Source organism: Mongoliitalea sp. (assembly GCF_054166905.1).
Window position 1 is genome coordinate 57,672 of the sequence record NZ_JBSZCK010000024.1, and the last position, 115,343, is coordinate 173,014.

General features: G+C 40.4%; 101 protein-coding genes, 1 tRNA gene and 2 pseudogenes (1 of these 104 only partly in view). 44 read left to right on the forward strand and 60 right to left on the reverse strand.

The window, feature by feature from the left end; genetic code table 11:
* The 3 genes from ACXIUD_RS08005 to ACXIUD_RS08015 form a co-directional block, all read left to right on the forward strand.
* Positions 1-356 carry the 3' portion of a gluconate 2-dehydrogenase subunit 3 family protein gene (locus tag ACXIUD_RS08005; RefSeq protein ID WP_458052102.1) on the forward strand. Its footprint begins 352 nt before the window's first position, so 356 of the gene's 708 nt are visible here — the last part of the coding sequence; the start codon falls outside the window, past its left edge; its stop codon occupies positions 354-356.
* A 200-nt stretch (positions 357-556) separates the two neighbouring features.
* Positions 557-799, forward strand: a complete 243-nt coding sequence (locus ACXIUD_RS08010; RefSeq protein WP_458052103.1) for a hypothetical protein — start codon at positions 557-559, stop codon at positions 797-799.
* Entirely contained in the window at positions 799-1,197 is a 399-nt protein-coding gene (locus ACXIUD_RS08015) for a PIN domain-containing protein (protein WP_458052104.1), read from the forward strand. The genes ACXIUD_RS08010 and ACXIUD_RS08015 overlap by 1 nt, the downstream gene beginning before the upstream one ends.
* Before the next feature lie 62 nt (positions 1,198-1,259).
* Here the strand turns inward: ACXIUD_RS08015 and ACXIUD_RS08020 are convergent, their stop codons facing one another.
* From ACXIUD_RS08020 to ACXIUD_RS08030, 3 genes are read right to left on the reverse strand one after another with little or no spacing between them, the layout of a single operon-like run.
* Positions 1,260-2,369 carry a DUF6268 family outer membrane beta-barrel protein gene (locus ACXIUD_RS08020; protein WP_458052105.1) on the reverse strand — a complete coding sequence of 370 codons (1,110 nt, stop codon included), beginning with the start codon at positions 2,367-2,369 and terminating at the stop codon, positions 1,260-1,262.
* A gap of 12 nt (positions 2,370-2,381) precedes the next feature.
* Positions 2,382-2,825: a DUF2147 domain-containing protein gene (locus ACXIUD_RS08025; RefSeq protein WP_458052106.1), complete on the reverse strand. Its 444-nt coding sequence runs from the start codon at positions 2,823-2,825 to the stop codon at positions 2,382-2,384.
* A 23-nt stretch (positions 2,826-2,848) separates the two neighbouring features.
* Positions 2,849-3,361 (reverse strand): hypothetical protein, encoded by a 513-nt coding sequence (locus tag ACXIUD_RS08030; RefSeq protein WP_458052107.1) that lies wholly within the window; start codon positions 3,359-3,361, stop codon positions 2,849-2,851.
* 161 nt (positions 3,362-3,522) lie between these two features.
* On the opposite strand from ACXIUD_RS08030, the gene ACXIUD_RS08035 reads away from it, so the two are divergent.
* From ACXIUD_RS08035 to ACXIUD_RS08050, 4 genes are all read left to right on the forward strand, one after another.
* Positions 3,523-4,818, forward strand: coding sequence for a M20/M25/M40 family metallo-hydrolase (locus ACXIUD_RS08035; RefSeq protein WP_458052108.1), 1,296 nt, complete (start codon positions 3,523-3,525; stop codon positions 4,816-4,818).
* Positions 4,815-5,435: a Pr6Pr family membrane protein gene (locus ACXIUD_RS08040; protein ID WP_458052109.1), complete on the forward strand. Its 621-nt coding sequence runs from the start codon at positions 4,815-4,817 to the stop codon at positions 5,433-5,435. The genes ACXIUD_RS08035 and ACXIUD_RS08040 overlap by 4 nt, the downstream gene beginning before the upstream one ends.
* A 90-nt stretch (positions 5,436-5,525) precedes the next feature.
* Positions 5,526-7,394 (forward strand): alpha-amylase family protein, encoded by a 1,869-nt coding sequence (locus ACXIUD_RS08045; RefSeq protein ID WP_458052110.1) that lies wholly within the window; start codon positions 5,526-5,528, stop codon positions 7,392-7,394.
* A 133-nt stretch (positions 7,395-7,527) separates the two neighbouring features.
* A complete protein-coding gene (locus ACXIUD_RS08050; RefSeq protein ID WP_458052111.1) occupies positions 7,528-8,634 on the forward strand; it encodes a Fic family protein in 1,107 nt (368 codons plus the stop codon).
* A gap of 138 nt (positions 8,635-8,772) precedes the next feature.
* On the opposite strand, the gene ACXIUD_RS08055 is transcribed toward ACXIUD_RS08050, so the two are convergent.
* On the reverse strand, positions 8,773-9,243 hold the full coding sequence (locus ACXIUD_RS08055) for a Dps family protein (RefSeq protein WP_458052112.1): 471 nt from the start codon (positions 9,241-9,243) through the stop codon (positions 8,773-8,775).
* Positions 9,244-9,390: 147 nt separating this feature from the next.
* On the opposite strand from ACXIUD_RS08055, the gene ACXIUD_RS08060 reads away from it, so the two are divergent.
* Positions 9,391-10,632, forward strand: a complete 1,242-nt coding sequence (locus ACXIUD_RS08060; protein ID WP_458052113.1) for a sensor histidine kinase — start codon at positions 9,391-9,393, stop codon at positions 10,630-10,632.
* 86 nt (positions 10,633-10,718) lie between these two features.
* Here ACXIUD_RS08060 and ACXIUD_RS08065 read toward each other — a convergent pair whose 3' ends face one another.
* The 3 genes from ACXIUD_RS08065 to dusB all read right to left on the reverse strand — a co-directional run bounded on the left by ACXIUD_RS08065 (position 10,719) and on the right by dusB (position 13,576).
* On the reverse strand, positions 10,719-11,480 hold the full coding sequence (locus ACXIUD_RS08065; RefSeq protein WP_458052114.1) for a ThuA domain-containing protein: 762 nt from the start codon (positions 11,478-11,480) through the stop codon (positions 10,719-10,721).
* 89 nt (positions 11,481-11,569) lie between these two features.
* The gene (locus tag ACXIUD_RS08070; protein ID WP_458052115.1) at positions 11,570-12,469 is read right to left on the reverse strand and encodes a DMT family transporter; all 900 of its coding nucleotides are present in this window, start codon (positions 12,467-12,469) and stop codon (positions 11,570-11,572) included.
* A gap of 117 nt (positions 12,470-12,586) precedes the next feature.
* Complete coding sequence (gene dusB, locus ACXIUD_RS08075; protein ID WP_458052116.1) at positions 12,587-13,576, reverse strand: tRNA dihydrouridine synthase DusB; 990 nt, start codon at positions 13,574-13,576, stop codon at positions 12,587-12,589.
* 38 nt (positions 13,577-13,614) lie between these two features.
* Here dusB and ACXIUD_RS08080 point away from each other — a divergent pair, with 38 nt between their 5' ends.
* The 5 genes from ACXIUD_RS08080 (at position 13,615) to ACXIUD_RS08100 (ending at position 17,689) form a co-directional block, all read left to right on the forward strand.
* The gene (locus ACXIUD_RS08080; protein WP_458052117.1) at positions 13,615-14,556 is read left to right on the forward strand and encodes a CPBP family intramembrane glutamic endopeptidase; all 942 of its coding nucleotides are present in this window, start codon (positions 13,615-13,617) and stop codon (positions 14,554-14,556) included.
* Complete coding sequence (locus ACXIUD_RS08085; RefSeq protein ID WP_458052118.1) at positions 14,549-14,755, forward strand: putative signal transducing protein; 207 nt, start codon at positions 14,549-14,551, stop codon at positions 14,753-14,755. Before ACXIUD_RS08080 ends, ACXIUD_RS08085 begins: the two co-directional genes overlap by 8 nt.
* Entirely contained in the window at positions 14,739-15,596 is an 858-nt protein-coding gene (locus ACXIUD_RS08090; RefSeq protein WP_229800682.1) for a phosphatidate cytidylyltransferase, read from the forward strand. Before ACXIUD_RS08085 ends, ACXIUD_RS08090 begins: the two co-directional genes overlap by 17 nt.
* 73 nt (positions 15,597-15,669) lie before the next feature.
* Positions 15,670-16,947 carry a Glu/Leu/Phe/Val family dehydrogenase gene (locus tag ACXIUD_RS08095; RefSeq protein ID WP_458052119.1) on the forward strand — a complete coding sequence of 426 codons (1,278 nt, stop codon included), beginning with the start codon at positions 15,670-15,672 and terminating at the stop codon, positions 16,945-16,947.
* 79 nt (positions 16,948-17,026) lie between these two features.
* Positions 17,027-17,689: a phosphatidylserine decarboxylase family protein gene (locus ACXIUD_RS08100; protein WP_458052120.1), complete on the forward strand. Its 663-nt coding sequence runs from the start codon at positions 17,027-17,029 to the stop codon at positions 17,687-17,689.
* Between the two features lie 56 nt (positions 17,690-17,745).
* Here the strand turns inward: ACXIUD_RS08100 and ACXIUD_RS08105 are convergent, their stop codons facing one another.
* The 9 genes from ACXIUD_RS08105 to cmk all read right to left on the reverse strand — a co-directional run bounded on the left by ACXIUD_RS08105 (position 17,746) and on the right by cmk (position 25,334).
* Positions 17,746-18,138 (reverse strand): hypothetical protein, encoded by a 393-nt coding sequence (locus ACXIUD_RS08105; protein WP_458052121.1) that lies wholly within the window; start codon positions 18,136-18,138, stop codon positions 17,746-17,748.
* An 81-nt stretch (positions 18,139-18,219) separates the two neighbouring features.
* Positions 18,220-18,819, reverse strand: coding sequence for a DUF502 domain-containing protein (locus ACXIUD_RS08110; RefSeq protein WP_458052122.1), 600 nt, complete (start codon positions 18,817-18,819; stop codon positions 18,220-18,222).
* A gap of 95 nt (positions 18,820-18,914) precedes the next feature.
* Positions 18,915-19,526, reverse strand: coding sequence for an NADH:ubiquinone reductase (Na(+)-transporting) subunit E (gene nqrE, locus ACXIUD_RS08115; protein ID WP_458052123.1), 612 nt, complete (start codon positions 19,524-19,526; stop codon positions 18,915-18,917).
* Positions 19,527-19,538: 12 nt separating this feature from the next.
* On the reverse strand, positions 19,539-20,216 hold the full coding sequence (locus ACXIUD_RS08120; protein WP_189584732.1) for an NADH:ubiquinone reductase (Na(+)-transporting) subunit D: 678 nt from the start codon (positions 20,214-20,216) through the stop codon (positions 19,539-19,541).
* Between the two features lie 24 nt (positions 20,217-20,240).
* Complete coding sequence (gene nqrC, locus ACXIUD_RS08125; RefSeq protein WP_458052124.1) at positions 20,241-21,020, reverse strand: NADH:ubiquinone reductase (Na(+)-transporting) subunit C; 780 nt, start codon at positions 21,018-21,020, stop codon at positions 20,241-20,243.
* Positions 21,007-22,224 carry an NADH:ubiquinone reductase (Na(+)-transporting) subunit B gene (locus tag ACXIUD_RS08130; protein ID WP_458052125.1) on the reverse strand — a complete coding sequence of 406 codons (1,218 nt, stop codon included), beginning with the start codon at positions 22,222-22,224 and terminating at the stop codon, positions 21,007-21,009. The genes nqrC and ACXIUD_RS08130 overlap by 14 nt, the downstream gene beginning before the upstream one ends.
* Before the next feature lie 4 nt (positions 22,225-22,228).
* Positions 22,229-23,611: a Na(+)-translocating NADH-quinone reductase subunit A gene (locus tag ACXIUD_RS08135; RefSeq protein ID WP_458052126.1), complete on the reverse strand. Its 1,383-nt coding sequence runs from the start codon at positions 23,609-23,611 to the stop codon at positions 22,229-22,231.
* A gap of 138 nt (positions 23,612-23,749) precedes the next feature.
* The gene (locus ACXIUD_RS08140; protein ID WP_458052127.1) at positions 23,750-24,643 is read right to left on the reverse strand and encodes a 4-hydroxy-3-methylbut-2-enyl diphosphate reductase; all 894 of its coding nucleotides are present in this window, start codon (positions 24,641-24,643) and stop codon (positions 23,750-23,752) included.
* Positions 24,624-25,334: a (d)CMP kinase gene (gene cmk, locus ACXIUD_RS08145; RefSeq protein ID WP_458052128.1), complete on the reverse strand. Its 711-nt coding sequence runs from the start codon at positions 25,332-25,334 to the stop codon at positions 24,624-24,626. The genes ACXIUD_RS08140 and cmk overlap by 20 nt, the downstream gene beginning before the upstream one ends.
* Before the next feature lie 155 nt (positions 25,335-25,489).
* On the opposite strand from cmk, the gene ade reads away from it, so the two are divergent.
* From ade to ACXIUD_RS08160, 3 genes are all read left to right on the forward strand, one after another.
* Complete coding sequence (gene ade / locus ACXIUD_RS08150) at positions 25,490-27,124, forward strand: adenine deaminase (protein ID WP_458052129.1); 1,635 nt, start codon at positions 25,490-25,492, stop codon at positions 27,122-27,124.
* 306 nt (positions 27,125-27,430) lie between these two features.
* Positions 27,431-28,570, forward strand: coding sequence for an acyl-CoA dehydrogenase family protein (locus tag ACXIUD_RS08155; RefSeq protein WP_458052274.1), 1,140 nt, complete (start codon positions 27,431-27,433; stop codon positions 28,568-28,570).
* Between the two features lie 163 nt (positions 28,571-28,733).
* The gene (locus tag ACXIUD_RS08160; protein WP_458052130.1) at positions 28,734-30,200 is read left to right on the forward strand and encodes a bifunctional metallophosphatase/5'-nucleotidase; all 1,467 of its coding nucleotides are present in this window, start codon (positions 28,734-28,736) and stop codon (positions 30,198-30,200) included.
* 46 nt (positions 30,201-30,246) lie between these two features.
* Here ACXIUD_RS08160 and ACXIUD_RS08165 read toward each other — a convergent pair whose 3' ends face one another.
* Together ACXIUD_RS08165 and ACXIUD_RS08170 are read right to left on the reverse strand one after the other, a co-directional pair.
* Positions 30,247-31,404, reverse strand: a complete 1,158-nt coding sequence (locus ACXIUD_RS08165; protein ID WP_458052131.1) for an ATP-binding protein — start codon at positions 31,402-31,404, stop codon at positions 30,247-30,249.
* Between the two features lie 156 nt (positions 31,405-31,560).
* Positions 31,561-32,772 (reverse strand): hypothetical protein, encoded by a 1,212-nt coding sequence (locus tag ACXIUD_RS08170; RefSeq protein WP_458052132.1) that lies wholly within the window; start codon positions 32,770-32,772, stop codon positions 31,561-31,563.
* Positions 32,773-32,918: 146 nt separating this feature from the next.
* On the opposite strand from ACXIUD_RS08170, the gene ACXIUD_RS08175 reads away from it, so the two are divergent.
* The gene (locus ACXIUD_RS08175; RefSeq protein ID WP_458052133.1) at positions 32,919-34,289 is read left to right on the forward strand and encodes a DUF5723 family protein; all 1,371 of its coding nucleotides are present in this window, start codon (positions 32,919-32,921) and stop codon (positions 34,287-34,289) included.
* A gap of 66 nt (positions 34,290-34,355) precedes the next feature.
* Here the strand turns inward: ACXIUD_RS08175 and ACXIUD_RS08180 are convergent, their stop codons facing one another.
* From ACXIUD_RS08180 to ACXIUD_RS08190, 3 genes are all read right to left on the reverse strand, one after another.
* Positions 34,356-35,102 (reverse strand): MIP/aquaporin family protein, encoded by a 747-nt coding sequence (locus tag ACXIUD_RS08180; RefSeq protein ID WP_458052134.1) that lies wholly within the window; start codon positions 35,100-35,102, stop codon positions 34,356-34,358.
* The gene (gene glpK, locus ACXIUD_RS08185) at positions 35,102-36,592 is read right to left on the reverse strand and encodes a glycerol kinase GlpK (RefSeq protein ID WP_458052135.1); all 1,491 of its coding nucleotides are present in this window, start codon (positions 36,590-36,592) and stop codon (positions 35,102-35,104) included. The genes ACXIUD_RS08180 and glpK overlap by 1 nt, the downstream gene beginning before the upstream one ends.
* A gap of 367 nt (positions 36,593-36,959) precedes the next feature.
* Positions 36,960-38,531, reverse strand: a complete 1,572-nt coding sequence (locus tag ACXIUD_RS08190; protein WP_458052136.1) for a glycerol-3-phosphate dehydrogenase/oxidase — start codon at positions 38,529-38,531, stop codon at positions 36,960-36,962.
* 126 nt (positions 38,532-38,657) lie between these two features.
* On the opposite strand from ACXIUD_RS08190, the gene ACXIUD_RS08195 reads away from it, so the two are divergent.
* Positions 38,658-39,419, forward strand: coding sequence for a DeoR/GlpR family DNA-binding transcription regulator (locus tag ACXIUD_RS08195; protein WP_458052137.1), 762 nt, complete (start codon positions 38,658-38,660; stop codon positions 39,417-39,419).
* 348 nt (positions 39,420-39,767) lie between these two features.
* Here the strand turns inward: ACXIUD_RS08195 and ACXIUD_RS08200 are convergent, their stop codons facing one another.
* The 13 genes from ACXIUD_RS08200 to ACXIUD_RS08260 all read right to left on the reverse strand — a co-directional run bounded on the left by ACXIUD_RS08200 (position 39,768) and on the right by ACXIUD_RS08260 (position 53,013).
* Positions 39,768-40,289, reverse strand: coding sequence for a phosphoglycerate mutase family protein (locus ACXIUD_RS08200; RefSeq protein ID WP_458052138.1), 522 nt, complete (start codon positions 40,287-40,289; stop codon positions 39,768-39,770).
* Between the two features lie 428 nt (positions 40,290-40,717).
* The gene (locus ACXIUD_RS08205) at positions 40,718-41,452 is read right to left on the reverse strand and encodes an RluA family pseudouridine synthase (protein WP_458052139.1); all 735 of its coding nucleotides are present in this window, start codon (positions 41,450-41,452) and stop codon (positions 40,718-40,720) included.
* A gap of 4 nt (positions 41,453-41,456) precedes the next feature.
* Positions 41,457-43,037, reverse strand: coding sequence for a peptide chain release factor 3 (locus ACXIUD_RS08210; RefSeq protein WP_458052140.1), 1,581 nt, complete (start codon positions 43,035-43,037; stop codon positions 41,457-41,459).
* A gap of 539 nt (positions 43,038-43,576) precedes the next feature.
* The gene (locus ACXIUD_RS08215) at positions 43,577-44,647 is read right to left on the reverse strand and encodes a DUF3810 domain-containing protein (RefSeq protein WP_458052141.1); all 1,071 of its coding nucleotides are present in this window, start codon (positions 44,645-44,647) and stop codon (positions 43,577-43,579) included.
* The gene (locus ACXIUD_RS08220; protein WP_458052142.1) at positions 44,640-45,221 is read right to left on the reverse strand and encodes a NifU family protein; all 582 of its coding nucleotides are present in this window, start codon (positions 45,219-45,221) and stop codon (positions 44,640-44,642) included. The genes ACXIUD_RS08215 and ACXIUD_RS08220 overlap by 8 nt, the downstream gene beginning before the upstream one ends.
* Positions 45,222-45,277: 56 nt before the next feature.
* Positions 45,278-45,940, reverse strand: a complete 663-nt coding sequence (locus ACXIUD_RS08225) for a porin family protein (RefSeq protein ID WP_458052143.1) — start codon at positions 45,938-45,940, stop codon at positions 45,278-45,280.
* Between the two features lie 55 nt (positions 45,941-45,995).
* Positions 45,996-48,743, reverse strand: coding sequence for a carboxypeptidase-like regulatory domain-containing protein (locus tag ACXIUD_RS08230; protein WP_458052144.1), 2,748 nt, complete (start codon positions 48,741-48,743; stop codon positions 45,996-45,998).
* 93 nt (positions 48,744-48,836) lie between these two features.
* Positions 48,837-49,046, reverse strand: coding sequence for a hypothetical protein (locus ACXIUD_RS08235; protein WP_189584672.1), 210 nt, complete (start codon positions 49,044-49,046; stop codon positions 48,837-48,839).
* Positions 49,047-49,066: 20 nt separating this feature from the next.
* The gene (gltX, locus tag ACXIUD_RS08240; RefSeq protein WP_458052275.1) at positions 49,067-50,593 is read right to left on the reverse strand and encodes a glutamate--tRNA ligase; all 1,527 of its coding nucleotides are present in this window, start codon (positions 50,591-50,593) and stop codon (positions 49,067-49,069) included.
* A 184-nt stretch (positions 50,594-50,777) separates the two neighbouring features.
* Positions 50,778-51,149 (reverse strand): 50S ribosomal protein L19, encoded by a 372-nt coding sequence (gene rplS / locus ACXIUD_RS08245; protein WP_458052145.1) that lies wholly within the window; start codon positions 51,147-51,149, stop codon positions 50,778-50,780.
* Positions 51,150-51,235: 86 nt separating this feature from the next.
* Positions 51,236-51,922: a tRNA (guanosine(37)-N1)-methyltransferase TrmD gene (trmD, locus tag ACXIUD_RS08250; RefSeq protein ID WP_458052146.1), complete on the reverse strand. Its 687-nt coding sequence runs from the start codon at positions 51,920-51,922 to the stop codon at positions 51,236-51,238.
* A gap of 3 nt (positions 51,923-51,925) precedes the next feature.
* The gene (gene rimM, locus ACXIUD_RS08255; protein ID WP_458052147.1) at positions 51,926-52,456 is read right to left on the reverse strand and encodes a ribosome maturation factor RimM; all 531 of its coding nucleotides are present in this window, start codon (positions 52,454-52,456) and stop codon (positions 51,926-51,928) included.
* A 14-nt stretch (positions 52,457-52,470) separates the two neighbouring features.
* Positions 52,471-53,013: a 30S ribosomal protein S16 gene (locus ACXIUD_RS08260; protein ID WP_458052148.1), complete on the reverse strand. Its 543-nt coding sequence runs from the start codon at positions 53,011-53,013 to the stop codon at positions 52,471-52,473.
* Positions 53,014-53,355: 342 nt separating this feature from the next.
* On the opposite strand from ACXIUD_RS08260, the gene ACXIUD_RS08265 reads away from it, so the two are divergent.
* Positions 53,356-53,427: transfer RNA gene (locus ACXIUD_RS08265), tRNA-Arg, on the forward strand.
* Positions 53,428-53,674: 247 nt separating this feature from the next.
* Here the strand turns inward: ACXIUD_RS08265 and ACXIUD_RS08270 are convergent.
* Together ACXIUD_RS08270 and ACXIUD_RS08275 are read right to left on the reverse strand one after the other, a co-directional pair.
* Entirely contained in the window at positions 53,675-54,400 is a 726-nt protein-coding gene (locus ACXIUD_RS08270; protein ID WP_458052149.1) for an energy transducer TonB, read from the reverse strand.
* A gap of 424 nt (positions 54,401-54,824) precedes the next feature.
* Positions 54,825-56,159, reverse strand: a complete 1,335-nt coding sequence (locus ACXIUD_RS08275) for an amidohydrolase family protein (RefSeq protein WP_458052150.1) — start codon at positions 56,157-56,159, stop codon at positions 54,825-54,827.
* Between the two features lie 173 nt (positions 56,160-56,332).
* Between ACXIUD_RS08275 and ACXIUD_RS08280 the strand changes: the two genes are divergently transcribed.
* On the forward strand, positions 56,333-57,091 hold the full coding sequence (locus ACXIUD_RS08280) for a hypothetical protein (protein WP_458052151.1): 759 nt from the start codon (positions 56,333-56,335) through the stop codon (positions 57,089-57,091).
* Positions 57,092-57,107: 16 nt separating this feature from the next.
* On the opposite strand, the gene ACXIUD_RS08285 is transcribed toward ACXIUD_RS08280, so the two are convergent.
* The 4 genes from ACXIUD_RS08285 to ACXIUD_RS08300 form a co-directional block, all read right to left on the reverse strand.
* On the reverse strand, positions 57,108-57,944 hold the full coding sequence (locus tag ACXIUD_RS08285) for an alpha/beta hydrolase (protein ID WP_458052152.1): 837 nt from the start codon (positions 57,942-57,944) through the stop codon (positions 57,108-57,110).
* A gap of 42 nt (positions 57,945-57,986) precedes the next feature.
* Entirely contained in the window at positions 57,987-58,382 is a 396-nt protein-coding gene (locus ACXIUD_RS08290; RefSeq protein WP_458052153.1) for a group III truncated hemoglobin, read from the reverse strand.
* Between the two features lie 9 nt (positions 58,383-58,391).
* The gene (locus tag ACXIUD_RS08295; RefSeq protein WP_458052154.1) at positions 58,392-59,642 is read right to left on the reverse strand and encodes an alkaline phosphatase family protein; all 1,251 of its coding nucleotides are present in this window, start codon (positions 59,640-59,642) and stop codon (positions 58,392-58,394) included.
* 245 nt (positions 59,643-59,887) lie between these two features.
* Positions 59,888-61,357, reverse strand: a complete 1,470-nt coding sequence (locus ACXIUD_RS08300) for a CotH kinase family protein (RefSeq protein WP_458052155.1) — start codon at positions 61,355-61,357, stop codon at positions 59,888-59,890.
* A gap of 182 nt (positions 61,358-61,539) precedes the next feature.
* Here ACXIUD_RS08300 and ACXIUD_RS08305 point away from each other — a divergent pair, with 182 nt between their 5' ends.
* Positions 61,540-62,187 carry a peroxiredoxin gene (locus ACXIUD_RS08305; protein WP_458052156.1) on the forward strand — a complete coding sequence of 216 codons (648 nt, stop codon included), beginning with the start codon at positions 61,540-61,542 and terminating at the stop codon, positions 62,185-62,187.
* Positions 62,188-62,239: 52 nt separating this feature from the next.
* On the opposite strand, the gene ACXIUD_RS08310 is transcribed toward ACXIUD_RS08305, so the two are convergent.
* Positions 62,240-62,890 carry a Crp/Fnr family transcriptional regulator gene (locus ACXIUD_RS08310; RefSeq protein WP_458052157.1) on the reverse strand — a complete coding sequence of 217 codons (651 nt, stop codon included), beginning with the start codon at positions 62,888-62,890 and terminating at the stop codon, positions 62,240-62,242.
* Positions 62,891-62,982: 92 nt separating this feature from the next.
* Between ACXIUD_RS08310 and ACXIUD_RS08315 the strand changes: the two genes are divergently transcribed.
* The 8 genes from ACXIUD_RS08315 (at position 62,983) to ACXIUD_RS08350 (ending at position 74,100) form a co-directional block, all read left to right on the forward strand.
* Positions 62,983-64,155 carry an MFS transporter gene (locus ACXIUD_RS08315; protein ID WP_458052158.1) on the forward strand — a complete coding sequence of 391 codons (1,173 nt, stop codon included), beginning with the start codon at positions 62,983-62,985 and terminating at the stop codon, positions 64,153-64,155.
* Positions 64,156-64,206: 51 nt separating this feature from the next.
* Complete coding sequence (locus tag ACXIUD_RS08320) at positions 64,207-65,133, forward strand: DMT family transporter (protein ID WP_458052159.1); 927 nt, start codon at positions 64,207-64,209, stop codon at positions 65,131-65,133.
* The gene (locus ACXIUD_RS08325; protein ID WP_458052160.1) at positions 65,130-66,434 is read left to right on the forward strand and encodes an aminotransferase class I/II-fold pyridoxal phosphate-dependent enzyme; all 1,305 of its coding nucleotides are present in this window, start codon (positions 65,130-65,132) and stop codon (positions 66,432-66,434) included. The genes ACXIUD_RS08320 and ACXIUD_RS08325 overlap by 4 nt, the downstream gene beginning before the upstream one ends.
* 160 nt (positions 66,435-66,594) lie before the next feature.
* Positions 66,595-67,944 carry a M48 family metalloprotease gene (locus ACXIUD_RS08330; RefSeq protein ID WP_458052161.1) on the forward strand — a complete coding sequence of 450 codons (1,350 nt, stop codon included), beginning with the start codon at positions 66,595-66,597 and terminating at the stop codon, positions 67,942-67,944.
* Between the two features lie 101 nt (positions 67,945-68,045).
* Complete coding sequence (locus ACXIUD_RS08335) at positions 68,046-68,534, forward strand: DoxX family membrane protein (protein WP_458052162.1); 489 nt, start codon at positions 68,046-68,048, stop codon at positions 68,532-68,534.
* A gap of 12 nt (positions 68,535-68,546) precedes the next feature.
* On the forward strand, positions 68,547-70,163 hold the full coding sequence (locus ACXIUD_RS08340) for a Gfo/Idh/MocA family protein (RefSeq protein WP_458052163.1): 1,617 nt from the start codon (positions 68,547-68,549) through the stop codon (positions 70,161-70,163).
* 467 nt (positions 70,164-70,630) lie between these two features.
* Positions 70,631-72,115, forward strand: a complete 1,485-nt coding sequence (locus ACXIUD_RS08345; RefSeq protein WP_458052164.1) for an MFS transporter — start codon at positions 70,631-70,633, stop codon at positions 72,113-72,115.
* Positions 72,116-72,150: 35 nt separating this feature from the next.
* Complete coding sequence (locus ACXIUD_RS08350) at positions 72,151-74,100, forward strand: alpha-amylase family glycosyl hydrolase (protein ID WP_458052165.1); 1,950 nt, start codon at positions 72,151-72,153, stop codon at positions 74,098-74,100.
* A gap of 52 nt (positions 74,101-74,152) precedes the next feature.
* On the opposite strand, the gene ACXIUD_RS08355 is transcribed toward ACXIUD_RS08350, so the two are convergent.
* Positions 74,153-75,649: a Do family serine endopeptidase gene (locus ACXIUD_RS08355; protein WP_458052166.1), complete on the reverse strand. Its 1,497-nt coding sequence runs from the start codon at positions 75,647-75,649 to the stop codon at positions 74,153-74,155.
* A 213-nt stretch (positions 75,650-75,862) separates the two neighbouring features.
* Between ACXIUD_RS08355 and ACXIUD_RS08360 the strand changes: the two genes are divergently transcribed.
* Positions 75,863-78,328 (forward strand): mechanosensitive ion channel family protein, encoded by a 2,466-nt coding sequence (locus tag ACXIUD_RS08360; protein WP_458052167.1) that lies wholly within the window; start codon positions 75,863-75,865, stop codon positions 78,326-78,328.
* On the opposite strand, the gene ACXIUD_RS08365 is transcribed toward ACXIUD_RS08360, so the two are convergent.
* A complete protein-coding gene (locus ACXIUD_RS08365) occupies positions 78,322-78,678 on the reverse strand; it encodes a YraN family protein (RefSeq protein ID WP_458052168.1) in 357 nt (118 codons plus the stop codon). The two genes, ACXIUD_RS08360 and ACXIUD_RS08365, sit on opposite strands and share 7 nt — an antisense overlap.
* 106 nt (positions 78,679-78,784) lie before the next feature.
* Here ACXIUD_RS08365 and lipB point away from each other — a divergent pair, with 106 nt between their 5' ends.
* From lipB to ACXIUD_RS08415, 10 genes are all read left to right on the forward strand, one after another.
* A complete protein-coding gene (gene lipB, locus ACXIUD_RS08370) occupies positions 78,785-79,501 on the forward strand; it encodes a lipoyl(octanoyl) transferase LipB (RefSeq protein ID WP_458052169.1) in 717 nt (238 codons plus the stop codon).
* Between the two features lie 194 nt (positions 79,502-79,695).
* The gene (locus ACXIUD_RS08375) at positions 79,696-80,784 is read left to right on the forward strand and encodes a BF3164 family lipoprotein (protein WP_458052170.1); all 1,089 of its coding nucleotides are present in this window, start codon (positions 79,696-79,698) and stop codon (positions 80,782-80,784) included.
* Complete coding sequence (locus ACXIUD_RS08380; protein WP_458052171.1) at positions 80,785-81,936, forward strand: DUF4221 family protein; 1,152 nt, start codon at positions 80,785-80,787, stop codon at positions 81,934-81,936. It begins immediately after the preceding gene.
* Positions 81,937-81,951: 15 nt separating this feature from the next.
* A complete protein-coding gene (locus ACXIUD_RS08385; RefSeq protein ID WP_458052172.1) occupies positions 81,952-82,173 on the forward strand; it encodes a hypothetical protein in 222 nt (73 codons plus the stop codon).
* A 73-nt stretch (positions 82,174-82,246) separates the two neighbouring features.
* Positions 82,247-82,648 (forward strand): hypothetical protein, encoded by a 402-nt coding sequence (locus ACXIUD_RS08390; protein WP_458052173.1) that lies wholly within the window; start codon positions 82,247-82,249, stop codon positions 82,646-82,648.
* 88 nt (positions 82,649-82,736) lie between these two features.
* The gene (locus tag ACXIUD_RS08395) at positions 82,737-83,471 is read left to right on the forward strand and encodes a 3'-5' exonuclease (RefSeq protein ID WP_458052174.1); all 735 of its coding nucleotides are present in this window, start codon (positions 82,737-82,739) and stop codon (positions 83,469-83,471) included.
* Between the two features lie 262 nt (positions 83,472-83,733).
* Positions 83,734-84,897: an ATP-binding protein gene (locus tag ACXIUD_RS08400; protein WP_458052175.1), complete on the forward strand. Its 1,164-nt coding sequence runs from the start codon at positions 83,734-83,736 to the stop codon at positions 84,895-84,897.
* A gap of 234 nt (positions 84,898-85,131) precedes the next feature.
* A complete protein-coding gene (rnr, locus tag ACXIUD_RS08405; protein WP_458052176.1) occupies positions 85,132-87,324 on the forward strand; it encodes a ribonuclease R in 2,193 nt (730 codons plus the stop codon).
* Positions 87,299-88,288, forward strand: a complete 990-nt coding sequence (locus tag ACXIUD_RS08410; protein ID WP_458052177.1) for a polyprenyl synthetase family protein — start codon at positions 87,299-87,301, stop codon at positions 88,286-88,288. Before rnr ends, ACXIUD_RS08410 begins: the two co-directional genes overlap by 26 nt.
* A complete protein-coding gene (locus ACXIUD_RS08415; protein ID WP_458052178.1) occupies positions 88,289-88,918 on the forward strand; it encodes a rhomboid family intramembrane serine protease in 630 nt (209 codons plus the stop codon).
* Positions 88,919-89,011: 93 nt separating this feature from the next.
* Here the strand turns inward: ACXIUD_RS08415 and ACXIUD_RS08420 are convergent, their stop codons facing one another.
* The 3 genes from ACXIUD_RS08420 to ACXIUD_RS08430 form a co-directional block, all read right to left on the reverse strand.
* A complete protein-coding gene (locus ACXIUD_RS08420; protein ID WP_458052179.1) occupies positions 89,012-89,323 on the reverse strand; it encodes an HPF/RaiA family ribosome-associated protein in 312 nt (103 codons plus the stop codon).
* A gap of 124 nt (positions 89,324-89,447) precedes the next feature.
* The gene (locus tag ACXIUD_RS08425; protein WP_458052180.1) at positions 89,448-93,743 is read right to left on the reverse strand and encodes a hypothetical protein; all 4,296 of its coding nucleotides are present in this window, start codon (positions 93,741-93,743) and stop codon (positions 89,448-89,450) included.
* 667 nt (positions 93,744-94,410) lie between these two features.
* On the reverse strand, positions 94,411-94,869 hold the full coding sequence (locus ACXIUD_RS08430; protein ID WP_458052181.1) for a helix-turn-helix transcriptional regulator: 459 nt from the start codon (positions 94,867-94,869) through the stop codon (positions 94,411-94,413).
* A gap of 293 nt (positions 94,870-95,162) precedes the next feature.
* Between ACXIUD_RS08430 and ACXIUD_RS08435 the strand changes: the two are divergent.
* Positions 95,163-95,483: pseudogene (locus tag ACXIUD_RS08435) on the forward strand (helix-turn-helix domain-containing protein); the annotation flags it as partial.
* A 243-nt stretch (positions 95,484-95,726) separates the two neighbouring features.
* On the opposite strand, the gene ACXIUD_RS08440 reads toward ACXIUD_RS08435, so the two are convergent.
* The 8 genes and pseudogenes from ACXIUD_RS08440 to ACXIUD_RS08475 form a co-directional block, all read right to left on the reverse strand.
* Positions 95,727-96,056: a hypothetical protein gene (locus ACXIUD_RS08440; RefSeq protein WP_458052182.1), complete on the reverse strand. Its 330-nt coding sequence runs from the start codon at positions 96,054-96,056 to the stop codon at positions 95,727-95,729.
* A gap of 7 nt (positions 96,057-96,063) precedes the next feature.
* Positions 96,064-96,891 (reverse strand): RHS repeat-associated core domain-containing protein, encoded by an 828-nt coding sequence (locus ACXIUD_RS08445; RefSeq protein ID WP_458052183.1) that lies wholly within the window; start codon positions 96,889-96,891, stop codon positions 96,064-96,066.
* A gap of 21 nt (positions 96,892-96,912) precedes the next feature.
* Entirely contained in the window at positions 96,913-97,413 is a 501-nt protein-coding gene (locus ACXIUD_RS08450) for a hypothetical protein (protein WP_458052184.1), read from the reverse strand.
* Positions 97,414-97,642: 229 nt separating this feature from the next.
* Positions 97,643-98,149, reverse strand: coding sequence for a hypothetical protein (locus ACXIUD_RS08455; RefSeq protein WP_458052185.1), 507 nt, complete (start codon positions 98,147-98,149; stop codon positions 97,643-97,645).
* A gap of 27 nt (positions 98,150-98,176) precedes the next feature.
* Positions 98,177-98,422: pseudogene (locus ACXIUD_RS08460) on the reverse strand (RHS repeat domain-containing protein); the annotation flags it as partial.
* Positions 98,423-98,453: 31 nt separating this feature from the next.
* On the reverse strand, positions 98,454-98,741 hold the full coding sequence (locus ACXIUD_RS08465; protein WP_458052186.1) for a hypothetical protein: 288 nt from the start codon (positions 98,739-98,741) through the stop codon (positions 98,454-98,456).
* Positions 98,731-99,564 (reverse strand): RHS repeat domain-containing protein, encoded by an 834-nt coding sequence (locus tag ACXIUD_RS08470; protein ID WP_458052187.1) that lies wholly within the window; start codon positions 99,562-99,564, stop codon positions 98,731-98,733. The genes ACXIUD_RS08465 and ACXIUD_RS08470 overlap by 11 nt, the downstream gene beginning before the upstream one ends.
* A gap of 127 nt (positions 99,565-99,691) precedes the next feature.
* The gene (locus tag ACXIUD_RS08475) at positions 99,692-99,946 is read right to left on the reverse strand and encodes a hypothetical protein (RefSeq protein WP_458052188.1); all 255 of its coding nucleotides are present in this window, start codon (positions 99,944-99,946) and stop codon (positions 99,692-99,694) included.
* Between the two features lie 132 nt (positions 99,947-100,078).
* Between ACXIUD_RS08475 and ACXIUD_RS08480 the strand changes: the two genes are divergently transcribed.
* The 3 genes from ACXIUD_RS08480 to ACXIUD_RS08490 are packed head-to-tail and all read left to right on the forward strand — an operon-like array spanning position 100,079 to position 102,378.
* Positions 100,079-100,621, forward strand: coding sequence for an RNA polymerase sigma factor (locus ACXIUD_RS08480; protein ID WP_458052189.1), 543 nt, complete (start codon positions 100,079-100,081; stop codon positions 100,619-100,621).
* Positions 100,611-101,330 (forward strand): hypothetical protein, encoded by a 720-nt coding sequence (locus ACXIUD_RS08485; RefSeq protein WP_458052190.1) that lies wholly within the window; start codon positions 100,611-100,613, stop codon positions 101,328-101,330. Before ACXIUD_RS08480 ends, ACXIUD_RS08485 begins: the two co-directional genes overlap by 11 nt.
* The gene (locus ACXIUD_RS08490) at positions 101,317-102,378 is read left to right on the forward strand and encodes a hypothetical protein (RefSeq protein ID WP_458052191.1); all 1,062 of its coding nucleotides are present in this window, start codon (positions 101,317-101,319) and stop codon (positions 102,376-102,378) included. The genes ACXIUD_RS08485 and ACXIUD_RS08490 overlap by 14 nt, the downstream gene beginning before the upstream one ends.
* A 98-nt stretch (positions 102,379-102,476) precedes the next feature.
* On the opposite strand, the gene lpdA is transcribed toward ACXIUD_RS08490, so the two are convergent.
* From lpdA to ACXIUD_RS08520, 6 genes are all read right to left on the reverse strand, one after another.
* Positions 102,477-103,874: a dihydrolipoyl dehydrogenase gene (gene lpdA / locus ACXIUD_RS08495; RefSeq protein ID WP_458052192.1), complete on the reverse strand. Its 1,398-nt coding sequence runs from the start codon at positions 103,872-103,874 to the stop codon at positions 102,477-102,479.
* Positions 103,875-104,105: 231 nt separating this feature from the next.
* On the reverse strand, positions 104,106-105,641 hold the full coding sequence (gene odhB / locus ACXIUD_RS08500; RefSeq protein WP_458052193.1) for a 2-oxoglutarate dehydrogenase complex dihydrolipoyllysine-residue succinyltransferase: 1,536 nt from the start codon (positions 105,639-105,641) through the stop codon (positions 104,106-104,108).
* Positions 105,642-105,745: 104 nt separating this feature from the next.
* Positions 105,746-108,550 carry a 2-oxoglutarate dehydrogenase E1 component gene (locus ACXIUD_RS08505; RefSeq protein WP_458052194.1) on the reverse strand — a complete coding sequence of 935 codons (2,805 nt, stop codon included), beginning with the start codon at positions 108,548-108,550 and terminating at the stop codon, positions 105,746-105,748.
* A 301-nt stretch (positions 108,551-108,851) separates the two neighbouring features.
* Positions 108,852-109,817: a hypothetical protein gene (locus ACXIUD_RS08510; RefSeq protein WP_458052195.1), complete on the reverse strand. Its 966-nt coding sequence runs from the start codon at positions 109,815-109,817 to the stop codon at positions 108,852-108,854.
* A 21-nt stretch (positions 109,818-109,838) separates the two neighbouring features.
* Entirely contained in the window at positions 109,839-111,485 is a 1,647-nt protein-coding gene (locus tag ACXIUD_RS08515; RefSeq protein ID WP_458052196.1) for a SusD/RagB family nutrient-binding outer membrane lipoprotein, read from the reverse strand.
* A 20-nt stretch (positions 111,486-111,505) separates the two neighbouring features.
* Positions 111,506-114,715, reverse strand: a complete 3,210-nt coding sequence (locus ACXIUD_RS08520) for a SusC/RagA family TonB-linked outer membrane protein (RefSeq protein WP_458052197.1) — start codon at positions 114,713-114,715, stop codon at positions 111,506-111,508.
* Positions 114,716-115,343: the final 628 nt, after the last annotated feature.

The window sequence follows — 115,343 nt, forward strand, 5'->3', positions numbered from 1 at the left end:
ACAATTACAGCGATGACAACTATGGAAAGAAATTTCTGACTCTTTCCGAATCCGAGCGTATGGAAGTCATTGACCTGATAGCTTGGCCTGACAAAGCGCCCGCTGAATTAGCCGGTGCGGTAAATTTCTTTAACATCTTGCGTAACCTCACCTGTACGGGGTATTTCACGACAGAAAAGGGATTTCAGTACATGGGCTATAAGGGAAATACTCCAAATGTCTGGGATGGTGTACCCGATGAAGTCCTGAAAAAACATGGATTTGAATACCCGGAAAAATACAAGGACCTCTACCTCAAACCCGAGGAGCGGGGCACCGTAGCTCAGTGGGATGAAGAGGGGAACTTGATTGGATAAAAAAAAGCGGGTGTTTTGACACCCGCTTTTTTTTAATTCATTTAGGTCTGATGCTCCTTGCGTTCGTTGCGTTATTTCGTGGCGCTCGTTGCGTGGACTCCTTGAAAAAGAATATAGTTTGACAATCTTTTATCATTTAAGACGTAAACCCATATAATACTAGATCGCTAAAAATTTGTATATTTATAAAAATTTGTCTTATGAAAACAAATGAATTAGATATCGCCGACAACTTTATGGGGATGATCAAAAATTTGAGCGATAAGGTTAAACTAGAGCTTATTGATCAAATATCAAGCTCTATTTCTGAGAACCCAGAAAAACTTGGTAATGATACTTGGAAAAAGCTTTATGGAGCATTTGAATCAGATAAAAGCGCCGAGGAAATAATTGATGAAATAAGATCAAGTAGATACACTTCAAGAAACATTGAAGACCTCTAATGAAATACTTATTAGACACAAATATTTGTATCTACTTCCTAAAAGGAAGATTTAACTTGGTAGGGAAATTCGACCAAATTGGTTTTGAAAACCTATATATTTCTGAAATAACGCTTGCTGAATTAAAATTTGGCGCTGAGAAAAGTGAATTCCCAGCAAAAAACAGAGATATAATTAATGAATTTAAAAATCGCATAAAACTCATCCCAATTTTTAAGGCCATTGATATTTTTGCAAAAGAAAAAGCTAGATTAAGAAAAATAGGAAGAGTTGTCGATGATTTCGATTTACTTATTGGCTCAAGTGCCATTGTTAATAAAATGGTATTAATAACCAACAACGAAAAGCATTTTATTGATTTAGAAGAAATAGTATTAGAAAATTGGACTAAGGACTGAAATTAAAAAAACAAGGCAATCATCACTGATTCCCCTGCTTTTTTCTTCAATTATTGTGTTTTTTAAAGCGTTACAAAACTTATCCCAATATTGAAATAAACCGCATTGGAAAGACTGTTGACCATTCCAAACTGCTGGGTTCCAAAGAAGCCTCTGAAAAACTCCCGACTACCTTCCAACTCATCTGCATTGAATGTCCAGTCCATTCGATATCCCGCTTGGATATGCATCCAGAAAGGTCCTGAAACTTGTTTTTGGAACTCCAGCCTAGGACGCAATTCGCCTCTTCTAATTTCGTAGCTATTATTTCCTACAGAGAAATCATTGATACGATACGATTGTCCTTCCAATTCATAGCCAAATAGCAACAATGAGTTCTTGCTGAAATTGTATCGTCCATGGGCTCGTGCTGGAAAAAGAATCTCTGTACCCCATTTTCTATCGGCACTTGTTACATCGTACATCACCACGGGCACATAATTCAAATTACCAACCCTATAGGTTCGCGCAAGTCCCAAACCCCAACGCTTGCTTTCACTTACACGCTTGGCATAGACTGCTGCCAAGCTCCATCGAACGGTATTAAACGGCTGCAAACCCCAAGAATAATCCCCGCTCATATCCAAACCTCCCTGAAAAATGAAAAAGTTTTGCTCACTGATAGGTACAAAGAAGGTATTGGTCCAATTGAGGTTATTCAATCCACGCTCATCTAGAATCTGGGTTAGCCCCGAGGCATCCGGCTGGCTTTGTATGTCTGAAATACTATAACCTACACGCATGTAATTCAAACCACTTTGCCAAACCAAGTTACTTTTAGAGATCACAGGTATGTTTGAATTGAAACGCATCCCTCCTGTAAAATTCACTCTCCCGCGCTCAGACACAGGAGCATCTTCATCTACTCCCCAACCCGAATTGCCACTAGCCGGAAATCTAGCTGCGGATAAATTCATATCATACCCCAGCTGTCTATCGTAGGATATGCTGAAAAAACGGGTTGGGCTCAAACCCACAATGGTTGGCCTGGCATAGCGCTTGACATTGCTGTCATCTACCAATTCCAAGTCTCCATAAATATCCCAATCTTCGTCATCATCATCTTGGGCCATCAATGGAAGAAGCCCTGCAAAAAACAGGGCCATACTCATACAAATTACTTTTAGCTTCATCACAGACCTAGATTAGTTTACTTTTAACTTTCTCCAAGTATCTGATCTACCGAATGTTTTGACACCGACAAAGCCACGGATATCTAAAGTATTTTCATCCTTCATGGTGATAACGGAGCTATAGGTATTTCCAGATTCAGGGTCGTAAATTGTTCCATCTTCCCAAACACCTTTGCCTTTGTAAGTGAAATCTTTTAAGATTCTGTAACCCCTCAAAGGCACATTTCTCATACTTTCATCAGGATTATTGGCATCTAATTTTGGCTTGCCTGTATTCGGATCATTCGGTTCTTTTAGCCATACGATTCTTCCATAATACTTCCCATCAATATTATCAATTTTGACACGCGCTTTTCCGTGCCCTGGCTCCCAAACGCCAACTAATGCATCTGCATCTTGGGCCATTACAAAAGCACTACTGAATAGAAATGCTACTACTGCAAGTATTTTTTTCATAGGTATTTTGAGTTTTGTGTTGATTATTTTATTCCAAGTTCAAAGGTAACTTTCACGACAAATTGCACATTGCCCCAAAACTCTTCCTCTAGCAGATCAAAGTCTCCTACAAATGTGATTCTCCCATCATTGAAGGCAGAGGCTAGGTTCTCTTGCTTATCTGCTATATTCAAAGAAACAGCCTGTCCCGCTGTAAATACACCTTCATGCAATCCCACACGGGTCATGGATGTATTTGGTGAAGTAAGCTCAAATACCATTTTTTCCAATGCAGGCAGCTCATCTCCATCAACCAAGGTGATTTCCACAGCAGCAACTTTTGCTTTGGAAACCTTCCCTTGAACTTCCCCTAATAAATCATTGACATCAAACTCCCATGAAGCTGTGGAGGAATTTGCACCTTCAAAGAGAGGGCCTTCGGCAGTGAGCTCTAATACTGGAGTCTCAACAACTACAGTCGTTACATTGCCAGAACATGCTGCCAAAGTCATGACAACAAGTGCGCTGATTACCAGCGAGAGGATATGTTTTTGCATAAGGTTTATTGTTAGTTCTACGAAAGAACAAGAATTCAGATTCAAAATACTCAAGAATCTCAACAGATTTAACTGCTTGCGGTTAACTCTTGTTCCTCAAATCTGAATATTTCGATATATTGAGGCGACAAAAAAAACACAGAAACCCTAGAATCGCAACTATGAAAGTTAAACTCTTTGTTTTCATCGCCCTCCTTTGGTCTCCCATAACTTTTGCGCAAACCCTGCATGAGAAAGAGCAAAAGCTGATTCAGCAAATTGAAAAAAACTACCAAGAGACACTAGCCTTATTGGAAGAAACTGTCAATATCAATTCTGGAACCTTCAATTTGGAAGGAGTACGGAAGGTAGGTCAAATTTTTGAGCGGGAGTTTGCCAAAATAGGATTTACCACAGAATGGGTGACTTTGCCCGATTCCCTAAAGCGAGCAGGTCATTTTGTGGCAAGCAAAAAAGGCACTAAAGGCAAGAAATTATTTTTTATCGGACACTTGGATACGGTATTTGAAAAAGACATGCCTTTTTATCCCTTCACGTATGTGGATGAGCATACCGCCAAAGGCCAAGGAGCCAATGACATGAAAGGGGGGAATGTGATGATTTTTGCTACGCTGAAGGCATTGCATGAATTGGGTTTGTTAGAAGACCGGACGGTTACTGTGTACTTTACTGGGGATGAAGAAAATGCTGGAAGCCCAAGCTGGGTTAGCAGATTAGATTTTGTAGAGCGAGCGAAGCTACACGACTATGCCCTTGGCTATGAGACTGCCCAGGGCTTCAATATAGCAACTGTAGCCCGAAGAGGAGCGAGTGGCTGGACATTAAAAACAGGTGGGAGACAAGTGCACTCTTCCGGTGTATTTCGCGAGTCGGTGGGCTATGGAGCCATTTATGAAGCTGCAAGAATCTTGAATACCTTTCGAGAAGAATTGGCCGGAGAACAGTACCTGACTTTTAATCCAGGTCAAATCATCGGTGGCTCTGATGTAGCCTACAATGAAGATAATGGGGAAGGCAGTGCTTTGGGAAAGACCAATATCGTCGCAAGAGAGGCATTTGTGACGGGTGATTTGCGGTTTTTGGGCGAAGAACAAAAAGAAAAAGCCCGAGAAAAAATGCGGGAAATCGTCGGTAGAAACCTCAATGGAACTACAGCCAGTATCACATTTGAAGATGGTATTCCATCCATGCCACCCACGGCAGGGAATTATGCCTTAGTGGATATCCTGTCAAAGGTCAGTACGGATATGGGTTTTGGAGAGGTAAAAGCGGGGGATCCCGGTTCCCGAGGAGCTGGCGATATTTCCTATGTAGCAGATTATTTGGATTGCATCGATGGATTGGGGGCATCAGGGACAGGTGCACACTCTCCTGCAGAAACCATCAACATGAAAGAGTTTCCCGACTTATTGAAGCGATCAACTGTTTTTGTGTACAGACTATTACATGAACTATGAGAAAAAACCTAGCATATCTTTTTGCCTTTGCTGCATGGTCGGCAGTCACGATGCAGTATTGGATCATGTTGGAAGCCACTCCTCTTGCTATAGGTACAGCAACTATCCGCTTTTTTAGCTATTTCACGATTTTGACCAACACTCTTTTGGCCATTTATTTCAGTTCACAGGTCCATGGTCATTTACATGAAGGTGGGAAAATATGGAAAAAACCGGGTACCTTAACCGCTATCACCGTCTACATAGTAGTGGTTGGTTTGGTGTATCAAGTCGTGCTTCGCGGCATTTGGGACCCACAGGGAATGGCTCGATTGACCGATGAATTGTTGCATACGCTTAACCCATTGCTAGCGCTGGTATTTTGGTGGCTTTTTGAGGATAAAAAGGCAGTCGAATGGAAGCAACTCCCCTATTGGCTAATATATCCCCTACTCTATTTCGTGTACACCGTAATTCACGGGCATCTCTCGGGGTTCTATCCTTATCCTTTTGTGGATTTAAATACGATCAGTGTGGGCCAATTGATTATCAACTTTCTTGTGTTGGCCTTGGTATTTACAGGAATTGCGAGCTTGCTGGTTTGGATTGGAAAAAAATATAAGCAAACACAGATTTGAAATGATTGACACTGATTTTCACAGATGATTAATTGTAAAACACACAAAGATAGATTGATTCAAATCAAGACATTTTTTTATCTTTAGTCCATGAAAAAATTACTCTTTTTATCATTGGCTGTAGCTGCAAGCATGTTCTACAGCTGTGACACTAATCCCACTGCTCCTGAACCCACCATGGAAGAACAACACAAAATTGTCGTGTATCAAGTCTTTACCCGCCTGTTTGGCAATACCAATACTAACAATAAGCCATGGGGAACCTTGGAAGAAAATGGAGTCGGAAAATTTTCTGACTTTACAGACAAAGCTTTGGAAGAAATCAAGGCTTTGGGTGTAAGCCATATTTGGTACACGGGAATCCCTCATCATGCAGTGATTCGTGATTACACCGCCTACGATATCAGCAATGACGATCCCGATGTGGTCAAAGGGCGCGCAGGTTCTCCTTATGCGGTAAAAGACTACTACCAAGTGAATCCTGACCTAGCAGATGACCCATCCAAGCGATTGGAGGAATTTGAAGCCCTCATCCATCGCACTCACAAACACAGAATGAAAGTCATCATTGATATCGTGCCCAACCATGTCGCTAGAAAATATGAAGGCAAAAACAATCCTGATGGAGTCAGTGATTTTGGTGCAAATGATGACCAAACTGTAGAATATCATAAAAATAATAACTTCTACTACATACCAGAAAAACCATTTGTAGTTCCGGCTCCTTTGGACAATTACAAGCCCTTGGGTGGAGACGATCATCCACTTTCAGATGGGGAATTTGATGAAAACCCAGCAAAGTGGACAGGAAATGGCAGTAGAGAAGCTCAACCTCATTTCCACGATTGGTACGAAACGGTTAAGGTAAATTATGGTGTACGTCCTGACGGCACTAAGGATTTCCCAAGTCTCCCTGATGGATATGACAATAAAGACTACAAGACCCATGCTGCTTTCTGGGCGGATAAAGAGGTGCCGGATTCATGGATAAAGTTCAAGGATATCGCACTCTTCTGGACTTCTAAGGGCGTGGATGGTTTCCGCTTTGATATGGCTGAAATGGTTCCCGTGGAGTTTTGGAGCTATTTGAACTCCGCCATTAAAGTTGCCAATCCAAATGCTTTCCTTTTAGCCGAAATCTACAATCCTCAAGCATACCGAGAATATATCCATTTGGGAAAAATGGATTACCTCTACGACAAAGTGGAGCTCTACGACACCTTGAAAAACATCATGCAAGGTAAAGGCTCCACAGACAATCTAATTCCAATTCAAGCTGGTTTGGCGGATATCGGCAAACACATGTTGCACTTTTTGGAAAACCATGATGAGCAGCGTATTGCCAGTCCTGAGTTTGCAGGCAAAGCGGAAATCGCCAAGCCAGCAGCCGTCCTATCAGCGACGATTGATGCAGCCCCTATGATGATTTACTTCGGTCAGGAAGTAGGTGAACCTGGAGCAGAAGACGCTGGATTTGGAAAACCCAGCCGAACTTCCATCTTCGATTATATTGGTGTTCCTCATCATCAGCGATGGATGAATGGAGGAAAGTTTGATGGAGGACAATTGTCCAATTCAGAAAAAGAACTGCGTTATTTCTACAAGCGCTTGCTGAACTTTACGCTCTACAGCCCTGCCCTTGCAGGTGAATATGCTGAAATCCACAGCCACAACCGCTCAAATACCGAATGGTACAATGACAAGGTCTTTTCTTATGTTCGTTGGTCAGAAAAACAGCGCTTGATTATTGTTACCAATTTTGATCAGCAGAACAGCTTTGGCTTTGAATTGCAAGTACCGGCTTCCATCATTCAGGCCTGGGGTTTATCCAATGGGACATACGAATTGCATGAAAAACTTTATGGAAATGTGAAACCAACTTTGACAATTCAAGATAGTCAAGGCAGCGTACGAGTTGATCTGAAGCCTTTGGAAAGCTGGATATTGGAAATCAAGTGAGGAATAACCATATTTCGGAACACCCTTATCGTTCAATGCAATGAATAAAAAAATAATCGACGCATATATTGCGTCGATTATTTTTTTATGCAACGATAAACCCATATATTCGTAGCATAAAATGCAACGAATAATGCGTTATATCTACCATAATCCGGATTGGCCTTCATTTTACTGGAACCATGAGGAAATAATCCAGCAGTTAAGTACGGTAAGAAACCTTCAGGGAAGATTATTGGGTAAAATGGAGTCTTTGGGTTTTGATCTCAAAAATGAAGCATTACTTCATACCCTCACTCTTGATGTACTCAAATCCTCGGAAATAGAAGGTGAATACTTGGATTTAGATCAAGTCCGCTCTTCATTAGCTCGTAAATTAGGAATGGAAATAGCAGGTGCAGTGGAGTCCGATAGATTTGTAGATGGGGTGGTAGAGATGATGGTCGATGCTACTAGCAACTGCTTTGAATCCCTAACAAAAGAGCGTTTATTGGATTGGCATGCTGCACTTTTTCCTACTGGAAGAAGTGGTATGTACAAAATAAGGGTCGCAGACTGGAGACAAGATTCAACAGGTCCCATGCAGGTGGTATCTGGAGCTTTAGGAAAAGAAAAAGTGTACTTTCAAGCTCCGGATTCAACCTTAATTGAAGCGGAAATGAGTCAATTTTTAGAATGGTTTAATTCACATGAATCCATAGAACCCGTATTGAAAGCAGCTATTGCCCACCTTTGGTTTGTCACCATACACCCATTTGAAGATGGAAATGGAAGAATCACACGGGCACTAACAGATTTGCTATTAGCTCGTTCGGACAACAGCAATCAACGGTTTTACAGCATGTCAGCACAGATTCGAAAAGAAAGAAAAGGTTACTATGAGATCTTAGAAAAAACCCAGAAGGATACACTTGACATTACAGAATGGATACAGTGGTTTTTATCTTGCCTAACGAATGCTTTAAAAGCGACAGACCAAGGCTTGGATGCAGTTTTATTCAAAGCGAACTTTTGGAGAAAACACACGCATACTGTACTCAATGAACGACAACGAAAATTATTGAATATGCTGATGGGTGAATTTGAAGGAAAATTGACCTCATCTAAGTGGGCCAAAATAACTAAATCATCCAAGGACACAGCGATCAGAGACATCAATGACCTCCTTGAAAAAGGGATACTTCAAAAAGAAGCCGCAGGAGGCCGTAGCACCAACTATGAGTTGATCAGAAAAGTGTAAACCAAAAAAGCCCCGAACTACATCAGGGCTTTTTCTGAAATACGATCCATAAAAGAGAGATAAGCTATAATTATGCTATCTGCTATCTATTGAAAATACTCAAACCGTGGACAGTGGACCGTCAACTGTGGTCGAGTATTACTTCAAATATGCAGATAACATCCATACCACTTTTTCTTTGGCTGTAATATACTCACTCATTAAAGCATCGGTACCTTCGTCACCTTGCTCTCCTGCTAACTCCAAGGTCTCTCTTTCTAAATCCAAAAGACTATTCAAGTTATCACGGGTGATTTCTACCATTTTCTTCGCATCGGACACCATCTTTGCTTCCGTAATGGAAGAGTCTGCTATGTATTCTTCATAAGAAGACAATGGTCGCTGACCGAGAGTCAGGATACGCTCCGCAGTCTCATCGATATTCAAAGCCGCCGCATTGTACAGTTCTTCAAATTTTGCATGCAACTCAAAGAAGTTCGGTCCGGTAACATTCCAATGGAAGTTACGCAAATTCTGATAGTATATCTGATAGCTGGCCAAAAGCGAATTTAATTTCGCCGCCAAAACTTTACTGTCTTTTATTTTCAATCCGATATCATTTGTGCTCATAATCTTTATATTTAATGGTTGTTTTACTCTATACAATCAAAAACAAGGCCATAGAAGGCCGGAAACTAATTTAAGCCGATTGATACTAACAATGGGCGAAAGGAGTTTTCTATACATACGCAAATTAGCTATCGAAGGATTGAACAAATGAAGCAGGCGCTACAGGATATCGGGATTTTGGACTTTTACCGCAATAAAAACACCGTCAAATGGCTGATTTTCATCAGTTCAGTGATTATCAGTTTCGGATCAATCTTTTATACCAATCTTTTGGTGGAAGAATTACGCGAGCGTGAAAAACGTCAAATTCAATTATTGGCAAAAGCATTGGAGTATGCCTCCATGAATACTGACAATTTGACATTCATCAACTCAGAAATCATCCAACAAAACTATTCCATCCCGGTAATTATTGCCGATGCAGCGGGCAATCCCTTGGATATGCGGAACATTAAGTTTCGAAAAAATATCACGGAAGACGAAAAAGCAAAAGTGCTCAAAGAAGAAATCATCAAAATGAAAACACAGTTTGAGCCCATCGAAATTATGGACTCTTATGTGTACTATCGAAATTCTGAATTGCTGACTTCCTTGCGCTTCTATCCATACATTCAACTGTCTGTCATCCTCGTGTTCGGAGCCTTGGCGTATGCGGTATTCAATCAATCCAAAATAGCTGAGCAAAACCGGGTTTGGGCGGGGTTGACCAAAGAGACTGCCCATCAGCTGGGGACTCCGATTGCATCGTTGATGGCTTGGCTCGATTATTTCAAAAACTCGCCTTTTTACGAGGAAAATAAAGAAGTGATTCAGGAAATGGATAAAGACGTGGTGAAGCTCCGCATGGTAACGGAACGCTTTAGTTCCATAGGAAGTAAACCTTCCATACAGCCTGAAAACGTATTTATGGTGATCGATGAAGCCATCAATTATTTAAGGCCACGAATCTCGACCAAAGTAAGCATGACGGTCAATGGCTATGAAAACGGTATTGAAGCTATGATCAACAAACCTTTATTTGAATGGGTGATTGAAAATATCTGTAAAAATGCAGTAGATGCCATGAAAGGTCAGGGCTCCATCACCATTAATATCATCAAAGAAAGTGAAAAATATGTCTTTGTAGATATTACTGATGATGGAAAGGGGATGGAAAAGGGCATGTTCAAGAGAATTTTCACTCCCGGATTTACAACCCGTAAACGAGGTTGGGGATTGGGGCTGACCCTTGCAAAGCGGATTATCGAAGGCTATCACAAAGGAAAGGTGTTTGTCAAAGAATCCGAAGTGGGGAAAGGAACAACCTTCCGAATCATACTCCAAGGAACGAAGGAAGGAGTTGCCAAATTCCAGCGTGAGGATTTCGTAGCACAAGGATTGAATGGTTAATCAACGACTATTTTAAGCATCGCCCCCTCTTAGCTCAGCCCTAGGTACGGATGATGGCTATCATCTATAATACTTAATCCACAGTCTTATTTCAAATCCTCATATCCTTTTGCCGCCCACCAAATACCTCCCAATAGGTGCTTCATGAAATCAGGACTTTGAAAAGCCCAATCGGTATGTCCTAAGGCCGTATAAAACATGCGTCCTCCATCAAATTCATTGGTCCAAGCAATGGGGTGGAAATCACCCATTCCATCTCCTGCATCGTAGGTTTGCTCATCAGCCGTAATGAGCACACGAACATTCGAATTGAAATTTTTGAAGGAGTAAATTTCATCCGACCAGACCCACTTTTCCGGCAAATGATAGGTCGCGGGATGATTTCTATCAATCACATTCAACTTCAAAGTTTGCTGATGCGGGTGGTTTAAAAATTGTGCACCTATCAGTTGTGTGTACCATGGCCAATCATATTCCGTATCCGTAGCACTGTGAATGCCTACAATACCTTTCCCACTTTGCACAAATTTCTGAATACTGCTTTTTTGAGTTTCATTGAAAATAGTGCCGGTGGTACTCATCAAGATGATTACATCAAATCTCGCCAAGTTGGCATCTGTAATGAAGTCTTCGTCCTCTGTTGTGTAAATATCAAAAATATTGTCCCTCGCTAATTTCTTTAAGGCGACCACACCATCAGGAATGGATTGATGTCGGAAACCTTTGGTTTTGCTGAACACTAAGGCTCTACATTGAGGTCCACTTTGGGCATATGTGTCTGGCAATAAAAACAAAGCCATAATTATCAGCCCGAAAAAGGCCGAAGATAGTGGTGATAGTTGACTCATAGAAGTATAGGTTTGAAAGGTTTTTTGAATATTCCTGAGGAATGAAAATAGGAAAATTGAATTAGACAACCTAAAAAAGCACCAAATTCCTACTTTCTATTGCCAATCCAAACACCGATAATTACAGCAGCAATTCCTATGTAATGTCCAAAAAGTAAGGTTTCTCCATCCAATAATCCCCACATTATGGCTACGATGGGGATAAGATAGGTAACTGAACTCGCAAAAACAGGGGTCGCTACTTTTACCATCACATTGAATAATATCAAAGCTAAGGCCGTACCTACTATTCCCAACAAACTAATCAGACCTGCTGCCTGCCAAGCACCTGCTACATGAACTATCTTAAATGAAAAGTCTGTTACGGCAAATAAATAAACCAAGGCAGCCGGAAGTACCATAGTAATGGAGATGGCCGTGATGGCTACCGGCTTGAGTTCGACAAACCGATATTTAATGATATTCAAATTGACTCCATAGCAACAACAGGCCAGTAAGACATAAAATGCATAGCTATTGATGTCAGTAAATCCTCCAAAGCCTGTGTCCTTGACCATTAACAATAAAACCACTCCCACAAATGCAATAAGCAACCCTATCAAATTACGCTGGGTAATTTTGGAATTGAAAAACAAAGCGCCAATAATCACCACAAACAAAGGTGTCATAGCATTAAAGACTCCTGTCAGGGAAGAACTTAATTGGGTCTGTGCTTTGGCAAACAGAAAAGCGGGAATAAAACTGCCCACCAATCCCACTATCAAAAGGTTTTTTACCTGCCTTTTGTTAAGTGACTTCAATCTCGGTAAGGACAAGGGTAAAAGGAAAAGCCCGGCAGCTACGATCCGGAAAGCACCTACTTCTCCCGGAGAAAAAACTTCCAATCCCCTTTTTATCAGAATGAATGAACTTCCCCAAATCAGGGCCAATACAATCAAAAAACCCCAGGCCTTTAATGCATTTTCGGCAAGCAAATCCCTATTACTCATGAATGGATAATAAAACGAATGATTGAATCAAAAAAAGCTGTTTCATACTTCTGAATGCAGTATGAAACAGCCCTTGCTGTAACTTCAAATGTACGTATTCTCCTTTGTTATCAACCATTAAAATTGATAATCGGCATATACTGACCCTACTTCGTCCAAAATCTCCTGTACCTCCGCCAAGGTCTCTACCGTTACCATTTGCGTACGGTAAGGTTTGAAATTAGGCATACCTCTGAAATAGTTGGTATAATGCCTCCTCATTTCCAAAATACCGAGCTTTTCTCCCTTCCATTTAACAGAAAATTCCAAATGCTTTTTGGTCACCCGAATCCGTTCTTCCATATCTGGACCAGACAATTTTTCTCCAGTCTCTAAATAATGCTTGATTTCATTGAAAATCCAGGGGTATCCTATGGAGGCACGTCCGATCATCATTCCATCCACATCATATTTTTGTTTGTATTCCAAGGCTTTTTCCGGACTATCGATGTCACCATTTCCGAAAACCGGAATATGCAAACGTGGATTAGCTTTTACCTGATTCAAATAGGACCAATCAGCCTCTCCTTTATACATCTGCTGACGCGTCCTAGCATGAATGGAAATCGCTTGAATCCCCACATCCTGCAAACGCTCTGCGACTTCTACTATCCGTATTGTGTCGTGAGACCAGCCAAGACGTGTCTTTACAGTTACTGGAATTTTAACTGCTTTCACAATTTCGGTGGTCATGGATACCATTTTATCTATATCGAGTAAAATCCCGGCACCGGCACCCTTGCAGGCAACTTTATGAACTGGACAACCATAATTGATGTCCAATATGTCCGGACCCGCAGCTTCTGCAATAGCGGCTGCCTCCCTCATGGACTCTATTTCATTTCCAAAAATCTGAATACCTATGGGACGCTCATATTCAAAAATATCTAGCTTTTGAATACTCTTTGCTGCATCTCGAATTAGCCCTTCAGAGCTAATGAATTCTGTATACATCAAATCCGCTCCATTCTCCTTACATACTGCCCTAAAAGGAGGGTCACTCACATCTTCCATAGGCGCGAGCAACAAGGGGAATTCACCGATTTCTAAGTTTCCTATCTTTACCACCGTTCAATTGTAATTTTCCTGTAAATTTACGTCAAATTATGCAGATTTATAAAACCCAATCACCTATAGCTTCTCGATCCAACTGGTTATTATCCATAGTTGTGTTGATTTTGGTCACTTTTGGCGTCATGGCGCTCTTGCAAGGATTAGCCATTGTACTGGTTCCTGTGATCTTTTCCGTCTCTTTGGATGAATTGGTCGCCATCCTCACCGGAGTCTCCTCGCATCCTCAAGCACGCTTAGCTTTTCTATTCGTACAGGGCTTAGCAGGCGGATTTACCTTTTTTGTGGCAGGCCTCCTTTATGCCAAACTAATCGATCGAGCTGATTTTCAGTGGAAACAACATGTAGCCACTACAGAGTTCAAAAGTGTTGTATTAATGATTCTAATTTTGATTGCAGGCATTATATTTAATAGTGTGTTAATCGATTGGAATGCTGATTTTGTATTTCCAGAATCCTTATCTCAAATTGAACAATTTCTGAGAGAAAAAGAAGATCAATTAATGGTCTTAACCAAATTTTTGACTGATTTTGACTCCATCACAGAAGTCCTTGCAGGCATCTTGGTTATTGGTATTTTGGCAGGTTTAGGGGAAGAAGTGTTCTTCAGAGGAGTACTCCAACCAAAACTTAGTGGATATTTTAATAATGTACACGCAGGTGTATGGGTGAGTGCCATTATCTTTTCTGCCATACATATCCAGTTCTATGGCTTTCTTCCAAGAGTGTTTTTAGGAGCGATATTTGGCTACCTTTATGTGTATTCAGGTTCATTAGTATATCCCATCCTTGCACATATTCTAAACAATACCTTCACGGTAATCATGCTATATTTGAATAAAATAGGTATACTAGAGTTTGATTTAGAAGAAACAGGGCAGGTCCCCATGCTAATGGCATTTGCAGGCTTGATCGGTATGATTCTTTTATTTCGTGTTTTTAAAAACGAACAATCTCAATTAGCAACTCATGAGTAAATGGAAAAAAGTGTTTGCAGATGGTTCACCCGTCAGGGCAGAAATAGTCAAAAGCATACTGGAAGACCGGGATATCCCAGCAGTGATTCTAAATAAAAAAGAAACAGCCTATCAGATTCATGGCCAATACGAGGTGATGGTTGCTGAACAGCATTTAGAGGAGGCTTTAAACATCGTGCAGCATGAGATCACCTTTTAGAATGCGGGATCGCTTCAATATCAACAATTACAGCAATCTTGCCCAACGTGTCATTACTGCTTTGATTGGTGCATTTGTGATTATAGCAGGGGCGGTTTACAGTCCTTGGATTTATTTTATCACTTTTGGGTTGATTTTGGCATTTTCCCAGATGGAGTTTTACAAACTTTCCGGCTTGGATGGGATGCTCCCTTTGAAAAGTTTTGGAACGTTTTTGGGCACCTTAATATTTGCGCTAACATTCTTTATAGAAATTGGGCATTTGGATGACAAATACTATTTCTTGATTTTCCCACTCGTATCCTTAGTTTTTTTCATTAAATTATACAGAAAATCAGACAAAAAGCCATTTACAGGAGTTGCTTTTACATTTTTAGGCATCTTTTATGTCGCAGTTCCGTTTGCACTCTTGAATGTAGCAGCCTTTGCGGTGGATGGCACCTTTCATTATGAAATCATCATAGGATCTTTACTGATTTTATGGGCTTCAGATTCGGGTGCATACTTCGCAGGCACAAAGTTTGGAAAGACCAAATTGTTCGAGCGCGTATCTCCTAAAAAGTCCTGGGAGGGATTTCTCGGAGGTGCAGGTACTGCTTATGTCATGTCCTATATTTTGGGTAAGCATTTCAATACCTTACCCTCTTGGCAATGGCTAAGCATCGCTACGATTATCATTATTGCAGGAACTTACGGTGACCTCATAGAGTCCCTGTTTAAGAGGAGTATAGAGATCAAAGATTCAGGAAAAGCATTACCAGGACATGGAGGATTTATGGACAGATTTGACGGATTGTTATTATCGGCCCCATTTATTGCTGCTTTTTTGAAAATCTTTTAAAAATCACCCGCGGATACTGAAAAAGTCCTTAATATTGTATCATAATTGAATAATTCAACTAAATAAACCCACTATGGCTTACATTGAACCAGCTCCGATCAAGGATAAAGAGAATCCTTTGGAGTCAATGATGGAGAGATTTAACATTGCAGCAGAAAAGTTGGGACTTTCTGAAGAAGTCTACAATGTGCTGAAAAATCCTGCCAAACAAGTGATTGTTTCACTTCCCATTACCATGGATAATGGTAAAATTGAAGTTTTTGAGGGAATCCGGGTAATCCATTCAAACATCCTTGGACCTGCAAAAGGCGGTATCCGTTTTTCACCGGATGTCCATATCGATGAGGTAAAAGCTCTCGCTGCTTGGATGACTTGGAAATGCGCTGTAGTGGATATCCCATACGGTGGTGGTAAAGGAGGGGTTCGTTGTAATCCTCGTGAAATGTCTAAAGGTGAGATTGAACGATTGATGAGAGCTTACACTACAGCTATGATCGACGTTTTTGGACCGGACAAAGACATTCCTGCACCCGATATGGGTACCGGACCAAGAGAAATGGCTTGGTTGATGGATGAGTATTCTAAGTCTCACGGAATGACTGTTAATGCCGTAGTAACTGGCAAGCCTTTGGTATTGGGCGGTTCTTTGGGAAGAACCGAAGCAACAGGCCGGGGTGTAATGGTCAGTGCCTTGGCAGCTATGCAGAAATTAAAAATCAATCCTTTCTCTGCTACGTGTGCCGTGCAAGGTTTTGGTAACGTAGGTTCTTGGGCCTCACTACTTTTAGAAGAAAGAGGCTTAAAAATCGTAGCGATTTCTGATATTTCCGGTGCTTATCACAACGAAAATGGAATCAATATCGTAGAAGCAATTGCTTACAGAGACGGCAACAATGGTACATTGGAAGGCTTCAAAGGAGCTGAGAAAATGGCTAATCCTATGGAATTGTTGGAATTAGATGTGGATGTCCTCGTTCCTGCGGCTGTAGAAGATGTGATTACTATCCATAACGTGGATAAAATCAAAGCAAAATTGATCGTAGAAGGTGCCAATGGACCTACTTCTGCCAAAGCAGATGCTATTATCAATGAAAAAGGCATTATGGCTGTTCCTGATATCTTGGCTAATGCAGGCGGTGTGACAGTATCATATTTTGAGTGGGTTCAAAACAGATTGGGTTACAAATGGACTGCTGAGCGCGTCAATAGACGTTCTGACCGTATCATGAAAGATGCCTTTGACCATGTATATGAAGCTTCTATCAAATACAATGTTCCCATGAGAATTGCCGCATACATTGTTGCGATCGATAAAGTAGCAAAGACATACACCTTCCGAGGTGGCTTCTAAGCAAAAGCGAACAAAATAAAAATTTATATATTTGGGGTGTGAAAGGTGACTTTCACACCCCTTTTTAACGAATTATCCTATGACCATACATAAAGAAGGTAGATCTTTGCTGTTTTGGATGTTAATAATCCTGGCAGCGCTTAATTATGGATTACATCAATGGATTCCGGAACAAGACTTGGTACTCAACCTGGTTTTACTTGTCAGTGTAGTCCTGTATTTAATTGTACTTCAGTTCTTTAGAAATCCATTTGTAGCATTACCAAATGATGATGATTTGGTGTATGCACCGGCAGAAGGCAAGGTAGTGGTAATCGAAGAAACAATGGAAGATGAGTATTTGAAAGACCGAAGAAAGCAAGTTTCTATTTTCATGTCTCCTTTCAATGTTCACGTAAATCGCTCTCCTATTGCCGGTATTGTAGAGTTTTTCAAATACCATCCTGGAAAATATTTGGTCGCTTGGCATCCCAAATCCAGTACAGAAAATGAACGCACGACCATGGTTTTACGTCATGAAAATGGCACACAAGTATTGGTAAGACAGATTGCCGGTGCACTAGCTCGTAGAATCAAGTGGTATGTCAAAGATGGAATGCCATTAGCTCAAGGTGGGGAGTACGGATTTATAAAATTTGGATCAAGAGTGGACATATTCTTACCACTAGATGCAGAAATCCTCGTGACGATGGATCAAAAAACCAAAGGTGGCAAAACACCGATTGCACGTCTAAAAAAGTAATCGATAAATAATTTTCAGAAGCTTAATTGTTCCTAAGAAATCAAATTTCAAGTGGTTCAATTAAGCTTTTTTTCATTTTTTATAAAATACGCATAAAATACTAGTGTATAAAAGAATCCCGTAAGCATGCCGGCTAACTTTGGTAAGGGATATTCGTCAAACAATTGATTGGATAATAACATGTAGTAAGCAGCCCAAATCAAAATTGGATAACTTACAGGCCAAAGAATGTATTTATCAAATCGATCCTTTGGCTTAAAATAGGAGGTGAAACCATACATGAATACCCACAATACAAAATAGTACAGATTTTCAGAAATGATCTTCAACCCTTCTTCTGATATCAGTATCGTAAAAAGAATAGCAAAGTTGAATAATGCAAATATTCTTTTGGGTGTAAAAATTGAGGATACTTTATCACTTACAGACTTTTGAGAAACAGTTTCCATGGTATTTTAAAATAGTTACAAAACTTTATACCACATTCATGTATTAAGGGTTGCATATTCACTATTGAACTTTCTGTTTTGCTATAAGATAGGAGACTTTCCTGTTTCACTATCCAAACCATCTTTCAAATTTAAATTGGAAACACCACCGGAAACGATAAACTTCATCACCTCAGTACTGCTTAATCCATGAAGAATCGTGACATTTCGTTTAGGTACTAAAAATAAATTACCCGAGAAATTATAGCTATGGGGCGTATAAATAGAGACGAGTGTTTCCTCATTTATTTCTAACAAGTTTTCTTGTGTAATAAAACCTAACCGATAAATATTCTCAGAAAATTTGACCAAAACAGGCGTATTGAATTTCTTCTTATCGCCCACAAAAGCAGACATCAGGTCCTTGATACTGGTATACAAGATATTGATCAATGGAATCCTAAAAACCCAGCGCTCAAAGATTTCAAATAAGGGCTTGGTAACAAATATGCTCGCTAAAAAGCCAATAAAAGTAATGAAAGCCAAAATAATCAGCATCCCTAATCCCGGAATGGGGATTGGTATCATCCCATCGATGAATTGAATAACCCAAGCAATCACATAGACGGTTAATGCTATTGGCACTACAAAAAGTAACCCTCTAAAGAAGTAGGTAATGAATCTTTTATAAGTAAACGACATGTTATTCAGCTTTCAACAAAACTAAGTAAATTAAAAAGCATTGACACAAAAAAAGCCTCAGATTTCTCCGAGGCTTTTTTTAAAATTTCTTATTCTTAAAGATCAATACCCATAAAGGACATAAAGGCAATACCCATCAAACCAGTGATAAGCATGGTAATACCTAAACCTTTCAATCCGTCAGGAACATTGGAGTACTTCAATTTTTCTCTGATTGCTGCGAGAGCAACCATAGCCAAGAAGAACCCTACACCTGAACCAAAACCATAAACGGTTGCTTCAGCGATCGTGTAATCTCTCTGCGCCATGAAAAGGGAACCACCAAGAATCGCACAGTTTACAGCGATCAAAGGAAGGAATATACCCAATGCACCATACAATGCAGGAGCAAACTTTTCAACGATCATCTCTACTAGCTGTACCATTGCAGCAATAACTGCGATGAACATGATGAATCGTAGGAAAGATAAATCGACTGTTGCGAAAGTAGGCCCAGCCCAGGATAAAGCACCTTCTTTCAAGATGTATTCATTCAACAACCAGTTGGTTGGTGCAGTTACAGACAATACGAAGATTACAGCTGCGCCCAAACCAAGGGCCGTACTTACCTTCTTAGAAACGGCCAAAAATGAACACATTCCTAAAAAGTAGGCGAAAACCATATTATCGATAAAGATCGATTTTACTGCTAAATTTACTAATTCCATTTTTGCTACTTTTTAGTGTTCTACATAACCAGTTTTGGTACGCTGTACCCAGATGATCAACCCAAGGATGATGAATGCTCCCACAGGAGATACCATCAAACCATTAGTTGCCAAGCTGAATCCTTCTCCGAATAGGCCGGAAATTGCATCGTAGATTTGTACCCCGAATACAGAACCTGAACCTAATAACTCACGGAAGAAAGCAACCGCCAAGATAATCCAAGCATATCCAAGGGCAGAACCGAAGCCATCCAAGATGGAATCATAGGGTTTGTTACCCAAAGCGAATGCTTCCAAACGACCCATTACGATACAGTTGGTGATAATCAAACCAACGAATACGGATAGTTCTTTATACATATCGAAAGCAAAGGCTTTCAACACTTCGTTCACCAAAGTCACCAAAGATGCAATTACTGCTAACTGAACGATGATACGAACTCGGGATGGGATGGCATTTCTCAACAAAGAGATGGTTAGGTTTGCCATAACCATCACGAAAATTACTGATATCGCCATTACTAAGGTAGGCTGCAATTGGGTAGTAACCGCAAGAGCAGAACAAATTCCCAATACCTGAATGGTAATCGGGTTATTATCTACCAAAGGGTCACTGATGAATTTTCTCCTTCTTTTGGACAAAAGAGGCTCTGCTTGCTTTACAGACGCCTGTGCTGTTTCTGTGCTCATTATAGTTTGGTTATAATGTTCGAATTAATTTACTAAAGCTAAATCAGTGGAGCCAGCAGACGAACGCAATTTCTCAAAATATGCGCTGTAAAACTGCAAGTAGTTTCTCAACATGTTATTTACACCGTTAGCCGTGATGGTAGATCCGGAGATTCCATCAACCTTGTGTAAATCATCAGAGAAGTCTCTGCCTTCACCTTTTTGCATTACAACAGACTGGAATGACCCTGAGTCATCATAGATTTGCTTTCCTTGAAATCTATTTTGTACTCCTGCTTCGGTAATTCTTGCTCCAAGTCCAGGCGTTTCTCCTTTATGACCGAAAGTAACACCCGCAATGGTATTCAAATCTGTATCAAGCGCTAAGAAGCCCCAAATTTCATCCCAAAGACCTGCTCCGTACACTTGCACAATGTAAGCCTCTACTGCATCAGGATTTCCTTCTTTGTGGAAAACAAACATAGGAAACTGTCTTTTTTCGGGAGCCATTTTGTAGTTTTTAGCAACATTTACATTTTCTGCGATGATGGGGTTCCCATCAGCATCTTTTTCAATCAAGTTGCCATTGATATCTACTACTTTAGAAGTGATTCTTTTGTCGTAATACGCAAGAATCTCATCAGAAGTCATTTTTCTCAATTCAGAAGATTCTAGAACAGCACCCAAAATTTGTTTTTTGGTATCAAGCTCTACGGCCTTTTTCTGAATAGGTCCCAATACTTGAGAAGTACCAGACAATAGCAATCCTAAAACTACTGTCAGGATTACAGAGAATGTGATGATATAAGCGTTAGACTGTTGCACGTTGTAACCTCCTTTTCTTATTAGCTTTTACTACATAAAAATCGATCAATGGAGCAAACACGTTCATGAATAGAACGGCTAGCATAATACCTTCTGGATACGCTGGGTTGGTAACACGGATGATTACTGTCAACACACCGATCAAGAAACCATAAATCCATTTTCCTACTTCTGTCTGAGCTGCGGAAACTGGGTCGGTAGCCATAAATACGATACCGAAGGCCAAACCACCAATTACCCAATGATATTCAGCTGGCATTGCTAAGTATTCGTTATTTCCAGCAAAAAGGTTGAAGATAACGCCCATAAAATATGCACCTGCAAAACCAGAAACGATAATTTTCCAAGAAGCAACACCGGTAGCGATCAAAATAACTGCCCCAACTAAGGCCATCAAAGCAGATGTCTCACCAATAGATCCCGGAATCCATCCCATAAATAAGTTCCAAAACTCGAACAATCCTGATTGCAAACTCGCATTATGCTCGGCGAGAGCTTTTGTAGCCACTACACCGTCCTGACCTGCATTATACACTACTGCAAGAGCAGTTGCACCGGAAAATCCATCCACAGGAGCCTTATCACCTAAATATGTCCATACCTGATCACCTGAAATTTGAGCAGGATATGCGAAATACAAGAATGCTCTCGCCGTCATAGCAACGTTCAAGATATTCATCCCTGTACCACCAAATACTTCTTTAGCAATCACTACGGCGAATATAGTAGCTAATGCTACTTGCCATAAAGGAAGTGTTGCAGGAACTACCAAAGGAATTAACATCCCTGTAACAAGGAATCCTTCGTTGATTGGGTGCTTACGAATTACAGCAAATGCTGCTTCTACTGCACCACCCGCTGCATAAGCAACGATCACAATCGGTAGTACTAGCTGAAGTCCCAATATCAACTTAGGACCAAAATCTTCCCACAATCCTGCTGTTTGACCGGTAGCTAAGAAATGTTGATGTCCTGTGTTGTAAATACCAAACAATAAGCAAGGTATCATTGCAATCACAACGGTGATCATCATTCTTTTGAGGTCAATCGCATCCTTCACTTGAGCACCTTTTATTGCATTGGTATGATTTGGGGTAAACAAGAATGTTTCACCTGCCTCAAATGCATAATAAAAGTTCTCTAACTTGCCTCCTTTCTTGAAAAGGGGCTTCTGCTTGTCCAACAGATCTCTTAGAAACTTCATATATTTAACTGTGTTGTAATAAGTCTAAACCTTTTCTGACTATCTCCTGTACTGGGTGTTTGGATACGTCCACAAATTCACAAAGTGCCAAATCTTCTTCAACCACTTCATAAATACCTAATTCCTCCATCTCATCGAAATCCTCCGCCATAATTGCTTTTAGCAAATACACTGGAAGGATATCCATTGGAGTTACACTTTCGAATACACCTGTCTGCACAAATGCTCTTTCTTCACCTCGTACATTTGTATCAAGTACGTGTTCTTTCTTGGGATTCAAAAATGAGAACAAACCTAAGGCTCTGTGGTAACTTAAATGCTTGGTTGGAAGTGCCCAGCCTAAAAACTCGTGGTAGTGACCTTCTGGAAGCAAGGTGATTTGGTTATGATAGAAACCAATGTATCCGTCTGCATTGATTTTTTCACCTGTCAACACATTACCAGAAACCACTCGGGTATCAGGAGCAACGTCAGATTTCTCATCTTCTTTCAAGTTGCCTTGAACCAAGGTATCTACACAAGCTCCCATGTAAGTCTTTACATAAGCTGCTTTTTTAGCTCTTGAACCTGTGATAGCAAACTTCTTAGAAGCATCAAATTTACCTTCCAAGAAAAGTTTTCCAATCTGAGCAACGCCATAAGGAGATATTGTCCAAACTATATCACCCTTGTTGATCGGGTCGATGTGATGGATTTGAACACCTACATTACCTGCTGGATGTGGTCCTGAGAATTTATTTAATTCTACTCCTTTCGCATTTGCGAAAATAGAAGGAATCTGCTCAGCTTCATTTACATTCAAATGAACTTTTCCAGATGTCAATTTACCCAAAATGGTAAGTCCTGCTTGGAAGTATTTATCTTCTCCTTCCAATATAAAACCATAATCGGCAGCCAATGGATGAGTATCAAAGGCTGAAATAAAGATTGACTTAGGAGTGTCGGCAGGATTTGCGACAATGCCATAAGGTCTCTGAACCAATTGAGGCCAAACTCCACCTTTACACATTTGTGCTACTGCATCTTCTTTCGTCAATTTTGAAAGATCGCCTTCAGAAAACTTGTCAAATGATTCATAACTGATAGTACTATCAGCAAGAATCTTAATTTCTAACAATTTTCTTCGTTCACCTCTTTTAATCTCTACGATTTCGCCCGACACCGGTGCAACATATTGCACGGATTCCATGGCTTTATCAAACAAGATAGGTGTACCTGCTTTCACAGTATCTCCCTCACTTACAGTTACTTTTGGTCGTTGCAAACCGATGAAATCGGTTGGTTTTAACGCAAAAGTCTTAGCGGGCTTGAACTCAGCAAGCTGCTTTTCAGCTTTACCTACGAGCTTAATATCGAATCCCTTCTTAAGCTTTATTGTTTTTGACATATGATTTTATGAATATATGATCTTTTTAAAAACGCCCCAAATCTAATAAAATCAATCAGTTTATAGAAGATTATTTTGTTATTATTTGTGACTTAGGACACTTACGGAATTTGAACGATTTGGATACAAGAATTTCAATTATATCGCAAAATCATGTTCTAACTTCTCTATATGAGCCTTTACCTGTTCCATTAACCACATAGGAGTGGACGTGGCTCCACATATTCCAACAGTGCCTTGGTGGTCAAACCAACTCGGCTCGATTTCATATTCGTTTTCTACAAAATAACTCTTTGGGTTGACAGATTTACATACTTGGTAAAGTGCTTTCCCATTAGAACTTTTTTTACCAGAAACAAACACAATCACATCGTTTTCAGCGGCAAATTTTTGTAATTGTGGCTCTCTATTGGATACTTGTCTACATATTGAGTCATTGGCATTGAAATCCACCTCTGTAAACTCTCCTTTCACCGCCTTGATTCTCTCCTCTATTTTTTCTTTCAGCTCGTAAAATCCTTTAGTACTTTTAGTAGTTTGTGAAAAAAGCGTAACAGGTTTTGAAAAATCAATCTTATCCAAATCCTTATCTTCCATGACTACTATAGCTTTTTCTAAGGTCTGCCCTGTCAAACCAATGACCTCAGCATGGCCTTTTTTACCATAGATGACAATTTGGCCTTGCTCTTTTTCCATTTTATCAAAGGCAGTCTTAACTCTGTGCTGCAATTTCAATACAACTGGACAAGAAGCATCTATCAACTCAATATTATTTTCGATGGCCATTTTATAGGTCTCAGGAGGCTCGCCGTGGGCACGAATCAAAACTTTACAGTCACTCAATTCCTGTAATTGCTCACGATCAATGATGACCAATCCTTTGTCCGCCAAACGCTTGACTTCCATGTCATTGTGCACAATATCTCCCAAACAATACAGCTTATCCGAGACCTCCATCTCATCCTCTGCCATTTTGATGGCAAATTCAACACCAAAACAATAACCTGAATTTTTATCTATGCTTACTCTCATACGCTACTTCGTTCTTACCCATTATTTCATGAGCTAATTGTACTATTTTGTCTACTTGTTCTTCAAAGCACAGATGGCTAGTATCAATTTCAACCGCATCCTCCGACTTCATCAATGGACTTTCTTTTCTAGTAGAATCTGTATTATCCCGATCCGCTAGATTATTTATGATATCCTGTAAAGGTACTTCCTGCCCTTTTTCGGCTAATTCCTGTTGTCTGCGTTGTGCTCGGACCTCCAAATTAGCTGTCATAAACACCTTTAATTCAGCATTCGGGAAAACAACTGTCCCGATATCTCTTCCATCCATCACCACGCCCTTTGCTTGTCCAAGAGTTTGTTGCTGAGCTACAAGGGCCTCACGTACAGCTTTGATAGTGCTTACTTCTGACACGTAATTTGACACCCGCATGTTTCTTATTTCCTGCTCAACATTCTGATCATTGAGATACGTCTCTTGTTGCCCTGTATCAAGGTTGACTTTGAAACTGACGCGTAGTTGCGCTAAATGAGCTAATATTTCCTGTTGGTTGTAAATGTCTACCGAATGATTCAAAAAATGCAGTGCGGCAGAGCGATACATTGCTCCACTGTCGATATAGGTATACCCTAACTTTTTGGCTACAGCTTTCGCAGTGGAGCTTTTGCCACAACCTGAGTATCCATCAATCGCAATTACTATCTTATTCATTTATGAAAAGTAGGTGTTATTATCTTGATTTCAGGCGCAAATATAGTAGATTTAAATCTAATTTTACTGGCAAATAGATGTAATCCTCCGAAATGTAAGGGTATGTTTCATTTTCGCTAACTTATGAATTTCAATAACTTAAAACCTCTTTTTATATGAATCCGCTGATCATTCAAGGTAACTTGGTAGATATTCGCAAAAAATCAATCTATGCAGCTGAAATTGAAGTATATAAAGGTCAGATTATATCCATTCAAAAAATCCATGAAGATAAAAACCTTCCATACTTACTGCCTGGATTCATTGATGCTCATGTACATGTAGAATCTTCCATGCTTGTTCCCTCTGAATTTGCCCGATTGGCAGTAGTTCATGGCACTGTAGCCACCATATCTGACCCACATGAAATAGCAAATGTATGCGGGATGGAAGGGGTAAACTACATGATTGACAATGGAAAACAGACTCCATTTAAATTCTATTTCGGCGCACCCTCCTGCGTTCCAGCCACTCCTTTCGAGACTGCCGGAGCTGAAATAAGTGTACAGGATATACATGACCTAATGGAACGAAAGGAAATCGTCTATTTAGCAGAAATGATGAATTGGCCCGGCACTGTCAATCGAGATCCAGATGTCATGGCTAAAATTGAGATGGCCAAACGCTATGGTAAACCTGTAGATGGACATGCCCCGGGACTTATAGGCGAACTAGCCAAAAAATATGCTTCAGCTGGTATCACTACCGATCACGAATGCTTCACCCTAGAGGAAGCACTAGACAAAGTGAAGCTTGGAATGAAAATCGCCATCCGGGAAGGTAGCGCGGCCAAAAACTTTGATGCATTGATTGATATCATCGATAACTACCCAAGTATGGTCATGTTTTGCTCGGATGACAAACACCCAGATAACCTAGCCGTCAGCCATATTGATGAATTAGTTCGCAGAGCAGTAGCTAAAGGGAAAAATGTATTTGATGTACTTCAAGCGGCCTGCTTAACTCCGATCGACCATTACAAACTGGAAGTCGGACAGCTACGCAAAGGAGATCTGGCAGACTTTATCGTAGTGGATGATCTGAAGCAATTCCGTGTACAGAAAACTTATATCAATGGACAATTGGTAGCTGCTCATGGAAATACCTTTATTCAAAAAGCCAATAATCCCATCATCAATAATTTCGAAGCCCTTCCCAAGGAGCCACAGGAATTCCAGGTTACCGCTAACGGAAACCGTATAAGGGTCATTGAAGCCTTGGATGGACAACTGATTACTCCTGAAATACAGGGAAATATTTTGATTAAAGATGGTTTGGCAGTTGCTGATGTAGCAAATGATATCCTGAAACTAAGTGTAGTCAATCGCTATCAAAACAGTAAGCCTGCGCTAGCTTTTATTAAAAATATTGGCTTGAAAAGAGGAGCCATCGCATCATCGGTCGGCCATGACTCCCATAATATCATAGCAGTTGGTGTAGATGATACATCCATTTGTCGGGCTGTCAATGCACTGATTGCCGTCAAAGGAGGAGTAGTGGCGATTGATGGAGATCAAGAATTGCTGGTACCTCTCCCTGTTGGGGGCATCATGTCCGCTGAAGATGGCTACGAGGTCGCAAAAGCCTACACAGCTATTGACTTGATGGCCAAAGAAATGGGCTCTACCCTACAAAGCCCCTTTATGACCTTAAGCTTTATGGCCCTTTTGGTCATTCCTGATTTGAAATTAAGTGACAAAGGTTTATTCGATGGGAAGGCATTCAAGTTTGTGGATTTATTCCTTCCTTAACTCCTTTAAATGCACATTCAAAGCCAGTTTTCTTTGGGAAAATGGAATCCATGAGAAAATTCCATCCTCAATTTCAACCAATTGTAAAAATCAGAAAATATTTTACACAGAATTTAATTTTGTTTTATTACCGATCGGATTAACTTTATTTCAAATCAAGGAGATCTGATTTTCCCTTATTTGTCAAACAAATCAAAGCCTGGAATCCTATTTGAATTACCAGCTTCCTGGTAAAACCTTCAACATCCACAGGAAGTTTGTATATTCGAAAGATATAAACCCAAGTATAACTAGAGAATATATATGATGAATTTTGAGATGAATGAGAATCAGCAGATGATTGCTCAGATGATCCGTGATTTTGGAGCCAAAGAAATTACTCCATATAGAAAAGAGTGGGACGATAATCAGCACTTCCCCTTGGAGCTTTTTAAAAAATTGGGAGAGTTAGGCCTGATGGGTGTTTTGGTTCCCACAGAATACGGAGGCTCTGGATTTGGTTACTTTGAATATGTGACAGCAATTGCTGAACTCGCTAAATTAGATCCTTCCGTAGGCTTATCCATGGCTGCACATAATTCCTTGTGTACCGGACATATCATGATGTTTGGAAATGAGGAACAAAAACAAAAATACCTACCAAAACTGGCTACTTGTGAATATCTGGGTGCATGGGGTCTTACTGAACCAAATACCGGTTCAGATGCCGGCAACATGCGTACAGTGGCTGTAAAAGACGGAGAATATTACGTCATTAACGGAGCTAAGAACTTCATCACGCATGGCTACTCTGGAGATGTAGCAGTGGTCATTGCCCGTACGGGTGAAGTAGGTGATTCTCATGGCATGACTGCATTTGTTATCGAAAAAGGAACTCCTGGATTCAAAGGTGGAAGAAAAGAGGATAAACTAGGCATGCGTGCATCCGAGACAGCTGAGTTGATCTTTGAAGACTGCCGCGTACATGAGAGTCAGATTTTAGGTGAGGTAGGAGAAGGGTTTATTCAGTCGATGAAGATTTTGGATGGGGGAAGGATTTCCATTGCAGCCTTATCACTTGGTATTGCAGAGGGTGCTTTGGAAGAATCCATCAAATACTCCAAAGAGCGTGAGCAATTCAATCAGCCTATTTCTAAATTTCAGGCAATCTCCTTCAAATTGGCAGATATGGCCACTCAGGTAGAAGCGGCGCGATTGTTAACTTTCAAAGCTGCTGACATGAAAAATAGAGGTCAAAAAGTAACCTTGGCTGGAGCTAAAGCAAAATTATATGCATCAGAGGTTTCGGTAAGTGTTGCAAATGAAGCTGTGCAGATATTTGGAGGTTATGGATTTACCAAGGATTATCCGGTAGAAAAGTACTACAGAGATGCCAAACTATGTACCATCGGTGAGGGTACTTCTGAAATACAAAAATTGGTTATTTCTCGGGAGATTTTGAGGTAGTCTCAAACGAAGAATACATTTATTTCTAGAGAAATAAAAATACTCAGTTAGCCCCTTCTGACTTTAAGAAATCGGAAGGGGTATTTTTTATTCTCATAAAAATACTAGCCTAACAACCAATTTAGTTTAGGTACGTATCCCAAATTATCTAATGACGTTTTGTATGAAGCATAAATTTTTCACCCTGTTTAGATCAATAACCCTCGCACTATTAGTTGTTTCATGTCAGGATACTACCGAAACACCATCCAACCAAGATGAAGTTGTTGAAATTGTAATCTTACATACCAACGATGAACACGCCAAACTAGAAAACTTCGCTAAGCTGAAACGCTTAGTCGAAAAAGAAAAAGCTGCCAACGCTCGTGTTTTAATGATTTCAGCGGGTGATATCTTTTCAGGAAGTCCTTTTGTGGATTTTGCAGATGAGCCTGGTAAGCCCATGGTAGACATCATGAATCGGATTGGGTATGATTTGATGGTGATAGGCAACCATGATTTTGATTATGGCTTGGACATATTGAAAGATCGAATAGAAGACGCCTCGTTTCCATTCATTCTATCCAATGTGACTACCAACGGCTTGTTGGAGGAAGTTGCTCCCTATCATGTGTTTAATTTTGAAGATATTGGAGTCTCTTTTGCGGTGGTTGGCTTCATACAGACGGGAACCAATGGACTCCCTTCTACTTCTCCAAGTAATGTGGCCAGTTTAGGTTTTACAGCTGTCGAAGACTTGCGAAATTCATTTGTAGGATTAAAATCAGAACATCAGGCCTTGGTCGCCCTGACGCATTTGGGAGTCAATCGAGATCGGAATTTCGCACGGAGTTTTCCGGAATTTGATATAATCATAGGAGGGCATAGTCATACACCAATTCCTGGGGGAATTTATGAAGGGCGGACCCTCATCACCCAAGCTGGTTCAGACATGAGATTTGTCGGAAAAACAATCTTGGGTTTCAGAAATGGTGAACTAGTCAGAAGAAACAGTCAATTGATTTCCTTGGATTCATTTAATGAAACGGATGGGGAAACACAGGCACTCATCGCTTCTTTTCTTTCAAATCCTATTTTAGAAACGGTAATTACTGATTTACCATTCCCTATTTCCGGTCCTCCCGAACTTGGTTGTTTGATGTCGGATGCCTTAAGAGTAGGTTTGGAGGTGGATCTAGCGGTACAAAATATAGGTGGCATTCGATTAAATCAGCTGCAAGCAGGGCCAGTAAAAATCAGCGATGTGTTAAGCCTTGACCCTTTCAGGAATCACGTTTTTATAATGGAACTTACCAAACAGGAAGTTCAGGCGCTTTTGGAAACGAGGACTCGATTCACCGGTTCCATTGACCTCTTTGTATCTGGGATGAGTTACAGCATTATCCGCAATGCTGCCGGTCAATACCTTGGTATGGACATGCGCTTGGATGGGGGCAAGGAATGGGAAAATGGAAAAAAATATCGGGTAGCTATGAACAGTTTTATTGGAACGACTTTCAACTTTCAGCGAGAAGATAGAGGAGAAGAGGTTTTCATCCAAACAACTGATTTACTGATCCGATTTATGCAGAACAGCCCAGGCTTGGATTACAGAGATTGCAATCGAGTACAAATTCAGATGGGGGGATAACGCATTTAAACCCTTCTCCCATTACAGGGTAGATTATTTACCTCCATCACCAATCTTGCTGATTTGTATAAGGATAATCTCCCAGCCACTGCCAAAAATTATCCTTATGAATAACCTGAGTCGTTACAGGTTTATAAGTTTCCAAAAAGCTAGTCGGAAATTTTGCTTTGGCTTTAGGATTCCATTTGAATTCAAAAGCAAATAATTTCCCATCAATTTCTTCTACATAGTCTATTTCCTGTCCTCGAGTAGTTCTCCAAAAATAAGTTTTCCCATAAAAACCATTGTAACTAAGTAATTTTTGACGTTCAGCAATCAAAAAGTTTTCCCACAATTGTCCGATATCGTTCCGATTACTTATAGCAGCATAATTTCCAATGATTGAGTTTCTCATCCCATTATCTACAAAGAAAATTTTCCTGCTACTACTAATTTCTGAGCGGAGATTTCGACTGAACGGATTCAACTTAAAAATAATGAATGCTTTTTCCAACAAATCTATATAAGCAGAGACCGTAGCTTTATCGGCTTGGACAGTTCGGCTTAATTCATTATAACTCACCTCAGACCCTACCTGCCAAGCCAGGGCTTGAAGAAGCTTGTGAAGTAGCTCAGGCCTCCTAATTCCCTTGAAATTCAACAAATCTTTGTAAAGATAACTTGAAGAAAGATTTTGAAGTAATACAGTTTCTTCTCCAGTATTGGATACTATTTCGGGATAAGATCCAAAAACAAGTAGCTTTTCTAATGTAGGTAGTATTTTAGCAAGTCCCTGCCAATCAATCAATTCCTTCCATGAAATGGGAAACATCTTATACTCCCATTTTCGGCCTGTTAAAGGTTCATTTACAGAACTTGCCAATTCCAAGGAAGAGGACCCTGTGACAATGAGTTGGATCCCAGTAAAATGGTCAGCCATTAACTTTAATGTCAATCCTATCTCAGGTATGCGCTGAGCTTCGTCAATGACAATTACTTTATAGTTGCCAATAAAACTTTTTAAAAATTCAAGATTGGGATTCGATAAAAATTCAACTGTTTGAAATTCATCACCAGTTAATAACAAATAGTCATGACCTAATTCGGAAGCTAATTCTTTCACCAAGGTTGTCTTGCCAACCTGCCTAGGTCCAAGAAGTATGATGACCTTTTTCCAGTCTACTCTTTTGGAAAGTTCGCTCTGAAGAATTCGCTTAATTTGCATGTTTGGAGATTATAATCCCTAAATATACGTATTTTTGGGGATTACAATCCCCAATTATCCATATTTTGAGAGATTTTAAAATTGTAACTTGTTTAAAATGTAAAACGTGAGTTTTAACAGAGACAGAAGAAATCCTATAAAAGGACAAAATTCAACTTAATCTACCATTTTAAGCTTTCCTCTATAGACTGTAAAACTTTCATCCTCCTGATCTTTACTTCCCGGCTTCATCCACCAAATCTCCTGACCAATCACCCGATAGCTATCGTTCCACATGGCAGGACGTGATACAGGATGAATGTTCCCATCCATAAGAGCTACTGTTTTCCATTGCCGTTGCTGTCGGACGGAAGCTTTCAAGGACTCATCTGCACTTCCTTCTTTCACCCGTTCCCAATCAGCTAACTCCGATGGAGAGGGTCCCGGCTTGTAATGAATCAAAAAAATATCTCCGACCTTTTCCAAACTTTCAATGGATGAAGGGAAAGGAATTCCCACCTGATTGCCATTGAGGACTCCATAACGCACCTGCGCATACTCCAACCCATCATTTTCATAAAAACCTTCCAAAGCTAACCGTTGACTCGATTCAAGAACAGGCGTTTCTTCTTTCCAAGAATAGGTATAGAGGACAGGTTCATTTTGAAACATCAGATAAAGTTTCTGCTCTTGTTGATCAAAATAGACATGAGGACGAAAATCCTCGAAAGGAAAAGCTTTTCCGGATAAAAACTTACTGCCCTCGGGAAAGGGAATCAATTGTTTTGTCTGACGACTACTTAGATTCGTCATCAAAAGATTTTTTCGATTAGTATAAAACCGCTCACTGACTTCCTGAAATTCATCCATCAAATCTAAGTGATGAAGTACATAGGTTTGTCCATCTTTTTGAATCACTTGATTTTTTCGAAAGATAGTGAAGAATCCATGAGCACCCATTTGATACTGATACACGCGCTCCTGATACAACAGTTCTCCATCAGGAGAGAACACCATCACACCATTAACTTTATCTGTAACAACTAAATTCTCCTCAGGAGTTAAAGAAATATTATCAGCAATCAAACTAATTACTCCAGGGACATCCCCCGACTTAGCCCATTCAAACACAGGATCTCCATTCCTATCAAATACATAGACTTTAGATGCTCCCGCATCTCTAAAAAAAAGATAGTCTTCCGTAGCATGTTGAAATAAAAACAAAGAAGCCAAGATATTCTCCACACGGACACTATCTACAGGAACGATTTCTATGAGCGCATTTGATCCCTCAGTATGCGTATCAACTGGATTTTTTCCGCAAGAAGAAAGCAAATTCAGAAATAAAAAGGCTAATACAGTTGCAGAAGTTGTGTGGTGAAGTTTCATTTATCAATCAGTCAAGGATACTCCCAAATATAGAGTTTTTGAACTAAAATAACGCACACAGTAATTTGATTATCTATTTTTGATTTAGATATGGAATACTTAACTTCCTAGCATAATATAGCATTGCTTCCCAAACAGATAGATTTATGAAAACCCTCATTCAAAAAAAACATACAGCAATTAAGCTATTCGCTGCGATAGCTTGTACATTCCTCGGGTTAACACCTGTACTGGCCCAACAAGGTTTTGTGGGTATTCAGAATACTTCGAGACGAGGATTGCTCCATGCCACCATGAATCCGGCAGAAATCACGAATCTGCATAAAAAAGTGGAAGTGAATCTATTTGCCATTTCAGCAAATGCCAGCAATGATGTGTTATCCTTTAGTGACTTTTTAGGTGAAGAAGAGATTTCCGACATACTCTTCAACCGAACAGATGGTCCGGTCAATGTAAGGACTGATGTTGGAGTTATGGGGCCTTCCGTTGGTTTTAAGATGGGAAAATGGGGATTTGGTTTAACCACTCAAGGATTTTTCAGAACAGATATAGTGGATTTGGATGCTAACTTGGGTAGAAGCATTACCACAGCTACTGATGGACAATCTTTTGTAGAAAGTACCCTCAATCTTCCTTACAATCAGCGGATCAATGTGGCAGGCTGGACAGAATTTGGCTTGATGGCAGGTCGGGAAATCTTTGAAAATGAGAAAAACAGGGTATCCATTGGTACAGGAATTCGCTTACTGATGCCAACAGCCTATTTCAATGCTGGGATTGATGGCATCAGAGGTACTTTGCGTGTGGATCAAAACAGTGCTTTTTTGACAAATGCCACGGGAAACCTGAATTTGAATTATTCAGGAATTATATTCGATGATTCACTCGATGATTTTTCTATCAATTCACTCTCCTTTGGCTCCATTTCGGGAGTAGGTTTGGATATTGGGATTACTCATGACTGGAAAAAAGAAGGGACAATTAAAGCTACCTCCGGTATTTCCTTCAAAGGATTAGGTTCGTTGGATTTCGGTTCCTCTCAAGTCAATCACAATTACAGCATCAACATCCCTAGTGGTCAAAGCTTCGACTTGAATCAATTAGATGGTGGAAGTTTTGAAGAAATCGAAGACCAATTGCTAGCCTCTGGATTTTTTTCTAAAACATCGGATGGCAATTATCAGCCCCAATTGCCACGTTTATTTTCAGCTTACACAGATCTGAGGCTCACGAAGGCCTTTTATTTAAGCTTGTTTAGCCAATTTAATTTGGGTAATTCCAATGCAAATCAGCAGATTACTGCTCAAAATATATTTGCCCTTACTCCTCGGATAAAGTTCGGAGCCTTTGAAATCTTTTCTCCTTGGATGAGTACAGAGGTAGCAGGACTTTCCGGTGGATTAGGCTTTCGCGCGGGTGGCTTTTTTATCGGAAGCAACTCAGTTTTGACCGGTTTCTTAACAGATTCCCAGCAAGCGGATGCTTATGTGGGCTGGAGTTTTGGGTTTGGAAAGTAGCGTATTATCACAAATTGTTTGTTGCAAATCTGGAATTGCATTTCAGATTTGCGTGATTCATGTTCCTTATACCATCCCCCCTACACCCAACAATAAATAAATCCCTGCTGCCATGGCCGCGCCTAAAATAGGGCCTACGATGGGAACCCAGCTGTAAGCCCAATCACTATTCCCTTTTCCTTTGATCGGAAGCAACTGATGCATCAAGCGAGGGCCAAAATCTCTCGCAGGATTGATGGCATAGCCGGTTGTACCCCCTAAACTCAACCCTATCACCCACACCAAAAAAGCTACCGGCAGCGCACCTAAAGATCCCAATCCTATCGGAGTACCATTTCCATCTTGAATCATGGGTTCGGTAGAATACAAAATCACAATGATCAACACAGAAGTACCGATGATCTCGGAGAACAAATTGGATGGTAGGTTTCTAATAGCAGGAGCGGTTCCAAAGGGTGCGAATTTCAATCCCGGATCATCCGTGACATCAAAGTGGTCTTTGTACATCAACCATACTATACCTGACCCAAACATGGCTCCTAGAATCTGAGCTAAGGCATATGTTGGCACCTCGGCCCAAGGGAAATCTCCTGTAATGGCTAAGGCAATACTGACGGCAGGATTCAAATGTGCGCCACTGTAAGGACCTGCGACCACTACCCCAATAAAAACACCTAAAGCCCAAGCAGTGGTGATGACCATCCAACCACTGTTATTGCCCTTGGTTCCCTGAAGAACTACATTGGCAACTACTCCAGCACCCATGGCGATGAGCAAGGAGGTTCCTACAAATTCTGCTACAAATGCATCCATTATTCTACCCAGTTTTTAGCGCGTTCGACTGCCTTATGCCAAAAATGTAAAAATTTCTCAGCTTTTGCTACATCCATTTGAGGTTCAAACGCACGGTCTGCTTCCCAAAGGGCTTTCAATTCTTCCTCATCCTTCCAAAATCCAACTGCTAAGCCAGCCAAAAAAGCAGCTCCCAAAGCAGTGGTTTCAATGATTTTGGGACGTTGGATGCTGCACTGAAGGATATCTGATTGAAATTGCATCAGGAAATTATTGGCCGTGGCACCTCCGTCCACACGCATCTCTATGGTAGGTTTTTCGCTATCTTTTTCCATGGCTTTGATAACATCGTTGACTTGGTAGGCAATGGCTTCCAAGGCAGCGCGTGCCATGTGGGCCGCTGTAGTCCCACGAGTGATTCCAAAAAAAGCACCTCGAGCATTGGCATCCCAATGCGGAGCACCCAATCCCGCGAGGGCAGGTACAAAATAAACACCGTCATTATCCTCCAGTTGGTTGGCAAGCGACTCACTTTCTTTCGCTTCACTCATAAGTTCGATACCATCCCGCAACCATTGAATAGCTGCCCCTCCAATAAATACCGAACCCTCCAATGCATACTGCATCTTCCCATTAATTTCCCAAGCCACTGTAGTCAATAATCTATTGGTGGATTTAACAGGAGCATCTCCCGTATTCATCATCAAAAAGCAGCCTGTCCCGTAGGTGGTTTTGGCCATTCCCACTTGGGTGCACAATTGACCAAACAAGGCCGCTTGCTGATCCCCCGCAATCCCAGCAATGGGGATTTTATGGGATAAAATATCTCCAGAGGTAGTTCCGTAAATTTCAGAAGAAGACTTCACCTCTGGTAATACGGAAGCAGGAATGTCAAATAAGTCGAGTAATTCCTTATCCCACTGCTTCTCATGGATATTGTAGAGCATGGTTCTGCTGGCATTGCTAACATCCGTCACATGCGTTTTTCCACTGCTCAATTTCCACACCAGCCAAGTATCTACAGTTCCAAATGCTAACTCTCCTTTGGAAGCTTTTTCCCGAGCTCCCTCCACATGATCTAAAATCCACTTTAATTTGGTGGCTGAAAAATAGGCATCGAGAATAAGTCCTGTTTTTTCCGCAATCAACTCCGCTTTTCCAGCAGCCTTCAACTCATCACAAAAGGAAGCCGTGCGCCTATCCTGCCAGACGATCGCATTGTAAATAGCTTTTCCCGTGGTTCGGTCCCATACGAGTGTAGTCTCTCGTTGATTGGTAATCCCTATGGCTGCTATTTGGGAGGCTTTGATTCCTTGGTTGGCCAAGGCTTCGATCATCACCGAGGACTGACTAGACCAAATTTCCTGCGGGTCATGTTCCACCCAGCCGGATTTGGGGAAATACTGTTTGAAATCTTTTTGTTCGACAGAAACTATCTGCCCCTGCTTGTCAAATACAATCGCTCGAGAACTCGTCGTGCCTTGGTCAAGGGAAAGGATATAGTGGGTCATTGTTAGGGATTAGTGATTAGTTGAGTAAGTGATTAGTGATTGAGAGGTCGACTGTCAGCGGTCGACTGTCAACGGTTTCGATCGTGGTTCAGGAGATGTGACATTTTTTTAAAACGAATGCTACACTTGGTACATTTATACGGGAGGTTGATTGTCAACGGTCGACTGTCAACGGTTTCGATCGTGCTTTGGAAGATATAACGTTTTTCATAAAACGAATTCTAAACTTTGTACTTGGTACTTAGTCAATTTTCACTGCAGTGTCCATGTTAGGGAGCAGTGTTGGTTCGGGAGATAGAGCGTTTTCCATTAAACGAATTCTATACTTTATACCTGGTACATGGTACTTCGTACAGCCCTTCCTCCCTCAACCTTCATCCATCAATATATACTTATTCGCTAATTTTTCAAATTCTTGCAATTCGTCTGCTATCCATTGTTCGTCTTTGCCGAGGACATTTGCCATGAGTTCTGCTACTTTGGGCGCCATTTGTTGGGCTACTCGGGCATCTAGCAGGAGGACCCGCATGCGTCGGCTGAGAATATCTTCTACTTTCATTGCCATCTCATGTCTCGTACTCCAAACAACTTCTGCTTGTGTGTAAGGGTAATTTGGATGCAGCAATGTTCCCAACTCAGGTTCTTGCTCGATGAGGTCTTGAATTTTTTTAGCTTCGGAGCCGTATCCTCTCCAATGTCCTTCCAAAGGCTTTTGTGTATACCCATGATAGTGGATAGGAGCAGAAGCAGATGGCGCTAGCTTTTCCCCTGTGACACGACTAAATTCCTCCACAGTATCTTCTCCCATTTTTCGAAAGGTGGTCCACTTACCTCCTGTAATGGAGATCAATTGACTATCGGAAACAATCACCTTATGAGAGCGAGAAATTTCCTTGGTCTTGGTACTCCCCTCTTTCGGAGCTGCCAAAGGCCGTAAGCCTGCAAAAACAGCCTTGACATCCTTGCGGGTAGGAACTTTCTCAAGGTACCCTTGTGCCGTTTCTAATATAAAATCAATTTCCTTACTCAAGGCCTCCGGTTCCAATTTGGCTTTTTCCCGTAAAGTATCCGTAGTGCCTACCACCAATTTATCTAACCAAGGCACTGCAAATAGCACCCGTCCATCAGAAGTCTTCGGAATCATCAGCGCATCCTTCCCTCCCAAAAACGATTGGTCCAACACTAAATGAATTCCTTGGGAAGGTTGAATACTTTTGGGAGCTCCCGGCTGATCCATTTGGAGAATTTTGTCGGCAAAAACTCCTGTTGCATTCACCACCATTTTTGCCTGAATTTTGTACTTCGATTTACTCAGATTATCCTTGACTTGAAGTCCATTGATTTTTCCAGAGGAATCTTTGTTAAGGGAAATCACTTGCATGTAATTCAGCATGCATCCACCCATTTCATCACAGGTTTGAGCCACACTCAGCGCCAACCTTGCATCGTCAAACTGTCCATCATGGTAGACTACTCCCCCCATCAGTCCTTTTTCTTTGATTTGTGGGAGTCTCTCTTTGGTTTCTTTTTTAGAAATAAACCTAGACTTCCCTAGTCTCAATCGACCTGCCATCCAATCATACATTTTCAATCCAATGCTGTATTGCAATCGATCAAACCAGCCATAGATAGGTATAATAAACGGCTGATTAAAAGTCAAATGAGGAGCATTTTGAAGCATGCGCCCGCGTTCCTTCAATGCCTCTAAAACCAAAAAAATATCTCCCTGCGCTAAATACCGAACACCTCCATGCACCAACTTTGTGCTTCGGCTTGAAGTCCCTTTGGCAAAATCTGATTTATCAACCAACACCACAGACAATCCTCTGGACAAGGCATCCAAAGCAACTCCCAAACCCGAAGCTCCTCCCCCGATTACCGCAATATCCCATAGGTAATTTTCGTCCTGTAATCGAAGAAGGTTTTTATTTCTATCCATTTTACTGTTCGTTTGTTCAAAAATATCAAAAAAAGAAATAAACCGAAACAAAAAGAAACTTTTTATTTTTCAACGATTTCTTTTATGCTCCTTTTTGAATACTTTTAGGGAACCAAACGCAGAAAAATGACCATAGCAGAGCGACATAAGCATATTTTAGATGAATTAGCGAAAAATGGTTTCGTCAGTGTAACGGACTTGAGTAAGGAATTGGATGTAACCGTCGTCACTATTCGGAAAGACCTGAAAATTCTGGAAGACAAAGGCTTGCTGTATCGCTCCCATGGTTCTGCAACATCAGTTTCTCCGTATGTTAACGATCGATCTGTCAGCGAAAAGAAGTTGGTACGGGTGGAAGAGAAATCAAAAATCGCCCAAAATGCGATAAGCTTGGTGGATGAAGACGATGCGATCATTATTGGTTCGGGAACTACCGTGGTAGCTTTTGCTCAAAACATTCCCAAAAGTAAAAAGCTGACCGTACTCACTGCTGCCATGAATGTGACCTTGGCTCTGATAGATGCCCCCGCCATAGAAGTCGTGCAATTGGGAGGCGTAGTCCGAAAGACCAGTAGTTCGGTAGTGGGCCACTATGCAGAGGATATGCTTAGACAATTTGCCTGTTCCAAGTTATTCTTCAGTGCAGATGGTGTGAGTTTGGAAGATGGACTGACCACCTCACACATGATGGAAGCCCATCTCAATTCACAAATGATGAAGGGGGTTCAAAAAATCATCCTCCTGACAGACTCCAGTAAATTTGGCAAAAGAGGTTTTGGTAAAATCTGCAATCTCGAAGATATTGACATTGTCATCACCGACGCAGGTATTCCCGATTTGTACAGAGAGAAAATGGAAGCGATGGGGATTGAGGTGAGGATTGTTTAGGAGAGGCGAGATTTTAGACCTTAGACACTAGACTCAGGGGCGCGCATGGGACTAACGTCTATCTTTCAATCTGAATAATTTTTCACTATCCACTGCTCAATTCCCTTCCAACGCCGGGGGTTAAAACCCACGGCAATTGATACAGGTATTATCTAGAAGATAAGCTGAATTTTATTTCTCTTCATGGGTTAAAACCTGCTCCTATTGATGGGAGTATTCATTAAAAATTTTGCCCATTCATATCTTTAAATTCTAATCCCATAGGTGGGTTAAAACCCACAGGATCAATTCATTCAAAATTCTTCATTCCTAATTCTTCATTCTTCACTGCTCACTGCTCACTCTTCACTAATTAAACTCCCTATATTCCCTTCTGACCACCGAACTGGAGCCGTCTTTTTCTAAGGTGATTTCAAAGATGAAGCTATATTCTAAATCTTCCAGCTCTGGATACTGCCCTCCATCTTGCACAAAGTAATTGACTACATGATGAATGGTATTGCTATGACCGACTACCAGAATATTGCCTTTCCGCTTCCTTAATTCCTTCACAAGATCATCATGCTTACGGACTTCATAGATTTCCAAGGTCAAGCCTGGAGTTTTTTCAATCAAAGGTTGAGCAGTAGCTCTTGTGCGGATAAAATCGGTGCTGAATACATGTTCAATTTGCTTATCGGAAAGAATTTCAGCCAACTTTTTGGAACGAACAGTCCCCGCCACACTCAAATAAGGATCATCCCCGGTCAACAATTTCTCCGCATGCCTCACCACGTAAATCATCTTCGGTTCCTGCTTAGGCCCACAAGACCATAAAAGAAGTGTAGCTAAGAAGAGTATTCCTGTGTAGATTCCGAGTTGCTTTAACATAGACTTATTTTAGTTTGTATTGTACAAAGTACCAAGAACCAAGTACCAAGTATGGATTCAGGAAATAAAAAGGATAATCGTATTTCAATCACAATCGTGCCGTAAACAGTCGACAGTGGACCGAGGACCTCCAATTAATCACTGAAATGTACCAAGCACCATGTACAAAGTACCAAGTAGGGATTCGTGTATAAGAGACCTAGCAGGTTTCTAAAACCTGCCAGGTCTTCGTAATTACTAATCATTCAACCCCCCATTAACTACCTCAACACTAAAGCGTATTTCGTAGCCCTACCATTCCTCATTATTCATTCCTTGCTTCGACTCCGCTCAGCACAAGCATTCCTAATTCCCCACTGCTCACTTTTCACTGCTCATTTCCAACTGTTTGCTTCGACTTCGCTCAGCACAGGCACTGTTCACTCCCCTCACCCACTAAACGTATTTGCTACATGCTGATCTTTGGCTTTGACGGGTTCAAACTCCAGGTATTGTTCCCAGAACGCTTCTTCCGGTAAAGCGGCACGTAGATAGACTTTCTCTTTTTTGATCGGATGTACAAAGATCAAATGGAACGCATGCAAGTTGATGTTTGCATCTGGGTTTGGTTTATGGAATCCATACTTGATATCTCCTCTAATCGGACAATCCATGGATGCCAACTGCACGCGGATCTGATGTGGTCTACCAGACACGGGACGCACCTCTAAAAGCCAATGATCATTCATCTTGCCTAGGGTTTTGTAATTCAACTCAGCTTTTTGTGAACCAGGAACCTCTTTAGCATAAGCCTTCACGAAGTTTTTCTGCTCATCTTTTACCAAGTAATGCGTCAATTTTCCTGATTCCTCTTTTGGCTTGTTTTTGACTACTGCCCAATAAACCTTATGAATATCGCGCTTGCGGAATAATTCCATCATACGCTCCAAGCCTTTGGAGGTCCTTGCAAAAACCACCAAGCCACTCACAGGTCTATCCAAACGGTGGACAGGGTGCAAAAATACTGCCCCTGGCTTCTCATATTTGGCTGCAATATATTCCTTACAATAATCAGTAAGTGTTTTATCTTTCGTTTTATCTCCTTGTACCAGGATACCCGCAGCCTTGTTAACCACCAAAAGGTGATTATCTTCGTAAACAACGGAGAATGGTTTCTTTTTCATCTACTTAATATTCCGACGTGAAATGAAATTCAATTTCTGGATAGTTATCCTGCACCATCTGCAACCAAGCTTTTGACTCGGCCATAAAGACCAATTTATCATCTTTGTCTCTGGCAATGTGCCTACTCTTGGAACGAACAAACTCATCCAATTGCTTCTTGTCCTTACTGCTGATCCAGCAAGCTTTATACAAATTCATAGGAGAAAACTCCACGGATGCATTGTACTCCTGCTTCAGTCGAAACTGAATTACCTCAAACTGTAATTGACCCACAGTACCTACCACTTTACGATTACCCATTTCGTAGGTAAAGTATTGTGCCACCCCTTCCTCCATCAATTGCTTCAAGCCCTTTTCCAACTGCTTGGTTTTCATGGCGTCTTTATTGATGACCTCCTTAAAAATCTCCGGAGAAAAGCTAGGAATCCCTTTGAATGTCAAGCTTTCACCTTCCGTCAAAGAATCCCCAATTTTAAGATTACCTGTATCATACAAACCGATGATATCCCCCGGAAATGCCTCATCTACAATCTCTCGATCCTGAGCCATAAACTGGGTCACATTGGAAAAACGCAAGGGCTTTGGACCTCTTACATGATTGTAGGGCTTATTTCGCTCAAATTTCCCCGAGCAAATACGCAAAAAAGCAATTCTATTTCGGTGATTAGGATCCATGTTCGCATGAATCTTAAATACAAACCCTGAAAACTTAGACTCCTCTGGTAGTACTTCCCGCTCTTCAGCATTCCTACTTTTGGGCGCTGGCGCTATATTGATGAACGTATCCAGCATTTCGTTGACACCGAAATTATTCACTGCAGAACCAAAAAATACAGGGGCTACTCTTCCTTCCAAATATTCGTTTACATCAAAATCAGGATACACACCCTCAATCAATTCCACATCTTCTCTCAATTGATTAGCTGGATTCTGACCGACCAGCGTATCCAATTCAGCATCGTCCAAATTTTCTATGACTGTTCGATCATCTGAAAGTTTTCGCTGACTTGGAGTAAAGAGGTTTAACTTTTTATCATAGAGATTATATACTCCCTTAAAACTTTTACCCATGCCAATGGGCCATGAGAGCGGACGGACTTGTATATTCAATTTTGTCTCTACCTCATCCAGCAACTCGTATGGATCTCTCCCTTCTCTATCCAACTTATTGATAAAGCAAATCACAGGCGTATTTCGCATGCGGCAGACCTCCATCAACTTTTCCGTCTGAATCTCTACCCCTTTCACACAGTCAATCACCATAATCACGGAATCCACCGCTGTCAATGTACGGTAGGTATCTTCCGCAAAGTCTTGGTGACCCGGAGTATCAAGTAAATTGATTTTTACACCTTTATATTCAAAGCCCATCACAGAAGTAGCCACGGAAATCCCCCGCTGCTTTTCGATTTCCATCCAGTCAGACTTGGTGGCCACATCTATCTTATTGGATTTCACGGCCCCCGCAGTCTGTATAGCTCCTCCAAAAAGTAGAAGTTTCTCAGTCAAGGTAGTTTTTCCCGCATCCGGGTGAGCGATGATGGCAAATGTTCTGCGCTTCTGTATTTCGGTAGTCAAACTCATCTAAATTCCTGATTCAGTTTTTTTTCAGTCTGCAAAGGTACGGTAAATTTCCGAGAAAAGAGGGGTGAAAGAAAGGATGAAGGAGGAAGGATGAAGGAGGAAAATAATTAGGAATTTAGAATGAGGAATTTGGAATGAGTGCAAGACTTACCTTGCAGGCTTTGCGAGCAACCGTAGCGGTCGTGGCGTGAAAAAATGTCGAATGATGAAGGAATATAAAGGATGAGGGTTGAAGGATGAAGGATGAAACCCAATCCAAGGAGCCATGCGAGGAAATTTTAAAATCAATCCTATGAGAGCATCTAAACTATGCCACAAATTTTTCTTTACATCTTCTTCTGTGAAATCTGGGAAATCTGTGGACTTTTTTATTTTAGTCCCGATAGCTATCGGGATTAGAATTCAGATTTTAGATTTGGCATGAGGAGCCCACCATTTTTGCGTCTTTGCGACCCTGTCTTCCGACAGGCAGGTTTGCGTGAAATTCAATCCCGAAGCTTTGCACCTTCATGTGATTCGTGCCATTCGTGGACTTTTTTTCAATCCCTCAAGGTATTTCTCCAAGCGAAGGCCAACATGGGCAATTGTTGATAGCTATTCACTCCCGCCTTGACCCCTTGGGTTTTCAGGAAAAGGTCATTGGACTTACGGCTAATTTCAAGGTTGATGGGCTTGATCTGCTCCTGCAGTCTTTGGATGGAAAGTAAATCATTTCGGATGCCTGAAGGAAGTGCTTGATAAAACTCCCTGTAAAGATCACGTGACATTCGAAACAAATCATTCATTTGATATCTAAGCAATCGAAGTTGACCGGAGTATTGTAGCAAAGGATCTTCAGAATTGGAGCAAATGACCCAAGCAATGAAATTAGCCTCACCCTCATCTGTCACTCCATAGCTATGTGCCATTTCGTGTGCAATGGTAAAGGGTTTTTCTAAAGGATGTAAAGTTGGATCAATGTAACTTTCACCTGTAAAAGGGAAATAAATCCCCAAAATCCCCATCCTTCGCATAAAACCTGCTGGATAAAACTGCTTGGTCCGTGGCTCTCCTGTAAAATTTAAGCCCAAGAGGTATAAATTCTCCCGCATATTGGCCCTGACCAAGCGCTCCAAACTATCATAGACAAGAATCTCCTCAATCGCAACTGTGTCTTGTGTAATGGTATTGCGAAGGTTATTGACTATACGCAGAGTCAGGTTCATTTCATCCTCCAACTGCTCCTGATTCAACGGGAGGGGATTAAGATTGACTTGCTGAAAAATCGGAATTCGCTGATAGTTATACCCCCAAAGAACTAAGAAAAAAAATACAATAGCACCCAAGCTATTGAATAGTGAGCGAATACTATATCCTAATTTATTCTTCCAGCCCTGCTTTTGGAGAAAGTAATAAATGAATATGCCAATAAATATAAAAATGGAAGCAACAAAAAGATAGACGGTAGCAAATGGTAACTTGGATATGGTAGCATCCACGATATTGCGAATACCAGGAAAAACAGTTCTAGAGTAAACCAATTCGGTTTTCTCAGGGTACTTAATAGCAAAGTGCCTGACCAGCAAGCTAGTCAGGCCTAAGATTGTCCAAGTCCAATTTCCTTTAAACACCTTCTGCTTGTACTTCTTTTACCTCCGGAATCATTCGGGTAAGAAGATTTTGGATTCCTGCTTTCAAAGTCACGGTACTGGAAGGACAGCCCGAACAGCTCCCCTGTAACAACACTTTGACAATACCATCTTGAAAACTATGGAATACAATCGCTCCACCATCTTGTTCAACGGCGGGACGTATATATTCGTCCAAAATTCCTTTAATTTTTTTCACTATTTCGGAGTCATTTTCATCAAAGAGTGGATCTTTATCATAGACCACCGTCACTGCTGACTTCCCAGACTCCAAGTATTTTTTGATATGTTCACGGACAAAGTCCTGAATCTCGAACCATTCTACATCCTCTTTTTTGGTAACTGTAACGAAATTGGCAGCGATAAACACACGCTCAACGGCTGCAAAATTAAACAGTTCATTTGCTAAAGGGGATGTATCTGTACTCTCTTGCGTAGGGTAATCAAAACTTATGCCATCATCTGCCAACATAAAGTTGACCACAAACTTCATGGAGTTTGGATTTGGATTGGCTTCCATGTAAATATGTACGGGACGTTTTTGAGCTTGCAACATGTCGATTGGATTTAATTCTACTTCTATACCTCAAAACACACCAAATAGTTCCTCTCTCACTCTTTTTTCCACTTCGGCTTGACCAACTGGAACATATACGTCAAGGATACTTCAATCGTAGAAGAGTTCATGTCAAAAATCCTATCTTGGGATTCTGGTCGTGCAAATTCATATCCAAAGCGCACATCGCCTGCCAAGGTTGACTTGCCAAAAAGCTTGGACAATCCAGCTCCAAGGGTCAATCCATACATGAAGCGGTTAGGATTATCTCCTGCCTGACCATAGGTCGGAAGAAATATCGGATTGTCAGTAACCTCTCGCTTGATGTCAACCGCATTGATCAACATGCCCACGTGAGGCCCTAATTTGATATGAAAGCGACCGGAATTACCGAAATAAAAATTGGACAAAAGGGGCATTTTTAAATAGCGCAATTCTGTTTGATTCTCACCGCCGGAAATACTATCCCGTTGGGTGTAACCCAAACTCAATTGATGAATTTCCAAAGCAACGCCTGCATTTTTATTGCCAAAATACTCTACTACAAGTCCATAAATGGGAGCATTGATATTGGATGTGTTAATAGCCGGACGGCCTGGCTCGGGTCTGTAGGTGATGGAAGAAGTCCCAAAGCCACCCCGCACACCAACATTCAACTGAGCAAAAGCTTCCCAACTCATCAATAATAGTAACCCAAACAGCAGATAGGATAATTTCATGCTCAAAAATACGGTAGATCTTTTATAAATCGGAATAGTAATAAATAATTAGCGCTTATTTACGAATAGGAATCGTATAGGTAGCATGAATGGGCTGTCCATTGATGGTCAACCCTTCGACGGTAACTGTTTTTGGAGAGTCCAAATCATTGGTATAAAAGGCTATTTGCACTTTACCCGAGACAGAGTCTGTAATCAAATAGGGATTCCAGTACAAGGTGGCACGTTCATCGTACAGCGGTGCATCTTCCAACGTCCCATAATCGAGTTGTACAAAATTAGAAGGAGGATGATATCCTTCTACGACAAATGAACTCATACCTGGATTACCAGCTAAAAAGTCTGCTGTCTTCATTTCTCCCTTTTTCAAATAAATCGCAATGATACCATTCCTTCCCATATCCCCCATGATTGAAAGCATTCGGGTCACTACTTCTACCCGATCCACGTCGTTGGGATTGATCGAGCGGATAATATTAGCAGCAGAACTTGATGGCAACACATTCCCATCCAGCATCACCAATGGTTCCATAGAATTAGAGACAGAAGTGGCACCCCCTCTTAAGGTAACCTGCCCCAAAGAATTGACCATCATCCCCGGCACGTAGGCCTTAATTCCTAACAACAAATCAGCTGCATTTCCTCCACGCATTAGGGATTCCCCTGCGATGACATAATCCGCATTTCCATAAATGGCTTTTTCGCTTCTATTTCTGGCAACTTCGACTTTGACTTCTTCCAAAACCAACTCAGATCTGCGCTCTCTAAATATAGGTTGATCCCTACTCTCAATGCTTGGCATAACCGCATGGACAGGTATAAAAAAAGGAGGTTTCAATTGAGGAGTCAATTCAAAGGTTCCGTAGCCTTTTCCCTTTTTATCCACCGCCAAAAATGAAAAATCTATTGGACCATAAAAATCCATTTCATCAATTATAAATGATCCATCTTTCTCCGTTTCCCAGTCTAACTCCCCTTCAAAATTATTGATATACACCGTAAATGGTGTGGCTGTAGCTTTCCCTTTGTCATTTTTGAAAATCCCTGATAGATTAAATGTATTTTCAACCTGATTGGTGAATTTTTCGGTAGTAATATGAGCAGGAACTTCTTTGATGGCCAAATTTTCAACAATTCGAGAAGGAACCGCATTGGGCAAAACCAATCCATCATCCGTAACGCTTATCGATAGGTTGGAAGCAACAGGTCTATTATTTGCATCTTTGGCTTCTATTGACAAAACTACTAGCGTCCTAGTAGCTGGCTCAGCAGGTTCTGCTTGAAAAGTAACTTTTACAGGAAGATCACTTGTTGAGTTTTGAAGAGGTTGTATGACTTTCTGGGTTACATCCAACACAGGTAGAGTTTGGACAAAATAAGCATCAGGCCCATAATTCCGGTTCCATTGGGTAAAGGCTCTTAAATAGTAAGCATTTCCATCCAATCGCTCCGGTAAGAAAAAATCTCCCACGGCTACCCCATTTTCAATTTTGAGCTTTCGCTCCAAAATCACATCCCTGTCTTCGGATAGGAGTTCTACATACAAGACCTGACTCAATTCACGTCGATTTACAGAATTGGTATAATTCATATAAGCCTTGAAAAACACCTGATCTCCTTTGTAGTAATACGACCTATCTGTATGCAGATGAATGCGCTCTTGCAAGCTATTAGCATCTCGAACCACTTGGGCTTGCATTTGAGCAGCTAAAGAAGGACTATAATCAAGGGGAAGCAGGTTTCCAACTTTACTTTTATCCATATCGCCAGAAAAAATCACATCCTTTTGATTCACAACCATCCCGTTAGAAGTCACTGTAACATAGTTTCCATTGACCTCTAGCCAGGAAATCGGATACGGAGCATCTTTATAGGTATTGACCTTGGAGTAACCTTTTTCATAATGAATTTCAATTCTCCCTTTTAAAAACAGTCTATATTCACCCGGGTTTTTACCTGGTGACACCAAGTTATTTGGTTCATAGTTGATTACAGATTTGCCCAATTCATCTGCAAATACATCGGAGCGCATATTCCTTGATTCTGAACCACCGGGCTTATCTCCATACAGATAAAATCCCTCCTGATTGTGTCTCCCAATGATCATCGCACGAAACATATTAGCCGGGGAACGCAAATAGGTATCCAAGCGATTGGCTCTCCAAAGGTTGCGTGTTCGGTTATCTGTTGCCTCCAATTCTTCAAATCGGGTCGCCCCTACTATGACATAGGATTGATTAGTAAATTGAAATTCTTTCAAATCAAAGGTCAATAAGTATCCTAGAGCATTGTTCTTGATTTGAATTGGTTGGTATGCAAATGCCCGAAAAGCGGCATTGCTGTTGTCCTCGGGAAAATCGATCACCCATGGATTTAAAATTTCACAGGTAGATGCAATTTCATCTGTACCTAAAAAATAATTGCTAAACTTTTTCAATTCTCGCTCCCAAGCTTTATCCCTTGACGCTTTGATCTCCACATCACTTAATTCCTGCTCAGTAGGCATCAGATTAATGGAAATACTTTGGGAAGTACCAGCCCTTACAGCCACCGTTTTTTGCTGTGCTTGGTAACCAATAAAGGAAAAACCCACCTCCACATCTCCTACCAAAACACCTGACAAGGTAAACGCACCTTCAAAATCCGTGGTCGTGGCAATAGTCGTGTTATTAATAAAAACATTACAAAATGGAAGCGGTTCTTTCGTCTGCGCGTCCAATACAATACCTGTTATGGAACCTGTTTGGGCATATACCTGCAATGCAAAGAACCAAGCTACGATTGCTAAAAATACCTTTCTCATGTTGATGAAATTTGGGACAACTAAAAGTAAACTATTTTAAGTTTTGAAAAAAGAAAAGCGCTCCATTTACCTGAGCGCTTTTCCATTTTCTTATCAAGAGTCAGAAGACTTACCTTCTTTGATATCATCAATATCCTCTCGATCTTTTAGCTTTTTGTCTTCGACATTTTTATTCAAAAACTCATTCAACTTCTCAATGGAAAAGCTGCTAGAAATCTCACCAAATGAGTTGATGCTCATTTTGAATCCTTCCAAATCCTTATGGACTTTTGGATTTTCTTCTTTTTTGGGTTTTTTCGCCATGACTCCAGCTATTTTTGATTCTATAAAGTTGATACGGCAAACTGAATGCGTTTGATCAATTCATCCTTGCCGATTATTACAAATACCGCCATCAAATCCGGACCTGCGCCTACACCTGTCACAGCCAATCGTACGGCCTGCATGATTTTGCCTAACTTAATTCCATTGCTTTCAGCTGCTTTTTCAAGTAAGGCTTTGGCCAACTCAGGAGTGAACTCCGATGTATCTGCTGCTAATTCTTGAGTGTAGCTATTCAATACCGTCACTGCATCCTGATTCCATTTTTTGCCCGCCACATCTTGATCGAAGCTTTGAGGAGCAGTCAACATGAATTTACCTTCTTTCCATAAGTCTGCAGGGAACGTTGCACGTTCTTTCATGATGCTTGCAATTTTTGCTGCTTTGATGGCATCCACTTCCAACCCATCCTTAGCAACTTCTTCTTGCAAATAAATCGCTAGCTCCTCATCAGATTTAGCTCTGAGATACTGTTCATTGTACCACTTGGCCTTGTTGATATCAAACTTGGTTCCAGATTTCCCAATGCGCTCAATACTGAAAGCTTCCACCAGTTCATCCAAGGTAAACATTTCTCTGTGATCTCCAGGGTTCCAGCCCAAGAAAGCTAAGAAATTGATCAATGCTTCTTTCAGGTATCCTTGTTCACGGAAGCCCATGGCTTTATCTCCTGAGTTTGGGTCCTGCCAGTCCATCGGAAAGACTGGGAAACCATGTTTGTCCGCATCACGTTTAGAAAGTTTACCATTACCGTCTGGCTTGAGCAATAAGGGTAAGTGCGCAAACTGAGGCATAGTATCTTCCCATCCAAAATATTTGTAAAGCAATACGTGCAAAGGAGCAGACGGCAACCACTCTTCTCCACGAATTACATGGGTGATTCCCATCAAATGGTCATCCACAATATTGGCCAGATGGTAGGTTGGCATTCCATCGGACTTCATCAACACTTTATCATCCAAGGTAGAGCTGTGCACCATTACCCAACCACGGATCATATCATTGAGTCTTACTTCTTCTTTACGAGGAATTTTGATTCGGATCACATAAGGTTCACCCGATGCTAGTCTTGCTTTCACCTCATCCTCTGGCAAAGTAAGAGAGTTTTTCATTTGTGTACGCGTGATGGAGTTGTACTGTGGGGATACCACACGGGCAGCAGTCAGACGCTCTCTCATGGCTTCCAATTCTTCGGAAGTATCGAATGCGTAATAAGCATGACCTTTTTCAACCAAATCCAAAGCATACTGCATATACATAGGTTTGCGCTCAGACTGACGGTAAGGAGCACAATCTGCAGGATTCCATGGACTTTCGTCAGGAGTGATTCCCAGCCAATCCAATGCATCTTTGATGTACTCTTCAGCTCCCGGAACAAAGCGAGTCTGATCGGTATCTTCGATTCTCAACAAAAATTTGCCATTGTTTTTTCTGGCAAACAAGTAATTGTAAAGAGCAGTTCTTACTCCTCCGATATGTAGAGCTCCTGTGGGTGAAGGAGCAAAGCGAACGCGTACTTCTCTATTCATCTTGGTTTTATCTTCTGTCATTCAACCCATTTTGGGTATCAATGGTTGGTTTGGTTTCTGAAAATCAGGGTGCAAAGATAGTAAATTTTGAACAGAAAGCCGTGAGCTATTGCCGGCATTCCAAAAAATCAAACAGAAAAGGGAACCCTCTCGGATTCCCTTTTCTTGCAAAGATTTGCTTTGATTAAGCGTCTTTCTTTGTTCTGATTTTTTCCTTGATTCTGGCAGACTTTCCTTGACGGCCTCTTAAGTAGAACAAACGAGCTCTTCTCACTTTACCTTCTCTCAACAATTCGATTTTTTCAATTGCAGGAGAAAGGATAGGGAAAATTCTCTCAACACCTACACCATTGGAAACTTTTCTTACTGTGAAAGTTTCACCATTGGAGTTAGGGTTTTTTCTTTGGATGACTGTTCCTTGGAATTGCTGGATTCTTTCTTTGTTACCTTCTACGATTCTTACGTGAACGTTGATGGTATCACCAGCTTTGAAAGAAGGGAATTTAGCTCTTACCTCGCTGTATTCCGCTTCTACGATTTTCATTAGTTCGCTCATAGCTTAAATGTTTTATTTGCTTGTAGCATTGCGCACCCGCGCAGTCTTGAATGAATTCTATTATTAGTGCTTGCTTACAATCGCCTTTAGAAATCTTTCCCTTCCAATAGGTCGGGTCTTCTTTCCTGTGTACGGCGAACCGATGCTTCAAATCTCCAGGCTTCGATATTGGCTTCATGACCTGATAGCAATACATCTGGAACTTTCATTCCATCATACTCCGCTGGTCTAGTGTAGACCGGTGGTGCTAGCAGTCCATCTTGGAAGGAATCTGTCAATGCGGATGTTTCATCATTGAGCACGCCCGGTATCAATCGGATGATCGCATCTGTCACTACGGCAGCTGCCAATTCTCCTCCTGATAAGACGTAATCCCCAATGCTGATTTCACGGGTGATCCATTTTTCACGGACCCGCTCATCCACACCTTTGTAATGACCGCATAGAATCATGATGTTTCCTTTCAGAGAAAGCTCATTGGCCATATTCTGGTCAAAGGTTTTTCCGTCAGGACTCATGTAGATAACTTCATCATAGGTCCGCTCCGCCTGCAATGCTGTGATGCACTTGACGATGGGTTCCACCATCAGGACCATTCCAGCACCGCCTCCAAATGCATAGTCATCGACCTGCTTTTGTTTGCCGCTGGCATATGCTCTGAGATTGTGTACTCTGACCATTGCGATGCCTTTATCTTCTGCTCTTTTTAGAATAGAATGTGCAAAAGGCCCTTCCAATAAGCCAGGAACCACGGTAATGATGTCTATACGCATGGGTTAACCTTCCAAGTAGATGTCAAGTAATCCTGTGGGTAATAGGCAATAAACTTTTTTATCTACCTTGTCAACCTTCATGACGATCCCATCCTGAATCGGGATAAGGACTTCTTTGCCTTGATGGTCGACACCCATTAGATCTTGGGTTTCTAAGTCATAAATGACTTTTACTACCCCTATACTTCCCAGTACTTCGTCCAGTACTTCGAATCCTATCAATTCATGGTAATAATATTGATCTTCCGGCAGCTCTTCCAATTGTGATAGCGGGAGAAACAAACCTGAACCCACGAGTGGAGCAGCTGCTTCTACTGTATCGTAATCCTCAAACTTTGCGAGCACTTTGTTGCTATGTTGCCATACAAAATGTTCTAAGAAGAAAGGGACCAATCGGGACTTTTGCTCTACGAATACATGCTTGAGGTCTTCGTAGTCTTCCGGATAATCTACATCGAGTACGATGCCTACTTCACCATGAAGTCCATGAACTTTGGCTATATGGCCCAATTGAAAACAATTGTCTTTGTTCATGGTGATATGAGATATTAAGCTTGAGTTTCCTCTTCGCCTTCAGCAGCAGGAGCTTCCTCAGCAGCAGGAGCCTCTTCAGCAGCTGCAGCAGCTTTAGCTTCTTCTTCTCTTGCTTTGATAGCGTCCAAACGCGCTTGGTTTTTCGCTGCTTCAGCTTCCAATGCTTTTTGACGAGCGTCAGCTTTAGCCTTAGATAAGGATTCCACTTTACCGCCGATTGCAGCATCTTTGCCAGACTTCCACGCTTCAAACTTCGCATCTGCTTGTTCTTGCGTGATAGCACCTTTCATTACACCGATTTGAAGGTGTTTTTTCAACAATACACCTCTGTAAGATAACATAGCTCTTACAGTATCTGTTGGCTGTGCACCGTTCATCAACCAAGTGAGCGCACGCTCGTTGTTGATGGTGATAGATGCAGGGTTAGTGTTTGGGTTGTAGGTACCCAACTTCTCGATAAAGCGTCCATCACGTGGAGCTCTCGCATCAGCTACTACTACGTCATAGATGGCCAATTTCTTACGACCTCTACGCGCTAATCTGATTTTAACTGCCATATAAATTTGATATTTAGTGAATTGATGGATCCCGTCCATCTTAAATTTTGGACTGCAAAGATACGGCTAATAATTGTAAATCAGCAAATCACCTGAAATATATTTGCTTAATTGTGAGGAATTGGGTTAAATTTGATCAAATGAGAAAGGAGAAAGGATAGCGGAGTAAGTGAATGGGGAGAAAATAAGAATCATGAGTGAATCATTAGGAAAGAAAAGAACAAAATCCATCTTGATTCTTGATTCTTGTTTCTTTTCTCTTGAGTCAAGATTCTGCTTACAACCGTTGAGTCTAAGCTCTGGCATCCTACTTGCAGCAGGCAAGTCTCCATGTCTTTACCAGGCCCTGTAGTTCAATGGATAGAATAGTTGTTTCCTAAACAATAGATATGGGTTCGATTCCCGTCGGGGCTACTAAATAATAATGAAAAGAATTGATCAGTCAATTTTTTTTAATAAATGTTGAGGCAACGTATTTCCAAGTCTTTTTTGGAACCTTGATTTACCTGATCAAGTTGCGCATTTTTAGTCCTAACGTTTTTTGATTTTAACACTAACTCCCTGTTTTTCATATGTAAAAAACTCACTCCTTTTTCTTACATTAAGGGTAGAAGTATATAAGAACTATCTTCGAAAATAATACCTAAAAAATTAGGCTTATTCATTCTAAAACGAACCTAACAGGTAAATACAACCATGCATCAATGGGATAGTCTTGAAGGTCCACAGCATATATAAACCCATCTTCATAAAGGTCTATGATTCTAAGAGCCTCCTTAGCCAAAGATTTATGAACCTCATTTGGGTTCATCACTACTTTTTCCAGCAAAGTACCATTTGAACTGATTTTCAAGCCTAGCAAAACTATGCCTTGAGCCCCAACTCTCCTAGCTACGACTGGATAAGTTAATTCGCTCTGAATAAACCTTTCCCAGGAATCCACTGACCTAAAGCTTGGCTTAAATACATTCCTATCTACAAAAGACCCATTAAACTCTCCCTCACAAAAATTTCCGGCACAGGCCAATTCTAAAACTACCCGACTACCATTGTGTACTTGGGTGTATGTTAGTCCTTCTTCAAATTCGGTTATTTCTATTGAAATTAAATCCCCATCAGTTCCGTATTTAGAAACTTGTATGCGCTCCACTCCATTATCTCCAAGAGTTGTTTTTCGATTTTGAACTAAGCGATGATCCAGGGTATAAATTTTTTCTAAGATTTCCCCCTCGGAAGACATAGTTTTTACATCATTGTAGGTGTGCTCTCCAAATCCAAGCGTTAGAGGATAAAAATGCTCGTTCAGAGGAATAATTTCACGCTCTTGAGCAATTGCATGAAAAGTAAAAAACAAAAAAGCTATTGATAGGATAAATAGTTTTCGCATAATATGGATCAATGACTAACTTTTAAACACTAATCTACAATAATTTCGAATAAATTCCTGACAGCTCATTACAGGAATCTCCGAAAAATAAAAACGAGGATATCAATACAGTGGTACTGCCCGATATCTGCGTTGTATGCGACCCTACCAAGATAGATGAATGGGTTGCGTAGGTGCTACAGACCTAATTGTTGAAGTTTTGTCCCTCGGAAACAATCGAAATGAATTTTAACAAAAGCCTGATGTCTACCTAGAAGTCGGTGTACTGTAATACTGGATTGTGCAACTAGTAGAATGTAAAATTATGATTTACACGCTGATTGACGGGGAATATCAAACCTCTAAATCAATGACCATGGGGAATTCGCCTAAACACATGCAGTGAAAGAATTTGAATTGGATTTGACATAAGTATTCGAAATTATCAATCCATAGCATGCTTGTACAGCTTACCTTCCTTCATAATCACCACAAACTTCTCTTCTGGATTGGCGATCAAGGAGAGATCAGCCAAGGGGTCTCCATCTACCAAAATCAAATCCGCCAAAGCACCCACTTCCACTACTCCAAGTTTCCCTGGATAGGGACTTCTGAGCCCTGAAAGTTGCAATAATTCAGCATTGTCATGAGTGACCATCTTCAATATTTCAGCATTTGTAAACCATGGTTGTAATTTCAGAATAAATTCATTTTGTCGATCATTAAGCTCTGGTTCAAATAAAAAATCCGTACCCCAAGCTAGTTTCAGTTTCAGTTTTTTAGCTAAAGGCCATACGCGTGTTTGTCCTTCAAGTAACGAAGCACGCTTGGCTATTCGCTGCGGATCCATATTTGGTGTATTTTCCACCAACATCTGAGTGGATAACCAAACCTTCTTCCTTCCTGCATAACGCAGCGTTTTCTCATCCAGTAATTGTCCGTGTTCTATGCATTTGACACCTGCATCTATTGCTCTTCTAATTGCACGAGGAGTATAGGCATGCACCATCACATAGGTACCCCAATCCTCTGCCGCCTCAACGGCTGCCCTCATTTCGTCAAAAGTATATTGAGTGACATCAATGGGATCATACGCAGAAGAAGATCCTCCCCCTGCCATCAACTTTATTTGGCTTGCTCCAAATCGTAAATTCTCTCGAACTGCCGTCAAAACCTCATCCCTTCCATCTGCTATAAACGTAGCATTGAAGCGCTCTGCTCTCGATGGCTCTCCAAAAAACCTTCTGGATTGCTCATCCGGTGTTCTAAAATCCCCATGACCCGCTGTTTGAGAAATGGTTGCACCAGAAGGCCATATTCTTGGCCCATTGATTTTCCCTGCATCCACAGCCATTTTTAAAGGAAAAATAGGCCCGCCCGCATCTCTGACAGATGTAAAACCCCTCATGAGCATTTTCTCTGAATTGACCGCTACCTTTTCCATCATCATCCCCTCGGAAAACATCGGGGACATCATTTCTCGCATGGTCAATGCGCCAAAGGTCATATGCACATGTACATCAATCAATCCAGGCATTAAGGTCTTTCCTTCGCCATTAATGCGAAGCAGATTTTCCAAACCTACTCCTTCAAAAGTACCCATACCTTCAATTTTTCCATCTTTTACCAAGACATTGGTAGGTGAAGAAAGTACTTTAGCTGTACCATTAAAGACTCGTACATTTTCAAAGAGGATTGCTTGCTGCTCTTGGCCAAAAGATAAAAGAGATGAAAATGTGAGCATTAGGGCTATACCTAAGCGTATCATAGAAAAGTTCATAGCTGCATATTTATCACTTAGCTAATATAGACATTCTTTCCAAATTCCACCACAAATACCTAGCCGATTTATTAGTTAGCCCTATGATATCTTCGAGTGATCGCCACTATATCCCTATAATTTTTGTGTTTAAGAGTGCTTTTACTATATTCCCTATCAACTACTTCATGGATATGAAAAAGCTTCTGTTGTTATCTGCCAATCTTCTAAGCTTCGGCATAGCCATTTTTATGAACTATCTATTTTCTACAGGATTTGATGGTAGAAAAAGCGTAGGAGAAATCAGTGCAGCATATCCCGTGGACATAACACCCGCAGGATTTACGTTTGCCATTTGGGGATTGATTTACCTGGGCTTAAGTATTCTTTGTATTCAACTTGTTGTAGAAGCTATACAGTCCAAAGGACAAAATTTATCAGGGAAACTAGGACTATGGTTTATAGTCAGCAATGTATTTAACGGGGCTTGGATCTACTTCTGGACTTCAGAGATGCTATTCATTTCTGTCTTAATCATCCTTGGATTACTGACAAGCTTGGTCAAGCTGAGCATCAAAACGTCTGCTTTGGATACCAGTTCCGTTTTCAGTTTCAGTTATTTTAGTCAGACAAGTATTCGAATCTATACAGGTTGGGTAATTGCAGCGACTGTATTAAATATCAGTATTTGGATTAGTACCTGGGGGCTGGAGTTTTTAGCCTTTCCTGCTGTTTCGGTGGGAATCCTACTGATAGCCGCTGCAATTTATGTGCTTTCGGGATTAAAATTCAGCAGTATGGCTATACCCTTAGTGGCTTCTTGGGCTTTTTGGGGGATAGGGAGCAATAGTTCAGATATACCTGTTATTTCTACAACTGCTTTGATTCTTTCTGGTGCTATGGTACCAATTAGTTTGGTCATTCGGTATAGGAAAAGGCAATCAAATAGTTAAAGAGATTCCCTTTAAACTACTCTCCCATAAATTTCAAAATTTCCCGATAGACTTTGTTTGGAGAGTAAATAAACTGAACTATCATCCCTTTATGCTTTTTCCGTGGTTGAAAGATGTAATTGGGAGCAGGCTCAAATTCTTTGTATGCTTCCATAAACCGCTCTGTAGTCAAGGTAATTCCTGGAAGCGTTCGACCACCTAGTAAAATTAGCAGTGGAGGATCTTCGGCATCTAAATGATAGATAGGTGAAGTTTCTTCCCATACTTCAGGAGAATCCGTAAAGGGAATATTGTAGGATGTTCCCTGTTCATAGTTCATCTGCTCCAAAAACCATTTCATATCCAAACCTGCGGCATCAATCAATACAGCGCCTTGGATAGGATTAGATACGCCCAACTGATCAAAATACTGGTTATTTACCGTTATCAAACTCGCTAAATGACCGCCGGCAGAATGTCCTGATACAAAAAGACGGTCTTTGCTACCCCCATAATCTTTAATGGATTCATGCATCCAATTGACTGCTTGAGCAGAAGCCAATGCCATGGATTGTACCTGATATTCCGGACTTAATGGATAATCCATAATGACGGTGACTACGCCTTTTTTCGCAAAACGAGTTCCTAAAAAATTATAGATTTCTTTATTTCCCGAATTCCAGCTACCTCCATGGATAAACAAAAGCACAGGTGCGTCTTTTGCTTTTTTGGGTTGAAAGACATTGAGTGTTTTCTCAGGAAGGGAGTCCGAAGCCGTCATGTAAGGAATGTCTTTAAAACGCTCCACACGCTTGAGTGAGCAAGCAGAGAAAGTAAGGATCAAAAAAAAGGAGAGAATTACTGTACGCATCATCAATGGAATTATTTCCCTATCAACAGGTTTGAATCAAAAATGTTAGTGAGCTGCCCTAGACTCCATGATTCTAAAAAACAGGATATGCGCCATCCTTCCAGCGTGTTCTTTAGCATACTCGGCAACTTCTCCCTCAAAATGGGTGTCAAGGGTGGCAAACCACAAACCTAACCATTGCTCAAAATGTGCTTGCTGCAGCTGATGATTCATGGTCCGGTCCACTTCCTTGTGTACAGGTACTGGACTGAATTTACCCGCACCTGGACCAGATTGTAACAGGACCATTTCCCAAAAATCACCCAAATGCTCCAAATGTGTGGGCCAATCCTGGACAATGCGGTTGAATACACGACCCAACATAGCATCTTCCCTCACTTGGGCATAAAAGCTATTAACCAAAAACTGAACATCCTCTCGATTTGAAAGCTGTCTTTTCATTAGCATGGATTATTTTGATTGAAGAACAGGCTTTAAAACCTCCGAGTTCCCATCAATATAATCCGGCACCTCCAAACCTAAAAGCATACAAACCAATGGATATACATGAATATTGTCAAATGCTGGAATGGATAGACCTTCCTTTATCATGGGCCCTGCCGCATAAAATATCCCGTGCATTTCCTGGTATTCGGGGCTATACCCGTGCTCTCCAAAAACATCCGTTTTAAACATCGCAGAGCGATTTTGATAACTCACCATACCTGATGGAGTAGTCAGGTAGTAACCCAATTCAGGAAGGATAAGAACATCACCCATACGCTCTTTGTATAGATCAAGTGTTTTGTAATATTCTTGGTCATCTACCTTCACTGCCTTAAACGGAGCCCCTTGAGCATTCAATTGGAGAATTAAGGTATCCACTTCCTCAGGATTGGCTAAATACACATGAGCCAAAGCACCATTATTGACTATCCTACCTTGGATTCCGGAAGTGATTTCATCTAGGTTAAGTAAGTTGCTTTTTGGAACATCTGCCATTCCATGATCTGATACGATAATGATATTGATATCAAAATCAAAACTCTTGATTCCCTCTAATAAAGCGCCTAATTCCCTATCCAATTTCTCTAATCGTTTCCCAATCTCCCCATCATTACTCGGTCCAAATCGATGACCGAAATCATCCATATCCGAAAAATACATGGTTATCAACCGTGGCCTTTCATCTTCCGGGAGATTTAACCATTCAAACACTTTAGAAATTCTTGTCAAGTTAGGGACATTCCCATCATAATTGAAGTAATGCGTAGGCCTGATCCCTTGAACAGGTGCTTCCGAACCAACAAAAAAATAGGATGCTGCTATCAGTCCATTCTTTTCGGCATGCACCCAAATGGGCGTACCTCCATACCAATAGCCATCTTCCACGATACTTCTATCCCTTATTTGGTACACTTGATCTTTGTATGGATCATAAAAAGAATTATCAACCAAACCGTGATTTTCAGGACGCATTCCAGTTGCAATGGTGTAATGGTTGGGAAAAGTTTTGGTAGGGAAAGAAGGTATCAAGGCTTCTGCCACCGTACCGGAAGCAATGAATTTACTCAAGTTTTCCGGTTGAAATCGCTCCACATAATCGTATCGAAATCCATCCAAAGAAATTAAAATGACATACTGATCTCCCTGAGCCTGCCCAACAGTCCAGCTTCTTACCCAACATACAACGATCAAAACCAGTAACTTTCCGTAATTCATAAGCGTGTTTGTTTGGCGTAAAGATAAGGAGCTTAGTGATTAGATGAGTGAGTTAATTGAGTAATTAGTAGATTGGGTTAATTAAGTGAATGTTTAATTTGAGTAATTGAGTGATTAGTGGGTTGGGTGATTAGTTTAACCATTAAGGAATTAAGGGGCATTAAGAAAAGGATCCTCGGTTCTCGTCTTGTCACTTGATTCTTGTCTCTTGTTTCTTGTTTCTTGTTTCCACCAGTACTTTCTTCCTAAAATCCCTGTATCTCCCCATCCATCCAAGCGGCTCGTTGGGTTAGGAAATTTTTCAAATTACGTACCGCGTCGGGATAATTTACACCAATCCCTTGATCCCATTTGGCATAGTTCCGCTGTACAGCTCCATTCTTTTCCAAGTAATCTGCATTCTTATCTACCAGTCGGGTCAGAGCAATGTCTGAAAGCGGGCCATTTCTGTAATTTGTCCAACGCTGTTTGATCAATTTCCGAAACTCCGGGTCTTCCATCAAGCGGGGCCACCAAAAATGAATCATCCACGGATCATTGGAAACAAAATTATTGTAACGCATCACCCATCCATTCATAGGGATTCGATCACCTTGATCAAAACCTATGTTCATATCCCACACGGGGCCCATTTCCAACTTCCCATTCCTATCCTTCTGCAAAAAGGTACTCAGGCGATAAGCATCTACATTGCGGCACAATTCATTGATGATAAAATAATCAGCGAAACTTTCTAAACCCACAAAAGCTACATAACTACGCTCTCCCTTGGAAAAGTCATCCTGAAGGAGTGCAGTCTCAAAATCATGCATATACTGGAATATATACTCTTTTTGAGCGGGGGTAATATTTCTATCTTTTGGATACTCGTATAAAAAGTAGGTTTCCAAATACATATTGAAATGATAGGGAGGCCCATAGGGTTCAAAATCAATAGGATTCCCAAAAATATCATAACCACTCCTGAAACTGTTTTCAGGGGTATAACGGGCATCATCATCCCAGTTGGAGTAGAAATAGGATAAAGGCTTGCCAATCCCATCATCTCCAACGGAAGTTTTATCGATCATTAAAATATATCCACCAGTTAAATTGGTAGAACTCGCATTTAATGATTTGATATCTATCCGATGGGAGTCCCGCTTGAGTTTTTCCATAAACGAATACACCCCAAGATATTCACCATTGACTTCAATTTCCACAAATTTGGTCCTACTGGCATATTTCCCAATACTCCTGGAAAGCTCATAGCCCACATCATTATACATCAAGGTTTTATCCCAAATATACTTATCCTCTAAATTGACTACATGTCCAACTATCCTCCAGTCTTCTTCCTCGGGCATTCCAAAAAATGATACATCTACACCATTTCCAGCTGCATTGATACTTTCTATATTAAAACCTTTCTTTTGAGATAAGCGAAAACTCGTCTTCCCTCTAAACTCAATTCCAATACGCTGCTCTTGGGTGAGTTTTTTGCCTTCATAGATTTTCATCGTAGCAGGAATCCTTGGTTCAAAAGGAATCTCCGCTCCATTAGTGTTTATTACCAGATACGGAATTTCACTATCTCCAACATCAATGGCAAAAACTTGGCCGTCATCACCAATCGGCTGTAGATCAGGCTCAATTTTTTCTTGACAGCCCGTAGAAAAGAAAGCACTTGCAAGCCAAAGAAGAAAAAAAATAGAGCGAAATAGGAGTAATCTCATGATTATCAATTTTTACAGCAATATATAGTTGGCAACTTAATAATTAACCCATAGATATAGACAATAATTCGATAGTACATATCTATTGATTTTATTATTCAATAGTGACTTAGGTCTCGTTAGTTAGCTTATCAATCCTTGATATTTGTACTATCAAATTTAAAACACTAACAAAAACTCATATGAACGAGCAAGAAACACTAACAATGCCTAGAATTGGAGATCAGGCACCTGATTTCAAGGCAATGACTACAACAGGCCCCATGCAGTTTTCCGAGTATATCAAAGATAGCTGGACCATTTTATTTTCACACCCAGCAGATTTCACACCTGTATGCACAACGGAAATGTCCGGTTTTGCATTGGAACAAAAGTTCTTTAATGAGCACAAAACCAAATTAATTGGCTTGAGCATTGACTCAATCCACTCACACATTGCTTGGGTCAACAATGTGAAGAAAAATACAGGAGTATTATTCGAATTCCCAATCATTGCCGATATCGACATGAGCGTGTCCAAACTGTACGGAATGTTGCAACCGGGAGAAAGTGAAACAGCTGCTGTAAGAGCTGTATTCTTTATCGATCCAAACGGAAAAATCCGCTTGATCATGTACTATCCTTTGAATGTAGGTAGAAACATGGATGAGATCAAGCGAGTATTAGTAGCACTTCAGACAGCAGATCAAAATAAATGTGCGATGCCATTAAACTGGACACCTGGAGAGAAAGTAATCGTCCCACCACCAAAAACAGTTGCTGAAATGTTGGAAAGAGAAGCATCTGATTATGAAATGGTAGACTTCTACCTAGCAAAAAAATCACTATAAGGATATACTACCACTAAACAACCAAAAAGAGAGGGTTCGAAAGGCCCTCTCTTTAGTTTTTTAACAACTCAATCTGAGTCCTGCTCACCTTCACTACTCCTTGTTGTTCCAGTTTTTTCAATAATCTACCCACCACTTCTCTACTTGAATTTAATTCCAGGGCAATTTGAGTTTGTGTTTCACGGATTACTCTTGAATTACTCGCCTCAGCAGTTTTATGTAAGTATTCCAATAATCGCTCATCCATTTGACGAAAAGCAATGGCATCTACTACCTTCAGCAATTCTTCAAAGCGATCCTGATAACTATCCATGACAAAGAAGTACCAGGATTGATATTTGGGCATCCATTCGTCGAGCTTGCTTATAGGCAGGACCACTACCGTGGTATCCTCCACAGGAATAGCCTTGATCTTGGAATATCCTTCCCGCGCAGAGCAAATCATGGTTATGGCACAGGCTTCCCCAGGCTCCAAGTAATATAAAAATATCTCATTGTCCTGCTCATCTTCCCGAAACACTTTCACGATACCATTGACAATCAAGGGTATCTGCTCCACTTTTTGTCCAATATCCATAATCAGTTCATCTGCTGGAAATAGTACCAACTCCCCGTCTTGGACAATTTCTTTTTTCAAACGATCCTCAAAGTGATCAAAATGCTTACTCAAATAATTCGCGATATCTCCCTTAGCCCCCATCATAATTTTTGGAATTGCTTAAAATTCAAATTTGAAAGTTAATTTTAGGAAATAATCTTCAAAATGCATCCCTTTTTCCCAAAAAAGACCATCATATGAAGTCCCGAAAAAACCTGCTTATTTTCATTTCATTTATTGCCTTTATCAGTTTGGGATTACCTGATGGACTATTAGGAATCGCTTGGCCATTTATCAGTGAGGCTATCGATATCCGCCTTGAAAAACTGGGACTTATTTTAATGGCCTTTGTAGCAGGGTACTTGAGTGCGAGTTTGAGTAATTCTAAAATCAGCACATTCATTTCTTTAGGCTGGTTGCTTGCAGGAAGTTGTATGCTTACTGGAGTGAGTTTATGGGCTTTCACTTGGGCTGGCGGATTAACCTTTCTTTTGATAGCTGCGTATTTCTTGGGAGCCGGAGGTGGTGCTATTGATACCTCCCTCAATATCTTTGCCTCTGCCAATTTTTCTCCTAGTGTGGTTAATTGGCTTCATGCTTTTTATGGTATCGGGGCAACCTCAGGACCCCTGATTTTAACCTATTTATTTACCCAAGGAGATTCATGGACAATTGGTTACTTCATTGTTGGGGGGATTCAAATTGGATTGGGTCTTGTTTTCCTTTCAACAATCAAGCTTTGGAAAAGTCAATCCTCTTCATCCAAAGATACCAAAGCGGGGAGTTTCAGCGAAAGCATACAACAGCCGATGGCATATTTGAGCATATTAGTATTTTTCCTGTATACAGGATTCGAAATAGGGGTAGGGCAATGGCTATACACCATTCTTACCCAGTCCCGAGGGATCGCAGAAGACATAGGCGGAATATGGGTAAGTACCTATTGGGGAAGTTTGACACTTGGAAGGATATTTTTTGGCTTTGTCTTGCGAAAATCCAGCACCTCAAAAGTTCTAAGTCTCGGCACTATTGGCATTGTGTTGGGAAGCATGATGCTCTATTGGGATGTGAATGCCAATTTGAGCTATTTTTCGGTTGCCTTGATCGGACTCAGTTGCGCACCCATTTTCCCTTCCATGATTGCCTTAGCATCTACGCTGTTTCAACCAAAATTTGCACCTACTTTAATTAGTTTTCAGATTTCGGCTGCTATGGTCGGAGGAGCATTGTTACCCGCAAGTTCAGGCTTTTTGGCCGAATACTTTGGATTAGAAATCATCGCATTTTCATTTGCCATTCAAGCCATTTTATTAGCATTAGCTTATGCAGTAATTTATCGCTTCAAAAAAAGAAATGCCCTCGCAGATTAAGCCATATGATTTAAGGGAATGAATCCTTAGATTCGCTGAAATTTCAATCCAATGGTCCGAGTAAGCAGCTCCAAAGCTGTATCAGGTTATATCATGGCTCTTACAGCGGCAGTTTTGTGGGGCATCTCTGGTACAGTTGCCCAATTTTTATTTGAAGAAAAATCCATTGCTCCCGACTGGCTGGTTACGTGGCGAATGCTTATCGCAGGTGTCATTTTATTGAGCTATGGATTTTACAAGGCTGGAACTGATATTAAGCATATTTGGAAAAAACCCAAAGACGGTATTGAACTTTTCCTCTTTGGTGCTATTGGTATGGTAACCGTGCAGTACACCTACTTCTATAGCATCTCTCTTTCCAATGCAGCCACTGCTACCATCCTCCAATATGTCGGACCTGTATTTGTGGTGGCTTTTTATGCTATCAAATACAGAAGATGGCCCACTTGGCGAGAGTATGCTGCGCTTGTTTTGGCAAGTGTTGGAATCTTTTTGCTGGTCACGCATGGGACCATTGAGAGTTTGGTTATTTCCAAAGCCGCTATCATCTGGGGGATTTTATCGGCCTTGGCTTTAGCATTTTATACCATCCAACCCGTACAACTCTTGCGGAGATTTTCCTCTAATACGGTCACAGCCTGGGGTATGCTTATTGGAGGTGTGACCTTTGCACTGTATACACAGCCTTGGTATTGGAGTGGGATCTGGGACATAGAAACCTATGGAGCAGTCGGCTTTATTATTGTTTTCGGAACAGTTATTCCTTTTTCCATATTCTTACATTCATTGAATCTGATTGGTGCCCAAACCGCTTCTTTATTGTGCAGTGTAGAGCCTTTATCTGCTGCCATTACGGCCGTGTTTTGGTTAGAAATCCTATTTACTGGCATGGATTGGTTGGGAACTATCTTGATCTTGGCAACCGTTGCTATCTTGACCCTCAACAAAAAACCAGTTACAACCAGCAAACAATCATGAAGCAAGCAAACAATCTAAGTAAACGAGGAATAAAAGCCGCAGCAAATGCCATGCGGGTAGATCTAGACTTATACTACCAAGTGCTGGAAAACCCCTATCATCCTGAGAAGAACCCAACTGGTGCTATCCCGATGAATATGGCTGAAAATCATTTAGGGTGGGAATTGTTGCAGGAGAAAATCCGACAAGTCAGCCAACAACAATTGTTGCCAGATTGGACCTCGAGTTATGGTGACCCTGCGGGAGTGCTTTCGTTCCGAGAGGCCGTTTGCGGCTATTTTGAACGTTTTTTGAAGGTTAAACCCTTAGATCCAAACCATTTAGCCTGCTCAGCAGGGGCTACAGCAGTTATAGAGATGACCAGTTTTTTGCTGGCAAACCCTGGAGATGCAGCCGTTATCCCTGCTCCCAGCTATCCAGTTTACACAGCAGACTTGCAAGTTTTTTCGGGAGTTGAGCGATACGACCTACAGATTGAAATCGGGAATTCGATTGCTTTAGATAAACTTAAAGAAGCCAAGAATACCATTGAAGCTTCTGGCAGTGAATGTAAACTCTTGATTTTGACGCAGCCGGATAATCCCACAGGGAAAATTTATACACTACAGGAATTAGATCAACTGGCGGATTGGTGTATTTCGAATGAAGTGCATTTGATCGTGAATGAGATTTACGGCATGTCTTTGATAGACACCCAGCACCCTGCTATCACAGAAGATTATCCTACTGACGCCCATTTTCAATCCTTTCTTCAAGTAATTGAAACCAAAAAAAGTCCTTTCCTACATTTTTGGTATTCCTTTTCCAAAGATATGGGAATCTCTGGTTTCCGGGTTGGTGCTCTGTATTCACACAATGAAGAGCTGATTCAAGGGTATAGAAACATAGGTTTATCACATGCCATTTCCAATTATACCCAATGGCTGATGCAGGAAGTTTTGACAGATACTGCTTTTATGGATCAGTTTATTTCCCATTCACAGGCTGCACTGACTGAAAATTATGTGACTGTAATCCAAACACTCCAATCCTTAAACATCCCTTACACCCCTTCTTACGGAAGTTTATTTGTATGGGCCAATCTGAGTGAATTCCTTACGGAGCATTCAGCGGCAGGAGAAGAAAAGTTATGGTTAGAAATCTTTCACGAAACAGGCATACTGCTGACCCCAACCAATGGTTTTGGGCATTCAGAAAAGGGCTGGTTCCGCTTGGTTATTTCCAGTCAACCGCTTCAAGGTATACATGAGGCAATGAAAAGATTATCAGCATTTGTAACCTATAGACGAGCTAAACTCTAAAAAACGCAATTCTACTAAACCAAAATAAACCTTATAACTTTTAGTAGGGCCTTACTTATATTTTGGAATTAACTTAGATATTTTTTAATAAAAATGCCAAAAGACAGCAACAAGCAATTTTAGTTCTGCGTAAACCAACTTAACCAAACTAATAGAAGCTATGCACAAGTATTTTTTTTCATTTTTCCTCGTATTGCTTACGGGATTAGTAAGCGCTCAGGATGTCATCCAGCTGAGGGGAGTCTTACTCAGGTCCGCAGGTGAATATTCGGCAGGTGACACCATTACACTTGTATCCCAGCGAATGAAGTTTGACGGTGTAACCAAACAATATGGTTACATCAGCTATGGTAACCGCCGGTTCATTGACGAGGACAGGGTAGAGGTTTTAAACCCTGACATGGATTTTTGGGAAGAAATTTGGTTTTCCAACCGAGCAGACGAAATCACCAAAGTAGGTTGGGAAGCAGAAAAGCGGCAAGAATTGTATGAAGATGCCATGGACTATTACACCACGGCTTTGAAAAATAACCTGATTTTTGAGGATGAATTATTGAGTGACTATCTGTATCAGCTGACCTTGGCTATCCATCCCTTTGAAATGCTGAAAGAACGGCAGCGCAACTTTAGTATTTTGATATTGAAATCGCCAGAGGAAACAAGTTTTGCTTTCGACAATGGGATGATTGTATTGACAACAGGCTTGTTGGCTACTTTACGAACAGAAGAACAACTTATACAGCTACTAGCCGAAAATGTTGCTCATGTAGTCTTAGAACATAATCTCATCAATTTCAACCGGGCTTTAAGAGCTGAGCGTAATGCCAGAATTTGGGGTACTATCACAGCTGTAGCAGTAGCTACTGCCATGGCGGTAGATGAAGTTAATAGCGGAAGATGGCATGATTACGGTTTGGCGGCAGATCTAGGTGCTTCGGTTTATTTTTTATCGAAAAATACCCGAAGCAATATCGGAGCTGAATACACGAACGAACAGCGAATTCTCGCCAACAAAACTGCCAGAAGATTCCTCAGGACTTATCCAGAGGTGGTGGACCATGATGAAATTGCCTTTATCACCCATCTCGCACCCGCTATTTCTGCCGCTGCTTGGTCTCAGTTTTACTACAAGCATTATGGTACTGCTTATCGTATGATTCAACGCTTGGAGGACCATGGCTTGACTACAGATATGGATTATTTCTTAATGAGCCGGATCATCAGAAAACAATACAACGATTTGGAATCCAATCAGCTAGCCTTGGAATACATTGAAAAAGGAAGAGCTAAATCATGGGAAAATCTGCCAGAGCTATACAAAGAAGAGGGCTTGATCTATCAACGCATAGGAGCATATGACAAAGCAATTGAAGCATTTAGCAAATACCGCGACCACTTAAGCAGTTTGCGTGAAAAAGGACAGTTAGTAGATTCCGAATTAAGAAGCATTGACCAATTTATTCAACGTACCAGCAATTTATCCAAAAGAGTGACTGAAAAACAAGATTAAGTAAACCAACACTACCACAATCATATAAAAACCTGATTTTCATCAGGTTTTTTGTTTTTAAAAGTCAGTAATATCGTTCTTTCAATCTATTTACTCAGACTATGAACGATAAACTCAATTTCAACCAAATTCAGCTCGTCAGTTTAGTCCTGCTAAGGATTTTGATTGGCTGGCATTTTCTTTATGAAGGGGTCATCAAATTGTACAATCCTTCTTGGACCGCCAAAGGATACTTACTCAGTGCAACCTATATGGAAGGATTCTTCGGATGGTTGGCTTCAGACTCCATAATAGCTGTCACTGATACCCTAAATATTGCGGCATTAATCTTTGTAGGAGCAAGTCTTTTATTAGGATTTAAAAGTAGCTGGGGCAGTCTCATAGGGATAGGATTGCTGATTTTTTATTACTTGGCGCACCCTCCCTTTCCTGGCTATCCACTAGGACCAAGTGAAGGCAGTTATTGGATCATCAATAAAAATCTGATAGAAGCCGCTGCCCTATTCGTCCTATTTTTATTCCCTACTTCGTCATTTATTGGCTTAGACCGACTTTTTGTAAAAAAAGAAATCACCCCATCCACTACCTAACGAGCAAAGAACATGGCAGATAACAAAATATTATTCAAAGGATTTTCGAGAAGAGACTTATTGAAAAGCCTGGGAGGTATTCCTATCCTAGGGGCAGTTTGGTATGCAGGTGTCAATCATGATAAAAAGAGCAAATTAGAAAGAGATTTCCTTTTGGAAAAGCTCAACATCAAAGCCACTCCCCCACCAGAAAGCGGGCCAATGAGTGGAGAGCCTTTAAGGATAGGACTGATTGGCTTTGGTATCAGAGGGGAGCAGTTGATGCGTTCCCTTGGCTTTGCGACCAATGAGTGGCTGGAAGAAATGGCTGAGAACGAACGTAATGACCCAAACGACAAGCGACTGGCAGATTTCAAAGCACAGGAAAGCCTTAACGTGAAGCTTAGCGGTATTTGTGACATCTTTGATGTGAGGGCTGAAAATGCACTCAGATCATTCAATACCCATGAAAACACTTGTAAGCGCTACGAAACTTACTTGGACATGATTCATAGTGGGGAGATCGATGCCATTATCATCGCTACTCCGGACCATTGGCATGCGCCTATGGCCCAAGCAGCTATAGAAGCAGGGATACATGTGTATGTGGAAAAACCTATGACCCACACCATAGAGGAAACATACACATTGCGGGAAGCTTGTAGAAGAAATCCAAAAGCAGTATTTGCAGTAGGACATCAGCACCGGCAGACTCAAAGCTTCCTGACTGCAATGGATGCCTTGGAAAAAAATACCCTTGGACACGTTTCACTCATCATGACTACTACCAACCGTAATGATGACAACGGAGCATGGCAATATGATATACACCCAGAAGCATCGCCTGAAACCATCAATTGGAATGCCTTTTTGGGAACAGCACCCCAAGTACCGTTCAACGCAGAACATTTTTTTAGATGGAGAAAATGGTGGGCATATGGTTCTGGCTTGTCAGGTGACTTGTTGACACATGATTATGATCGTATCAATTGTATCTTGAAAATGGGAATTCCCAAGTATGTCACAGCCTCGGGGGGAATTTACACCCATCGGGATGGGCGAAATGTTCCTGACGTCATGCATGTCAATATGGAATTTCCCGAGTTTACTACAGGGGGAACCCAACGCGAATCAAAAGAAAAGGGCATGACCCTTGTCTACAGTGCTACCTTAGGTAATCAATTCGAAAGAGGAACTGTATTAATGGGGCATGATGCAAGCATGAAACTGGGGAATACACTCAGCATCTACGCAGACCCACGATCGACCAAGTATCGTGACTTGATAGCAGAGGGAAGAATAGACCCAAATGTCCCCATATTCCAATATGACCCAAGTGCTAATGGTGTGGATGCTGTAACTTCAGCCACGGCCAAATACTTCGCCGATAAAGGCTTGTTGTGGACATACCGGGATGGGAAAAGAGTGGATTCCACCTTCTTGCATATACGGGAATGGTTGAGTTGTATCCGAAATGGTGGAGAACCAAGCTGTGGAATTCAGGAAGGATTTGAAGAAGCCATTGCAGCCCATATGGCAGGACTTTCTTATAAAATTGGTAGAAAAATAGCATGGGACGAAGCAAGTGAATCCATCATCGCACTGCCTGGAGAGGATTTGGATGCGATTCTGTTGAATAATGAGGTGTAATTCCTAAAACTCCCATCGCATCTTGATGAATCTCTTGATGCGGTGGGAGTTGATTAAATTAACTTTTTGGGAAGAACGACTGCAAGAAGATGAAAATACCTATATTACAGCTGAGGAGTCAATGAAATTGTTACTCAAAAAGTTTCACTTTTTTTCACCGTTAATGATGAAAAGAAAGTGGTGAAGGTGCTATCGTGTTTCCATAACAAGAGGAATCCCTCTAAAAGACCTAAAGGTTAAAGCCTAAAAAATTCTACTATTTTTAAAAAAATACCCCACCTTTCCGCAAACGTTTTAGACTCCCCGAAAACCTAGTTTTTCTCTTAAAAACAGGCTTTAGAGCCCTTATTTACAATATTTTGATGAGCGCAAGCATGTCAAACTCCGGATATTTTTTTATAATTTGGTAGAGTTGAGTGGTTTGTACTTAAAAGTATAAACCACTTTTAAAAATCAACCAACCCAAAATGAACCAAAAACCACGTTTATCCTTTAGCCAAATCATCAATATGAATGTCGGCTTTTTTGGCATTCAATACAGCTTTGGTTTGCAGCAGAGTGCTGTCAACCCCATCTATGATATGTTGGGTGCCCAACCGCATGAAATCCCTATCCTTAACTTAGCAGGCCCCATGACAGGCCTCTTAATCCAACCCATCATTGGGGCCTTGAGTGATAAAACATGGTCACCGAGATTTGGGAGACGAAAGCCCTACTTCTTCATTGGAGCTGTATTTTGCAGCATTTGTTTATTTCTGTATCCGTTCAGTAGTAGTCTTTGGATGGCAGCGGGGCTGCTTTGGGTATTGGATGCTGCAAACAATACAGCCATGGAGCCTTATCGAGCCTTAATTGCGGACACCATGCCAGAGGATCAATATGCAAAAGGCTTTCTCACCCAAAGTTTTTTCACCGGTCTAGGCATCACCTTGGCGAATGTGTCTTTGTTTGTTTTCCAAAAATATATCCCCGGAACAGCTGGATCGCTTCCCGTTTGGGTGTATGCTTCCTTCTTTTTGGGAACCGTCTGTTCCATCACATCGGTCATGTGGAGTATTTCAAAAACTACAGAAATCCCACCCACGGAAGAGGAACTGGTGGAACTACGCAAACATCAGGAAGGCAAGCCGAATCTCGTCATTCAGTTTTTCCTGTCCATCCTTACCTCATTATTGATTTACACCTATTTCGCCCTCTTACTGATTCCATCGATTTTTTCCCGAGGACTGATCAAGCGACAAATTGACGCTATCGAAAAAAGTCCTCGCTTATCCGTACTCTTCGGTCAAAACCTAGAGATTGTCAATTCCATTTTTGTCATGCCCAAAGTTATGTGGCAATTGGCTTTGGTCTATTTGTTCCAATGGTATGCCTTGTTTGTCTATTGGCAAAATGCTGCAAAAAGTATTGCTCAGTCCGTCTGGAAAACCTCTCCTACGGCTGACATGAAGCTCTTTGAAGAAGCCGTTGGTTGGACAGGCTTGGTCAATGGATGGTATAACATTGTCACCTTCCTCACCGCTTTTGGACTGGTAGGTATTGCAAAGAAATTTGGACCTCGAAAAGTACATTTTGTCTGCTTGATTATGGCGGGCGTAGGCTTATTGATTTTCCCATTTATTGAAAATAAATACCTGCTGTTTGCTCCTATGACAGGCTTTGGAATTGCTTGGGCTAGTATGATGGGTATTCCTTACTTACTCGTGATCAATGAAATCCCCAAAGAGCGTTACGGTGTTTATATGGGAATTATCAATATGATGATTGTGATCCCTATGATCTTACAAACCTTGACTTTCGGTTTTATATCCAAGTATTTCTTAAACAATGACCCAGGGATAGCCATCTTATTTGCAGGTTTACTTTTGTTAGGAGCAGCAATGGCTGTGCTTCGAATCAAGGAAACCCACGATGTGGATACTACCAACGCCCCTATGGGTGGAGGGCATTAAATTCAACAACTTATTTACACTACCAAATTAGAAAAATGCCAACAGCAATTACGTCCAATGATTTTATTATTCGAATCATTGATACTTATGGATTAAAAATTTCAAAAAATGACCTACCGATCATCCGACGGCTGGAGCAACATTTGGAGGTAATCGGCAAACTATTCTATGAAATCTACAGTACACATCCACAAAAAGATGAACAGTTTGAGCAATTAATTGTCCAGGTCATCCAACAAGGTCAAAACCGTGCAAAAGATCTTCAAGTAAGAGATGAGGAGAAAGCAAAAGGAGATCATTGGTTTTTGAGCAATCAATTGGTGGGGATGAGTTTATATGTAGATAGATTTGCAGGCAAACTCCAAGACATGCCTTCCAAACTTCCTTATTTGGAAGATTTGGGAGTTAATTTTCTGCATCTGATGCCATTATTTGAAAGTCCGGAAGGAGAGAGCGACGGAGGGTATGCGGTTTCTGATTTCCGGAAGGTAGATCCCAAGTTTGGCACCCTGAAAGACTTGGAGAAGTTGCGGAAAACCATGCACGCAAAAGGCATGTATTTGATGTTGGATATCGTGCTGAATCATACCTCCCACAAACACGAATGGGCTGAAAATGCCAAGGCAGGAGACTCTTACTATCAGCAGTTTTTCTACATGTACGAAAATCGATGGATACCCAATCAGTATGAAGAAAGCATGCCTGAAATCTTCCCTGAGGGAGCTCCGGGCAACTTTACATGGGTTCCTGAGTGCAAGCGCTGGGTTATGACCGTATTCCACAACTACCAATGGGACCTCAACTACATGAATCCGATTGTGCTAAGGGAAATGGTGGATAATGTGTTGTTTTATGCCAATCTAGGAGTCGACGTATTGAGGGTAGATGCACCGGCATTTATTTGGAAACAGACAGGCACCACGAGTCAAAATCTCCCACAAGTACACAGCCTACTCCAGTTGATCAAGCACTGTGTTTTGGTAGCTGCACCCGGCATGGCTATCCTGGGAGAAGCAATTGTCGCCCCTCAGGAAATTATCAAATATTTTGGCACAGGTGCTTATACTGCCAAAGAGTGTGATTTTGCCTATAACGCTACACACATGGCATTGCAATGGGACACCTTAGCGACAGGAGATGCAGAACTGCTAATGAACGCTCAGCACCTGATACTTCAAAAACCTTACGGAACATCTTGGATTACCTACACAAGATGCCACGATGACATTGGCTTGGGGTATACAGATGAGATGATTCGAAACATAGGGAAAAATCCTTATCATCATCGGAAATTTATCACGGATTATTATGCAGGCAACTACCCTAATAGCCCAGCCAAAGGAGCATTATTCTCCTTTAATCCCAAAACAGGTGATGCACGCATCAGTGGAACCTTGGCATCACTCTGTGGCTTAGAACTTGCGATGGAAACAGGCGATGCATCAAAAATCAAGGAGTCTATCCAAAAAATCTTATTGATGCAGGCACATTCCATGATGATTGGCGGCTTACCCATGCTTTTCTACGGAGACGAAGTCGGCTATACGAATGACTACAGTTTTTACGAGGACCCGGGAAAAAGTTACGATAACCGATGGATGCATAGGCCACTGATAGATTGGAACAAAGTGGCTAAGAGATCGGAAAAAGGAACGGCAGAACATGCGATTTTTGAAGGAACTAAAAAATTGATCGGCATCCGTAAACAAGTCTCCCAAGTAGCTGACTTGAAAAACCTAGTTTGGTCTAGCCCTCAGAGCAGGCATGTGACTGTTTTTTTACGGGAACATGAGGAAAAACGATTCTTTGGCGCTTTCAACTTCAGTGCATATGCTACCCAAATCAGCTGGTATGCTTTTCGTGAATATACGGAGAAACCGGAAAAGTTACTGGATCTGTGGAGTGGTCAAGAATATATAGTTGGGATGGATCATGAATTTCTCCACTTTGAACCGTATCAGTTTATGCTTTTGGAAGTACACTAAAAAAGGCCGCTCTTCAACTGAGCGGCCTTTTTGTTTATAAACAATCAACCAATTATTTGATTTTCACTTCAAAATAATACTCCTGACCAGAAGGATATACTCCCAAGACAACCACTTCTTCACCTTTGTTATCAGAAAGCACATTATTTAAATCCTCAGCACCTGAGATTCTATATCGACCATCAGAACCAATAACAGAAGTAATAATAAACCCTACTTTAGCTCCGGATTTTCTCCACTCCTCGTTGTTGATACTGATGATGCTCGCACCACCAGAGATATTCAATCGAGATTTCAAATCGTCTTTCACATCTTCAAAAGTAATACCTTCGAATGTCGCTCTTTTCGGCTGTTCTTTTCGGATGATTCTGGTATCACCAGAAATGTTTTTCAAGGTTGCATTAACTTTTGATTCCTTGCCGTTTCTAAGGTATTTCACCTCTACCTTATCTCCGGGCCTTTTACGGGCTACCATTTCTTGGAGGCGGGCAACAGACTCTGTCTCCACCCCATCTACTCCAATGATGATATCACCTTCTTTCAAACCAGCTTCAGCCCCCCCACTTCCTTCATTTACACTGCGGATATAAACCCCTCTAGATACTCCAAAAGTAGTTTTTAATTGTTCTTCTAACTCAGGTGAAACATTGGCTATACTTACACCCAAAATCCCTCTTTGAACAGCTCCAAACTCTAATAAATCATCCATTACCTTTTTGACAATAGATGTAGGCACTGCAAAAGCATATCCGTTGAATGTACCTGTACGGGAAGCAATAGCTGTATTGATACCGATCAACTCACCCTTCAAATTCACCAAAGCACCACCAGAGTTACCAGGGTTAACCACCGCATCAGTCTGTAGGAAGGATTCAATCTGAAGGTTATTTTCTAAATCTCTTAGAATTCCAATATTTCTCGCCTTGGCTGAAATAATACCAGCAGTTACAGTAGAAGTCAAATCAAAAGGATTCCCTACGGCCAACACCCACTCCCCAACTTTCACCTGATCTGAATCTCCAAATTTAACATAAGGTAAACCTTTTGCCTCTACCTTCAATAAAGCTAAATCTGTGGTAGGGTCAGTACCTACCACACGTGCACTGTAGCGCGTATTATCAAATAAAGAAATATCCACTCTCGTGGCATTTTCGATCACGTGATTATTGGTGACAATGTAGCCATCTTCGGAAATTATCACACCCGAACCAGAACTCTGTCCTTGTCTTGGTTGACTTCTTCTGTCTGGTTGTCTAAAACCAAACAGCTCTTCAAATGGATCTACTCCCCTTTGCTGTTGTCCGACGGTTACCGAACTCTTCACATGGACCACCGCAGGAGTAACTTGCTCAGCGGAAGCGACAAAATTGATCCCCTCCGGAACAATAAATTTGTCATCCGATAGCCAATTGACCAAGCTGGTATTTTGCTTGTCGGTGAAATTGGTAGCTGAGTTTTGCTTGGACAGGTAGCTTGCCCCTGCCAGCGCGATGATGCCTCCGATCATTGAGGCAACAATAATACCTAGGAAAAACTGACCTTTATTCATATGTGTTGGTTTAAGTTCTTGTATTATACGTGAATTTAATACTCATCCGATATCAAATACCAGACAAATTTTATTTTCTGCCATTTTGTTTAACAAGGTTTAACGTTAAAACCTAGCCGCGCAGATTATCTTCCCTATTAACAAAAAATAATTGCGCAAGTTTCTGACATTTTAAAACTTTGTGGAATTCTATTTACATTTAAAGAAAAAAACATGCTGCAAAGGCTTTTTTTAGTAGTCCTTACTCTTCAATTAATACTTGCTCAACAATTTTTGTTAGGGCAAGGAGCATCACCTTCGACTTCTGCACAAGGAAATCCAGAAGAAGTACAAGCACCAAAACTTAGCCTAGAGCAGAATATTAAAAGAATACAACAGTTTAATATTACTATCAATTCCATCATCAGAGGATTGGATGACGAGGTAGACACTACGGTTCTAGCTGACATTTTGCCAAGTGCAGAGCGGATTGCCACTGTCATTCAGTCACGGCTTGACAGTCAGGAATCCCGCATCAATCTTCGCTACATCAATGCCTTGGACAATTTGTTATCTGGCATCAAATCCCAATTGAATGAAGCTGAAAAGCCCGTCCTCTTAAAAATGGAGCAGCTTTTAGGATTTCGAACAGTAGTTGATTCTATCAAAACTGATGGAATATTGCAAATTGGCAAAGAAAATACTGTTGGATTTGACGAATATATTCAAGCAAAGAAAGATCTATCCAAAAAATTAGGGCAACTAGAGAAATCTCTTCAAGAAGCGCGTATAGTCAATGCCAATTATTTAAGCAGAATTTCTAGAGTAAATATTAATCTAGCCTTGGTTGGCGAACGAATCCAAGCACAAAGAAAAACGCTAGAAAGAAGTTTACTTGATAAAGAAAATAACTATCTCTGGGAAAAAAGGGAGGGGCCAGATACCGAACGTCTGCTCGATATTTTTAAAGCTTCTTTGAGATTCAATGGATTGATAGTTTCCCGCTACATTGCTAGCCACATTGGAGTTTTATTTTTTCTATTAACTTCCATCGGAGTACTCTATTGGTGGACTAGTACCAACATAAAAAAAATCGAACAAGAAAAAGAATTTGCCTCTATCATTTTGGGGAGGTTGGTTTACATTCACAAATTCACCTTCATTGCTTCTTCTTTTCTGATTTTGGCTATTTCTCCATTCTTTTTCACCAATCCACCTGTGACACTTTTTGCAGTCATTCTCTTTTTTATGGTGTCTTTTTCAGGAGTATTACTCACCAATCGTATCAACAAATCCGCCTTAAGAGTGTGGGGCGGTTTATTTATTTTATTTGTCTTCAGTCTGATCAGTAATCTTTACTGGGAAATCAGCTACAATGAACGCTGGCATTTATTAGGTTTTGGCATCATCGCCATCCTATTAGGCTTACAGCTAAAGAAAGTCATTGCAACAGATTCGGAAAATTCACTTCCCCCATACTTGAGTAAAATCATCAATATATACATTGCTTTTCAAGTAGTAGCCCTTTTAGCTAATGTATTGGGGAGATTCAGCTTAGCAAAAATGCTCGGAGTTACAGCTACGCTAAGCCTTATGCATGCAGTGAGCTTACTCGTATTTCTGATCGTAATCAAGGAGATGATTTATCTCCAAATAGAGGTCAGTAGAAAAAATCAATCGGAATTCACCTCTATGATTGATTTTAAGGACATCCAACAACGAATCACCAAGCTATTTTCTCTTTTGGCAATCGCCATCTGGGGATACTATTTCTTTGAAAGCCTTTCCTTACTTGATACGCTTTTGGAGGCAATAGGGAACTCACTAGCCAAACCCCGAAATATCCTCAATGCTTCCTTTACCTTTGGCCAGGTGGCAGTGTTTATTTTGGTAGTGTATATTTCCTCATTTTTAGCCAATAATGTGGCCTATTTTGCTTCCATCAAGGATCAACAATATGCTGCTGCAAAGAAAAAACGCTTGGGTTCTGCGATCCTTTTATTAAGACTAGGTGTGCTATCCGTAGGCTTTTTAATAGCCATTGCAGCATCGGGAATCCCGGTAGATAAAATAGCTATCGTCTTAGGTGCCTTGTCGGTTGGGATTGGCTTTGGTCTTCAGACCATTGTCAACAACCTTGTGTCGGGTATAATCTTAGCATTTGAAAAACCCATAGAAATCGGTGACATCATTCAGGTAGGGAATATTGAAGGAACTGTAAGTGATATAGGTATCCGTGCTTCCAAAATCAAAAATTACGATGGAGCGGAAATCATCATCCCCAATGGAGACCTGCTAGCGCAGCAACTGACCAATTGGACGCTTTCTGACAAAAAACGAAGAGTAGAACTAATCATTGGAGTAGCATACAATTCAGACCTAGACTTGGTTACCAGCTTGATTCAGGAACAATTAACTCGAGAAGGGATTTTGACACTACCAGTCCCACGAGTCTATTTGCAAACATTTGCAGACAACTCCGTAAACTTCCGAGTCCTCTTTTGGGTAGATGATATTGATGTATGGATCATCATACGGGATGAGGTCATGCGGGCTATATTCAAGGCCTTCAAAGAAAATAACATAGAAATCCCTTTCCCACAGCGCGATTTACATATCAAAACCTACCCAGAAGTCATCAAAGAATCAGTCATCAAACCTGCTGACAAACAAGCGCCCACGGGCGAGGATAGTCAATAAAAAGCATCTTCAAAGTGCTTGAAGTGGTAATTGTTCCGTTGATCCTTGTACACGCCTACAATATCAAATCGAATATCCTTGTGCCAATCTTTTTGATGAATATAGTGGTCAGCTGCTTTGACCAGGAGTTTGCGCTTGGTGCTGTCCACAAATTCCTCTGCAAAACCAAAGCCTGTTCCACTTCTGTACTTGACTTCCACAAATATCAAAAGCCCTTTGTATTCAAAAATCAGGTCAATTTCCGCATGTCCATGACGGTAATTGGCCTCGCGAAATTTATAGCCCTTGCCTGTCAGCCAATCCTTGACCAACCCTTCTGCGAGCTTTCCTTGTTCGTTGTGTGCTGCCATCGGTTAATTTGTTACTTTTGAAAAATAGTTGAAAAGCGATTCTGAAAACACATGTCAGAACCTAACTTCGTCTGTATGTGTTTCCTAACAAACTTCTACGAAATCCGTGAATCAAGTTATCAATAAAAAAGTAAAATTTCTAGACCTGGGCAGCAAGGACTACAAGGAATGCTGGGATTTTCAGGAATCCATCTTTGGAGAGATAGTTGCCAAAAAGATTGAAAACAGAAAACTTCCGGCAGAAGAGCAATCTGCAACGGATAACTACTTGATTTTTGTAGAACATCCGCATGTATACACCTTGGGAAAAAGCGGTGAGCTTTCCCATTTGTTATTGGACGAAAAAGGGTTGGAAGAAAAAAATGCCACTTTCTACAAAATCAATCGAGGCGGTGACATCACCTATCATGGACCGGGGCAATTGGTGGGTTATCCGATATTGGATCTGGAGAATTTTTTTACAGATATCCATAAATACCTCAGGCTATTGGAAGAAGCCATTATCCTAACTTTAGCAGATTATGGAATTGAAGCAGGAAGGATCGACGGACTTACAGGCGTATGGTTGGATCATGTGGAACAAAAAAATCCACGAAAAATATGCGCCATGGGTGTGAAGTCCAGCCGCTGGGTCACTATGCACGGCTTTGCCTTCAATGTCAACGCTGATCTCGCTTATTTTGGCAATATTGTCCCTTGTGGCATCGCCGATAAGGCAGTGACTTCCTTACATCTAGAATTGGGAAGAGCCATGGATGAGTCAGAAGTCAAGGAAAAAGTCAAAAATCACTTGGCGGAGTTGTTTGGGATGGAGTTGGTTTGAGAGTTTAGATTTAAGATTTTAGAGTTTAGAGTTTAGATTTTGGGGGACCAAACGTTGAGAAAATGTTCTGTGAATATTTTTCGTGAGGGGCCAGGTTGTAGCGTTGGAAAAATTTTTTAGTTTAAGATTTATTTTTTAGTTTAGTGAAAATTAATTTCATAATGATTCAACTTTCTCGTTTTTTGAAAACCCTCATGCATAGTACCTTACTTTGCTTTATCTCACTGTTCTTTTTTAGCTGCTCCGAATCAGTTATTGTTCACGACTCAGAAACGCGTTTGGTTTTTGATACAGGCAACGTTAAACAAATACAGTTGAGCTCGGTCAAATTAGACCTCTCTGAACTCATTAATCCTTACAATGTCATCACTATTGAAGGAAATTACATTTTCGTGATTGAGGATAGTACCATACCAGAAGAAAACAAACTCATCCACATTTACGACGCCAAGACCTTTGATCATATCAGTGAAAAAGGAGTAATGGGATTTGGGCCTAATGAAATTCCTTCTGTAATGTCAATTGATCTTGCGTTTGAACCTGGTGCATTCTACGCTTACTCTTCTACTGATAAAAAAGTATCCAAATTTCTTATCAATGATGATAACCCCTTGTCAATAGAGCAATACAGACAGCCGGAGAGTTTTTTTTCATTGATTCGCTTGTATGCTGCTACAGACTCGACGTTTTTAGGTATTTCTTCTGATCACCCTAATAGGCTTGTAGAATATCACAGAAATGGCAAAGAAATCGCCGGATACGGAGAGTGGGAATCTATCAACACCAAACATCCCATGGATAATTTTTTAAATTTTTCGCTTAATGATGGATGGTTTATTAATGATTCGAAAAAACAAATTTTTGTAAAGGCGTGTGGGTACAGGGATAGGATAGAAATCTTTGACTATCAAACAAAAAAATTCACGATAATTGACGGCCCTGACTTGGAACTCCCAAAGTTTGAGTTAGCAGGTCCTACAAATAATTCAGTTCTTGTTATCGACCCTCAAAACCCCTATCGATACAGAGATGCGAGCATTACGAGCAAGCATATCTATGCACTATATAGCGGCAACACTAGAACAGAAGTGAGGGAAACAGGAAATTTGGCGACAAAGATTTTTGTGTTTACCCTTTCAGGAGAAGCTTTGACGGTTCTACACCTAGATCGCTCGATTAGATCTATTGGAGTAGATGAAGTCAACGGTAGAATTATTGGAATCACAACAGATGAGGACCCAAATTTAGCTTACTTTCCTATCCCAGATTTTTTACTAAACTAAATGAAACAACTTAAAAAAATCCTAACGATATCATTTCTGATTACATGCTTATCAGGATGTAACGAAAAAGATACCAATCGATTAAAAATATCACTATCTCCTGAAACTTTAGAAGTCCCAACCATAGACTTTGCTTCCTCCAATCCTGGAATGATTCACCTTTTTGACTCAGATTCGGGGGAACATGTAATGATTTACAATCATGTCATCAAAAAACTTCAGATTTCTGCTTTTACTTCAGGAGAACTGAAACTTAGTATTCCGCTCGAATTTGAGAATGAAAAACGTAGCAGACGCTTTACTGGTGGGACCTTGATAGGCAGGGATTCTATTTTTGTAACTTTTTATCCTCCCGCTTTGGGGATGATTAATTTTAATGGTGAACTGCTTTGGGAACGGTCCTTACCCGAGGGAAACTATGCGGTTTCTCATATCGGAAATGGCAGTATGATTCCACTATTCAAGTCTCATAATAGGATTTATGGAGCCCAACCATTTCTTATGGATCATCATCGGATGAGTGCGAATGATATCCAAAATCAATCTCTCGTGTACAGCGCTAGCCTAAGCACAGAGGATGCCACTTGGCATGAGGTTTATTATGGCTTGGATTACTGGGATCAGGGAAAAAAATTGTCTTATTTTTCGTGGGCAAAGCGTGAGGATATGATTTACATCGCTCCATTTTATGACCATAGGATTCAGGTCTTTGATACCAAAACCAATCAAGTAGTCACCATAAAAGAAGTAAAGTCCAATCATGTTGAAAAATTCAATATCGTAAATGAACTTCCAGGCAATCCAGACAAAGCCATCATCGAAACTTTACAATCCGATCAGTACGAAACATTTTTGTACGATCCTTACCGAGATGTGTTTTATAGAATCTTTCTTCCGGGCTATCCACTAGAAAAAACTTTCAGCACAGATCAGTTGCGCTTAATGGAGCGTTCCCGACCTTTGACTGGGATCATGGTCTTGGATAAGGAGTTGAATATCCTCGCTGAACACATCTTCGAACCTTTTGAAGTCCATTCTTCTGATAATTTCCTCGTTGGCAAAGCAGGCCTTTACGTTTCTGCTAATAATATGAATAGAGAAGATTTCAGTGATGATGTGATGAGTTATAGGCTTTTGAAATTGGATTTTTGAGTAAATTAGCAAATCATGAAAAGCATAGAAATAACCATGGACGAGAACAAGTTCGATGAAACTAACGAAATATGTAAAAGAATAGGAATGACTATGGACGAGTATATCTTTAAGGCTTTGACCCACTACAATCAATTTCAAATCAGAAAGGATTTGGAAGAAAAACTTCACTTTGAATCAAAATTGGTACGGAAGAAATCCATCAAAGTATGTAAGGAATTTGATAACCTTAGCTAACCCTTCTAATCCAACCTCTCCATTGTCCTTGACCTTTCAAATCCTTAACTTTGGGGCTTGATTAAAATGCTACATGAAAAAAGACATTACCTTTCACCCGGTTACAGGGGTGAAACTTGCTATAGCCAAAGAGGAAGTTGAAGGACAGACAGAATGGGCAGTATATATCATCAATCATAACCTGATAGAGTTGAATACCGTCATGATCACTTCAAAAGGGTATGGAATCATCGATGGGGAACAGCGTAAAACTTCTACGCTCCGTCATGTCATTCAAGAACTCGGTGCCCAATCCATTGCCAAAATCGAACCGATTGATCCCGCAGTTTTTGCGCTGACCAATGAATTTTGGGTAAGCTATTACATCCTGGATCAAATCTTTGATAAGAAGTTTGTCTTTGTACACGGCAGCATGGAACCTCAACATATTCAGTTCATAGAAGACTTGGGATTAGAGGGGGTATTGCACAGCTAAGCAAATAAGTACTTAAGTTGTCAGGCATACTTGGATTTTCACTTGCTCACCAGTAATTTACCCCCTATCAATTCAAATCAAGCCTCCTATGAATGATTTTTTGGGTCAGTTAGCGGAAATTCTATTCCTAGACATCGAGACAGCGAGCCTAGAAGCTTCTTTTGAGCTACTGCCTCCACGCCTACAAGAAGAATGGGTGAAAAAGGAGAAACTAATACAACCCGAGTCACCTGCCGAATGTAAAGCGGGCGACTTATTCTTTCAAAAAGCAGGCATTTATGCGGAATTTGGAAAAGTGATCTGTATCGGTGTTGGCTATTTTCATTTCGTCAAAGGTGAAGAGAAACTGGAGTTTCGGACCAAAAGCTTCTACGGTGATGATGAATACGAGTTACTAAGTGAATTTTGTACCCTACTCAACAAAAAGCGTTGGACCCTATGCGCTCATAATGGAAAAGAATTTGACTTTCCCTACCTGAGTAGACGAATCCTTATCAATCGCTTACCGCTCCCCGAACCCCTGCAGCTTGCTGGCAAAAAACCTTGGGAAATCAGGCATTTGGACACCCTGGAACTGTGGAAATTTGGGGATTACAAGCACTATACCCGTCTGGAGCTATTGGCTTCTGTATTTGACATCCCTACCTCCAAAGACAGCATCGATGGCTCGCAGGTCAATCAGACCTACTATCAGGACAAGAACCTTCCCCTCATCAAAGATTACTGCCTCAAAGACGTCCTCGTCACCGCACAAATCTACCTTGCCTTTCAAGGATTACCACCCGATCTTGACATGGAAATCATCAATAAGGACGATAATTGATTCCTCCTTCATCATTTTTTAAAAAATCCGCAGCCAAAATCACAACCAACTGTTTTTCAACATCTTAAATGATTATAATTCAAAATTCATACTTGAATATTTCAAAATTTAGTATATGATATTTCAAAATTTGATATATGTAATTTCAAAATTTACGATTTCCTATTTCAAAATTAAAAAGCATATAATTCAAAATTCAATTTGTGATAATTCAAAATTTAACTTGTGATATTTCAAAATTTTATATACATTTGAAGCACCAATGACACTGATTACCAGACATATAGTCCAATCAATTAAAGATACGCTCCAAATGTATCCCATATTGGCATTGACTGGACCGAGGCAGTCAGGTAAAACAACACTACTCAAGGAGCTGTTTCCTCACTTTAGATACATCAGTTTAGAAAATCCTGACAATAGAAACTTTGCCTCCACTGATCCCAATGGATTTTTGGAAGAGTTTCACTCTCAGGTAATTTTCGACGAAGTGCAACGGGTTCCAGAGCTTTTCTCTTATTTACAAAGCAATGTGGACAATAGAAATAGAGAGATGGGTTTGTACATCCTTTCAGGCTCGCAAAACTTCCACTTGATGCATAACATCACGCAGAGTTTGGCTGGAAGGGTTGCAATTTTCAAGCTCTTTCCCTTGGATTTTAATGAAATGAAGGGGGCAAAACTTATGGAAGATGACTTTATCGACCTTTCAATCAAAGGCTTCTATCCAGGTGTCTACGACCGAAATATCCCGCCAAAAGTATTCTATTCCAACTATATAGAAACCTACTTGAACAGGGACATTGGAGAGTTGGTCGCCATCAGAGATTTAAAGCTATTCCAAAACTTTATCGCACTTTGCGCTACGCGTGCTGGACAGCTTTTGAACATGAATGCCTTGGCCAATGAATGTGGCATCAGTCAACCGACTGCCAAAGCATGGCTTTCTGCATTGGATCAAAGTTACATCACCTTTCAATTGCATCCTTATTACAAGAATTACAGCAAGCGAATCATCAAAACACCCAAACTATACTTCTATGACACAGGACTGCTATGCCATTTGCTAAAAATCAATTCACGGGAAAAACTGATCAAAAACCCCATCAAAGGAGCTGTCTTTGAAAACATGATGATTGCAGAATATGTCAAACAAATGCATCACCAAAACAATCCACAGGACATTTGGTACTGGAGAGATGTATCAGGCAATGAAGTGGATCTCTTGGTCGATCATGGGGAAAACTTGGAAATCATGGAGTTCAAAGCGACCCAAACCATCAAATCAGATATGTTTGATGGCTTGACAAAATTTGAAACTATTTCTCAACTGCCCAATTTGGACAAAAAACTCGTATATAGCGGGGCAGATTCTCAACATAGGTCAATGGGAAAATTGATTTCTTGGAAGGGTTTTAGTATTTAAAAATAAGGTATAATTCTACCCAAAGGAACTATTCTTGGAAAACTTTCCTTTAACAAATAGCTAAAAGTTTTTCATCTTTGATCCGAATTACACCATTGTTCAAATAGCCTGTTTTTGTAGCTAGCAGATCACCCAAAGCTCAAAAACAAAAGAAATCACAAAAGCTTCACCTGCTTTTTTACCATAGCGGTAAAACAATTGTTATATTAAACACAAAATCAAATACTCATTTTTATGGGAAGAAAATCAGACAACAAAGGCCAACGCAGAAAGAAAAGTAGCGGAAAGGTTTTAGACACCGCACAGTTGGCCAAAAAAATATTGAATTTTTTAGATAACCATTACGGACAAGAATTCAATGCTAAACAAGTAGCTAAAAAGCTAGAGATTAGAGATAGCCTCAACAAAGGCTCCGTAGAACCTATTTTACATAAACTAGCAGCGGCTGGTTCCGTTTCAAAAAACCCTCGAAACTACTTCAGCTCAACCAAAGAACCTGAATTCATCGAGGGGACTGTGGATTTTGTAAATCCACGATTTGCTTTTATCAAGCCAGATGCCAAGCATAACCTTACAGAGGACATTATGGTGAAAGAGGCGGACCTCAAGCAAGCCTTGGACGGAGACAGGGTCCGTATCATGGTATTCCCAGTAAGAGGAAATAGTGGTAGGCAAGAAGGAAAAGTACTCGAAATCCTCGCACGTGTACGGGATGAGTTTGTAGGGCGGGTAGAAATCTCCCCTCGCTTTGCCTTTGTGGTGCCCGATTTCCGAAAAATGCATCAGGATATATTTGTCCACAGAGGCGATCTCTTAGGTGCCGAGCACAATCAAAAGGTAGTAGTCAAGCTCACCGAATGGAGAGAAGATGACAAAAACCCTACTGGAAAAATTGTAAGAGTACTTGGGAAATCTGGGGAACATGAGGTAGAAATTCACTCCATCATGGCAGAATTTGGTTTGCCATTTGAATATCCGGAGGAGCCTGTACAGGAAGCAGAAGCTATTCCTGAAGCCATCCCTCAATCAGAAATTGATAATCGTAGGGATATGCGGGACATCCCGACCTTTACCATTGACCCACACGATGCCAAGGACTTTGATGATGCTATCTCCTATCGCATCTTGGAAAATGGCAATTATGAAATTGGTGTGCACATCGCCGATGTGACTCATTATGTCAAACCAAAAACATCCTTGGAGCGAGAAGCCTATGAGCGCGCTACCTCCGTGTATTTGGTTGATCGAACTATTCCAATGCTTCCCGAGCGTTTGAGCAATGGCCTCTGCTCACTAAGACCCAACGAAGACAAGTTGACGTTTTCTTGTGTTTTTGAAATGAATGAAGATGCGAAAGTCGTCAATTCATGGATAGGAAGGACAGTCACACACTCCAACAGACGATTTGCCTACGAAGAAGGGCAAGAAAATATCGACAATCAATCGGGTGACTTCTATCAGGAGTTGACCATCCTTAATGAGCTTGCGAAAAAACTACGCAAGAAACGCTTCGATACCGGAGCTGTAAATTTTGAAACGGTAGAAGTAAAATTTAAGCTGGATGAAAAAGGTACGCCTTTGGGTCTCGTGGTCAAGGAGCGAAAAGACATCCACAAGTTAATTGAGGAATTTATGTTGCTTGCCAACAGAACGGTAGCCGAATTTATTTACCACAAGAATAAGGGAAAAGACACCTTTGTCTACCGAACACACGATAATCCTGACATAGAGCGTTTGGAGACTTTTGCAGGTTTTGCCAAGCGTTTTGGTCATGAATTGAAAGTGGCTGAGGGACCACAGATTTCTAAAGCACTCAATAAACTGATGGAAGAGATTATTGGCAAGCCTGAGCAAAACATCTTAGAGCAATTGGCTATTCGAAGTATGGCCAAGGCCAAGTACACCACCGAACCCAAAGGACACTTTGGATTGGCATTTAGCCATTATACGCACTTCACCTCGCCTATCCGAAGATATCCGGATATGATGGTGCATAGATTGTTGCAACACTATTTGGACGGTGGTAAGTCACCGCAATCAGATGATTGGGAAGATAAGTGTCTACACTCATCTGATCGTGAAAAAAGAGCAGCTGATGCTGAGCGTGCTTCCATCAAATACAAACAAGTAGAATACATGTCATTGGCGGAAGATAAAGATTATGAAGGTATCATCACAGGAGTGACAGAGTGGGGAGTCTATGTGGAAATCACAGAAACCAAGTGTGAAGGAATGGTGAAGGTCTCTGAAATGAACGATGACTACTACGATTTTGACGAAAAAAACATGCGATTAATTGGGAGCAGAACAAAAAAAATCATCACTTTGGGAGACAAAGTGGTAGTGAAAGTTGTTGCTACCGATATCAATAGACGAACCATAGACCTGGAATTTGCCGACAATGAGCCAACCCGCAAACGACGTTAATCAGATTTTAAAGGATTTAGAACAACACATCCAGCAGTATTCCTACGGAACATCCCCACAAGAGCTATACGAACCCATCGGGTACCTGATGAGTTTGGGAGGTAAAAGAATACGTCCCTTACTCACGCTGTTAGCTTACAGCCTGTACAAAGATGATTACCAACAAATCCTAACTCCTGCTGCCGCGGTGGAAGTTTTTCACAACTTTACCCTGATGCACGATGATATCATGGACAATGCACCCTTGAGAAGAGGAAAGGCTACAGTCCATGAAAAATGGAACCCTAATACAGCCATCCTTTCAGGAGATGTGATGCTTGTCAAAGCCTATGACATGCTCTTAGAAATGGAGCCAAGCTTACTACCTGTTTGCTTGCGTCTATTTAACCGCACAGCTGCAGAAGTCTGCGAGGGACAGCAACATGACATGAATTTTGAAAGTCTTGATCACGTAAGTGAAGATGCTTATATCGATATGATTAGGCAAAAAACAGCTGTTTTGTTGGGTTTTGCACTGCAATTTGGAGCACTACTAGCGGGACAGTCTGAGGAAGAAAGCCAAAAACTCTACGACTTTGGTGTCAATATCGGGATTGGATTTCAGTTGAAAGACGATTTGTTAGATGTATATGCAGATAAAGCCAAATTTGGCAAGCAAGTCGGTGGAGACATCATCGCCAACAAAAAGACATTTTTGCTCATCAAAGCCAAGGAACTCGCTACAGGAGCGGATGCGAAAGCATTGACTAGCTGGATGGAGGCCAAAGAATTTGATAAAGAGGAAAAGGTACTAGCGGTGACTGCGATATACGATCGCATCGGTATCCAGTCCTTGACTGAAGCCAAAATGTATGAATACTTTGATAAGGGATTTGCACAATTGGACACGGTACAGGCTGATAATCCAACTGCATTACAAAACTTACGTACCATTACCCAAGATCTGATTAATCGGGAAAAATAAATGGAAATTACTGCTACGCTTGTCTTGATAGGGATTACTGTCTTAACTTCTTATCAAGCTTGGAATAAACCTGAGTTGATGAATCGCTGGATGTTTACGCCCTATCTGATTAAGAACAGCAATCAATGGGATCGTTTTGTACTCTCCGGATTTATTCATAAGGATGGCATGCACTTGTTTTTCAACATGTTTACGTTCTACTTCTTTGGGAGTACGATTGAGTATTTCTTGATTTACCGATTGGGTTTTGGATTGGGCATTGTCACCTATGTCCTGTTTTATGTAGGAGCTATTGTAATTGCTGACATTCCTACTTTTCTAAAGCATCAGGGTAACAGTTATTACCGCGCCTTGGGTGCCTCGGGAGGAGTGGCGGCAGCTGTATTTGGCAGCATTGTCTTGCGGCCCTTATCGGATATCTGCTTGTTTGGCTTGATTTGCTTACCTGGGTTTGCTTTGGGTGGTCTGTTTTTGATCTATACCATTGTTCAAGCTAAAAAAGGTCATGATGGAGTCAATCACGACGCACATTTATATGGTGCATTGGCAGGCATTGTATTTATTTTATTGGTTTTTCCTTCCAGTGCAGGGATGTTTTGGGAGCAATTAAAAAGCTTCCGATTTTTTTAACCGGAAGCCTTTCTTTCAGCTAATATCTATCAATATCCAGTATCAATTAATATCTCGAGTCACCAGAATTGCTAAATAGACAACTTAATTAGCTTATTTTCCTTTCTGCAATTGCCTTACATTTTTATCTACCACAGCTCTCAGCATGGTATTCCAGCGATCTTTAGCCTTTTCTTCCGAAAATACATCCGGACCGGGGATACCTACGCGCATACCTAAGGTTCTCTCTGCTGTTTTGCCTGTACCAGAGATATTGAGATAAATATCTATTGCATTGATGACAGGTGTAAATCTTAATAATTTATCAATTGACTTTCTGATTTGTTCTTGTAGTCCAGCAGGCACATCTACTTGTGGCGCTTGTACATCAACTTTAATTCCACGGTAATTTTCTGTGTAATTCATCTCTTAAAAGGATTTATTGTGTGTTTCAAAATTATTGGTAAAATAGTTCAAAATGTATGACAAATGTCATATTCAAGTAATTTTTTAACGGATTAAACGGTATTTTGAATACTTGAGTTTTCAATTATCTATCTTCCTCTTTTCGTTTGGGTTGTACCGGTTGTCCGAGTCCTAAGCTGCCTTTGACTCCACTGAGACTTGTTCTCCACCAGTAATTGAAGATAAATTTCTCCTGATCTCGCTCCTCATAGATTCTGGAACGAACGGTTCTTCCTGAAAGCTTTCTAGGGTTATTGCTATTCACTGCAAAAGCATTCAATACAAAGGTTAAGATTTTCTTTCTACCCTTACCAGGCTCGAGCGTACGCTCATCCAGTAACTGAACCCTCAAATCTGAGTAAAGCAAGGTCATTTTACCTGTTGCAAACTGATCATTGGCTACAAAGGACCAATTACCGCCATCTACCTGACCACGCGTAACACGGGCAAAAGCATTGGAGGCAATAATACTGTTGATGGAAGCTAGGTCAAAAGCACCCAGCTGCACATTTACTTCCATAGGATAAGGATAGTCGTAATGCATGCGTGCCTGTAAATCGATAGGAGCCACCCCATTGAGCAAAGCCTTGGCATATAAATCGGATTTTTCCAAATCAAAGCTACTAGAATCAGAAGATAGCACAAAAGGAGTCAAGGTGGCTTTCAAATCAGTAAAATAAATATTACCAGGCACCATCCCTTTTTCTGGAAACTCTGTATATCCCACAAAGGCCTGATGAATCGCCAAGGTATCCAGCCTAACATCTATCCCTGCTGATTGCATAAGGGCCTGCGGCATAAACCGAACAACTCCCTCCTTTTTCGGAAAACGCTTGTCCCGGAAAATTTTGGCGTCCACTTGAGCAATACTCAGCTTCTCAGCTTGCAAAGCTTGTTCAGAAATCAAGGTTTGCCACTTTGGATACAAGATTTCAATATCCTCCATTTTCAGCTCAGCTACATCTGACTGTGTACCCACTCGACGATGATACTGAAATCTCCCTACCGTAGGTATCATGCTTAGTCCTTCTATACCTATTCGATTATTTTGAAGACTAAGACCTCGGATCCGCAAACGATTCAAACTATCCTTCAACATCACATCGTAGGAAGGAAGGAAAATAGAGAAATCCTCTTTTAATAAGTCATCTGTAGTCAATGTACCTAAATCGCTTAATTCAGATTCAAATCCTCCATAAAATAAATCCAAGCCCTTCAACTGTTGCCCAAGTTTTACACCATATTTATCCATCAAAGCAATATTGCCTTGCTCTATCTTAAAATCATCCACTTTCAATACTTCCAACACAGTAGTCTCCGCAATATCCCGTTGTTTTGCTTTTTTGATGTTCCGAACGGTATCCGTGAAAATTTCCAAATCAGGTCTAAATAACGTCAACTCCTTTATCCATAAATCCTTGGACTGCTGTAACTCACTTAAAGAATTGATTTTAATCAATGCAACCGGAATCTGTCCAGAAAAAACAGGCTGACCGGGATTTCCACTCAAGGACTTGGGAATCACGCGGAAATTATTGACCAATATCCCATCTCTTCGGGTATCAAGTTCTACCCTGTCAAAGGTGATTTGGTGCACGCTATCCCCCAGATTCAACCAAAACTCATCCATTCCCAAAGACAAGGCTCCAAAAAGACTGGCAATATCGGCTTGTCTTGCTTTCAAGGAATCTAGTTCGAAATCATAAATCCCCAAATTGATACCTGTATTGATCAGGTTGCTAGTATTTCCTCCTTCTTTAAAGGATAGACTAAATCGGGAACGTTCGGTCAAAACCGTATCAATAGATATCCGATCAATCGTCTTAGGAAGCGTCCGGTCTCGGCGTCGGGCTCTCCTGCCAATTGCGGTGTCCTCTACCTCCATATCCCTATTGATCAACACCTGTACATCCGAGTCCACGAGTCGTACCTTTTGAAGTTGCAAGACATTATCAAAGAGGAAGGCCTCCAAATCTACTCCACGAAATGACATCGCAGGGATAGTTGCAGAAATTTTGGTTTTATCCTGTGTGCTGGTACTAGGCGTTAAACGAACATTTCGGGTAATGATTTCTTCCGTAGAGGTATTGAAATTAATCCTATCTGCTACGATGTTATACTTCCCATTGGCCACGGAAAACACGTAGTTATTCAAATTCAAATCCACCTCTTCTGAAAATAGGGAAGATATTTGATCCAAATCAGTATTTTGATCTATAAAAAAATTCTTAACAGCAATGGAAATATTATCTTCTGAAAACGTCCGTAGACGCTCACGCACAGAGTTTTCATAACTCAAACTCCCCCGCTCCAAACTCAATGATCCAATGGAAATGGATTGAAAATAAGAGGTCAATAACTCCAACACATCCCGCTTGACTTTTTCTTCTTCATCTTCTTGCTGTGTACGATAGCGGTGGATTTTGATGGTAGGAGAGGGAACCCGAATAGTTCGGATTCTTAGGATTCCTTCTTCATATGCTTTGGAAATATCAACTCCGTTTACCGTAAATTCAGGGACAAAAATCTCCAACGTTGTGCTTTGCTCGTATCTGTCCAAAATCGTAGTAATACGCTCTTGATCAAAAGGACGAATACGGAAACCCCGAATTGCTACCCGATCCAATTTGGTATCAATCAACACCCTTTCAGCAGAAAACATATGCAAATCATCTGAAAGCTTCAATGCATAGTCTAAAAGTTCTAAACGCATATCATCCGCCCAAAAAACCCCTTTGGACTCAGAAGCTACCGTATTTGCGTCCAATGCAAAATTATCCAGCAATAAGTTTACCGTCCCAAACGACAAACTGTCCTGTCTAGAACGCAGATTATTGTCGATGACAATGGATCCTTCTTTTAATTCTAGCTGCTTGATATAAATACCCTCCAGAAAATCTTCATACAATAAGCTTATATCAAACTCTTTCCCATTGTCCTTATTTTGCAAATCCCGAAGGACTATCGCAGGCTGATTGACCGTCAGCTCTTCGACCTGAATAATCCCTTCTTGGTAGATTTTTTTGAGATTGGCTTTGCCAATACTCAATTCGGGAACTGCAATTTCCAGCAAGGTATTGCCACTACCCACGAGGGTCCCCGACAGTGGTTGCAGTTCAAAACCTCGAATAAGCACTTCATCCTCAAAGGAACTCAAACGAACAAAGCTACTAGTGATTCGATGCAGGGAATCTCCCAAAAACAAATCCACCTCATACAAATCCAAGGAGGCATCAGCTGCGTAGAAAAACTGATCTTTTTTACGTTGAAGATCAGGGCCTACGTACACTTCATTCATTTTGAAATTTACCCGTTCACTATTAAGCGAGTACAAATGGCGGTTATAGGAGTTACGTTTGGTAAATTTACCTTCGGTAATTTGCAAATCCCTGATATTGATTTCTTCTAAGATCCCTTCAATCAATTGATACATCTCAAAATCTCCCAATTCCAAGCCTTGTCTTTTGGGAGTCGAATACAATTGAAAAAATGGTTTATTCAGATTCAAAAATTCTATATCTACTACACCAGTGTAGAAGAGTTTATTGATATCTGCCCCCTCCAATTGTAATTCATCCAACTCCAATTGGAAATAGCTATCCAAAGGTTTGGAGAAGTTGGGATCTATTTTAATTTCACTAGCTTTAATAAATGATCGTAAGGAAGAAATATCAATCAATTGGGAAGATATCGTATGCACACTATCAGCCAACAATATTTGAAAATCCTCCATGGAAAACTCAAAACCCACTGCATTGAACGGAGTCTCGGGTACACGATTTTGCAATAGCTGCACATCTTTCAGATAAATACGAGAGTTTTTACCTTTGATCGCCCGCTGAGAAATAAAATTATTGAGGAGAAAATCGGCATCCGACACTTCCAAATTTTTGATTCGGATATCTTGAAGGGATGAGGATAAAAAGGATTTCTGGATTTCTTCCTGTAGTAAAACCAAGGGTGAATCCACTGCTTTTTCCTCTTGGTTCTGCAAAAATCGAACCCTCAGGTCAGGCTCTAGCAGTCGAATATTACCAATGATCAATTCCTTACTTCTGAAATGATAGTTGAGCCCTGTGATTTTCACATAGGGTAGGTCCGCCTGGTAAAAAGGAATTTCCTCTGTAAACTCCAATGAGTCTGTCAACGGCAAAAGCTTCAACTCACGAAAAGCAACCCCCCTTTGGAGCAATGAAACTCGAAAGCTTTCAAATTCTATGGCATACTTCCCATCAGATGCTTCCGTTACCTTTTGCTTCAGGTAATTTCTCAACAAAAAATCAGAGCTTAGAAACAAAATCCCATGAAGAAATAAGAGAACTCCCACAAACCAAGCTAATGGACGGAGGATTCGCTGATGTCGCAAATAAAAAGCTTTCATAGGCTGATTCACGGGAAGATAGCTTCAGTTTCGAAGTAAAAGTACTATAAAAGCAGGGAATACACTCGAGGCAAGAAGTTAAAATTTTCTAACGGAAAAAGGCGACCGACCGTTTACACAGCCAGCCGCCTTTTTTATCTAGAAAACCCAAATCTAATCTAATAGCTGTAGGAGAAGGACTCGAACCTCCACGGAGTAGTTAGGCAACACTGAGCTCTGTGCGCTTTATCCATTCCCAACTAGTGCTGGTATCTCCACCCCCGAGACAGGAGGGCATGTCTGCCAATTTCATCATCCTACAATACAAATCATTTCAATGACGAGGAAAACATTTTTTCTCTCTCGGACAAAGGCAAAATTAACAAAAGGATTCATTCATTAAAATTTTAGCAGGTTTTTTTCTATTTTTTTACAGTATTTTTAATTTTTGACACAAATATAGAGCGTTCACAAAATCAATTACCTGAACTTTCACAGCTCATTATAAATTTCTTAACAGAGCTTAAAAAAATGCTTTTTTTTAAAAATTACAGCGAACGGAAAATTGCGAGAATCAAACATTTGGTAAAAACTCTTTATTTCTATTTCCTAAAGCCTATCAACTGCTTGAAACAAATCAAATTTAATCAAATCCCAATACTTACCCCGTAAGCATAATGGATCTGGTTCATTGTTTAGAAATTAACTCAGCAACATCTTGTAACTCGTAAAAATCTTTGATTAGCTTTTTTTCTTCTTCACTACCAAGCTCCATGACTCGGTCAATCACATACTGTCTATGCTGTATCCAATCTATATTATCGAAAGTAGTATCCCAAAAAAGGACAGGCCTCAGTTTACTTACATCAGGCTTGATTCCCTTTGCTAATTTTCTTTTTTCCTCTCTGATTTCATAATAGACCTGAAGAATCATCAGCGTTCCCTCTTCTAAGTCTAAGGCTTTCTCTATCCTCAACGCAAGGGAGGTATTCATAGATCTTTTACCTCGAGTGATGGCACTTAAGGTTTGGGGATACTCTTTTATAGAAAGAGCAAAAGGCCCTTTGGACAAACCCCTTGACTTCAACTCCCTTTCCAGAAATAATCCTGGATGAATTCCTTTGATGTATTGAATCCTTTTATCCATGATGCAAATATAAACATTTTTGTTTACATATTTTTGTTAAAAATAAAACTTATGAAGAATTCCAACACATCAAGTTGCTTCTCTTCTGAACGCTCTTGAAATGGAGGATACTTTATCACCTGATTTCAAATAATCAATCAAAGTATTGATGATCTTGGTGTATTTTCCAATTTCCCCTACTCCGTCTAGATTTAAATTAGTCTTTAGGAGGTGACCGGGTGTAGTTTGCAACCTGCCACTTTTATCAAAACCTTGCCCTTTCGCCAATCTGTACCCAGTAGGAGCAGAAAGGCCTCAAGCAGATCGATGTCGCCAACCATATCGGGGTAGACAAGTCGGCATACAGCAAAATAGAAAAGGGAACCAGGGCAATCACCGTGGATGAACTCTACAGGGCGTCACAGCTTTTCAATATGACCACCGACCAGGTACACGCATACGACAGGGATATCCCCTCCGAAGTCGTCATCGAGGATAAGACAGCCGTCGAACAGCTCAGGCTTATCCAGCAGCAAGAAGAAGAGGACAGGCAGACCATCTTCAAGCTGATCGACAAGATGCTCACAAACAAAAAATTCAAAGACTTTTTCCAGAAAAATGTAGCTGCGCTATAAAATCAAAAACCCGGACTTGCCGGGTTTTTTAATTTTTAATTACTGTCATCCGACTAAAATAAGATTACGAAAAAAAGGTGTCTCTGTGTTAAATCAAAGAGGATTTTTCAATATTCTGAAAAACACCCCCTATTTTTTTTATGGAATTAGATGCGTATAGGGGGATACGAGTAATTTGTCAAATAGATACACCTGTACTGGTGATATAATCTAATAAAATTTTTACTCGGATGACAGTAATTTTTAATCTATGTTCATTTTCAAATGAACAGTCTTATTTCCTAAACTATCTATTCTATATACTTTAAGAACTTCTGCACCTGCTTCTTTTACTACAATATCATTTGGTTGAATCCCGTGTCTTTCAAAAAAAACAAATCTTTGCAATCTCAATTTATTCCCATCCTTATCATACAATACTGCTCTCAAAGCAGGCGTTATTTCAATTCTTTCTACTGTAAAATCGATTGCCATTTCTTTTTCTAAATTAGTTCTACTAATAGAAAAATAAATAGTCGCAAAAACTACTATTGCTACAAAAACAACTAAGAACACTGTTGAACTTCTTTTCATTTACTAATTATCTTTTGAATTGACTTGGAACAATTGGCCAGCTATAACTCACTCCACCAGTCGCACCACCACCAATAGACGCACCAATACCTATACCACCAGAAATCCAAGTAGGCCTACTAACCAAAGGTGAATCCTGAAATCCAACCGAACCAGTGATAGAACCACCTAAACCAAGACCTGCATCGGCACTACCGTAAGTACTCCATCCAAGTAAACCATCTCTAGCTTGACCTCTTTGTAAACTTCGCATATCTGAAGTTGCATAATAACCCGCACTAAGATTAATTAAAGCGTCACCTGATACTTGAGGGCCACCCTGACCTCCAACTGTTAATACAGCATAGGGTGTAAATTGCGCATCGTGCCCTCTTGTAATCCAATTTAGAGAAAAATCAGTATTAGTTCCTGCAAATGCAGTTACTGAAGATGAAAATGATAAAGAAATTTTATCAGGGAAATAAGCTCTAGCCATCGGGCTGTTCCAGGCATCTTGAGCCGCAGCCTGTCCTCTGTAATACCCTTTTTCTAATAACGATGGTTTTTGGGCCGTTACAGTTACTTCATTTAGCATTCCTCCCTGTCTTGTCCATTCGCCATTGCCAAAGGTGTAGTCCGCACCTCCCGTGGATCTATAGCTTTGGCCGTCCGTGGGGTCTATTACATTTTCCTCACATTCGGGACACCTTCCATCCGGGTCATTGTATCGTATCGGATTGTTCCAAAAAGCACTATATGGAGACATTCCTATCTGCTTCGGATGGTCCGCTAACGGGTCAACACTGGTCCATCTCCCTATTAAAGGATCGTAATTCCGTGCTCCGTAATCAAACATTTTGATTCCCAGGTGAAATAGCTATTTTATTTGAATTGTACGACTATATATTTGTTCCGTCCAAATCAAAGTATCTCCTTCCACTGGTTCATATTCAAGCAACATGTCATACTTATTCCAACTTTTGTCAAAATTATTTATTGTAAGTTTTACGTTGTATTTGTCAAGGTATTCTTTCTTGAAATCAATGGTATCCTTTAAAAATAATTCTAAATTTCCTTTAAATGGAAAAGGGAATTCAATGTGAACTTCATATACACTGTCCTTTTTTACAGCCTCATTATGAAAAACTGGAACTGGGGTATTAAATTGTTTGACTTTATCTTTATACACAGCAATATATATAGGTTCATTATTTTTAAAAAGCCGGTGAGTAATTGTATTTTCTTCTTTATAAAATTCATACATATCACCATGTTTTTCATTATTAAAATAAGTATAAAACTTAATCTTTTCACCTAAATCATTAAACATCCAATATTCGCCTTCTATTTTGTCATTCTTCCATTCTGACTTTTCCATAAGGAAACCGTTAGGATAATATTTAAGTTATATTCCATTTTTTAAACCTGAATCATTTATTCGAGAAATAGATTTGATAAACCCATTACTATACCACTCAAATTCTAACTTCTCTGTTTCATTGATTAAAATTTGATACGTATCTTCTGATTTAAATTTATTTTTCACGTTCTCGTCATTATGGCAAGAAGAAAAATATAATAGACCTAAAATTCCAAGCAAAAACCTATTAATTCTTATTCCATTTAACATTTGGATCATCTCGTAGCCTTTTTGAATCTTCAACATTTTTTGTTTTGAAATCTATTGTATCTTTATCCCCTACTAATACTTTAATAGAGACGGTTCCATCGGGATGAAGCTTTCCTGTATTTTTTATAAAAGTAGAATCAGAATTTCCACTACCACCATAACTATTTGTTGTTTTAGTTTTTGAGGATTCTGAAGTTGCAGGTTCAGTTTCATTATTACTATCTTGGCCTGTAGGTGGTGAAAATTCGAATAATCCTTCCAAAAGACCACCTAATGCATTGGCTATCTTTTCCATGAAACCACCAGAAGGTGGACTCTTGACTGAGGGTAAATCAGCATTTATAATTCCTCCGATTTGATTACCTGTTGTACCTGTTTCCATTGGTCCGACTCCATCAGGGGTCTCAATAACAATTCCTACAGGCTGTGTATTTCCTGAATTACTTCTTGAACTTATGGTGGTAGAACCAAAGAAATTTTCCACAGCCGTCTGGATAAAGCCAAATTTTTTCTACATTTCAGAATAAAACACCGACTGAGAAGATCCGGGACAACAGTTTTGGGGCGCCATCCCATCTGGATCAATAAACCTGATCGGATTGTTGAAGGCATAGTTATAAGGAGAATGCCTTCTCATCTGTTCCGCCAACGGATCCACAACAAACCACCTTCCAATCGTCGCATCGTACATTCTTGCCCCGTAATCAAACAGGTTGATACCAAGATGGTCATTGAACTCCTTCCCGTTGTAGAGATACTTGTTGTTTTTTGTAGCAAATCATCTTTAGTTAAATTTCTTTGCTAACAATAAATATAAAAATTGCCCATATTATTATAACGCATATTTTTGCAATCACTATATTAATTCCCCCATGTTTGTTAAAAACTAAAGGACAAATAATTAGCATATAATAATACCCAGATTTAAAAGGATTTAACAAAAACATTAAATAATTATTTCCAGCAATCAATCTAGCTTTTTTTAGATATTCGAAATGGTTAAACATTTTAATTTGCCATAATACAAATATTAAAGCTACTAATAAACCCCTTATTATTTCTCTATCAATTTCCATTGAAATTATTCTTTAAATAATTGATGATTTTAGTTTTATCTTCATCATTGATCTCTGACATATTGATTCTTACCTTTTCATCATTTTTAACTCTATCTAAAATACCTGGCAGGTCATAATTTAATGGTGGAATATAGTTAGTACTTCTATTTTCAAGTTTATATTCTATATTCAGTTTAATACCAAGATATATTCCTATTTTAGTTGAAAATCCAATAGATTTTTGATTTTCTGAATTCGAATTTAGATGATAACTATCTAGAAATAATCCTGAATTAGTTTCACTAATTTTTTCTCCATTAACAAACATTCCTTCCTTTGAAAACCCTAAACCTAATACACTTGCACCTAAAGTAGGTCTCCTTACATCATTCCCTTTTTTATTCATTCCAAAAACTTCCAACCCATCACCTTGATAACCTATCAAATACCTTTCATCACCACTAATATCAATTCCAGTTCTAAGACCAAGAATATTGCTCTTCAAAGCAAGGGTTTCATACGTAACCCCGCCTGATATTTGAAAATTCTTCATGAAGGATAAAAGAGAGTCCCCATTAACGTCAACATATTTGATTGGATTATTTGCTCCGTAATGATATGGAGATAGGTTGAAATATTTTTCAGAAAACCTGTCTATCCGATTAAAACGGCCGATTGTCGGATCATAAATCCTTTGCCCATAATCGTATAGATTGAGGTTTAGACCGTCCAGGAGTTCCTTCCCGTTGTAGAGATACTTATTGACCTTAATACCCGGCTCCTGATACCCCAAGCCCTGTAGCTCCACTCCCCACGGATCGTAATGGGTTTCCTGAACCACAATAGGCCCAGTACTTTGAATGGAGAAATTGTCATACCAAACATTCTCTGAGGTCTCATTGACAACAAAAGCTTCGATATACCCATCCTTCTCTACAAATATATCTTTTTTCAGCTCTTCATGCTTATTACGGGCTTTTTTGAAAATCTGCCCTGCATCCTGGCCCGGAGCTAAAAAGCTTTACCAAAGCTTTTCTTAACGCTCCGTCCTCACTATCATACTGATTGCTGTCTCTATCATAAAGGGCATAGGCCATATAGGCTTCGGGAACTGGTTTTTTGTTGAGATCAGAAAGAACTAATAGAATCGCATTAGCTAGTAAAATTTGATTAGGTCCATTTCCTGCATACTGCTGCCATAGTTCATTGAGCTGACTCGTCAAGGAAGATAGGCTTCCTTTCCTAATAAAAGTTGCAGGAAATACCCTTAATTTTCTGGGGAGTCATATTTTTTTAATTGTCAAGCAACCCTTACTTTCTATTTTTCATTTATAGAAATACAAACCACCACAACTTTGATTACAAACCAAACGATAGCATCTGCGAAACAGGGGAATCAACAAGCGATGAGGGAAATCTTTCATGCTCAAAGCAGGCCATTATTTCACTTATGCGTCCGTTATATCCCAAATCAGGCAGACGCCGAAGACATTTTAAGCCTTGCTTTCAGCAAAATATTTGAAAAGCTAACAAGCTTCAAGTATCAAGGGGAAGGTAGTCTAGAAGCCTGGATGCGTCAGATTACCGTCAATGAGTGTTTGATGTTTTTGCGCAAAAAACAAAAAGCCCCCATGATGGTAGAACCCGATAACAACATCGTGGCTTTGGAAGATAATGCTATTCATCAATTGACCAATCAAGAAATCTATCAATTGATCCTACAACTTCCGGAAGGATACAGGACAGTGTTCAACCTGTATGAGATCGAGGGATATTCCCATCCAGAAATTTCCGAAAAACTGGGAATCAGCGTAGGTACGTCTAAGTCTCAATTGAGTAAGGCCAAGTCCTATTTAAAAAATTTAATAATCAAAAACGGCTGGAATCATGCATCCTGATAGAAAAAAAATTGACCAAGAATCAGAATTGCCAAAAGGCATACATTTCGATGAAAATGCCATTTGGAATTCCGTACAACTGCCTAAGAAGAAGAAACCAAAAACCTGGTTTTGGATTGCGGCAGCTAGTGTGACAGCATTACTCATAGGTTGGTGGTTGACTCAGGAAAATCCCCCAAGTTCATTGGATACTATCATAGCAGCAGAAAAACTACCCGAGGCGACAATAAATTCTACGCAATCGGGAGAATTAAGCTTTGAGGAATCTAAGCAAGATAATCAGCTTGCCGAAACAGTGAAATCACCAATTATTATTCAAAATACAGCCCCAAAAGTATTGACCAAGAATGATTCATCGAAAGAAAAACAAAAGTCTATTGAAAGTCCATCCTTAACTACAGCTGTAAAAAAGGACACTGTGATTCAAGAATTACCGCAGCATCAATTGGTCGCAGAAATAACTAACACCAAAGCAAATGGACCATCTATCGATGAAGTAGTACTAGAATCATTAAGTCCTGCGGCTAGACGCTTACAAGCGAATCTTCAAGCACAGCAAAAAGATTTACCCGTCAAAGAAATTGAAATCAGTGAACCCTTTCGATTACAAGACATCTGGGCAACCAAAACTTATATCAGCAATAATCAGCGTACTAGAAATGAATCCTTTTTTACAACCTTAACTACAAAAACCCATGAGAAAAATTAGTCTTTTTATTATTCTCACATTATTCATTTTCTCCTCAGAAGCCACAAGCCAAAACATGGTAGAAAAAGATGAATACAAGATGTTCAACAGTTCTTATGACAGAGAAAACTTTATTTTACGCAGGGTTAATGATACCCTACATGTATATATCCAAGAGGATAAAAAAATCAGTTTTTTTTGGACAGATATAAGTTCTAAAAGAGGGTTCCCAAGCTTTGAAAATGACATAGAAGGATTTCTTCAAATCTTAGCTAACCTAAAATTACCCACTGCTACAGAGTCTTACAGTATTCGGTACAGTCCGAATTCCAACCAAATAAGTTTCCGTCAACTAGAAGATATCCGGTTTAAAAAGATGGGGGGTGAAGTTTACCCGACCAAAGCTCAGGAAGTTCGTTTTTCTTATGCTGAAGGCATGATGGATGTAATTCTTTATTTGGGAGAAATAGACGAACTTCTTGTTCTTCGGGAGGCCAGAATTTCTGATATGGTTAGAGAGATATGGGAAGACAAAGGATGGGCCAATCAATATAAGCGGAGATTATTGAATAAAGAATTACATTTACTTGCTGATGGACAGAAAGAGCTGATCTCCTATAGCAATTTGGATAAAAAATATTTTTATCTACATCTTAAATTTAATTTTGGAGCAAGCTTAATTGCTGACCAACTTCCAATTACCTCCGATTGGAAACTAGTATTTGATAATGACAAAATTGGGAAATGGTCAGGCTTTCAGTCAACATGGGAGTTATCTTATAAAACTTATAACTTCTTCCAATCCAGACAGGAAGGAGGTTTTGATTATCTGCGAGAATCTTTTATAAATGCCGGTTATTCAATGAAATTTAATAATGACAGAAGCACAACTATTAAATATGGCCGTAAAGTCAATAACTCCAGAGAAAACTCCCTATTAAATGCATATAACAACCGAATTGCATTTGATTATGATTTCAGTTCAAGCTTCATTTTCACAATAGACTTTTTCTTTAAAAATTTCAATGAAAGATGGATTCCATCTATCGGAATAAACTATACTTTCTAGCTCTATCAACATACAGACAACCTACACTACATATCAATTAAAAAACCAGCCAATGAGAGTCATTGGCTGGCTTTTTAGTTAAATTAAGTGGCTAGATGTTAAATATGCAAAGCTCGGTTATCCGTCGCAGCCAAACATGCTTCCTTAAACGCCTCTGTATAGGTCGGATGCGCATGGGACATTCTAGCAATATCCTCTGCTGATGCCCTAAACTCCATCGCTACCACTGCCTCAGCAATCATATCTGCTGTACGTGGGCCAATCATGTGAACACCCAAGATTTCATCCGTAGTAGCATCTGCCAATACCTTCACCACCCCATCGGTATCCATGGAAGCTCTTGCTCGACCGGATGCCATGAATGGGAATTTACCTGCTTTGTATTTGATACCCTTTTCCTTCAATTGCTCTTCTGTATAACCTACAGAAGCTACTTCAGGCCAGGTGTAAACAACTCCAGGAATCAATAAGTAATTGATATGTGGCTTCTGTCCAGCTATTTGCTCAGCTACAAAAACACCTTCTTCTTCAGCTTTATGTGCTAGCATAGCTCCTTTGACTACATCACCGATTGCATAGATATTTGGCACATTGGTTCTCAAATGATCATCCACTTCTACTTGTCCTCGGTCAGTCAGCTTCACACCCGCTGCTTCTGCATTCAAGCCATCGGTGTACGGTCTTCTACCAATGGAAACCAACACATAATCGCCTTTAATTTCAACAGTCTCTCCTTTGGAGTTTTCTGCTTTCACCACAACCTCACCTCCTGTGTTTTCCACACCGGTCACTTTGTGCTTGAGATAAAAATCAAAGCCTAATTTCTTCAAAGACTTTTGTAATTCCTTACCCATGGTTCTATCCATAGATGGAATAATGGCGTCCATAAATTCAACTACGGAAACCTTTGCTCCCATTCTACCATACACAGAACCCAATTCCATACCAATCACCCCGCCACCGATTACGATCAGGTGTTTTGGGATTTCTTTCATTTTCAAAGCCTCAGTAGACGTGATGATTCGCTTTTTGTCTAGGTTGATAAATGGAAGATTAGAAGGTTTGGAACCTGTAGCGATGATGATATTTTTACCTTGAATCTCTGTACTACTGCCATCCTCTTTGGTAACTTTTACGGTATTTTTATCCACAAAAGAGCCGAGGCCTTGGTGCACATCGATTTTGTTTTTCTTCATCAAAAATTGGATGCCATCCACATTTTGCTTCACCACATCATCCTTGCGGGCAATCATTTGCGCTAGATCAACCTCCAAGTTACTCAAGTTGATGCCATGAGTTTTGAAGGTATGGGCAGCATTGTGGTAATGCTCCGAAGAATCCAACAATGCTTTGGAAGGTATACAGCCTACGTTCAAGCAAGTACCTCCCAAGGTAGGGTATTTTTCAATGATGGCCGTTTTCATACCCAACTGCGCACCTCTGATGGCAGCCACATATCCTCCCGGACCAGATCCAATAACTACTAAATCGTACATTTTTTTAGATGTTAGACATAAGACACAAGAGCCAAGACTCATGTGTGGATAATAATAAGTGATCTATTCTAATGATAAGATGAGAAGAGATACTGAAAAATTAACGTCTCTCCTCTCATCCACCTAATTACTTTTCAAAACTAGGAATATTCTCTGTAACCAGAAACCAGTCTTGTTTCTTGTTTCTTGTTTCTTGTTTCTAGATTCTCGCTTCTAATCTCTAGCCTCTAATCAGACTCCAAACAACAATCTCGTAGGATCTTCTAAGAGTTGCTTCACGCGAACTAAGAAACTTACGGATTCTCTACCATCAATGATGCGGTGATCGTAGGAAAGTGCTACATACATCATCGGTCTGATGACGATCTGTCCATTTTCGACAACAGGTCTTTCCACAATATTGTGCATGCCAAGAATGGCAGATTGAGGAGCATTGATGATCGGAGTAGACATCATAGAACCGAAGATACCACCGTTGGTGATGGTGAAGGTACCACCTGTCATCTCTTCGATGGACAATTTATTGTCTCTTGCCTTGGTCGCAAGTCTTACTACTTCCTTCTCGATCTTCTCAAAACTCATTTTTTCTGCATTTCGGATCACAGGTACCACCAAACCTTTTGGAGCAGATACCGCAATCGAAACATCGCAGAAGTCATTGTAAACAATTTCGTTTCCATCGATCATGGCATTGACAGCAGGCCACTCTTGAAGTGCTACACAAACTGCCTTAGTAAAGAAAGACATGAAACCAAGGTTTACACCGTGCTTCTCTTTAAATTGATCTTTGTATTTTTTACGGATATCCATTATTGGAGCCATGTTCACTTCATTGAAAGTAGTCAACATAGCCGTTTCGTTTTTCACAGCAACCAATCTTCTGGAAACAGTCTTTCTCAAGGAGGTCATTTTCTCTCTGCGAGAGTTTCTATCCCCACTTGCAGCTGGAGCAGGCGCAGCTGAAGCTGCTGCTTTGGCAGGAGCAGGACTTGGCGTAGATGCAGGTGCAGCCTTCGGCTTCACTTCGGCAGCCATTGCATCCTCTTTGGTGATTCTTCCATCTTTGCCTGTACCCGTGATATCGGCTGGATTCAATCCTTTTTCGGCAATGATTTTGGCTGCTGCTGGAGAAGCATGACCCGTAGCGTAGGTTTCCTGACCAGTTGGTGCTGAAGCCGCAGGCGCAGCAGATGCAGTAGGTGTATCAGCAGCAGGTGCTCCGCCTTCTACCACTTCAATCTTACAGATCAGTCCACCGATTTCTAAGGTATCACCTTCTTGGGCCACATGGCGTAAAATACCGGTTGCTTCTGCAGGTAATTCAAAAGTAGCTTTATCGGAATCTACTTCCGCAATAATTTCATCCAACGTTACATAATCTCCATCAGCCTTTAGCCAAGAAGCTAAAGTTACTTCCGTGATGGACTCACCAACCGTAGGTACGATCATTTCTTTTACTTCTCTTGTTTTACCGCCTCCGGAGGAAGCACTCGTAGCAGCTTGCGGAGCTGGAGTAGATGAAGCAGAAGCAGCACCTTCTTCAATCACACAGATGGTTGCTCCGATTTCCAAGCTATCACCTTCCTGTGCTTTGATGCGTAAGGTACCCGCAGATTCCGCAGTCAATTCAAAAGTAGCTTTATCAGATTCTAGTTCGCAGATTACCTCGTCCATGGCAACTTGATCGCCATCTTTTTTAAACCACTGTCCAATGGTTACTTCTGTAATGGATTCCCCAACCGCAGGGACTTTCATTTCTAGGCTCATTGTTTTTTCTTTTTGACCCCTAAGCACCCAAATGCTCAAGGTTAATTTAACAAATATAACTTAAATTAAACCTACATCCCGCTATTCACGGGATGCGGGGAAGATTATGAAATTTTTAATGCTTTATTGATAATCGCCGTCTGCTCTTGTACGTGCACTTTGTTGTAACCCGTAGCTGGGGAGGCAGAAGGTTTTCTGGCAATCACATCCATTGGTAATTCTTTGTACAACATACGTAGGATGTAATTCCAATAACCCATGTTTTCTGGTTCCTCTTGTACCCAGACCAACTCAGCGCCTTCGTAAGCTTTCAGGACTTCCATCAACTGAGTCTTAGGAAGTGGATGCAATTGCTCCAAACGTATAATCGCCACGTCCTTGATTTTCTCTTTTTCGCGAACTTCTTCCAAGTCATAATAAATCTTGCCAGAACACAATACCACTCGCTTAGCATCCTTAGGAGCAACTTTAGTGTCCGGAAGAATCTCTCTGAATCCTCCAGAAGTAAATTCCTCCAATGGAGACATAACTTTCGGATGTCTCAACAAAGACTTTGGAGACATCACCACGCATGGCTTTCTAAACTCCCAAGTCAACTGTCTTCTCAACATATGGAAGAAGTTGGATGGCTCGGTAATGTTGGCTACTACCATATTGTACTCAGCAGCTAGCTGAAGGAATCGCTCAGGTCTGGCATTGGAGTGTTCAGGTCCCTGACCTTCATATCCATGAGGCAACAACATGACAATACCATTCATTTTCTGCCATTTGGATTCACCTGATGATATAAACTGGTCAATCATCGTTTGTGCACCATTGGCAAAATCACCGAATTGTGCTTCCCAAATGGAAAGTGAATTTGGATTAGCCATAGCATATCCGTATTCAAAACCTAGTACTGCATACTCGGAAAGCAAGGAATTGTAAATATGGAATTGACCTTTGCTGTCTTTCAATTCACGTAAGAAATTGTACGGCTTATTCGAAGTAGAATCATGTACTACCGCATGTCTGTGGGAGAAGGTACCTCTTTGTACATCTTGGCCTGTAATACGAACAGTCTTTCCTTCCAATAGTAAAGATCCATAGGCAAGAAGTTCAGCAGCAGCCCAGTTGAGAGACTTGGAATTAAAGAACATATCTTTCCGTTGCTTCAATTGCGCGTCGATCTGCTTAATAGCTTTAAAGCCTTTTGGAATTGTGGTAAGGGCTTCCGCTACTTTTACGATAGCATCTTCCGAAATATAGGTCTCTGGAGATTTTTCAAAATCCTCCGGCTTGGACCTTCTAAGCGTTTTCCACTCTAGTTCAAATTTGGTCTGCTGATATGGAAGAGGCTTCTCTTTCACCATATTCAGTCTATCCTGCAAGAGCTGTCTAAACTCCGCATCCATATCCTGAGCGATTTTCGCGTCAAAGTCTCCTCTTTCAGTTAAACGCTTGATATAAATTTCTCTTGGATTAGGGTGTTTAGAGATGATATTATACAATTCTGGCTGCGTGAATTTTGGCTCATCAGATTCATTATGGCCATGACGTCTGTAACAAACCATGTCCACAAAAATATCTCGTCCAAATTTCTGGCGGAATTCAGCTGCCAATTTTGCTGCGAATACCACTGCCTCTGCATTATCACCATTTACGTGGATTACAGGTGCATCGATCATTTTGGCTACATCTGTACAGTAGATTGATGTACGTGCGTCATCGAAGTCTGTCGTAAAACCTACCTGGTTATTGATAACAAAATGGATGGTACCACCTGTATTGTAACCTTTTAGACCAGCCATTTGGGTAACTTCGTACACGATGCCCTGACCAGCTACTGCAGCATCCCCATGTATCAAGATTGGTAAAGCCTTGCGAGCATCTCCCTTATGTTGGGAATCAATTTTGGCACGGATAAAGCCTTCTACCACGGGATTCACTGCTTCCAAGTGAGAAGGATTCGGCGCTAATTTCAAATGTATATTTTTATCTCCAGGAGTAACCACATCGGAAGAATATCCCATGTGATACTTCACATCACCATCCCCCATGGTAAGGTCAGGCTTGGCTGTACCTTCAAATTCAGAAAAAATTTGCTCATAGGTCTTGCCCATGATATTGGCAAGCACGTTCAAACGACCTCTATGAGCCATACCGATCATGACTTCTTCCACTCCATGGTCTGCACCGGTATTGATTACAGCATCCAAAAAAGGAATGGTGCTCTCACCACCTTCTAATGAAAAACGCTTTTGTCCTAAGTATTTGGTGTGTAAAAAGTTTTCAAAAACCACTGCTTGATTAAGCTTAAACAAGATTCTTTTTTTCTCATCCACAGAAGGATTGAAAGAAAGTGCTTCTTTTTCAATTTTGGTTTTCAACCAATCCAGCATTTCCGGATCACGGATGTACAGGTATTCGAATCCTACAGACCCTTCGTAGATAGTTTTGAGTGCTTCTACAATTTTGGATAGCTTAGCTGTACCAATGCCAATTTCATTGCCTGCTTGGAACTCTGTATTCAAGTCTTGTTGACCTAAACCAAAATCTTCCAAATCCAACAAAGCTTTGCGGTCTCTTCTTTCTCGTACAGGGTTGGTTTTAGAACGTAAATGCGCTCTTGATCTATAGGCATGAATCAATGCTCTAACCTTAATTTCTTTGGGTAATTGCTCCATATCCATGATGGTCCCTTTAGTTGCTAAGGCGCCATTGGCAGCAGGTGCTGCGGATGTGGTAGCAGAAGAAATTTTTACTGCACCTCCCTCTTCGTCTTCTCCAAACTTGCTGATGGCAAAATCAAAACCATCAAAAAATGTTTTCCAGCTTGGGTCTATCGCTTCAGGGTTATTCTTATAATCTGCATACAGCTCATCAATGTAGGCCACATGCGCATTGGAAATGTAGGAGAATTTGTCCATGATGTGTATTTACTTGCATTACAAAGATATAGGATTAAAAACTTTCTAAAAAATTGCTTATTCGTATAACCAAATATATTGTGTTTTTTGCTCAAATTCCAATGAAAATTCTAGAAAACAACAAAAGACTGAACTTTGGTTTGTGATTTAATAAACAACCAAATAAAAGCGCGATGAAGAAATGGTTTTAGCGACTGAAAAGTAATAAAAGCGAGATGTATCTATATTTTTTTAGCGTAAATAAAAAAACAGCGCCTAGAAGGCGCTGCTTTTTTTATGAAGAAAGTTTACTAGTTTACAATTATCTCAAGCCTGCTGGCCATGGTTTACCTTCATTGGCAAATAAAGTAACTGTACCAGATTCATTGTAGGTATTTCTCCAGATAAAGGTTAATTCTGTAGCGGTTGAACTTACAAACTCCATAGAATATGAATCTCCATATTTATCTGTTCCAGACATCGACAACAATCCACAAGCATCTGTTATACGTACGTTGCCGCTACCCCAAGTATCTCCAATACAAGACCAATACCCGAAAGTACCATCCGATACCACATACTGCGTTGTGTTAGCTACTGGAGTCAGTGTAATCATCATTTCAACTGGACCTGAACAAGAACCCAATGGACCTGTAGCTCCAACGTTAACCGAACGATACGTTCCTCCTAAGTCAGATGGACAAACTACCCCAACATTATACAAGAAAGGAGATGAGTAAAACAAACCACCTTTAACGTCTGCAGAAGCATTCACATCATTGAAAACACGGCCTTTGGTATCACGCACTGACAGTCTAAATTCAAAGATATCTCCACCTTCTACCTGAGCCGCAGTAATTCCCAATCTAGACATTGCTTCATTGGCAGTAACATTGATCGTAGCTCTAGGGAATCTACTATCAGGAACTGCTGCGAAATCGGAACGAGAAAGAGTAGTTACTAAAATATCGTTGACAGCTCCAGCTGCTCCAGCTGCTGGAACGAACTGAAGTCCTACTCCTGGAATCAAACGTCTTTTTCTTACTCTCACTTCCACTACATCAACCGTAGCTCCTAACTGCTCATCAACTGCTTCAATAGTAATATTGAAACGAGAATTGGCAAGATCAAAGAAGTTAAAGCTCGTGCTGGTTCTGGCCGTAGTTCTTAAATAGAGTCCAGTATCAAAATCCGTGTAAGGGATCCTGGGCTCCACGAAGTCGGTACAGGCAGTGAACAACATCAGCATGCCAACCAACAATCCAAAACTATATTTCATTAATTTCATAATTTCTTCTGTTTGTTTGATTTAGTTAACCCATCCGTTACCTGCAGGATTAGTATCCCAGAATACCCGCTGACCTAAATCAGGTTTTTGTGTAGCAAATCTATTCGTAACAACAAAGTCGTTAGGATATAAGAAAGAGCGTGGGAACAATCCTGGATCAACAGCTAAAGCAGGCTGCATACCATCCGGCTGCCCTGTTCTTCTGTAGAGGTTATAGGCCTCCAAACCATTTCCAAATAGAGACAACCAGTATTCTCTAGCAATCAAGTTCATTTTTCTGCCAGCAGGTGCATCATCCCACTCATTCGAAACATAGTTTACATAGTTATCTACTAAGGAATTCCACTGAGCATTAGGGAAGAAACTTGTTACTACTCCTGCCTCAGCAGTAGAAAGGGCATATGATCTCACATAATTCATGTGCTTTCTAACACCACTTAAAGTAAGAGCTTTAGCATCTCCTGCTGTGCCTAAGGTTTGAGCAGCTTCTGCCAACATAAAGTCTACATAAGCAGCCAACATTATAGGCTGTACACCTGCACCACCAGCACCCATAGTTGGGGAGTTAACAGGTAAGGCAGAATCTTCATCAAAACGACCACCGGCAGGATATAAACCAAATACTGTCCTTCCAAACCCATCAGGTGGAATACCCTCATTGTTCAAATGATCTCTTCCCCAGTAACCTCTACCATCAACCATATTAGGCAAACAGAATGGGAAACCTCCTGCTAGGTAATGCCCTGGAGCTATTTCTCCCAAACATCTTAATAAATCTGGATCAGTAGGATTAGTCTTCACTTGTCTGTACAAATAGTAACGGACGCGAGGATCATCAAATCCTTTGGCTTCCGTCAAGTGGAACATATACCAAGTACCTTGATAATCCCCCCCACCTTGACCATACTGTGAATATCTAGGTGATCTAGAATCTGGATTGGTAAGGTTCGTACCATATTTGAAAACAAAGTCATCACCAGGAGCAATTAAATTACCACCTGAGATTAAGGCATTAATCGCTGCTCTTGAACCAGCTTCATCTACCAATCTTCTATTCAAATGGTATCTCAACTCTAATGTATTAATAGCTTTTTGCCATCTTCCAACATTATTATTATAGAAGAAATCCTGTGGTAAGTTAGCAGTAGCAGTAGCAAACAAGGCCTTCGCAGCTTGTAGCTCAGCAAATGCTGCCTGATATACACCCGAAGCAGGATCTACTTTAGGATTGAAGTTATTTGGATCCAAAGCTTCAGTCAAAGGAACATCACCCAAATAATCTACCAAATTCATCAAAACCATGGCTTTGATCACTTTTGCAATTGCTACATGTCTTGGCACTGGATTAGCAGCATTCAATTCCTCAATAAATTTAATATCATTTAAAATTGAAGCATAAGCCGTATTCCAGGTACCATTAAATGTCTGTGCAAAATATGCATTCGCATAATTGACATTAGGCTGAGAAGTTACTCGAGTGACACGCATACCAAAGGTGCTCAAGGTATTGAACATGCCTGCGTAACTCAACTGCACATTATTCAAAATCAAAGTAGGGTTAGCCGTATTTGCAGTAACTACGTTAGGGCTATCCAACAAGTCCAAATCACATGATGTAGCAAATATTAAACTGAATGCCACAATCAAACTATATAATTTTCTTTTCATTGTCGTAAGTCTTTAGTGGTTTAGAATGTAAGCGTTAATGTACCACCGAATCTTCTCGAGCTAGGACCTGTTACGAAATCGAAACCAAGACCATTACCAACACCCAAGCCTAATACGTCAACATCATAGTTCATATTTGGAGGGAAATTGAGTGCTCTGAACCATAAGTTTGTACCAGTTACAGCAAGTGACGCTCTTTTGAATGGAGTTCTGGAAACAACTGAACGTGGAAGATCATAACCAAAAGAAAGCTCTCTCAAACGAGCAGATGAACCATCAAAAACGTTAGCCTCATCAGCACCTACGTGATATCCATCAAAGAAGTAGTTAGAAGCTGTAATCTGAATATCATTAGGCGTTCCATCTCTTTTTACACCAGGAAGAATCAACGAAAACTCTCTATCAACCACAGGATCTTTGGTAACACCACGAGCTAATGTAGCAGTCACAGTGTTAGAGAAGATGATACCACCTCTTCTATACTCTAACATAAAGTTAAAGAAGAATCCTTTGTATCGGAAAGTGTTAATCCAAGATCCAGTCCAAGCTGGGTTCGGATCACCTAAGATACCAATTTCAGGAGCTGTCAAATATGTACCTACATCATCCACAATTGGTTGTCCCGTCTGCTCATCTCTGGCAAATACAGTACCCTTAATAATGTTAAATGGCTGACCTGGAATGGCAAAGTTTCCAAGGTCGGTAAAACCAGCTACTACGATTTCATCCAATCCATCACCTAACTCCATGGTAACTGTTCTATAAAGCGTCCAGTTAACAATCGTTTCCCAACTAAACCCAGAGGCTGTAGCTACAGGAGTAGCAGTACCTTGGAATTCGATACCTCTGTTTCTAATTCTACCAATGTTGATAGCAGTTCTGGTAAACCCAGTAGCTGGATCAATTGGAGATTCAGTAATCAAATCACGTGTATTTTTCTCATACAAAGAGATATCAAAAGTCACTTTGTTGTTAAACATTGCAGCTTCGATACCGAATTCCCACTCTTGGTGCAATTCTGGTCTCAAATTAGGATTTCCCAAGAATGAGTTTACCGACTGTGTTTGGAAGATTGCTCCATCTCTTTCAAAAGAGCGAGAACCCTGATTCAAGATATTTCTTGTTCTATAAGGTCTCGGGAAACCAGCAGAAGTACCGTAACCCAATCTCAATTTCAAATTATTCAAAGTTGCAGAATTCCAGTTGAATGCATCTGTAGGAATGAATGAAAGGGAAGCTCCTGGATAAAGAATTCTTCTATTTTCAGGCTCTACAGTTGAAGTCCAGTCATTTCTTGCAGAAACATTCAAAAACAAGTAATTGTCATAATCAAAGGTAGCATTGGCATAGATACCCATTCTTCGCTCTTCAACCAAGAAATCCATAGCACCTGCACCCAAAGGATCAACGTTAGCACTTTCCAAGAAATTGGTATGTCTGAACAAGTCAAAAGCCAATTGACCAGTAGAAGAAATACCATATTGCTGATATCTATCATAACGAGAGTTACCACCTAATAAGGCACTCATGCTGATTTTGTCAGAAATAGTTTTTCTATAATTCAAGATAAAATCCTGATTCCACAAGCTATTGGTGATATTGATAGTTCTATAGTACCCCTGTCTTGCAATTAATGTAACACCAGGGCCACCACCCTTATTGTACATAGCTTCCTGTAGTTCAGTGTAGGTATCCAAGCCCACTCTATACGTCAAAGAGAAATTATCATTGATGTCATAGTTTAAGGAAGTGGAATTAAAGAATCTATCAACCACAGAGCTATTTACATAATTTTTAGTAACCCACTTAGGATTTGGAATACCATTATCTGCTCTAAAATATACCGTTGATCTATCTACAGGGTGCTCAAATGGAAGGTTAGCCAAGTCAATAGATCTTGGCGTATACAATACGTGCGCATACGCAGAAGGAACACCTCCAGAAGGGCCTGAACCAAAGGCTGCATTTACAGGAGGAGAAACTACGCCGGTTCTTGCAAATGTAAATGAAGAGTTGATGGTCAACTTGTCAGTTACAGATGATTTGATACCCAAACCAAAGTTGTATTTCTCCAATTTGTTACCTGGTAAGAAACCTTCATCGTTAGTGTAACCAAAAGATGCAGAATAACCAGTCTTTTCAGAAGCTCCTTGAATTTGAACGGATGTATTAGAAACTAAGCCAGTTCTGAAGAATGCAGTACTTGGATCTTCGTATGCTTTGTAATCATAACGAATCGGTGTTCCGTCTGCATTAAAGAACTCAGGGAATCCATTTCTGATAAATGCTAAGTTAGAAGCTGCAACTGGGTGATTAATCTGTAATCCTAAGTCCATTCTAGGACCAAAGTTAGAAAAGAATAGACCAGGTTGCTGCTGGAAACCGTTACCATAAATTTGACCGTAATCCGGTAAAGAAGCAGCATTATTGGTAAATACAGATTGATTTACAGTAACCTCTGCTGCTTTTCTCTTGCTTGCACCAGATTTCGTAGTAATCAAAATTACCCCATTTCTACCTTGGTCACCATATAATACCGTAGCTGAAAGACCTTTCAATACCGAAACATTTTCAATATTGTTAGGATCAATGTCCAAGAAACGGGAAGACGTGGTCGCACCACCTGTTGTAAATCCTGTTTGTGCATTGGTATTCGTATTAAAAGGAACACCATCTACGACAAATAAGGGCTGATTGGAACCAGTCGCAGAAGAATACCCTCTGATAACAATGTTAGTACCAGCACCAGAGTTACCATTAGTTGCAGTAATACTTACACCGGCGACTTTTCCTTGTAGAACCCTTGAAACATCCGCTTCAGGTCTATTTTGAATCAATTCATCACCTACGGTAGAAACCGCATAACCTAGTGCACGCTTTTCCTTCTCGATACCAATCGCTGTTACTACCACCTCGGATAGTTGGGACGCATCAGAAGTAAGGGTGACATTGACTACAGATCTGTTCCCAATTGCTTCTTCAACAGCCTTTAGGCCTACAAAAGAAAAAATAAGAACATTTGATCCGGCAGGTACGTTAATGGAGTAATTACCATCCAAATCGGTGGTAGTCCCCACTGTGGTACCCTTCACGAGGACGGTAGCGCCTGGCAGGCCTTCACCATCTTCATCGGAAATTACCTTTCCGGTAATTACCCGCTGTTGCGCCGACACCTCAAAACTGAGTGTCAGGGTGAAAAGCGCAACAACAAAGAGTAAAGCTTTTCTCATAAGGTATTTAGTTTAGTTGATTCTTCAAAGAAAATTTATTTCTAGCAAATATCAAAACAGCCAAATTTTTCATATGAAAAAGATTAAAACCAAGCAATAAAAAATATATTCTTATTTGAAGCATCAACACATAGGTATTTTTATATATTTTTATCAAAAAATTCATTTTTAACATATTTTAGAGGAAATTTGGTGAAAATTCTGTTTAAACGGTTTTTAAAATGGAAAATTTGGAAAAACTCAGTTCACCCTTAATAGTTTCCTAAAACATTCCACAATATGAATATTTAGCAAATTTTATTCTGATATGAGTGATTAAAAAAAAATTAAAAAATTTTTAACTCAAAAAATAATTTTTACCAATCCAATAATCCTACCGTATATTTTTTTTGTTTTTTTCTAAAAAAGTGTTTTTTGTTAATATTTTTTTATTAAACAAGGGTTATTTTTGTAATTAATGAATTTAATAACTCAAATTCATAAAAAATCAATCTTTTGACTAATAGTAGATTGAAAATCAAAGAAATTAGAAATGATAAGTAAAAAAATCGGGATAACTGGGCTTAAACTCGTAGAAAAATGTTCAAAAAAACACTAAGTTTCAAATTTTAAGCTTTTTATTTACAAA

Excerpts from the sequence above, each read along its gene's own strand:
- ACXIUD_RS08010 (WP_458052103.1), top strand. The coding sequence starts at position 557 with ATGAAAACAAATGAATTAGATATCGCCGACAACTTTATGGGGATGATC.
- ACXIUD_RS08015 (WP_458052104.1), top strand. The coding sequence starts at position 799 with ATGAAATACTTATTAGACACAAATATTTGTATCTACTTCCTAAAAGGA.
- ACXIUD_RS08020 (WP_458052105.1), bottom strand. The coding sequence starts at position 2,369 with ATGAAGCTAAAAGTAATTTGTATGAGTATGGCCCTGTTTTTTGCAGGG.
- ACXIUD_RS08025 (WP_458052106.1), bottom strand. The coding sequence starts at position 2,825 with ATGAAAAAAATACTTGCAGTAGTAGCATTTCTATTCAGTAGTGCTTTT.
- ACXIUD_RS08030 (WP_458052107.1), bottom strand. The coding sequence starts at position 3,361 with ATGCAAAAACATATCCTCTCGCTGGTAATCAGCGCACTTGTTGTCATG.
- ACXIUD_RS08035 (WP_458052108.1), top strand. The coding sequence starts at position 3,523 with ATGAAAGTTAAACTCTTTGTTTTCATCGCCCTCCTTTGGTCTCCCATA.
- ACXIUD_RS08040 (WP_458052109.1), top strand. The coding sequence starts at position 4,815 with ATGAGAAAAAACCTAGCATATCTTTTTGCCTTTGCTGCATGGTCGGCA.
- ACXIUD_RS08045 (WP_458052110.1), top strand. The coding sequence starts at position 5,526 with ATGAAAAAATTACTCTTTTTATCATTGGCTGTAGCTGCAAGCATGTTC.
- ACXIUD_RS08050 (WP_458052111.1), top strand. The coding sequence starts at position 7,528 with ATGCGTTATATCTACCATAATCCGGATTGGCCTTCATTTTACTGGAAC.
- ACXIUD_RS08055 (WP_458052112.1), bottom strand. The coding sequence starts at position 9,243 with ATGAGCACAAATGATATCGGATTGAAAATAAAAGACAGTAAAGTTTTG.
- ACXIUD_RS08060 (WP_458052113.1), top strand. The coding sequence starts at position 9,391 with ATGAAGCAGGCGCTACAGGATATCGGGATTTTGGACTTTTACCGCAAT.
- ACXIUD_RS08065 (WP_458052114.1), bottom strand. The coding sequence starts at position 11,480 with ATGAGTCAACTATCACCACTATCTTCGGCCTTTTTCGGGCTGATAATT.
- ACXIUD_RS08070 (WP_458052115.1), bottom strand. The coding sequence starts at position 12,469 with ATGAGTAATAGGGATTTGCTTGCCGAAAATGCATTAAAGGCCTGGGGT.
- ACXIUD_RS08080 (WP_458052117.1), top strand. The coding sequence starts at position 13,615 with ATGCAGATTTATAAAACCCAATCACCTATAGCTTCTCGATCCAACTGG.
- ACXIUD_RS08085 (WP_458052118.1), top strand. The coding sequence starts at position 14,549 with ATGAGTAAATGGAAAAAAGTGTTTGCAGATGGTTCACCCGTCAGGGCA.
- ACXIUD_RS08090 (WP_229800682.1), top strand. The coding sequence starts at position 14,739 with ATGAGATCACCTTTTAGAATGCGGGATCGCTTCAATATCAACAATTAC.
- ACXIUD_RS08095 (WP_458052119.1), top strand. The coding sequence starts at position 15,670 with ATGGCTTACATTGAACCAGCTCCGATCAAGGATAAAGAGAATCCTTTG.
- ACXIUD_RS08100 (WP_458052120.1), top strand. The coding sequence starts at position 17,027 with ATGACCATACATAAAGAAGGTAGATCTTTGCTGTTTTGGATGTTAATA.
- ACXIUD_RS08105 (WP_458052121.1), bottom strand. The coding sequence starts at position 18,138 with ATGGAAACTGTTTCTCAAAAGTCTGTAAGTGATAAAGTATCCTCAATT.
- ACXIUD_RS08110 (WP_458052122.1), bottom strand. The coding sequence starts at position 18,819 with ATGTCGTTTACTTATAAAAGATTCATTACCTACTTCTTTAGAGGGTTA.
- nqrE (WP_458052123.1), bottom strand. The coding sequence starts at position 19,526 with ATGGAATTAGTAAATTTAGCAGTAAAATCGATCTTTATCGATAATATG.
- ACXIUD_RS08120 (WP_189584732.1), bottom strand. The coding sequence starts at position 20,216 with ATGAGCACAGAAACAGCACAGGCGTCTGTAAAGCAAGCAGAGCCTCTT.
- ACXIUD_RS08130 (WP_458052125.1), bottom strand. The coding sequence starts at position 22,224 with ATGAAGTTTCTAAGAGATCTGTTGGACAAGCAGAAGCCCCTTTTCAAG.
- ACXIUD_RS08135 (WP_458052126.1), bottom strand. The coding sequence starts at position 23,611 with ATGTCAAAAACAATAAAGCTTAAGAAGGGATTCGATATTAAGCTCGTA.
- ACXIUD_RS08140 (WP_458052127.1), bottom strand. The coding sequence starts at position 24,643 with ATGAGAGTAAGCATAGATAAAAATTCAGGTTATTGTTTTGGTGTTGAA.
- cmk (WP_458052128.1), bottom strand. The coding sequence starts at position 25,334 with ATGAATAAGATAGTAATTGCGATTGATGGATACTCAGGTTGTGGCAAA.
- ade (WP_458052129.1), top strand. The coding sequence starts at position 25,490 with ATGAATCCGCTGATCATTCAAGGTAACTTGGTAGATATTCGCAAAAAA.
- ACXIUD_RS08155 (WP_458052274.1), top strand. The coding sequence starts at position 27,431 with ATGAATTTTGAGATGAATGAGAATCAGCAGATGATTGCTCAGATGATC.
- ACXIUD_RS08160 (WP_458052130.1), top strand. The coding sequence starts at position 28,734 with ATGAAGCATAAATTTTTCACCCTGTTTAGATCAATAACCCTCGCACTA.
- ACXIUD_RS08165 (WP_458052131.1), bottom strand. The coding sequence starts at position 31,404 with ATGCAAATTAAGCGAATTCTTCAGAGCGAACTTTCCAAAAGAGTAGAC.
- ACXIUD_RS08170 (WP_458052132.1), bottom strand. The coding sequence starts at position 32,772 with ATGAAACTTCACCACACAACTTCTGCAACTGTATTAGCCTTTTTATTT.
- ACXIUD_RS08175 (WP_458052133.1), top strand. The coding sequence starts at position 32,919 with ATGAAAACCCTCATTCAAAAAAAACATACAGCAATTAAGCTATTCGCT.
- ACXIUD_RS08180 (WP_458052134.1), bottom strand. The coding sequence starts at position 35,102 with ATGGATGCATTTGTAGCAGAATTTGTAGGAACCTCCTTGCTCATCGCC.
- glpK (WP_458052135.1), bottom strand. The coding sequence starts at position 36,592 with ATGACCCACTATATCCTTTCCCTTGACCAAGGCACGACGAGTTCTCGA.
- ACXIUD_RS08190 (WP_458052136.1), bottom strand. The coding sequence starts at position 38,531 with ATGGATAGAAATAAAAACCTTCTTCGATTACAGGACGAAAATTACCTA.
- ACXIUD_RS08195 (WP_458052137.1), top strand. The coding sequence starts at position 38,658 with ATGACCATAGCAGAGCGACATAAGCATATTTTAGATGAATTAGCGAAA.
- ACXIUD_RS08200 (WP_458052138.1), bottom strand. The coding sequence starts at position 40,289 with ATGTTAAAGCAACTCGGAATCTACACAGGAATACTCTTCTTAGCTACA.
- ACXIUD_RS08205 (WP_458052139.1), bottom strand. The coding sequence starts at position 41,452 with ATGAAAAAGAAACCATTCTCCGTTGTTTACGAAGATAATCACCTTTTG.
- ACXIUD_RS08210 (WP_458052140.1), bottom strand. The coding sequence starts at position 43,037 with ATGAGTTTGACTACCGAAATACAGAAGCGCAGAACATTTGCCATCATC.
- ACXIUD_RS08220 (WP_458052142.1), bottom strand. The coding sequence starts at position 45,221 with ATGTTGCAAGCTCAAAAACGTCCCGTACATATTTACATGGAAGCCAAT.
- ACXIUD_RS08225 (WP_458052143.1), bottom strand. The coding sequence starts at position 45,940 with ATGAAATTATCCTATCTGCTGTTTGGGTTACTATTATTGATGAGTTGG.
- ACXIUD_RS08230 (WP_458052144.1), bottom strand. The coding sequence starts at position 48,743 with ATGAGAAAGGTATTTTTAGCAATCGTAGCTTGGTTCTTTGCATTGCAG.
- ACXIUD_RS08235 (WP_189584672.1), bottom strand. The coding sequence starts at position 49,046 with ATGGCGAAAAAACCCAAAAAAGAAGAAAATCCAAAAGTCCATAAGGAT.
- gltX (WP_458052275.1), bottom strand. The coding sequence starts at position 50,593 with ATGAATAGAGAAGTACGCGTTCGCTTTGCTCCTTCACCCACAGGAGCT.
- rplS (WP_458052145.1), bottom strand. The coding sequence starts at position 51,149 with ATGAGCGAACTAATGAAAATCGTAGAAGCGGAATACAGCGAGGTAAGA.
- trmD (WP_458052146.1), bottom strand. The coding sequence starts at position 51,922 with ATGCGTATAGACATCATTACCGTGGTTCCTGGCTTATTGGAAGGGCCT.
- rimM (WP_458052147.1), bottom strand. The coding sequence starts at position 52,456 with ATGAACAAAGACAATTGTTTTCAATTGGGCCATATAGCCAAAGTTCAT.
- ACXIUD_RS08260 (WP_458052148.1), bottom strand. The coding sequence starts at position 53,013 with ATGGCAGTTAAAATCAGATTAGCGCGTAGAGGTCGTAAGAAATTGGCC.
- ACXIUD_RS08270 (WP_458052149.1), bottom strand. The coding sequence starts at position 54,400 with ATGCGAAAACTATTTATCCTATCAATAGCTTTTTTGTTTTTTACTTTT.
- ACXIUD_RS08275 (WP_458052150.1), bottom strand. The coding sequence starts at position 56,159 with ATGAACTTTTCTATGATACGCTTAGGTATAGCCCTAATGCTCACATTT.
- ACXIUD_RS08280 (WP_458052151.1), top strand. The coding sequence starts at position 56,333 with ATGAAAAAGCTTCTGTTGTTATCTGCCAATCTTCTAAGCTTCGGCATA.
- ACXIUD_RS08285 (WP_458052152.1), bottom strand. The coding sequence starts at position 57,944 with ATGATGCGTACAGTAATTCTCTCCTTTTTTTTGATCCTTACTTTCTCT.
- ACXIUD_RS08290 (WP_458052153.1), bottom strand. The coding sequence starts at position 58,382 with ATGAAAAGACAGCTTTCAAATCGAGAGGATGTTCAGTTTTTGGTTAAT.
- ACXIUD_RS08295 (WP_458052154.1), bottom strand. The coding sequence starts at position 59,642 with ATGAATTACGGAAAGTTACTGGTTTTGATCGTTGTATGTTGGGTAAGA.
- ACXIUD_RS08300 (WP_458052155.1), bottom strand. The coding sequence starts at position 61,357 with ATGAGATTACTCCTATTTCGCTCTATTTTTTTTCTTCTTTGGCTTGCA.
- ACXIUD_RS08305 (WP_458052156.1), top strand. The coding sequence starts at position 61,540 with ATGAACGAGCAAGAAACACTAACAATGCCTAGAATTGGAGATCAGGCA.
- ACXIUD_RS08310 (WP_458052157.1), bottom strand. The coding sequence starts at position 62,890 with ATGATGGGGGCTAAGGGAGATATCGCGAATTATTTGAGTAAGCATTTT.
- ACXIUD_RS08315 (WP_458052158.1), top strand. The coding sequence starts at position 62,983 with ATGAAGTCCCGAAAAAACCTGCTTATTTTCATTTCATTTATTGCCTTT.
- ACXIUD_RS08320 (WP_458052159.1), top strand. The coding sequence starts at position 64,207 with ATGGTCCGAGTAAGCAGCTCCAAAGCTGTATCAGGTTATATCATGGCT.
- ACXIUD_RS08325 (WP_458052160.1), top strand. The coding sequence starts at position 65,130 with ATGAAGCAAGCAAACAATCTAAGTAAACGAGGAATAAAAGCCGCAGCA.
- ACXIUD_RS08330 (WP_458052161.1), top strand. The coding sequence starts at position 66,595 with ATGCACAAGTATTTTTTTTCATTTTTCCTCGTATTGCTTACGGGATTA.
- ACXIUD_RS08335 (WP_458052162.1), top strand. The coding sequence starts at position 68,046 with ATGAACGATAAACTCAATTTCAACCAAATTCAGCTCGTCAGTTTAGTC.
- ACXIUD_RS08340 (WP_458052163.1), top strand. The coding sequence starts at position 68,547 with ATGGCAGATAACAAAATATTATTCAAAGGATTTTCGAGAAGAGACTTA.
- ACXIUD_RS08345 (WP_458052164.1), top strand. The coding sequence starts at position 70,631 with ATGAACCAAAAACCACGTTTATCCTTTAGCCAAATCATCAATATGAAT.
- ACXIUD_RS08350 (WP_458052165.1), top strand. The coding sequence starts at position 72,151 with ATGCCAACAGCAATTACGTCCAATGATTTTATTATTCGAATCATTGAT.
- ACXIUD_RS08355 (WP_458052166.1), bottom strand. The coding sequence starts at position 75,649 with ATGAATAAAGGTCAGTTTTTCCTAGGTATTATTGTTGCCTCAATGATC.
- ACXIUD_RS08360 (WP_458052167.1), top strand. The coding sequence starts at position 75,863 with ATGCTGCAAAGGCTTTTTTTAGTAGTCCTTACTCTTCAATTAATACTT.
- ACXIUD_RS08365 (WP_458052168.1), bottom strand. The coding sequence starts at position 78,678 with ATGGCAGCACACAACGAACAAGGAAAGCTCGCAGAAGGGTTGGTCAAG.
- ACXIUD_RS08375 (WP_458052170.1), top strand. The coding sequence starts at position 79,696 with ATGCATAGTACCTTACTTTGCTTTATCTCACTGTTCTTTTTTAGCTGC.
- ACXIUD_RS08380 (WP_458052171.1), top strand. The coding sequence starts at position 80,785 with ATGAAACAACTTAAAAAAATCCTAACGATATCATTTCTGATTACATGC.
- ACXIUD_RS08385 (WP_458052172.1), top strand. The coding sequence starts at position 81,952 with ATGAAAAGCATAGAAATAACCATGGACGAGAACAAGTTCGATGAAACT.
- ACXIUD_RS08390 (WP_458052173.1), top strand. The coding sequence starts at position 82,247 with ATGAAAAAAGACATTACCTTTCACCCGGTTACAGGGGTGAAACTTGCT.
- ACXIUD_RS08395 (WP_458052174.1), top strand. The coding sequence starts at position 82,737 with ATGAATGATTTTTTGGGTCAGTTAGCGGAAATTCTATTCCTAGACATC.
- ACXIUD_RS08400 (WP_458052175.1), top strand. The coding sequence starts at position 83,734 with ATGACACTGATTACCAGACATATAGTCCAATCAATTAAAGATACGCTC.
- rnr (WP_458052176.1), top strand. The coding sequence starts at position 85,132 with ATGGGAAGAAAATCAGACAACAAAGGCCAACGCAGAAAGAAAAGTAGC.
- ACXIUD_RS08410 (WP_458052177.1), top strand. The coding sequence starts at position 87,299 with ATGAGCCAACCCGCAAACGACGTTAATCAGATTTTAAAGGATTTAGAA.
- ACXIUD_RS08415 (WP_458052178.1), top strand. The coding sequence starts at position 88,289 with ATGGAAATTACTGCTACGCTTGTCTTGATAGGGATTACTGTCTTAACT.
- ACXIUD_RS08420 (WP_458052179.1), bottom strand. The coding sequence starts at position 89,323 with ATGAATTACACAGAAAATTACCGTGGAATTAAAGTTGATGTACAAGCG.
- ACXIUD_RS08425 (WP_458052180.1), bottom strand. The coding sequence starts at position 93,743 with ATGAAAGCTTTTTATTTGCGACATCAGCGAATCCTCCGTCCATTAGCT.
- ACXIUD_RS08430 (WP_458052181.1), bottom strand. The coding sequence starts at position 94,869 with ATGGATAAAAGGATTCAATACATCAAAGGAATTCATCCAGGATTATTT.
- ACXIUD_RS08440 (WP_458052182.1), bottom strand. The coding sequence starts at position 96,056 with ATGAAAAGAAGTTCAACAGTGTTCTTAGTTGTTTTTGTAGCAATAGTA.
- ACXIUD_RS08445 (WP_458052183.1), bottom strand. The coding sequence starts at position 96,891 with ATGTTTGATTACGGAGCACGGAATTACGATCCTTTAATAGGGAGATGG.
- ACXIUD_RS08450 (WP_458052184.1), bottom strand. The coding sequence starts at position 97,413 with ATGGAAAAGTCAGAATGGAAGAATGACAAAATAGAAGGCGAATATTGG.
- ACXIUD_RS08465 (WP_458052186.1), bottom strand. The coding sequence starts at position 98,741 with ATGGAAATTGATAGAGAAATAATAAGGGGTTTATTAGTAGCTTTAATA.
- ACXIUD_RS08485 (WP_458052190.1), top strand. The coding sequence starts at position 100,611 with ATGCATCCTGATAGAAAAAAAATTGACCAAGAATCAGAATTGCCAAAA.
- ACXIUD_RS08490 (WP_458052191.1), top strand. The coding sequence starts at position 101,317 with ATGAGAAAAATTAGTCTTTTTATTATTCTCACATTATTCATTTTCTCC.
- lpdA (WP_458052192.1), bottom strand. The coding sequence starts at position 103,874 with ATGTACGATTTAGTAGTTATTGGATCTGGTCCGGGAGGATATGTGGCT.
- odhB (WP_458052193.1), bottom strand. The coding sequence starts at position 105,641 with ATGAGCCTAGAAATGAAAGTCCCTGCGGTTGGGGAATCCATTACAGAA.
- ACXIUD_RS08505 (WP_458052194.1), bottom strand. The coding sequence starts at position 108,550 with ATGGACAAATTCTCCTACATTTCCAATGCGCATGTGGCCTACATTGAT.
- ACXIUD_RS08510 (WP_458052195.1), bottom strand. The coding sequence starts at position 109,817 with ATGAAATTAATGAAATATAGTTTTGGATTGTTGGTTGGCATGCTGATG.
- ACXIUD_RS08515 (WP_458052196.1), bottom strand. The coding sequence starts at position 111,485 with ATGAAAAGAAAATTATATAGTTTGATTGTGGCATTCAGTTTAATATTT.
- ACXIUD_RS08520 (WP_458052197.1), bottom strand. The coding sequence starts at position 114,715 with ATGAGAAAAGCTTTACTCTTTGTTGTTGCGCTTTTCACCCTGACACTC.